Below are 113,813 nucleotides of genomic sequence, written 5' to 3' on the forward strand. Positions count from 1 at the left end.
CTTGCTCCCAACGTTGGCATTGGCCAGCGCGTCGAGAGGCGAGACTGTCGCATCTCTAACTGGCCCAACTGTCGCATTACTAAATAGCCCTTACAAACAAACATCGCATAAGATAGATTATGGAACTAAACGATGTGAATTTCAGCTGTCGACCACGGTTGCGCCCCCCTTTACCTTGACCTTCCGGGCTGCGCCTGCTTTAGCGCTGTCATCACTCCTGCATGCGAGGCCCGGCCGATGAGCGAACTGCGCGTACTTTCAGATGCCTTCATTCCCGAACTGCCGGGCCGCTACAAGGGCAAGGTTCGCGAAAACTATGATCTGCCCGACGGCAGCCGCATCATCATTGCCACGGACCGGCTCAGCGCCTTCGACGTCATCCTGACCTCGATCCCGTTCAAGGGCCAGGTGCTGACGCAGACGGCGCGCTACTGGTTCGAGGAAACGGCCGACATCTGCCCGAACCATGTGCTGGCCTATCCGGATCCGAACGTGGTCGTCGGCACGCGGCTCGACATCCTGCCGGTTGAGGTCGTCGTGCGCGGCTATCTCGCCGGTACCACCAGCACCTCGATCCTGACGAAGTACCGCAACGGCGAGCGCGAGATGTACGGCATCCGCCTGCCGGACGGCCTGCGCGACAACGAGAAGCTGCCGCAGCCGATCATCACGCCGACCAGCAAGGCCTTCGACGGCGGCCACGACGAACCGCTCTCCGGCGACGAGATCCTGTCCCAGGGCCTGCTTTCGGCCGACCAGTGGGAAACCGTTTCCTCCTATGCGCTGGCGCTGTTCGCCCGCGGACAGGCGCGCGCGGCGGAACGCGGCCTGATCCTGGCCGATACCAAGTACGAATTCGGTACCGACAAGGACGGCCGCATCGTGCTTGCCGATGAGATCCATACGCCGGACAGCAGCCGCTACTGGATCGCAGACAGCTACCAGGCGGCGTTTTCCGCCGGCACGCGGCCGCAGAGCTTCGACAAGGATTTCGTCCGTGCTTGGGTCACAGAGCGCTGCGATCCTTACAAGGACCCGATCCCGGAGATTCCCGCAGACCTCGTCGACCAAACGTCGAACGTCTACATAAAGGCCTACGAGACGATCACCGGCCAGACCTTCGTGCCGGACCTGTCCGGAGCGACGGTGCTGGAGCGCATCCGCAAGAACCTCGCACCCTATTTCCAATGATATACAGATATATTAGTATATTACAATAATATACTAAAGCTTTCCATAAAGAACCTGGCAACGATCGAACCGGGCTTCGAGGCACTGCGCAGACCGGTCCGCCCGCCGCTCAAACCCTACCGCCCGCCAGAGTCTCGACTTCCTCGGTGACGTCGAATTCGATTGCCATCTGGTCGTAGGCCGGTTCGACATGGTCCGGCGTCTCGCTCATGACTGTCTCATAGTCGAGCGGCACGTGCATGTGCGTCAGCGCGGCGCGCCGCGGCTCCAGGCGGGTAATCCAATCCAGCGCCTGGCCGAGCGAGAGGTGGCTCACATGCGGGCGGTACTGCAGGGCGTCGATCACCAGGAACTCGAGCCCCGAAAGCCGGGCGACCGTTTCGTCGGGAAAGCCGCTCACGTCGGTGCAATAGGCGAAGCCGCCGACGCGGAAGCCAAGGGAATGGATCGCGCCGTGCACCTGCAGCAGCGGCTGGAAGCGGATGTCGCCCCCTGCTCCGCCGATCACCACCGGCCGGTCGAGCGGCTCGATCAGGTTGGCGCTGACGATCGGCGGATAGAAGCCGCCTTCCGGCGTCTCAAGGCAGTAGGAAAAGCCCTCGCGGATGCGGTCCATCGTCGGCCGGTCCGCCCAGATCGGCATTTGTCCTCCATGGATGACGTAGCCGCGGATGTCGTCGATGCCGTGGATGTGGTCGGCATGGGGATGGGTGTAGAGCACCGCGTCGATGTGGTCGACTTTCGCCGCGATCATCTGCTCGCGGAAATCCGGGCCGGTGTCGATGACGACGGCCGTCGTACCATCCGGCCCGATCTGCTCGACCAGCAGCGCGGCGCGCGTCCGGCGGTTCTTCGGGTTATTGCGGTCGCAGGCGCCCCAGTCGCCGGTGATGCGGGGCGTTCCGGGAGAAGAGCCGCAGCCGAGGATCGTGAAGCGCCGCCGGTACCCGACCATGTCAGACCCTTGGCATCTTGGAGAAGATGCGGAACGCGTTCTCGGTGGTGATCGCCGCGATTTCTGCTTCTGTCAGGCCGAGCGTTTCGGCGAGCACCGCGGCGGTGTGGGCGACGTAGGCCGGCTCGTTGCGCTTGCCGCGGAACGGCTTCGGCGCAAGATATGGCGCATCGGTTTCCACCAGCATGCGTTCGGTCGGCACGGTCTTGGCGATCTCGCGCAGTTCCACCGACTTCGGAAAGGTCAGGATGCCGGAGAACGACACGTAGCCGCCGAGCTCGACGCCGATGCGGGCGAGTTCGGCACCGGAGGAAAAGCAGTGGAGCAGGAAGGGGAAAGCCCCCTTCCCTGTCTCCTCCGTCAGGATCGCCGCCATGTCCTCGTCGGCGGCGCGACTGTGGATCACGAGCGGCAGGCCGGTCAGGCGCGCCGCCGCAATGTGGTTGCGCAGGCCCTCGACCTGTGCCTCGCGCGGGGCGTTGTCGTAGAAATAGTCGAGCCCGGCCTCGCCGATAGCGACCACCCGCGGATGCTCGGACAGGCGCACCAGCTCCTCGACGGTGACGTCGAGCTCCTCGTCGGCGTTGTGCGGATGGGTGCCGACCGAGCAGAAGACGGTCGGATACTTCTCAGCGATCGCAAGGATCTGCGGAAATTTCTTCACCCTGGTCGAGATCGTCACCATCTGGCCGACGCCGGCGGCATGGGCGCGAGCGACGATCGCGTCGCGCTCCGCCTCAAAATCGGGAAAATCCAGATGGCAATGGGTGTCGATCAGCATCTTTAAGGTCCAGCTTCCCGTCAGGCTTCCGGCGCGACGTAGCGCGGGAAGACCGGCGAAGGCGCTTCCAGCGGCGTGCCGCTGACGAGACGGCCCGCCTCGCCAAGCGCTGCGAAATCGCGTTTGTCGGCGGGTGCCGCCACCAGATCCAGCAGCTTTGCCGAGGACGCCGGCATGAACGGCTGCAGCAGGATCGCGATCTGGCGGACAACTTCGGCGGTGACGTAGAGCACCGTGCCCATCCGTTCCGGATCGGTCTTCTTCAGCGCCCACGGCGCCTCGCCGGCGAAATAGCGGTCAGCCTCGGAGACGACGGCAATGATCGCCGCCAGCGCCCGGTGAATCATCAGCTTGCCCATCTCGTCGCGGGTGACGGCATGCAGGGCGTCGGCGGAGGCGAGCATCGTCCGGTCGGCCTCCGTCAGCGGGCCACAGGCCGGGATCCTGCCGTCGCAGTTCTTGACGATCATCGACAGCGAGCGGCTCGCCAGGTTGCCGATGCCGTTGGCGAGGTCGGAATTGATGCGGGTAGCGATCCCCTCCTCGCTGTAGCTGCCGTCCTGGCCGAAGGAGACCTCGCGCAGCAGCACGTAGCGGATCTGGTCGAGACCGAAGTGCTCGACGAGATTGGCCGGGTCGACGACGTTACCGAGCGACTTCGACATCTTCTCGCCCTTGTTGAGCAGGAAGCCATGGGCGAAGACCCGCTTCGGCAGCGGCAGGCCTGCCGACATCAGGAAGGCCGGCCAGTAGACGGCGTGGAAGCGGATGATGTCCTTGCCGATCATGTGGATATCGGCCGGCCAGTATTTCGCGCGCGGTCCTTCCGGGTCGGTCAGGTAGCCGGTGGCGGTGATGTAGTTGGTCAGCGCATCGACCCAGACATACATGATATGGGCCGGATCGTTCGGCACCTTGATGCCCCAGTCGAAGGTGGTGCGCGAGACCGACAGGTCCTTCAGGCCGGACCTGACGAAGGAGGCGACCTCGTTGCGGCGCTCAGCGGGGCCGACGAAGTCCGGCTGCGCCTCGTAGAGCGCCAGCAACCTGTCCTGGTAGTTGGACAGCCGGAAGAAATAGCTCTCCTCCTCCACCCACTCCACCGGCGTGCCCTGCGGCCCGTAGCGCACGCCGTCGTTGCGCAGTTCCGTCTCGCCTTCCTGGTAGTAGGCCTCGTCGCGGACCGAGTACCAGCCGGAATAGCTGTCCTTGTAGATGTCGCCGGCATCGGCCATGCGGTTCCAGATCACCTGGCAGGCCTCGTGATGCCGCTTCTCGGTGGTGCGGATGAAATCGTCGTTGGACGCATTCAGCAGCACGGCCATGTTCTGGAATTCGGCGGTATTGCGGTCGGCAAGCTCCTGGGCGGAGATGCCCTCCTTGCGCGCGGTCTGCTGCATCTTCTGGCCGTGCTCGTCGGTGCCCGTCAGGAAGAATACGTCGCGCCCGTCCAGCCGCTGGTAGCGGGCCACGGCGTCGGTCGCGATCAGTTCGTAGGCATGGCCGATATGCGGCTTGCCGTTCGGATAGGAGATTGCCGTGGTGATGTAGAAGGGAGACGTGTCTGTCATGAGCAAGGCCTGGCCTGTCTATTCCTGTGATTGTGGCAGCTATTAACGCATGAGCCGACCGAGGGAAACAGCAAGTTTGCGCATCAGCCCAGCGCCCCTCGCCCCACCCCTCGCCTGCCAGACCGCCTCGTCGGCTCAGCGGCCGGCCTGCGTGGCGATCTCGTCCAGGATCTCGATGACCGTCTGCTTCCGGTCGAGATTGTAGGCGGCCGCAATCGCGATCTTCTCCACCAGCGCCGAGGATAGCCGCGCCAGCCGCTCCGCCGCCTCGATGTCGCCGCCTACCGCCGCGGCCCTGGCGCGCGTGACGACGTGGTCGTTCGCCTGCCCGCAGAAGAAGTTGTAGAGCGTGTCGCCGTCCTTGGCCGCCAGCACGTCGGCAAGCTTGTGCACGTCCTTGCGTGGCGCGCTGCCGGCCTGGCCGACGATCGCCTGGAACGCCTCCAGGATGTCGAAGCCGCCGTAATTGATGAGCTTCAGCGCCGTCGACACGCTGCCGCCCGCAGCCGCAAGCAGGCGGTCCGTGCGGCCCGGCGGCAGGGCGACGCCGAGGCTGCCCAGCGCCTTCTCCAGATCGGGATCGGACAGCGGAGACAGGTTCAACGGCAGGCAGCGCGAACGGATGGTCGGCAAAAGCTTGCCCGGAGCATGGGTGAGCACGAGGAACATCGCATTGCGCGGCGGCTCTTCCAAGATCTTGAGGATGGCGTTGGCCGCGTTCCGGTTCAGGTCGTCTGCGGGATCCACGATGACGATCCGCCAGTTGCCGCTCCCCGAGGTCTGGGCGAAGAACTTTCCGGCGCGGCGCACCTCGTCGACCGTGATCGCAGCGCGCATTTTGCCCGTCTTCTCGTCCACCGGCCGGGAGAGATGCAGGAGATTGTGCGAGGCGCCCGAGGCGATCTGCCGTCCGAGCGCCGAATGCGGATCGGGATCGGCCATCGTCTCCGGGGCCGAGAGCGGATCGGGGTGGGACAGGACATGGTGGGCGAAGCGGAAGGCCAGCGTTGCCTTGCCGATGCCCTCCGGCCCCTCGATCAGGATCGCATGGTGCCCCTTGCCGGAACGATAGGACTGCGCGAGGAAGGCTTCTGCGGTCGTATGGCCGAACAGATGCGCCTGTTCGGCCGGTACGGTCGCGCCGTCGAGCAGGCCTGGATGCTCGGTGCTCACGTTGCATCCTCCGGATGGGCAAGGCGGCTGCGCCGCCCGAACGGCAGCAGCGTCTCGACCATCGAAAGGATCTGGCGGGCGATGTCCTCGCGCGGCTGCGTGGCATCGATGACGCGGCAGCGCAGCGGCTCGCGCTCGGCAAGGTCGAGAAAGGCCTCGCGACGCTTCTCGTGCGTCTCCAACTCCTCCTTCTCGAACCGATCCGGAGCGTTTTCCGCCGGCCCGGCCGAACGCTGGCGTGCCCGCTCGAGACCGACGGAGGCCGGCAGGTCGAGGATGAGCGTGCAATCCGGCATGACGCCATTGACGGCGACCTGCTGCAGCCTCTCGATGAAGTCCGCTTCGAGGTTGCCGGTAACGCCCTGGTAGACGCGCGACGAATCGACGAAGCGATCGCAGAGCACGACCCTGCCCTGGCGCAGCGCCGGACGGATCAGTTCTTCGACATGGTCGCTGCGGGCAGCGGCGAAGAGCAGCGCTTCCATGCGCGTGCCGAAATGCTCAGCCGCCCCGGACAGGATGACGTGGCGGACGGCCTCTGCCCCGGCCGAACCGCCCGGCTCGCGGGTCACGAGCACGTCTTGCCCGCGTTCCTGCAGCGCCTGCGCCAGCAACCGGATCTGGGTCGACTTCCCGGCCCCCTCGCCGCCCTCGAACGTTATGAACAAACCGGCCAAACCGACCTCTTCCCATTCCGGCGCACCGGCAACTTCCGGCCCTTCGGGGCCGATTCCGCCCACTACTAGCGCATATCCTTGAAAACCGAAAATTCATTCGCACGGGGAACGCGGGTGAACCCCACCCACCTCAAAGCCAGAAGAACAGCAGCTCCTGGAGCGCATCGAGCGCGCGGCTGAAGAGCGTGCCGACCTCGACGCTTGCTGCCGTCTGCAGCGGCACCTGGCGCAGGAACCGGTCGCCGTTCCAGATGCGCAGCACGCCGACCTGCTGCCCCGGAGCGACCGGCGCCTGCAGCGGCCAGGCATAGACCACGCGCGCCGACAGCCGCTCCTTGTTGTCGACCGGCAGCAGCACCTCGACATCGCCGGGCGTTACCAGCGGGACGGTGTGGACGTCGCCGCCATAAACGCTGGCCTCCGCAACGGTGTCGCCGGCCTTGAAGAGCGTCCTCGATCCAAAGGCCGTCATGCCCCAGTCGATCATCCGCCGCGCCTCGTCGACGCGTTCCTTCTCGCTCGCAAGCCCGCCCAGCGCCACAAACAGCCGGCGGTTGTCACGCTCCACCGAAACCAGCAGGCCGTAACCGCTGTCCTCGGCAAAGCCGAGCACCAGCCCGTCGACGCCGATGTTCATGCCGACCAGCGGGTTCCGGTTGCGCTGCTTGATCTTGTTCCATACGAATTCCGGCTCGGAATAGTACCGGTAGTATTCCGGATAGGTGTCCCTGAGATAGCGCCCGAGTGTGACGAGATCCTGCATGCTGACCTTGTTGCCCGGATCCGGCAGGCCGGTGGCATTGGCAAAACGCGACTGCGTCAACCCCAAAGCCTTTGCCTCCGCGTTCATCCGCGCGGCGAAGGCTGCCTCCGAACCGGCCATGCCTTCGGCAAGGATGATGCAGGCATCGTTGGCGGCCTGCACGGCGACGCCGCGGATCAGGTCCTCCACCGCAACCTGCGACTTCAGGGCTGCGAACATCGTCGCCGTGCGCGACGGCGCCCCGCCGGTCCGCCAGGCGTGTTCCGAAACGGGATAGGTCGTGTCGAGCGCGATCTCTCCGGTCCGCAACGCCTTGAAGACGACGGCCAGGGTCATCGCCTTGGCAAGCGACGCGGAGGTGACCGGTTCGCTCTCTTTCCGCGAAAAGAGGATCGTGCCCGTCCCGGAATCGATCAGGTAGGCTTGCCTGGCCTTGGTGTCGAAGAGATCGGGGGTCTGGGCCAGGGTCTGCGACTGGGCCCAGGCGGAAGATGTCAGGACCAGCGAAAGGACGAGAATGACGATCGATCGGAAGGACATGGAGACTCCGGCATTTGTCCTAAAGTCCTACACATCCATCCGTTCGGCAAGCAGTCCGCTAGAGCATGTCGCGCAAAAGTGTGGAGCGGCTTTGCGACGACGACATGCGCAAAATCAAAGGTCTAAGGAGCTGGAGCGATTCTGGGAGACCGCGATGGGCTTTGCGCGTTCTACCCGTCCTTCTTACGGGGTGTGGTTGCTGCCGGAGAGCAGCACGAGCGAGCCGTCCTGGCGCAGCACGGCATCGAAGGCCTCGACCGATCCGCTGTCGGCCGGCGTCTCGGCATAGGCGGCAGCAAAGCTTGCCCCGTCGCCCCGTACGGAATCCGGACGCTCGCCGGGGATCGGCCCGATCTCGGGCAACATGACGAACGCGCCGATGGCGGTGAACGCCGCACTGGCCGGCGCCGGTGCCGAAAGCGCCGTCATGGCCGAACCCGTCTCTTCGTCGCTTGCCCGCTCGGCGAAGCTCGGGATCGCCGCCGGCAGGCTGTCCGCCATCGGCGCCGCCGAGGCGACCATGACGCCGGTCGCGATCTGGCCGCCCGGATCGACCGCGGGAACACGCGAGCCCTTCGGCACGTAGGAGGCCATCAGGTAGGGCATGTCGTGGCCGTCGAGCCGGGCCTTGCCGACATACTGGACGCGCACCTTGGCGGTTCCCTTGCCCTTGACATCCAGCATTTCGGCTGTCTTGGAGGACACGTCGATGATCCGGCCATGCGAATAGGGTCCGCGGTCGTTCACCCGCACGATGACGGACGTACCGTTCTCGAGATTGGTGACGCGGGCATAGCTCGGCAGCGGGAAGGTCGGATGGGCGGCGGAGAGATGGTACTTGTCGTAGACTTCGCCGTTGGCCGTCTTGCGGCCGTGGAAGGCCGAGCCGTACCAGGAGGCGAGCCCGACCTTGTCGTATCCCGGATCCTCCTTCGGCTTGTACCACTTGCCGCGCACCTGGTAGGGCTGCCCGACCTGGTAGCGCCCGCCCCCCTTGGGGACCGCCTGCCCTTCCCGGACGACGCGCGGGCTGGCCTTCACGCCATATTCGGACTCGGCGAAATACTCCTTGCTCCGCCCGGCTTTCTTCGCCGTCTCGCCCGTGGTGTTGCAACTCGCCAGGCCGGCGCAGACGACCGGGATGGCGACGAGCCGGAAAGCAGTGCGCGCGCCCGCCGAGAAAAAACCGAAATCCATATGTCCCACGCCGCTCGTGTCCCTGACGCCATCCGTTCGCGACCGCCTGTCCTGCGATCACCCCCTCGATAGCGCTCCGTTCAAAACATAATATTAATCATGACGTCAAAATGGCAAAAATGCGGTTCTCCCCGCGCGGAAACGGTGCAACAGAAGAACTAAATTTCCACATGGTTAACGAATAGACAATTTGAAGAGCCTCGCCCCCGTTTCAATCCTTCTACTTCGCGCGCGGCCACACGATGCCGGCAAGGCCGTCCGATGCACTTCCAGGCCGCCCGGATAGACAAGCCGCTACAGGCCGGTGTCTGTTCGTGCAGGGCAGGACCCAGGATTGTTGATAGCGAAAGCGCGCGCCGCCTATGCCGTTGAATTGCCTCAATGACGGCCGAACCCATGGCCCGACGGATTCGTCGTTGTGGAACCTCAGCAATCGACAGGCGTTCCTGATTGCCGACTGAGTGACCGCGATAAGGAGGGCGCGCCGAAGAGCGTGGCCGAAACAGGAGAAAGCATATGAAAAAGACTTTTGCCATTGCAGTGATGAGCGCGACGCTAGCCGCTTCCGGCCTGACGGCTGTCCGGGCCGCCGACACGGTGGTCATCCCGGAAGCTCCGGTGGCCGCCCGCTCCGACGCGCGCGACGGCGTCCGCATCGGCTACCTGGATTGCAGGATCGGCGGCGGCGCCGGCTACGTGCTCGGCTCGGCCAAGGAAGTCGATTGCGCCTTCGTCACGACGATGGGCAGCGAACCGGTCGACCACTACCAGGGCCAGATCCGCAAGCTCGGCGTCGACCTCGGCTTCACCACGCAGGGCCGCCTTGTCTGGGCCGTGCTCGCGCCGACTGCCGGCTATCACGAAGGCTCGCTCGGCGGCGTCTACCAGGGCGCCACGGCCGAGGCGACCGTCGGCGCCGGCGTCGGTGCCAACATCCTCGTCGGCGGCACCTCTGGCTCCATCCACCTGCAGACCGTCAGCCTGACCGGCCAGATCGGCCTCAACATCGCAGCGACCGGCACGTCGATGACGCTGAATTCGGTCAACTGACAAAGTCGACCGTGGGCACCCTGCCATCCCCTGCAGGGTCCCACGCCGTCCCTCCCTGCCCTGTGCCTTGAGGGTACGCGGACGCAGCCGGCAGCATGGCACGTCCATGCTGCCTACGAAATCGAGTCGCGGTATCCCGCCATCACTCTCCAAATCTGATCTAAGAGCGAATGGCAGTACTGGCGGGAGCATCTGGCTGTAGGTCAAATCGACAACGCGGCGTGCAGTTTGTACCCAACCTCCTTTACGCGTAACGGCGGCTCAAGCTATTCTGAAGACCCTGGTATGGAGATTCCGCAGCATGGCGAAGCTCGTCTTTGGAATGAACCAGTCCCTGGACGGTTACGTCGATCACCTGGAAATGAGGACAGGTCCCGCGCTCTTTCGTCACTGGATAGAGCACGTGCGCGACCTGACCGGCAGTGTATACGGTCGCCGCATGTACGAGCTCATGCGCTATTGGGACGAAGACCGCCCCGAGTGGGGTGCGGAGCAACACGAGTTCGCGGCGGTGTGGCGGCGCCAACCGAAGTGGGTCGTGTCGCGCTCGTCGAAGTCGGTCGGCCCCAACGCTACGCTTGTCGAGGATGACGTCGAGGCGGTGATACGCGGCCTGAAGGCTCGGCTCGTTGGGGAGATCGCAGTTTCCGGACCAGACCTGGCACGAAGCCTGACCGACCTTGGCCTTATCGATGAGTATCGACTCTACTTCCACCCTGTCGTGCTTGGTCGCGGCAAGCCATTCTTTGCCGGCTCGCCGCCACCGCTCCGTCTAGCTTCCATTGATCCCGTTGGCGAGGACACGGTTAGGCTGACATACGTTCCCGCTTGATCGCGCAACTCACTCGACGGACTGCACCGACGGCTGCAAATGGCGGAAGAGGTGGGATTCGAACCCACGGTACGGTTTCCCGCACGCCGGTTTTCAAGACCGGTTCCTTAAACCACTCGGACACTCTTCCATCAAACCGGCACGAGGTACGGCGCCTTGCGCACCCACGCCGGGGCACGGCGCTTTATAGCCGTTCATGGCTAGCCGTCAACGTGTTCAACCGCATTGCGGACGGGCCGCGCCCCGCCCACACCTGCCCCAATCTTCCGCACCATTCATTGAATTTTAGCCACTTGCGGAACACAAATGGAACAGATAGTGTTTGTTCCGTATTTGTTTCACGATTCTGGGTGACGAGCCATGCTGACCCGCAAGCAACAGGAACTGCTTCTGTTCATCCACGAGCGGATGAAGGAAACGGGGATACCGCCGTCTTTCGACGAGATGAAGGATGCGCTCGACCTGGCGTCGAAATCCGGCATCCATCGCCTCATCACCGCGCTCGAGGAGCGCGGCTTCATCCGCAGGCTGCCCAATCGCGCCCGCGCGCTGGAGGTGATCAAGCTGCCGGAAGCCTATTCGCCGAGCCTGAGGGCGCCGCGCGGCTTCTCGCCATCGGTGATCGAGGGCAGCCTCGGCAAGGAGCGGCCCGCGCCGGAACGTCCCCCGTCTCCAGCATCGGAGAGCTCGGTTGCCGTGCCGGTCATGGGCCGGATCGCCGCGGGCGTGCCGATCTCGGCTATTCAGAACAACACCCACGACATCTCCGTGCCTGCGGAAATGCTCGGCGGCGGTGAACACTATGCGCTGGAAGTCAGGGGCGACTCGATGATCGAGGCGGGCATCCTCGACGGCGATACGGTGATCATCCGCAATGCCGGCACGGCCAATCCCGGCGATATCGTCGTGGCCCTCGTCGACGACGAAGAGGCTACCCTGAAGCGCTTCCGCCGCAAGGGCGCCTCGATCGCGCTCGAGGCTGCCAACTCTGCCTACGAGACCCGCATTTTCGGTCCCGATCGCGTCAAGATCCAGGGCAAGCTGGTGGGGCTCATTCGTCGCTATCATTGAATTCGGCGATCTCGTCCGGATCCTGGAAACTGTCGGAACGCCAATCATAGAGGCGGTGCCGGTTCCAGGGGCGGTGGAGCTGGACGACTGCTTGCGTGGTGATCATGTTGCGGTCTGCCGTGACACCGTCGCCTGTCGATGCCACCTCGAGTGCGCCGGTGAGGCGGAGGCTGCGCGCGCTGATCAATAGGGCTCCGTTGGCGCAGGCACGCCTGCCGCGGTGGCGAGGGGCGATGACGATATCGGCGCGCTCGCACGCGGGTCCCATATAGGCAGGGTCCTCCAGCCAGACCACCCGCCAGCCCGCGGCAGCAACGCCGGCGCACCACGCCTGCCGGCGGCAGACGAAGCGCCTCTGCCCGGCAGCCAGGGTGAAGGCGGCGTCAAACGCTTCGGTCGCGGCGCCGGAATCGGCGCGATGCCGCCCGGTTCCCTGCAGGCCGAGGGATGCGACGGGATGGGGCGACGCTGCGAGTAACGAGGCAGATCGTCCATCTCCTGCGCGCCCGGCTGCGACCTTGCGGCGATCAGTTGTTGACCTCGTCGGGCTTCCTCGGTCTCCCTCCCCGCCTCCGAGCATCAACGGGGCTTTGTGCTGCTCGATGCGCAGGGCATAGCGCCATTGGTCATAGATGAAGCCGGGAGGCTGCCGGCGATTGGTCGCAGCCGCGCGATCGTCGACGAGCGCCACCAGCGCCCCGTCTTCGGAGACCAGCAATTGCGGTGCTGGCCGTGCGGGCGCGAGGAACGCCAGGACGGCGCCGGCAGCAAGGGGCAGGACGGCGAGAGCGGCGAGCCGTGTCCGAAACAGGCAGGCGAGGCCCCCACCCGCCGCCAGGAGCGCGAAGGCGAGCGGCGGCAGGCGTCCGGTGACGACCTCGCCGCCCCATCCCGATACCCAGTTCGCCATGGCGATCATGGCCTCGATGCCCTTGCCCATGATCGCCAGCGGAATGCCTTCGAGCCCGAGCGGCATCAGCAGCATGGCGATCACCCCCATCGGCATGACGACGAAGGAGATGACCGGCATGGCCAGCAGATTGCCGGCAAGGCCGTAGGCCGGGATCCGGTGGAAATGGCCGAGCGAATAGACGAGCGTCGCCAGGCCGCCGATGACGGATGACAGCAGAAGCCCTGCAACGAAGCTGGACGCTTGCTGCGTCAGCCGCGGGCCGCGTGCGGCGGGCATATCTCGGAGAACGCCCCGGTCCCGCCATGCCGCATAGCCGGCCACCAGCCCGAGCGTCGCCGCATAGGACATCTGGAAGCCCGGCCCGGTGACGGCAGAGGGCGTGACCGACAGCAGAACGATCGCCGACAGGGCGATGTTGCGCAGGCTGATGGCGGTTCGGTCGACGAGGACGGCCACAAGCATGACGACGATCATCAGCCATGAGCGGACCGCCGAGACCGCGCCGCCCGAGATCAGGATGTAGAGGGTGACGGTCACCAGACCGCCCGCGGCTGCGAACTTCTTGATCGGGTATCGCTCGGCGGCACCGGGCAGGAGCGACAGGGCCAGGCGCGCACCGACGAGAAACGTGCCCGCGGCCAGCACCATGTTCAGGCCGGAGATCGCCAGCACGTGCGCAAGCCCCGCCCGGCGCAGCGCCTCGACCGTATCCGGGCTGATCCCCCGCTGTTCGGCTGTGACGAGGGCGGCTGCGATGGCGCCCGCGTCACCGCCGATCTGGTCACGGATGCGCGCAGTGAGTGCGCTGCGCCAGGCCGCGATGGTCTCCTGCGCGCTCGCAAGCCAGAAGACCCGGCCGCCCTCGCCGGTCAGTTGTACGGCGATGGGCTTTCCATAGAAGTAGCCGATCGCTCCCGTACCGGCGAAATAGGCGTCGAAGGCGAAGTCGTTCAGGCTCGGCAGGGCCGCGCCCGAGGGCGGGCTGAGGCGAGCTCGTCCCGAAATGCCCTCTCCGACTGCGATCGGCGTATGCCGGCTACGCGCCACAAGGTTGACGATGGCAGGCGGCCGCCGCAGGGCGGGATCATGGGTGGACAGGACGGCGATGCGGTAGCGCATCCGCCCGCGATCGTCGGCCTCGCTGGCAAGCACCCTTCCGGCAATGGTCGTCGTCACCGGCTGATCGAGAAGCACCGTCGAAAGCCGCGCCGTCTCGATGGCCGAAAGGCACATCCCGGCGACGAGCAGGAAGGCTGCGCGCGCCACCAGGGAAAAGAGACCGCAGCGGCACCAGGAACGGGCAGCAGGGATCGCGCTCGCGACGAGCAAGGCCGCCAACAGCAGCGGAGGCAGGTCATAGGGAAGTGCGTACCATGCCCAGACCCCTGCCCCGATCACGACCGGCACGAACAGGAACGGCGTGCCGTAGTCGCGCTCCCTCTGCCAGGCCGCCGCGAAAGACGAGCGCACGAGCATGCTGTTCCGGGCGAGCCGCAGTACTATGGAGCGCCGGGAAACGCGCGGCAGAAGGACCGGAAATGCCCTGGCGAGGGCGGTCGCAGCCGGCGTCGCCACGGAGGCAGCCTCCGGCGCTGCGGTCCGGCGCTCGACCTCGCTGGCAGTCCCCTCCCCCATATGAAAGATCCCGGCGTCAGACGCCCGATAATGCAACGTAAGATTTCGCAAGGCAATCCCGATCTTACGCCCAACCGGCCGCCGTTCCGGAAAGAATGCCCCCTCCCTAATTCCTCTTTTCTCGCCCATAAGTTGCTTGCAACTGGCGTGGAAGAGTAGATATTGCGATCCGGAATGTCGGATTTTGCATTGCACAACTATGCCTTCGTCTTGCTTGGCAGGGCGTCGCAAATGGGTTAGCAAAGCGGCACCGCCAAGTTCGGGCACGCCCAGTGCCCTCTTAAATCAATGGAGGTCCTCATGACGGGAAAGAGCGCGGACGTCACGATCAGTGACAAGACGGTGGAGTTGCCACTGCGAACGGGGACCATCGGGCCTTCGGTCATGGACATCGGCACGCTCTACAAGCAGACCGGCGCTTTCACCTACGACCCGGGCTTCACGTCCACGGCCTCCTGCGAATCCAAGATCACCTACATCGACGGTGACGAAGGCGTATTGCTGCACCGCGGCTACCCCATCGAGCAACTGGCCGAGCACGGCGATTTCCTCGAGGTCTGCTACCTGCTGCTCTACGGCGAACTGCCGACCAAGGCGCAGAAGGACGACTTCGACTACCGCGTCACGCACCACACGATGGTGCACGAGCAGATGTCGCGGTTCTTCACCGGCTTCCGCCGCGATGCGCATCCGATGGCTGTAATGTGCGGTTGCGTCGGAGCGCTATCGGCCTTCTACCACGACAGCACCGACATCACCGATCCGCACCAGCGCATGGTTGCATCGCTGCGCATGATCGCCAAGATGCCGACGATCGCGGCCATGGCCTACAAGTACCATATCGGCCAGCCGTTCGTTTATCCGAAGAACGACCTCGACTACGCCTCGAACTTCCTGCGCATGTGCTTCGCCGTGCCTTGCGAGGAGTACGTGGTCAATCCGGTTCTGGCGCGTGCCATGGACCGCATTTTCATCCTGCACGCCGATCACGAGCAGAATGCCTCCACCTCGACGGTCCGCCTCGCCGGTTCGTCCGGCGCCAACCCGTTTGCCTGCATCGCCGCCGGCATTGCCTGCCTGTGGGGCCCTGCCCATGGCGGCGCCAACGAGGCTGCACTCAACATGCTGGCTGAGATCGGCTCGGTCGACCACATCCCGGAATACGTCGCCCGCGCCAAGGACAAGAACGATCCGTTCCGCCTGATGGGCTTCGGCCACCGCGTCTACAAGAACTACGATCCGCGTGCCCGCATCATGCAGAAGACCACGCACGAGGTTCTGGGCGAACTCGGCATCAAGGACGATCCGATGCTCGAGGTCGCCATGGAACTGGAGCGCATCGCGCTTACGGACGAGTACTTCATCGAGAAGAAGCTCTATCCCAACATCGACTTCTACTCGGGCATCACGCTGAAGGCGCTCGGCTTCCCCACCACGATGTTCACCGTTCTGTTCGCTCTGGCCCGCACCGTCGGCTGGATCGCCCAGTGGAACGAAATGATCGAGGATCCGGAGCAGCGCATCGGCCGTCCGCGCCAGCTCTATGTCGGCGAGCCGAAGCGGGACTACATCCCGGTTTCCAAGCGCTGAAGCCGAAGCGAAGAACGCAAAAGGAAAGCCCGGTCAGAACAGACCGGGCTTTTTCTCTTTCAGCAGGGCGACGATGATGTCGGCCGCCTTGTCGCCGGGCACGCGAGCGTCCTGCATGCGGGCGTGGACGAGATCGAAACCCTCCAGCATCGCCTGGCGCTGCAGGGTCGAGTGGGAGAGCTGGACGGCCCAGCGGGCGAGGCACCCGGGGCGGACGGCCTCGTTCAGATATTCCGGGATGACGGCATAGTCGGCGATCAGATTGGGAAGCGCGCCCGTCCAGGTCTTGATCTTTCGCGCCATCAGCCTGGCGATCCAGTCGACCTTGTAGCAGGAGACGACCGGGACGTGCGCCAGCCCCAGTTCGAGCAGGACGGTTCCGGACGCAGCGATCGCCACGTCCGCATCTCGAAAGGCCTGCCACTTCTCGGCTGTGGAAACGGTCGCTGCGGGTTTTTCCGGCCAGTCGGCCACCATGCCGCGAACCAGCGCCTCCTGCCTGGGAACGGTCGGCAGGCGGAACTCGAACGGCACCGGGCCGGCAGAGAGCTCCGCCATCACGTCCTTGAAGGCCGGCAGCAGCCGAGTGATTTCGCCGGACCGGGAGCCGGGAAGAAGCAGGCAGGTGCGTCGCTCGCCGCTGCCGATCGGCGGCACCCTCTTTTGCAATTGTGCCGCCCGCACCGCATTCACCTCGGGATCGCCCGCCAGCCTGTGGCCGACATAGGTGGTTGGCGGCCCGCCCAGGCGCTCCATCACCGCCGGCTCGAACGGCAGGACGGCGAGTACGTGGTCGACATAGGCGCGCATGCGCGGCGCGCGCTCCTCCTTCCACGCCCAGACGCTGGGGCAGACATAGTTGACCACAGGAAGATCCGGCAACTGCCTGCGGACCCGCCGGGCGACGCGGTGGGTGAAATCGGGGCTGTCGATGATGACGAGCATATCCGGCTTCGCCGCAACGATCGCAGCCGCAGTCTCGCGGATCCGTCGGATCAGTTTCGGCAGCTTCGCCAATACCTGCGAGAAACCCATGATCGAGAGTTCGGAATAGTCGAAGAGCGATTTCAGCCCCTGCGCCTGCAGCGCCTCGCCGCCGACGCCGCAAAGTTCGATCACTCCCGGCCATTGCCGGCGGAGCGAAGCGACGAGATCGCCTCCGAGAAGATCGCCGGAAACCTCGCCGGCGATGACGGCAAGCTTGAGCGGACGGGTCATGGTCGCGCTCCGGCGTCCCGCGGCAGGATGCCGGTGACGAAGAGGCCGGCGCGGTCGGCTTCCTCGATCAGCGCCGCCCGGTCGAGCACCAGCGAGCGGCCCGCCTCACAGGCGATGCCCGCAAGCCCTGCCTCCGCCGCACGCCGCACCGTGTCGACGCCGATCGACGGCAGGTCGGCGCGACGGTCCTGGTTGGGCTTGCACAGCTTGACGAGCACGCCCTTGCGGCGGCGCGAAATCCGGCCCTCCCGCCTCAGGCTCGCCACCCGCTCCAGCATGAGGTCGGTTCCCTCGGCGCCTTCGAGGGCGATCACCCTTCCGCCGACGGCGACCGCCCCCTGCCCGACGTCGAGCGAGCCGAGCGCGAGCGCTGCAGCCGAAGCCGCCGCTATGTCGCGCGCAGCCTCGTCGTCCGGCTTGACGGCGCCGATCGGTCCTTCCGCGGCCAGGAGCTCAGGCGCGATCTCGTCCGCACCGACGACGCGCACGCCGTTCGCCTCGATCAGCCGGATCACCATCTTCAGCACCGTGTCGTCGCCGCCGTTCAGCAGCGTGCGCACGATACCGGGCACCTGCATCAGCGTGCGGACGGTGGGCCGGATGTCGCGCCATTCTGGCCGGCGCCGGACCGAGCCGGACAGGACGGCGCGATCGATGCCTTCGGTGGAGAAGATGCGGCTGATGCCGGCATAGTCGCCGACGCCGACGCCGGCATGGTCGAATTCCGACCAGTCCTGCTCGGCCTCGTTGCTCAGAGCGAGAATGAAGGGATCTTCGCCGTGCAGCCTGGCAGCGCGCGCGACGTGGATCGGCAACAGGCCACCGCCGGCGATGATGGCCAGCCGCTTTGCGCCTTCCGGCCGGCGCTCCGACATGATGATCAGGCCTTGCCGCGGTTCGGCGAGGAGAGCGCGCGATCGCTGTCCACTGCGATGAAATCGAGGATGTGCATGGCCGGAACGCAGTCCGCATACTCCTCGCGAATGGCCGCCGCATTGTTGCGGATCGATCCTTCACCCTCGAAGATTTCCTTGAACGCCCGGCGGACACGATGGATCGTCGCCTTGTCCATGCCCGAGCGCGACATGCCGACGACGTTGATGCCGCCGAGGATGCCCGGATTGCCGTTCAGCATCCCGTAGGGAATGACGTCGTAGGCCACGGCCGATAGTCCGCCGACGAAGGCGTGGCGCCCGACGCGCGCGAACTGGTGCACAGCCGAGCCGCCGCCCAGAATGGCGCGATCCTCGACCGTCACGTGACCGGCCAGCATGACGTTGTTGGACAGGATGATGTTGTTGCCGAGGATGCAGTCGTGGGCGATGTGCGAATAGGCAAGGAACAGGTTCTCGTCGCCGACGACCGTCTTGCCGCCGCCACCGGCGGTGCCGGTGTTCATCGTCACGCCTTCGCGGATGGTATTCCGCTCGCCGACGGTCAGCGTGGTGTCCTCGCCGCCGTGATGGATGCTCTGCGGGTCTCCGCCGATAACGGCCGAGGGAAAGATGCGCGTGCCGCGGCCGATCGTCGTGCGCCCAGTGACCACGACATGGGTCAGAAGCTCGACCTCATCGCCGAGAACGACATTCGGCCCCACATGGCAGAAGGGGCCGACGGCGACGTTCTCCCCGATCACCGCCCCGTCTTCGACGACGGACAGCGGATGGATCCTGGCACTGGCTGCAATCATGTTCAGACGGCTTCCTTGTTGACGATCATCGCGCCGATATCAGCTTCCGCGACAAGTTGCCCATCAACTTTTGCGTCGCAGTGAAACTTCCAGATATTCCCGCGCTGCTTCTGCTTGACGACATGGTACTCCACCCGGTCGCCGGGGATGACCGGCTTGCGGAAGCGGGCATTGTCGATCGTCATGAAATAGACGAGGTTGGTGCCGGAGCCGGTCTTGCGCGCACAGATCGCGCCGGCCGTCTGGGCCATGCCCTCGATCAGGAGCACGCCGGGCATGATCGGCTGGTCCGGGAAATGCCCGGTAAACTGCGGTTCGTTGACCGTCACGTTTTTGATGCCGATCGCGGAATTGTCGCCGTCGATCTCGATGATCTTGTCCACCAGCAAGAACGGGTAACGGTGCGGCAGCAGCGTCAGGATATCCTTCAGTTCAGCGACGCCCAGGGCCTCCCTCTTTTCCTCGCTCATTCCTTCTCACCCGTTTTCTTTCGATTGTTTATCCGCATCGTCATCTCGGCGACGTCCCGAAGGAAGTCACGCATCGGCCTGGCCGGTATCCCGCCATAGCGCTGACCGGCAGGAATGTCGGCGACGACGCCGCTCATAGCGGCGATCTGCACGCCATCGCCGATGGTGATGTGTCCGTTCACGCCCGTGGCGCCGCCGATCATCACGCCGTCGCCGATGCGCGTGCTGCCGGCGATCCCGACCTTGCTGACGATGCCGCAATGGCGGCCGATCCGAACGTTGTGGCCGATCTGCACCTGGTTGTCGATCTTGGTCCCCTCGCCGATCACGGTATCATCCATCGTACCCCGGTCGATCGTCGTGTTGGCCCCGATCTCCACGTCGTCCTGAATGATGACGCGCCCGACCTGCACAATCTTGATCATGCCGCCCTTCGGACCCGGGCCGTAGCCGAAGCCGTCCTGGCCGATGCAGGCACCCGGGTGAAGGATGACGCGATTACCGATCAGCGCGCACTGGATCCGGGCACCGGCAGAAATCGTACAGTCACGTCCGATCCGTACGCCGGAACCGATCGTGACGCCGGGGCCGATCTGCGTGCCCTCCCCGATCTCGACGTCGGCGCCGATCACCGTCATCGGCTCCACGACGACGCCCGCCTCCAGACGCGCGGTCGGATCGACATAGGCTAGCGGCGAGATGCCGGCGGGCTCGGACGTGGTCAATGCCGGACGCATCGCCTCGGGTTGCAGGATCTCGCCTGCGAGCGCAAACGCCATGTGCGCCCGCTTCGTCTGCAAAACGGTGACGTGATCCGGCACGAGCGACACGAGCGAAGGATCGCAAAGGATGGCGCTTGCCTGGCAGGTCTCGAGCTCTGCCTTCGCCTTGCGCGACAGCAGGTAGCAGAGGTCGCCCTCCTTCGCCCGATAGACGGGCGAAACGTTGCGCACCAGCCGGGCACCGGCAGTCGGGTCAAGAAGTTCCGCCCCGAGGCGATTCGCCAGATCATCCAGGCGAACGCCTTCATGCGGCGGAAAGAACCAGTTTTGTTCCATCAGCATAGACTCCAGAACAGTCCGTTGTCAGCAGTTCTGGACTGCTTGGATCAGAAGGTCGACGAGATGCCGAACTTGAACCGCTGCGTTTCGTCGAAGTCTTCCTTCACGACCGGGATCGCGTAGTCGACGCGCAGGGGACCGAACGGCGAAGACCAGATCAGGCTGGCGCCGAGCGATGCCCGCCAGGACATGCTGGTGCCCTCGACGTCGTCGTCGCCGATATCGACCTTGTTGCCATAGAGCGTGCCGGCATCGGCGAAGAATGCGCCACGGAAGCCGGCATCACGCGCAACGAATGGCAGCGGGAAGCTCGTTTCCGCCGAGACCGTGAAATAGGTCGTGCCGCCGATCTCGTCGCCGTTCGCCATGCGCGGACCGATGCCGCCGCTCTCGAAGCCGCGAAGGTCGTTGGCGTTCAGCTGGAACTGGTCGAAAACGTGTAGGTCGCCGCTGGTCGGGGTCATGTAGCCGGCACCTGCCGACAGCGATCCGATGATGTCTGCATCTTCCAGCAGCGTGCGGAAATAACGTGCCTTGCCGTAGATCTTGTAGAAATCCGAATCACCGCCCACACCCGCGAATTCCTGGGTGAAGGTCGCGTAGACGCCGTCACGCGGCAGCTTGCGGTCATCCAGGGTATCGAAGGTCATCGAGTGCGAGATCGAGGAGCGGACCCATGGGCTGCCGTCGACGGCATCCCAATAGGGACGCGACAGGTCGCGGTCTTCCGGCGCCTTGGCCAGGTCCTCTTCCTCGTCGACGTTCGTGCTGTAGTCCATCTTCGTATAGTTGTACCGCAGCGTCGTCGACAGGTCCTCGGTGATCGGCGCGGTGACGCGAAGCGTGAAGCCCTGGTTGTCGACGTCGTAGAAGTCTTCGGAGTTGTCCTCGTTCCGGAACAGGTCGAAGCCTGCGGCCAGTCGGTAGCCTAGGAAATAGGGCTCGGTGAAGTTCAGGCTGTAGTTACGCGAATCGTCGCCACCGCCGGCGGCGATGCGGATATACTGCCCACGACCGAGGAAGTTCTTCTCTTCGATAGAGGCTTCGAGCTTGAAGCCGCCGTCGTTGCCCGTCGTGTAACCAGCGCCGATGCCGAAGGTACCGGTCGACTGGTCCTGAACGTCGACGACCAGGACGACACGGTCGGCGGCACTGCCCGGCGCGGTCGTGATGTTGACCGACGAGAAGAAGCCGAGAGCATCCAGGCGGCGCTTGGCGCTGTTGATCACTTCCTGGTTGAAGGCGTCGCCTTCGCTGATGTCGAACTCGCGGCGAATGACGAAATCGCGCGTACGTGTGTTGCCGCGGATCTCGATGCGCTCCACATAGGCGCGCTCGCCCTGGTCAACGAGGTAGTCGACCGCGATCGTGTGGTTTGCGAAGTCGCGATTGCCCCGCGGGGTGACACGGGCAAAGGGATATCCGCGCGCGGCAACCACGCGCGAAATCTGGGACATCGAATCCTGGACGTCGTTGGCGCGGTAGACGTCGCCGGCACGCGATTCGACAAGACCCTTCAGCTGTTCGCCATCGACGCCTTCGACGGTCGATTCGACCGTGATGTCGCCGAACTTGTAGCGCTCGCCTTCCTCGACCGTGAAAGTGATCGCATATTCGTTCGTGCTCTCGTCCAGAAGGGCTTCCGAGGATACGATCTGGAAATCGGCGTAGCCATGGTTGAAGTAGAACTGGCGCAGCGCCTCTTCGTCGGCGCGAAGCTTCATTTCGTCATAGACGTCTTTGCGCGTCAGGAACGACAGCGGGCCGGACTTCTTGGTGTTGACGACGGAGCGCAGGCGGCCGTCACTATAGGAATTGTTGCCGACGAAGTTGATCGCCGAGATCTTGGTACGGTCGCCTTCGTTGATGACGAAGGCGAGGTTCACGCGGCCGTTGCCGACGTCGTAGGTCTGGGTCGTGACCGTCGCGTCACTGCGGCCGATCGCGGCATAGGCATCCTTGATCGCCTGGATATCGCTCTCGACGGTCGTTTCGCTGAACGGACCGAGCGACTGCGAGCGGACGACGCCTGCAAGCTTGTCGTCCTTGATCTTGCGGTTGCCGTTGAAGACGACCTGGTTGATCAGGCGGTTCTCGTCGACGACGACGACGAGGGTGCTGCCGGAAACGCTGATGCGGACATCCGAGAAATAGCCGGTCGCAAACAGCCGGCGCACGGAGGCGTCGATATCGGAATTGCTGAAGGTCTTGCCCGGCTGGATCGTGAGATTGGAGCGAACGGTTTCAGCGCTGACACGATCGCCGCCGCGGACATCGATGCGCTGGATAACAGCGGCTTCTGCGGCACTTACGGCAACGAGCGAGACGGCTGCTCCACCAGCCACCACCATGCTCGTGGAAAGGGCAACGGCAGACACCGCGTTCAAAAATCTTGAACCAGCTTTCATTTTCACAACTTACCTTTGTTTCAATGTCCCGCGGCGAACTCGAAAACCCGACTCCGGTCACGATGCCGTTTTAACCGCTTTTGCCATACAAGCAAGCACGCCCGTTAATTTCTGTTTACTTCGATTCGAACCGTGGCCCATAGGCCACTAAAGCTTTCAAACACAGTAAACAGGACCTTAGCGGCACCCCTGCTCCGCCCTTGCTTCCGCGCCTGAAATACTCGCGCAGGCTTACCCGAGCCTACCGAAAGTATCGTTCCAGGTCGCAAACACCGTCAGCATCAGGATCAGCGCCATTCCGATGCGAAAGGCGATCTCCTGCGTCCTCGGGCCGACGGGCCGTCCGCGAAGGGCTTCAACCGCATAGAACATCAGGTGCCCCCCATCAAGTACCGGAACGGGCATTAGGTTCAAAAGTCCAATGGAAACAGACAGAACGGCGGCAAGTTGAAGCAGCGCTGCAACACCGAGGGTCGCCATCTGCCCCGAGGCCTGCGCCACCCGGATCGGTCCGCCGATCTGATCGGCCTTCATGCGGCCGGTGACGACGTTCGCCAGATAGTCGAAAGTGCCGGTGACGATATACCAACTTTGCAGCGCGCCCTGCCCGATCGCCTGCAGCGGACCGTATTCCACCACGCGGAAATTGCCCGTTGCCTCGTTCGTCACGATGCCGATGACGCCGACCTCCATCTTGTTTCCGAACTGGTCGGAAAGCTCCGTGCGCTGCGGCACCATGCGCAGGTCCTGGCTCTCGCCGTCACGTCGGATCGTGACCACGATCGGCACCTCCGGACGCACGCTCACATAGCGGCGGACATCGTCGAAGGTCCGCACCGGCGCACCGTCGATGGAAACCAGCAGGTCGCCCGGCAGGATGCCCGCGGCAGCCGCGGCACTCGATTCGCGAACCTCCGCGACCACCGGATCGGCCACCTGCCTGCCGTAGGTCGCAAACGTCACGCTGAAGATGGCGATCGCGAGGACGAAGTTGGCGATCGGTCCGGCCGCGACGGTCACCGCGCGCTTCCACAGCGCCGCGCCGAGGAAGGTCCGCGACCGCTCCTCATCCGTCAGGCCGCCCAGCTTGTCGTAGTCCGGGGTGGATGCGGCATCCTCGTCACCGTGGAACTTGACGTAGCCGCCGAGCGGAATGGCGCAGAGCTTCCATCGGGTTCCATGGCGATCGTTGAAGCCGGCGATCTCGGGCCCGAATCCGACGGAAAAGGCGGTGATGCCGATGCCGCACCAGCGCCCGGCGAGATAGTGCCCCATCTCGTGGATGAAGACGATCAGAGTCAAAACGACCAGGAACGGAATGATCGTGCCGGTCACGAGGCCGAACGCTTGCTGCAACAGTTCCATATCTGCGATGGGCTCCCTGGAAAGCTGGCGTCAAAGGCCAAGAAGAAATGCGCCCGTCGATGCGGACTGCTGCCCCGACAACATTGCCGCCAGACTCAGCAGAAACGCCGCGAAACAGGCGAAAACAAGACCATCCACCCGGTCCATGACGCCACCGTGACCCGGGATCAGGCGGCTCGAATCCTTGACGCCGAACCGGCGCTTGATGAAGGATTCAAACAGGTCCCCGACCTGGCTGAAGACGGACAGGATGAAGGCGACAAGCGGGATCCACAGCCCGATCGACGGGAAGAAGCAGAGATAGAGTAAACTGCCGGCGACGATCGCCGAGATCGTGCCTCCGATCGCGCCGGACCACGTCTTGCCCGGCGAGATCGGCGGAGCAAGCTTCGGTCCGCCGATCGCCCGGCCGACGAAATAGGCGAGGATATCGGTCGCCCACACGACCGCGAAGACAAACAGCATGGCGATCAGGCCGGTGGCGTCGCCGCCACGGATGGCGGCGAGCGAAATGGCCGTCAGCCCGGCATAGGCGATCCCGCCCGAAAGCCAGAAGCTCCGCTTGAAGGCCACCGCATGGATCGCCGACAGTACCACCGCACCCGCAACGGTGACGAGCGCGAGTTCCTCCTCGGCGTAGACCACCATGGCGGCGACGGCCAAAGTTGCGGCCCAGCCGAAGGCGTTGCCGCGCACGTCGGCCTCGGCGAGACGCGTGATCGTCGACCATTCGTAGTAGACCAGAAGGGCGATGAGGGACGACAGCAGCCGGAACGGCAGGCCGCCGGCCCAGGTGGCAGCAAGCACGACGGCAGCGAGAACGATACCGGATACGATGCGAAGCCGCAGCTCTGTGCTCATCAGGAGCCCACTGCCAGTGTCGGCGCGGGCACGCCGCCGAAGCGACGCTCGCGGCCGGCATAGTTCGCCAGCGCCTGCAGGAAGGTCGCCCGCGAGAAATCCGGCCAGAACTCGGGCACGAACATGAGCTCCGCATAGGCCGCCTGCCAGAGCAGGAAATTCGACAGGCGCTCCTCGCCGCTGGTGCGGATGATGAGGTCCGGATCGGGGATGCCCGCCGTGTCCAGGCGCGCGCTGATCAGTTCGGACGTGACCTGCGCGGGGTGAATAAGCCCGATCGAGACATCTCCGGCAATCGAACGCACGGCCCGGGCGATCTCGTCGCGGGCGCCATAGTTGAAGGCGATCACCAGCGTGATCGATGTGTTGTCCCGGGTCTTCTCCTCCGCCTCCAGCAGCAGCGGCAGGATGTCGTCACGCAGGTTGGAGCGGTCGCCGATGACCCGGATCCGCACGTTTTCCTTGTGCAGGGTCGCGAGATCCCGGCGGATGAAGGTCTTCAGCAGGCCCATGAGGTCGGAGACCTCGCTCTCCGGCCGGCTCCAGTTCTCGGACGAAAACGCAAACAGCGTCAGGTATGCGACGCCCGCGTCGGCGGCGGTGCGCACCGCTTCGCGCACGGACTCCACTCCCTTGCGATGCCCCATGCTTCGCGGCAGGCCGCGAACATTGGCCCAGCGCCCGTTGCCGTCCATGATGATGGCAACGTGGTTGGGTATGTTCTTCAAAGCATGATGGGTCATCGACGATCCGTGGACGAAAGCGGGAAACCGGGCAAGCCTGCGCTCAGACCTGCATGATTTCCTTTTCCTTCTCGGCAAGCAAGCGATCGACTTCGGAAATCATGTCGTCCGTCATCTTTTGAACTTTTTCGGACTGGCCGCGGCTGATGTCCTGGCCGATATCGCCATCCTTCTCGGCTTTTTTCAGGTCGTCCATGCCGTCGCGGCGCACGTGACGAACCGCCACCTTGCCCTTCTCGGCATAGTCGTGGGCGATCTTGACGAGCGAGCGGCGGCGCTCCTCGTTCAGCTCCGGCAGCGGTATGCGCAGGTTCTGGCCGTCGATGATCGGATTCAACCCGAGATTGGATTCGCGGATCGCACGGTCGACCGCACCCACCATCTGCTTGTCCCAGACCGAGACGGCCAGCATGCGCGGCTCCGGCACGGTGATATTGGCAACCTGGTTCAGCGGCATGCGCGATCCATAGGCTTCCACCGTCACCGGGTCGAGAACGTTGGCCGAAGCGCGGCCGGTGCGCAGCGAAGCAATATCGTGCTTGAACGCGGAAAGGGCACCATCCATGCGGCGCTTCAGTTCCTTCAGGTCAACACCTTCACTCATAGCTTGGGACTCCCGTTATAGGGAAACGGCGCGTCTTGTGCGCCGTTTCGGAATCAATTGTCGGATACGATGGTCCCGCGACCGCCGCCGGTCAATATTTGTGCAAAACCGCCCTTCTCGTGGATGGAGAAGACGACGATCGGGATCGCGTTCTCGCGGGCGAGCGCGACGGCTGCGATATCCATGACCGCAAGGCCTTTCTCGAGCACCTCGCCATGCGTCAGCCGGTCGAAACGGGTGGCGTCGGGGAATTTCTTGGGATCTGCCGAATAGATGCCGTCGACCTGCGTGCCCTTGAAGATGGCCTCGGCGCCGATCTCGGCGGCGCGCAGTGCTGCGGCTGAATCGGTGGTGAAGAACGGGTTGCCGGTGCCGCCGGCAAAGATCACCACGCGGCCGAGCGACAGGTGATAGAGCGTCGCCCGTTGCGAAAAGCTCTCGCAGATTTCCGGCATGGCGATGGCGGAGAGAACGACGGTGTCGATGTCGAGCTTGCGCAGCGAGGTCGCCAGCGCCAGCGCGTTGATCACGGTCGCGAGCATGCCCATGTGGTCGCCGGTGACACGATCGCCGCCCTTGGAGGCCACGGCGACGCCGCGAAAGATGTTCCCGCCACCGACGACGACACCCACCTCGACCCCCAGCGCCCGCGCCTCGGCGATGTCGGAGGCGATGCGGTCGGCGACGGCGACGTCGATGCCGAAGCCCTGCGAACCCATCAACGCCTCGCCCGAGGCTTTCAGCAGAACGCGTTTGTAGATCGGTTTGGCGGACATTGGCGCTCCTGGTGGTTGAACTGGACATCGCGGCGAGGCGGATGAGGCAACAGCGGCATCGTCGCGCGGCAGCGCTCGAGACGCCTTGGGCCTCGCCGTGAGCCGGATACACGAAGGGCACCGCGTTGTCACGCGATGCCCCCCGTCCTTTTCCAAAATCCCTGTTCTTTTCCCAAATCGGGTAAAGAAAATCAGCCCTTGGCGACAGCTGCCACTTCGGCTGCGAAGTCGCTTTCTTCCTTCTCGACGCCTTCGCCGAGCAGGAGGCGGGCCATGCCGGTGACTTCGATCGGGGCGCCGGCGAGCTTTTCAGCGTCCTTGATGGCCTGCCCGACCGTGATTTCCGGGTTGATGACGAAGGCCTGCGAGAGAAGGGCGACTTCCTCGAAGAACTTGCGCATGCGGCCTTCCACCATCTTCTCGATGATGTTGTCCGGCTTGCCCGAAGCGCGCGACTGTTCGATGAACACGTTGCGTTCGCGCTCGGCAACAGCCGCATCGACCTCTTCCGGGCGGATGGCCAGCGGGTTCGTGGCAGCGATGTGCATGGCGACCTGGCGGCCGACCGAATAGAGCACTTCCTTGTCGCCGATCGACTTCAGCGCGACGAGGACGCCGAGCTTGCCGATGCCGTCGCCGGCAGCGTTGTGGATGTAGGTGGCGACGACGCCGTCCTCGACCTTCAACAGAGCGGAACGACGCAGCGTCATGTTCTCGCCGATCGTGGCGATCGCGTCCTTGATCGTGTCCTCGACGCTCTTGCCGGTGGCCGGGTAGGTCGCCTTGGCGATCGCCTCGACGGTGCCGTCGGTGGTCAGCGCGACGTTGGCGACGCCGCGGACGAGTTCCTGGAAGGCCTCGTTGCGGGCGACGAAGTCGGTCTCCGAGTTGATCTCGACGGCCACGGCCTTGACGCCGCCGCTGACGATGCCGATCAGGCCTTCAGCTGCGGTGCGGCCGGACTTCTTGTCGGCCTTGGCGATGCCCTTGGCGCGCAGCCAGTCGATCGCGGCTTCCATGTCGCCATTGGTCTCGTTGAGAGCCTTCTTGCAATCCATCATGCCTGCGCCGGACTTCTCGCGCAGTTCCTTCACCATTGCTGCAGTGATTTCCATCGTCTCGCCTCTTTGCGGGTTCTGCGCCTCGTCTCGCGGAAATCGGAAAATTCCCGCACGACAATGGCGCGATTTCATGTTTTCGGCAGCACTCTCGCAGCGTCCCGCGGACGCCCGGCGCGTGCGGCAGCCAATCCACCGTGCGTGTGACAGGATGATGACGAATCAGCACCCCGCTGCGCCATTAACGCGCGGACATCGCGCGCATCTGTGGCAAAAGAGACAAGGCCGTTCGACCCTCCTGGGAGGTAAACGGCCTTGTCCAGATCCTTCAATGGACGTTCAGGAGCGCTCTTCGCGCCCTGTCCTGTCAGGCCTGGGCGTCGTCCAGGGCCGGCTCGACCGGGGTCTCGGCGGAGGCGCCAAGGTCGCGGCCGGACGAGCTCTGCTGACGTGCGATACCGTCGATGGCAGCGCGCGCGATCAGGTCGCAGTAAAGGGCGATGGCGCGCGAGGCGTCGTCGTTGCCCGGGATCGGGAAGTCGATCGGGTCCGGATCGCAGTTCGAATCGATGATGGCGACGACCGGGATGCCGAGACGCTTGGCTTCCTGGATGGCGATCGACTCCTTGTTGGTGTCGATGATGAACATCAGGTCCGGCGTGCCGCCCATGTCCTTGATGCCGCCGAGCGCCTTGTCGAGCTTTTCGCGTTCGCGCTCGAGGTTCAGGCGTTCCTTCTTGGTGAAGCCCGAAGCTTCCGAAGACAGGATTTCGTCGAGCTTGCGCAGGCGCTGGATCGAGTTGGAGATCGTCTTCCAGTTCGTCAGCATGCCGCCGAGCCAGCGGGCGTTGACGTAGTACTGGGCCGAACGCTTGGCGGCGTCGGCGATGATTTCCGAAGCCTGGCGCTTGGTGCCGACGAACAGGACGCGACCGCCACCGGCGACGGTGTCGCTGACGACCTGCAGCGCGCGGTGAAGCAGCGGCACGGTCTGGGCGAGGTCGATGATGTGGACGTTGCTACGATCGCCGAAGATGTAGGGCTTCATCTTCGGGTTCCAGCGGTGGGTCTGGTGGCCGAAGTGAACACCAGCTTCCAGAAGCTGGCGCATGCTGAAATCAGGCAATGCCATGCCTTTTTCTCCTTTTCCGGTTGAACCTCCGCAAGGCGAACAGCAGGACCCGTTAGCCCTGCCACCGGCGGAACGATCCGGATTTCTCCCGGAAAGCCCCATGCCTCACGTGTGGAATGCGCTGCCCTTAACCGCAGTCGAGGTCGAAATCAACCCCGGAAGGACGAAAAAGCCGGGATCCGCCCGGCGCCGGCTACTGCGCCGGCTACTTGCACTCGCCCGGCTGGAAGACCTCGAGGTTGGCGAGCTTGCCGGAGAGGACGAAGTCGCCGTAGTCCATCGTCAGGTCGCGGGTGATGCCGTTCTCGTAGAGCTTGAACGACATGCGGTAGATCGGCAGGGCATCGCCGGTCGCGTCGTCGTTGTAATAGGCGATCGTCACCGGCCAGAAAGACTGCTTGGCAAAGGAGCCCGCCTTGGCGGCGTCCGGATCGTCGCTCGCCGGCATTTCCTCCTTGCCGAGGATCGTCGTGGTCATCAGCGTCTTGTCGCCGCTGTCGGAGCCGTCGAAGATGCGCGCCTCGAAGAATCGCTCGCCCTTCTTGGCCCGCTCGATCAGTTCCATCATGTGCTCGGTCGGAAAGATGCTGTCCGCCAGCGCGACCGCGCGCGTGTCCGGCGACGTCAGTTCGACGTTGACCCCGTCCTTTTCGTCCTGGGCGTTGCCGCGCACTTCCTTGTCCAGCTTCTCGTCGGTGAACGAGCGGGTGAGGAAGCGGAAGCTGCGGTTCTTCAGGTCTTCGTAGGTGGTCGTCTGCTGGTCCGTCAGCCGCGTCTCCTCGCCCGTGTTGATCTGGGTGACGAAGCGGAAGCTGACGGTATAGCCCTCGCAGGCATTGCCGTTGAACTCGTAGACCATGCGGCCATACATGCCGGCGATGCCGGAGCGTTCCGAGGCATCCTTGAGCTGCAGGTCGTAGACGGCGCGGTGCGGCGCCAGTCCTGCCGCCGAGACCGACCCTACCGGCAGGGCCGCAATGAACGCCACCGTGCAGAATGCCGGGACAAAGGTTGAGCGAAACATCCGTTTCCTCCTGTTGAACTCGGCCGCGATGTTATAAGTACACATTCGGCAAGAGCGGGGCGCAAGGGCATTGCATGCCGCATTGTAACAGAAAACGCAATCGAGGCGGCATGCCTGCGCACAGTTCGCACATGCCGGCTTTCGAGACACACCTTCAAGCGGCACGCCGCGGCCAGCGGCACCGTCGATAGATCGCAGGATGGAGAAGAGAATGTCCGCCGAAATCGAAAACAGGGTCAAGGAACTGGGCTACGTCATCCCGACCGCCGCCGCCCCCGCCGCCAACTATGTCTCCTACGTGATCAGCGGGTCGATCCTGCACATTTCCGGCCAGTTGCCGATCGCCGACGGCAAGATCGCCGTCACCGGACATCTCGGCAAGGACGTCGACGTCGCCACCGGCCAGAAGGCGGCCGAGCTTTGCGCCGTCAATATCCTCGCCCAGGCGAAGGCAGCCCTCGGCGGCGATCTCTCCCGCATCAAGCGAATCATCAAGATCAATGGCTTCGTCGCCTCCGTTCCCACGTTCGTCGAACAGCACCTGGTGATCAACGGCGCCTCCAACCTCCTCGTCAACGCGCTTGGCGAGCCCGGCAAGCATGCCCGCGCCGCAGTCGGCATGGCGGCCCTGCCGCTGAACGCCGCCGTCGAGATCGACGCGATCGTGGAAATCGCCTGATGCCATCCGGAAAGCTTTCCTGGCTGACCGCGCAGCCGATCGCGCACCGCGGCTATCATGACATGAACCGCACCGTCTGGGAGAACACGCTTTCGGCCTTCTCCCGGGCCGTCGATGCGGGCTTTGCGATCGAATGCGACCTGCAATATGCCGCCGACGGCGTCCCGGTGGTCTTCCACGACGAAAAGCTGGAGCGGCTCTGCGCCATCCCCGGCGACGTGCGCGCGAAGACGTCGGTGGAACTCGGCATGCTCTCGATCGGTGGCACCAAGGACAAGGTGCCGACGCTTGCGCAACTGCTGAAGCTGGTCGACGGCCGCGTGCCGCTGGTCATCGAGCTGAAAGGACTCAAGGACGACGACGAGGGCTTCGTCGCCAGCGTGCTGGAGATCATCGAGGACTACGAAGGGCCGATCGCACTGATGAGCTTCGACCACTGGCTCCTGAAGGAACTGAAGGAACTCGACGCGCCGAGACCTGTCGGCCTGACGGCGGGCGGCATCGACCCGGAAACCTTCTTCGTGCACGAGGAAGCCATGCAACTGGGGCTGGATTTCATCTCCTATTTCTACGCCGACCTGCCCAACCCGTTCATCACCAAGGAGCGCAAGGCGGGGATCCCGGTGATCACCTGGACCGTCCGTGACGGGGCGGCCGTCGAGAAGACCCGCGCGGAAGCCGACCAGATGACCTTCGAGGGCTTCGATCCGCGGGAAAACCTGGTCGCCTGACGATGTCCGACATCTACCGGATCCGTGTCGCCCAGCACTTCGCCGACATTCCGGCGGAGCAATGGTCCAGGCTTTCCGGAGCGGCGCGCGGACTTCCGGGCGCCGTCTACAATCCGTTCGTCAGCCACGCCTACCTGTCGGCTATGGAACAGTCCGGCTCGGCGACGGCCGACACCGGCTGGCTCGGGCAGCATCTCTTGCTGGAGCAGGAGGACGGTACCCTGCTCGGTGCGCTGCCAGCCTATCTCAAGAGCCACAGCCAGGGCGAATACGTCTTCGACCATGGCTGGGCGGACGCCTTCGAACGGGCCGGCGGAAACTACTATCCGAAGCTGCAGGCCTCCGTGCCGTTCACGCCGGCGACCGGACCGCGGCTGCTCCATCGCCATGACCTTGATCCGGCCTCCGTCCGCCAGGCGCTCACTGCCGGCATGAAGGAACTGACCCGGCGGCATGGCATCTCCTCGGCGCATGTCACCTTCGTCCCGGAGGACGAGATGCCGGCGCTCGAGGATGCCGGTTTCCTCCACCGCACCGACCAGCAGTTCCATTTCCTCAACGCCGGCTACCGCTCGCACGACGACTTCCTGCAGACGCTGGCTTCGCGCAAGCGCAAGGCGCTGAAGAAGGAGCGGCGGTCGGCGCTCGAGAACGGCATCGAGATCGACTGGCTGACGGGCAGCGACCTCACAGAGGACATCTGGGACCAGTTCTTCGCCTTCTACATGGATACGGGCGGGCGCAAGTGGGGCCGCCCCTACCTGACCCGCCAGTTCTACTCGCTGATCGGCGAACGGATGGCAGACGACGTCCTGCTCGTCATGGCCAGGCACGGCGGGTGCTATGTGGCCGGCGCCATCAACTTCATCGGTGGGGACGCGCTCTACGGCCGCCACTGGGGCTGCATCGAGGACCATCCGTTCCTGCATTTCGAGGTCTGCTACCATCAGGCGATTGATTTCGCGATCGACCGGGGGCTCGCCCGCGTCGAGGCCGGCGCGCAGGGCGAGCACAAGCTGGCGCGCGGGTACATGCCGGTCACGACCCATTCGGCGCACTATATCAGCCACCCGAGCCTGCGGCGTGCAGTCGCCGACTATCTCGAGCGCGAACGCCAGGACGTCGCGGAGACCGGCGAATGGCTCGCCGGGCACGGCCCCTTCCGCAAGGGCGGCGGGCCTGCATCGGACGAAGACTGATTGATCAATCGCGGCTGGCATGCAGCCGCAGGCAGTTCCGGCCGCAGGGCCGCACATTCGAAGGAGACCATGATGAGCGCCTATGATCCGGACAACATCTTCGCCAAGATCCTCCGCGGCGAGATCCCCTCGCACAAAGTCTACGAAGACGAACACACGCTGGCCTTCATGGACGTCATGCCGCAGGGAACGGGCCATACGCTCGTCGTTCCGAAGGCACCCTCGCGCAACATCCTCGACGCCGACCCGGAAACGCTGTCCCGGGTGATTCCGGTCGTCCAGAAGATCGCTGTCGCCGCCAAGGAAGCCTTCGAGGCGGACGGCGTCACGGTCATCCAGTTCAATGAGCCGGCCGCGGGGCAGTCGGTCTACCACCTGCATTTCCACGTCATCCCGCGCTTCGAGGGCGTGCCGATCAAGCGACATGCGGGCGCAATGGAGGACCAGGGTATTCTGACAGCGAACGCGCAGAAGATGCGCGACGCGCTCGCAGGATAACGGGCCGGGACGACAAGGCCGCTCGGCGCTTGGAGCATGGCGCGCAAATGTGGGTAGCGGTTTTGCGGCGACGACATGCGACAAAACAAAGGCTTAAAGCGCGTAGAGCGAATCCGAAGGATTGCGACGCGCTTCAAGCGCCGAGCGCAAACAGGCCGGCAGCCAGCGTGCCGATGGCGACGATGATGCCGACTAGCTGGTTGCGCCGGAACAGGAAGAAGGCGGCAGCACCCGCCGCGACCGCGCCGATCCGCAGCCACAGCGGCGAGGTCGCCAGTTCGCCGGTCGGATAGACGATGAGCTTGGCGATCACCGCGGCTACGAGCGCGGTGGCGACCGCCCTCACCCAGTGCATCATTTCCGAATTCTCGTCGATGCGGTTGCCGGCAAGCACGCCGAGCCAGCGCCAGATATCGGTCGCAAGCCAGCCGGCGACAGCGATGAAGATGTAGGGCCAGAGCGCCTCGATCATCGCACCACCCCGGCTGCCCGCTTGAGCCGCCAGTGCCGCTCCCCGGCCCAGGCGAGCGTTCCGCCGACAAGGCCGGCAAAGAGGATGTCGAACTCCGGGGCGACCTCGTGAAAGACGACGCCGAGCACCAGGCCGATCCCGAGCGACCAGTAGATCACCTGGTGGCGCGCGGAGACCCAGATCGAGGTCAGGAAATAGATGGGCGTCAGGAAGAAAAGGCAGGCACCGACGAGAGGCGGAAACTGCGTCACCATGAAGTAGGCGATGCCGACGAGCAGGATGTTTGCCGATGTCAACGTGATGCCGAAGCCGGCAAAAAACGCCAGGCGCCCGGTGCGCGGCACCCTGTGCGCCCGCTCCATGGCGAAGACCCAGGCGGTGATCGCCACGAAATGCGACAGAAGCAGCATCAGCCAGGTCGGCGTTTTGCTGTTACGGATTTCCGGCACCAGCGCCGCCACCATCGGCATCATCCGCACGGAGGACAGGGTGACGGCGATGAAGGTGGTGGCCAGATTGGCGCCGGAGAGCATGCTGCCGACGAGGATCACCTTGGCCGGAAGCGCCCAGACCACGCCGGTCATGAACATGACCTGCTCGACCGGGATGCCGCCTTCGGCGGTGAAGGCCGCGAAGCCCACGAACGAGAGCATCAGCATGATCGCCGGGATGCTCCAGATCCCCCGCATGCCCTGAACGAACCAGTACCGCTTCGTCTGCCCTTCGGATATCGCCTCTGCGTCCATACGTCATTCCAGATATTCAACATGAAAATGCCGGGCAGCGGACTGCCCGGCATCGCTCATTCTCTAAAGGCGGTCACTTCTTCCGCGGTACCTTCGGCACGGCACTCCCCTTGCGGGTCGGTGCGGCCGGCTTCTCCGCCTCGGCGGCCTTTGCCGACTTGGCGCGCGGCGAAGACGACGTTGCCGCAACGGTTTCCTTGGCCTTCTTCGGCTTGGCCGCCTTGCGGGCGGGCGAAGCGATCTCGGCCTTCGGCTTGATCCGCGCGGTCTCCGGCACGGCATCGAGGACGATGCCCTTGGTGCCGTCCTCCTTCACGCCGACGGAGACACGGACGACGCCGCCCTTCTTGAGCTTGCCGAAGAGGATCTCGTCGGCGAGCTTCTTCTTGATGTTCTCCTGGATGACGCGCGACAGCGGCCGCGCACCCATCTTCTCGTCGTAGCCCTTCTCCGCCAGCCAGGCGATCGCCTCAGGCTGCAGTTCGAACGTGACGTTGCGCTCCGACAGCTGGGTCTCCAGCTGCATGACGAACTTCTGCACGACCTGGTGGATCACCGGCGTCGGCAGCGAGCCGAACGGGATGATCGCATCGAGGCGGTTGCGGAACTCCGGCGTGAACAGGCGGTTGATCGCCTCCATGTCCTCGCCCTCGCGCTTGGACGAACCGAAGCCGATCGCGGCCCTGGCCATGTCGGACGCGCCCGCGTTCGTCGTCATGATCAGGATGACGTTGCGGAAGTCGATCTTCTTGCCGTTGTGGTCGGTCAGCGAGCCGTGATCCATGACCTGCAACAGGATGTTGTAGAGGTCCGGATGCGCCTTCTCGATCTCGTCGAGCAGCAGCACGCAATGCGGATGCTGGTCGACGCCATCGGTCAGGAGGCCGCCCTGGTCGAAGCCGACATAGCCTGGAGGTGCGCCGAGCAGGCGCGAGACCGTGTGCCGCTCCATGTATTCCGACATGTCGAAGCGCAGGAGCTCGACACCGAGCGAGGACGCCAGTTGCTTGGCAACTTCCGTCTTGCCGACGCCGGTCGGGCCGGAGAACAGATAGCAGCCGATCGGCTTGTTCGGTTCGCGAAGGCCGGCGCGCGACAGCTTGATCGCCGAAGCCAGCGCCTCGATCGCCAGATCCTGGCCATAGACGACGGAGCGCAGTTCCTTCTCCAGGTTGGCGAGAACGGTCTCGTCGTCCTTGGAGACGGTCTTCGGCGGGATCCGCGCCATGGTCGCGATCGTGGCCTCGATCTCCTTCTCGGTGATCAGCTTGCGACGCTTGCCGGCCGGAAGCAGCATCTGCGCCGCACCCGTCTCGTCGATCACGTCGATCGCCTTGTCCGGCAGCTTGCGGTCGTTGATGTAGCGGGCCGAAAGCTCCACGGCCGTCTTGATCGCCTCGTTCGAGTACTTCAGCTTGTGGTAGTCCTCGAAATAGGGCTTCAGCCCCTTCATGATCTCGATGGCGTCGTCGATCGTCGGCTCGTTGACGTCGATCTTCTGGAAGCGGCGGACCAGCGCCCGGTCCTTCTCGAAGAACTGGCGGTATTCCTTGTAGGTGGTCGAGCCGATGCAGCGGATCGCGCCCGAGGACAGCGCCGGCTTCAGCAGGTTCGACGCATCCATCGCGCCGCCGGAGGTGGCGCCGGCGCCGATCACGGTATGGATTTCATCGATGAAGAGCACCGCGCCGGGATACTCCTCCAGTTCCTTGACGACCTGCTTCAGGCGTTCCTCGAAGTCGCCGCGATAGCGGGTGCCGGCGAGAAGCGTGCCCATGTCGAGCGAGAAGATCGTGGCATCCTGCAGCGCCTCGGGCACCTTCTTCTCGACGATGCGCTTGGCGAGGCCCTCGGCGATCGCGGTCTTGCCGACGCCGGGATCGCCGACGTAGAGCGGATTGTTCTTGGAGCGGCGGCACAGCACCTGGATCGTCCGGTTCACCTCGGCGTGGCGGCCGATCAGCGGGTCGATCTTGCCGACCTTGGCCTTCTCGTTGAGGTTGACGCAATAGGCGGTGAGCGCATCCTGCTTCTTGCCGGGCTCCTCCTGCTCGCCCTGCGACCGGGTCTGCTTCTGCTCGTTCTCGGTGTCGTCGGAACCACGCACGGTGCGCGCCTCGGACGTGCCGGGCCGCTTGCCGATGCCATGGGAGATGAAGTTGACGGCGTCGTAGCGCGTCATCTCCTGCTCCTGCAGGAAGTAGGCGGCGTGGCTTTCGCGTTCTGCGAAGATCGCGACGAGCACGTTGGCACCCGTCACCTCTTCCCGGCCGGAAGACTGGACATGGATGACCGCGCGCTGGATCACGCGCTGGAAGCCGGAGGTCGGCTTGGAATCCTCCTCGTAACCCGTCACCAGGTTCGCAAGGTCGTTGTCGACATAGTCGGAAACCGCTTTGCGCAGGGTCTCGAGGTTGACGTTGCAGGCGCCCATGACCGCCGCGGCATCCGCGTCGTCGATCAGCGCGAGAAGCAGATGCTCCAGCGTGGCGTATTCATGATGGCGCTCATTGGCGTAGGTCAGTGCCTGGTGAAGCGCTTTCTCAAGACTGGTCGAAAAAGTTGGCACGTTTCATTCCTCATTTCTTTTCCATGACACATTGCAGCGGATGCTGGTGCTGGCGGGAGAAATCCATCACCTGTGTCACTTTGGTTTCGGCAACCTCGTAGGTAAAAACGCCACACTCACCCACGCCGTGATTATGCACATGCAGCATGATCCGCGTTGCCGCCTCTCGGTCCTTCTGGAAGAACCGCTCGAGGATGTGGATCACGAATTCCATTGGCGTGTAGTCGTCATTGAGAAGCAGCACCCGGTAGAGGCTCGGCTTCTTGGTCTTCGGCTTCGTGCGGGTTATGACGGAAGCGCTGCGACCGGGATTGTCGCCGCTTCCTTCATTGCCCTGCAACCGGCCCGGTATCGAATTCATTCCTGTTCATTCCTCGTGAGTCCGGCTCTCGCATGGATGGGAGCCGCGGCGGCCGACGGTTGCCGTTATCATGCCTACGGTATCTAGTGGTTCCTTTCGGGATTTTAAGGCCCCTGCTTCGTCCTGCAAGGATAATCCAGCGGTGCCGGATTGAAAGCCCGAATTTTAGCGGCCTGTTTTAGCAGCCTGCCCAAAACGGCGAAGGCCGGCGACACTTCCGCGTCGCCGGCCTTCTTAAACATGCGTCTGCGGCGCTCAGGCTGCGACGGCTGCCTTTGCCGCAGCAGCGGCCTTGGCGACAGGAGCCTCGTAGGGCTTGTAGGCGCTCTTGGCGAGGTCGGAATACATCTCACCGATCTTCGTCGCCTCGGCTACGTAGGTCTCGTAGGACTTCTTCAGGAATGAGGTCTGCAGTTCGAAGGCCGCCTCGAGGCTCTTCACGCTCGACAGCTTCTCGAAATGCGCGACGCCCTCCTCGAAGGACTTCTTGGAGTAGTCCGCAGCTTCGGTCGCGATCGCCTGCATGCCCTTGGCCACCGACGAATAGCTTTTCAGGACCGTGTCCACAGCTTCCTTCCCCGTCTTGTTGGCCTCATCAAAATTGAACATCGATTTCCTCCTATATGTCCCACCCGGACGAAGGAAAGCTATATGCAACGCACAATAAAGTCAATTATATGCCGCAGTGCAATATTAGTCAGCAATTGCAAATGCTTGCAACGGGCACCTGACAGGACACAAAAAACCCGGCCGCTTTTTTAGCGCCGGGTTTGATTGGACGGCCGTAAGGCGGCCGGATCAGAGATCGATGTCGAGGATCGCCATCGAGAAGTTGTAGGACAGTTCGCCATCCTCGTCGTCGCGGAAGACGACGCCCAGGAATTCGTCGGCGAGATAGACTTCCGCCGACTCGTCCTTCTTCGGGCGCGCCTTGATGACCATGTCCTTGTTGAAGTTCCGCTTGAAGTAGGCTTCAAGCTTCCTGATCTCTTCGGGCTTCACGATTGCGTCTCCGTATCGGTTCGTTCGCGCCGCTTCTCGCACCTGCGCCGGATGGTGTAAACCCTCAAAAGAGGCCAGTCTCCAGCGTTTTGCGTTCAGATGTCGAAGCCCGCGCCGTGCAGGATCTGATCCATGGCGCGCGACGGTTCCGAACAGCCGGCCTCGCCCACGACCTTGGCCGGGACGCCGGCGACGGTCGATTTCGGCGGCATGTCCTTCAGCACGACCGAACCGGCCGCGATCCGCGAGCAGTAGCCGATGTGGATGTTGCCGAGGATCTTGGCGCCGGCGCCGATGAGGACGCCGTTGTCGATCTTCGGATGGCGGTCGCCGCCCTCCTTGCCGGTGCCGCCGAGCGTGACGTTGTGCAGGATCGAGACGTTGTCTCCGATCACCGCCGTCTCGCCCACGACCAGGCCGGTGGCATGGTCGAGGAAGATGCCCTTGCCGATGCGGGCCGCCGGGTTGATGTCCGTCTGGAACACGCCGGACGAGCGGCTCTGGAGATAGAGCGCGAAGTCGCGCCGCCCGTTCAGGTACAGCCAGTGGGCCAGGCGGTGGGTCTGGATCGCGTGGAACCCCTTGAAATAGAGCACCGGCTCGATGAAGCGCGTGCAGGCCGGGTCGCGATCATAGACCGCCTGGATGTCGACGCGCAGGATCGCGCCCCATTCCGGCCATGCCGTCTGCATCTCCTCGAAGGTCTGGCGCAGGAGGTTGGCCTGGAGGTCCGGATGGTCGAGCCGTTCGCAGACGCGGTGGATCACGCTGGCCTCGAGCGAGGGCTGGTTGATCACCGTCGAATAGAGAAACGCCGCCAGAAGCGGGTCCTCCTGTGCGGCCACGCGCGCCTCCTGCTGAAGGCTGTCCCAGATCGGGTCCATCACCGTCAGCTTCTCGTCGGCGCGCTTCTCATTGCTGGCGACCATCGCCGTACTCCTTCTTGCGTCTCGATCGATATATAAAGCAAACGGCCGCCGGGCGGAATGCCCCGCCGGACACGGACGCGCTATCGGCCGTCGATTTCGGCATAGAACTCCAGAACAGCCTTCTTGAAAACGCGATCGCCGACGGCCAGCATGTGGTCGCGCCCGGGAATGTCGATCGCGCGCGCATCCGGCATCAGCGCGGCCAGCGCCTCCGCCGAGCCGGCGATGTCGTCCTTGGTGCCGACGGCAACGAGCGCGGGCACGTCGATCCGGCCGATGTCTTCAGGCGAAAGAAGATCGCGCGAGGTCATGATGCAGGCCGCCAGCGCCCGCCGGTCGGATTTCGTCTGGTCGGCGAAGCTGCGGAACATCCGGCCGCGGTCGTGGCTGACGTCTTCAAGCGCCGGAGCGAGCAGCGCCTCGGCAATCGGATCCCAGTCCCCTACCCCGTCCACCATGCCGATGCCGAGCCCGCCGAAGACGACGGAGCGGACGCGGTGCGGGTGGCCGATCGCCAGGAAGGCGGTGATGCGCGCCCCCATCGAATATCCCATGACATGCGCGTCGGGAATGCCGAGATGATCGAGCAATGCCGCCGCATCGCCGGCCATCGCGGGAGGATGGTAAAGCGCCGGGTCATGCGGCTTATCGCTGGCCCCGTGGCCCCGGTTGTCGATGCCGATCACCCGGTAGCCGGCGTCGCCCAGCGTCTTGAGCCACCCCGGATAGACCCAGTTGACGTTGGCGGTCGAGGCAAACCCATGGATCAGCAGGACTGGCGCGCCGGCTGGATCGCCCTCGTCGAAGAAGGCGAGCTCGAGACCGTCGTGGCGGAAACGGGAAAAGGTCGGGGGATCGAGATTCATGTCCATGCCTCTTTCTGTGCACCTGTCCTGCGGGCCCTCCGCTCATAGGACGCTTTGCCGCACGATGGAACGCTGCGCGGCGCTTTTTCTCCCCTGCGACTTGACGTTTGCCGCTACACATTTCCACCCAACAGCTATATGGTCCGCCGAAATTTCGACAGACCTTCCGGAGCATCCCATGGCTGGCCACAGCATTCCCCACTTCCAGAACGACGGCGGACACGCGGTGATCGAGATCGGCGTGAAGGAATTCATGTGCGTCGGCGCCTCCGTCCCCTTCGATCATCCCCATATCTTCATCGACATGGGCGACGACAACGAGAAGGTCTGCGGCTACTGCTCCACGCTCTACCGCTACAATCCCTCGCTGAAGGCGACCCAGACGAACCCGGTCGGCTGCACCTTCGCAAACCAGGCCGCCTGATCGATGTCACGTGAAGGGTCGCGCGGATGACCGCGCGAACGGTTGCGATCGTCGGCGCCGGCATTGCCGGACTGACCGCGGCGCTCTGCCTGGCCCGAAAGGGTATCGCCAGTCACCTGATCGAACAGGCCGACCGGCTCGAGGAGGTCGGCGCGGGCCTTCAACTATCTCCGAACGCCTCGCACGTCCTGTCCACGCTCGGCCTCCTTCCCGCCCTCGAGAAGCGCTGGACCGAGCCCGAGCGGATCGCGATCGCCTCCGGGCGCAGCCTGAAGCCGCTTGCACATGTCCCCGTCGGCGCCGATGCCCGGCGACGCTGGCACGCCCCCTACGGCGTCCTTCACCGCGCCACGTTGCAGCAGGTGCTGTTCGACGCGGCACGCGAAAATCCGCTGATTGGCATGACGCTCGGCGTGCGCATGGAAGGCTACGACCGCGCCGCCGAGATTGCGGACCTGATCGGCGTCCGTCCGGACCTGACCGTCGCCGCCGACGGCGTCTGGTCGACGATGCGGGCCGGCGTTCCGGGTGCTGCCAACGCCCGCTTCAGCGGCAACATCGCCTGGCGCTTCATGGTTCCCTTCGCACGGGCGCCGCGCTTTCTCGATCCGCGCGCGGTCACGGCGTTCGTCGGACCTTCGGCGCATCTGGTCGCCTATCCCCTCACCGACGCGAACGCCTTCAATATCGTGGCAATCCACAAGGGCCCGGCCTTCATCAGCCACGGCTGGGAGATGCACGCCGGGCAAGCCGGAGCAACCTTTCGGCTCGACGCCTTCTCCGGCTGGAACAAGGACATCGTGGCTCTCTTGAGTCTCGCCGAGAAGCCCCTCGCCTGGCCGCTCTATGAATGCGGCGACGGGCGCTGGTTCGACGGCAACGATCTCGTGCTGATCGGCGACGCCGCGCATGCGACGACGCCCTTTGCGGCGCAGGGCGCGGCAATGGCGATCGAGGACGCGGCCGAACTCGCGCAGGCCGTTGCGAACGCTTCCGAGGTCCGGAGCGCCCTTGCGGGCTTCGAGACACAGCGCCGCCAGCGCGTCCGTCGCGTCCGCGCACGGGCCGATTTCAACCGCTTCGCCTACCACGCGCGCGGCCCGGTGGCGCTGGTGCGCGATGTCGTGCTGGGCTTGCGAAGCCCCGAACGCCTGGCGGCCGATCTCGACTGGCTCTACGGCTATCGGCCCGACATCTGAGCGCAGGCGCCCGGCAGCCGCTCTCCTCTAGACCGCCCGCGCCGCCGCCAGTCCGCGTTCGATGTCGGCGCGCAGGTCGGCCATGTCTTCGAGACCGATCTGGAGCCTGACCACTGGCCCGTTTTCCGGCGCCTTGCAGATGCGGCGGTCGCTCAGGTTCACGTGCACGGCAAGGCTCTCGAACCCGCCCCAGGAATAGCCGAGGCCGAAGATCTTCAACGCATCGAGGAAGGCGTGCGCCTTGGCCTTGAACCGGCCGGGGTCGCCGCCGTCGAGCACGATCGAGAAGATGCCGCTCGCGCCCTTGAAATCGCGCTTCCACAGCGCGTGCCCCGGAAAGCTCGGCAGGCCGGGATGGAGAACGGAGGCGACGTCGTCCCTTCCCTCCAGCCACTCCGCAAGCCGCATCGCACTCTCCTGGTGCCGCTCCAGTCGCACGCCCATGGTCCTGAGCCCTCGCAGGATCTGGTAGGAATCGTCGGGCGATCCGCAGATCCCGAGGGCGAAATTGCCATCCCAGAGTTGCCGCCAGTGTGCGGCATTGGCCGAGACCGTGCCCATTAGGATGTCGGAATGGCCGGAGGGATATTTCGTGGCCGCGTGGATCGAGATGTCCACGCCGAAATCGAGCGGGCGGAAATAGAGCGGCGTCGCCCAGGTGTTGTCCAGGGTGACGACCGCGCCGCCCTTGTGCACGGCATCGGCAATGGCGCGAACGTCCTGCATCTCGAAGGTGTTCGAACCGGGCGCCTCGAGATGCACGAGTTTCGTGTTCGGCTTCATCAGGGACGCGATCCCCGCCCCGACGGAGGGGTCGTAGTACTCGACCGTCACCCCCAGCCGGGTCAGCATCGTGTCGCAGAAGTGCCGGGTGGGGCTATAGACCGAATCGACGACGAGCGCGTGGTCGCCGGCCGACAGGAAGGCCAGGAACGGGACGCTGACGGCGGCGAGCCCCGAGGGCACGAGGATGGTCCCGGCCGAACCTTCCAACTCGTCGATCGCAGCGCAGAGCGCATCCGTGGTCGGCGTGCCGCGCGTGCCGTAGCTGTATTTCTGCGCCCGCTTCTCCATCGTCGCCGCATTCGGGAAAAGCACGGTGGAGGCGTGCACGACCGGCGGGTTGACGAAGCCGTGGAACTCGGCCGGGTCGTTGCCGACATGGGCCAGTCGGGTGTTCGGGCCGGCGCCGGCCAGCACGTCTTTCTTGTCAGTCATCAATCGGAATCCGCAGGGTTGCTTGGTGGGAACATGGCACTTTCCAGAGCCTGATTTGCGTGGTCAAGCCAATTTTGCTGAAGTACCCATCACGCGCAAGTGACGGATCAGGCCTCAGGGAGCGGCTTCGGAAGCGCTTTTTTTGAGCTCGGCATGCACTTTCCCAGCTGATTTTGCTTATTTATTTGCCAATGGCAGTGAGATTCACCAGCTTGCTTGGAAAACGGGCTCCCACTCTTGACCCTGCGTCGTTTTGAGCATGAGATAGATCAACTCGCGCCGGGAGGGTGACGAGTGCCGGCGGCGTTCCCGCACCGTGGCAGCGCCAACCGGACGAAGAAAGACAAATAGAACAAGGGTATTTGGACATGGCAAAGAAGATCGTTACGGCACTCCTCGGCGCTGCCGTTTTGGGGATGGGCGCCCAGGCGGCCCAGGCGGACACGCTGTCCGACGTAAAGGCGAAGGGTTTCGTACAGTGCGGCGTCAACAGCAGCCTTGCCGGGTTCGCCGCCCCCGACGCCCAGGGCAACTATGCCGGTTTCGACGTTGACTATTGCAAGGCGATTGCCGCTGCGATCTTCGGCGACGCGACCAAGGTCAAGTACACGCCGACCACTGCCAAGGAACGCTTCCCCGCGCTGCAGTCGGGCGAAGTCGACGTCCTGGCCCGCAATACCACCTGGACGATCAACCGCGACACCGCGCTCGGCTTCAACTTCCGCCCGGTCAACTACTATGACGGCCAGGGCTTCATGGTCCGCAAGAGCCTGAACGTGAAGTCCGCGCTCGAACTCTCCGGTGCGGCCGTCTGCGTACAGACGGGCACCACAACCGAGCTGAACCTCGCCGACTACTTCAAGGCCAACAACCTGCAGTACAACCCGGTCGTCTTCGAGAAGATCGAGGAAGTCAACGCCGCCTACGACGCCGGCCGCTGCGACGTCTACACCACCGACCAGTCGGGCCTCTATGCCATCCGCCTGACGCTGGCGGCTCCGGACGATCACATGGTCCTGCCGGAAATCATCTCCAAGGAGCCGCTCGCTCCGGCCGTCCGCCAGGGTGACGACAAGTGGTTCGACATCGTCAGCTGGGTTCACTACGCGCTGATCAACGCCGAGGAATTCGGCGTTACCCAGGCCAACGTCGAAGAGATGAAGAGCTCACCGAACCCGGACATCAAGCGCTTCCTCGGCGCCGAAGCCGACAGCACCATCGGCGCCGACCTCGGCCTCGACAACAACTGGGCGGTCAACGTCATCAAGGCCGTCGGCAACTATGGCGAAGTCTTCGACCGCAACATCGGTGCGGGCAGCCCGCTCAAGATCGAGCGCGGCCTGAACGCCCTGTGGAGCAAGGGCGGCATCCAGTACGCCCCGCCGATCCGCTAAGCGGCGGGCGACACGAATGCGAAGGGCGGGACAGATCCCCGCCCTTCATCCTCTAGAACAAGAAGCGCTCGAACAAGGGCGATCAAGGGGACGACAATGGCAGCACCCGCATCGGTGGCATCAGGCAGGACGGAACGACCGCCAAGTTCCCTCCTCAACGATCCGAAAATCCGCGGCATCATCTATCAGGTCGTGACGGCACTCGTCTTCATCGCCCTGATCTACTTCATCTGGACCAACACGCTGGAAAACCTCCGGCGCGCCAATATCGCCTCCGGCTTCGGCTTCCTGTCCGGCCGCGCAGGATTCGACCTCGGGCAGTCGCTCATCGCCTTTTCCAGCGATTCGACCTATGCCCGCGCGCTCTATGTCGGCTTCCTCAACACACTGCTCGTGGCCTTCACCGGCATCATCACGGCCACGATCCTCGGATTCATCGTCGGCATCGGGCGGCTTTCGAAGAATTGGCTGATCGCCAAGCTCTCCACCGTCTATGTCGAGATCTTCCGCAACATACCGCCCCTGCTCGTGATCTTCTTCTGGTACAGCGGCGTTCTCGCCGTCCTGCCGGGCGTGCGCGAATCCATCGCCCTGCCCTTCGGAAGCTACCTGAACAACCGCGGCTTTGCCTTTCCGAAGCCCGTCTTCGCCGAAGGCTTCTGGCTCGTGCTCGTAGCACTTCTGGCCGCGATCGTGCTTTCGCTGGTGCTGCGGCGCTATTCCCTGAACAAGCGCATGGCGACCGGCCGCGGCGTGCCGATCCTGTGGCCGTCCGTGGCGATGATCGTCGCCTTCCCGCTGATCGCCTATTTCATCATGGGCGCGCCGCTGTCGTTCGACTATCCCGTCGCCGGCACATTCAACCTGACGGGCGGTTCGGTCGTCGGGCCCGAATTCATGTCGCTCTATCTGGCGCTGTCGTTCTACACCGCCTCCTTCATCGCCGAGATCGTCCGCGGTGGCATCCGCGCCGTGCCGCGAGGCCAGTCGGAAGCTGCCGAAGCGCTGGGGCTCAGGTCGGGATACACGACCCGGTTCGTCGTCGTGCCGCAGGCCATGCGCATCATCATCCCGCCGCTGACGAGCCAGTACCTCAACCTGACGAAGAACTCGACGCTGGCGATCGCGATCGGCTACGCCGACCTCGTCTCGGTCGGCGGCACGATCCTGAACCAGAGCGGGCACCCGATCGAGATCGTCGCGATCTGGATGGTGGTCTACCTCAGCATCAGCCTGCTGACGTCGCTCTTCATGAACTGGTTCAATTCGAGAATGGCATTGGTGGAGCGATAGGACATGGCAAGCACACAATCGTCTTACGTCCGTGCCCAGATGATCGCCGCAGAACCGCCGCCGCCCGGCGTCACCGGCGCGGCGCATTGGCTGAAGACCAATCTGTTCGCGACACCCAAGGATACCATCCTGACCGTGATCGCGCTGCTGCTTCTGGCCTGGTACGTCCCCCAGGTGCTGAACTGGCTGTTCTTCAATGCCCAGTGGATGGGCACCGATCGCAGCTTCTGCGCCACCGTCGTCCAGAGCGGCGGCAGCCAGCCGGAAGGCTGGAGCGGCGCTTGCTGGGCGTTCATCGGCTCACGCTTCGACCAGTTCATCTTCGGGCGCTACCCGATCGACGAACGCTGGCGCCCGACGCTCGTCGGCATCCTGTTCGTGGCGCTGCTGGTGCCGCTCATGATCCCGAAGGTGCCCTACAAGGGCTGGAACGCGATCCTGCTGTTTGTGGTGCTGCCGGTGGTCTCGTTCTTCCTTCTCGTCGGCGGCGTCTTCGGCCTCCGCCACGTCGAGACCTCGCTGTGGGGCGGGTTGATGGTGACGCTGATCCTGTCCTTCGTCGGCATGGCGGTGTCGTTTCCGCTCGGCATCCTGCTGGCGCTCGGACGGCGCTCGCCCATGCCGGTGATCAAGACGCTCTGCGTCACCTTCATCGAGATCGTCCGCGGCGTGCCGCTGATCACGGTGCTGTTCATGGCCAGCGTCATGCTGCCGCTGTTCATGCCGCAAGGGGTCACCGTCGACAGGTTCCTGCGCGCGCTGATCGGCTTTTCGATCTTCGCCTCGGCCTATATGGCCGAGGTGATCCGCGGCGGCCTTCAGGCGATCCCCAAGGGACAGTACGAGGGTGCCGATTCGCTCGGCTTCAGCTACTGGCAGAAGACGGGGCTCATCGTGCTGCCGCAGGCGATCAAGATCGTCATCCCGGGCATCGTCAACACCTTCATCGGCATGTTCAAGGACACGTCGCTCGTGTCGATCATCGGCATGTTCGACCTGCTCGGCATCATCCGCCAGAACTTCGCCGACGTTTCCTGGGCCTCTCCCGTGACGCCGCTCACGGGCCTGATCTTCGCAGGATTCGTGTTCTGGATCTTCTGCTTCGGCATGTCGCGATATTCAATGTTCGTGGAGCGCAGGCTCGACACGGGCCACAAGAGATAAGGACAAAAAAACCATGGCAAACCAGGCCCAGGCAAAGAAGATGACGGTATCGGCGACGGACGTCGCCATCGAGATCGTCAACATGAACAAGTGGTACGGCGACTTCCACGTCCTGCGCGACATCAACCTGAAGGTGATGCGCGGCGAGCGCATCGTCATCGCCGGCCCCTCCGGCTCGGGCAAGTCCACGATGATCCGCTGCATCAACCGGCTGGAGGAGCACCAGAAGGGACAGATCTTCGTCGACGGCATCGAGCTTACCAACGACCTGAAGAAGATCGACGAAGTGCGCCGCGAGGTCGGCATGGTGTTCCAGCACTTCAACCTCTTCCCGCACCTGACGATCCTGGAGAACTGCACGCTGGCGCCGATCTGGGTGCGCAAGATGCCGAAGAAGGAAGCCGAGCAGGTCGCCATGCACTACCTGGAGCGGGTCAAGATCCCCGAGCAGGCGCTCAAGTACCCGGGCCAGCTCTCCGGCGGCCAGCAGCAGCGCGTGGCGATCGCCCGCTCGCTGTGCATGAAGCCGAAGATCATGCTGTTCGACGAGCCGACCTCTGCACTCGACCCGGAAATGGTCAAGGAAGTGCTGGACACCATGGTTTCGCTCGCCGAGGAGGGCATGACCATGATCTGCGTCACCCACGAGATGGGCTTCGCCCGCCAGGTCGCCAACCGCGTGATCTTCATGGACCAGGGCCAGATCGTCGAGCAGAACGACCCGCAGAACTTCTTCGACAACCCGCAGCACGAGCGCACGAAGCTGTTCCTCAGCCAGATCCTTCACTGAGGGGCTCAACGACAACGCAAGACGCCGACGGGCGGGCCGGAAGGCCCGTCCGTTTTGCATTCCGGCGCCGCAGGCATCCCGGCGGGCGCGGCCCGCGCCACGGTCCCGATCAAAAAAATGGCCGGCAGTGCCGGCCGGAGGTGGCGCGGATCGCTTCCGCGCGCGATCGCCGGCCGGCCTCAGGCGGCCGTGGGAGGTTGGCGTGGCCGTCAGATGGAGCCCGCGTTCATCTGGTCGGCGATATAGTCTGCCTGGCGGATCGCCAGGCTCACGATCGTGAGCGTCGGGTTTTCCGCAGCCCCCGTGGTGAACTGGCTGCCGTCGGAGACAAACAGGTTCTTGATGTCGTGGGTCTGGCCCCACTTGTTGACGACGCCGTCCTGCGCCTTTTCGCTCATGCGGTTCGTGCCGAGATTGTGGGTCGAGGGATAGGGCGGCGTCGGGAAGGCCCTGGTCGCGCCGACCGCCTCGTAGAGCGCCTGTCCCTGCTTGTAGGCGTGGTTGCGCATGGCGACGTCGTTTGGATGGTCGGTGAACCAGACGTCGGGGATCGGCATACCGTACTGGTCCTTCAGCGTCGCATGCAGCTTCACCGCGTTCTGTTCCTGCGGCATGTCCTCGCCGACGATCCAAAGGCCCGCCGTGTTGGCATAGCCGTCCATGGCAGAGGCGAAGGAGCGGCCCCAGCCGCCGGGATCCAGGAATGCTGCCATGAAGGGCACGCCGAGCGCCAGCGTCTCCATCTCGTAGCCGCCGACGAAGCCGCGCGAAGGATCGTGCCCGGCCTCGTCCTGGATGATGCCGGCCATCGTCGTGCCGCGGTAGAAGTGGACCGGCTTCTCGAACACCGCGTAGACCGAGCCGGTGGTATGGCGCATGTAGTTCTTGCCGACCTGGCCGGAGGAATTGGCGAGCCCGTCCGGGAACTTGGCCGAGGCCGAATTGAGCAGGAGCCGTGGGCTCTCGATCGAATTGCCCGCGACGCAGATGATCCGCGCCTTCTGGCTCTGCAGCTTGCCGTCCTTGTCGGCATAGACGACGTTCGTCACCTTGCCGCTCGCATCGTGCTCGATTTTGACCACGTGTGAATTGGGCCGGACCTCCAGCCTGCCGGTCGCCTCGCCCTTCGGGATCTCGGTGTAGAGCGTCGACCACTTGGCGCCCCACTTGCACCCCTGGAAGCAGAAGCCCGTCTGCTGACAGCTCATCCGGTCGTCGCGGTCGGCGGAATTGATGGCCATCCGGCCGGTGTGACACTCCTTGTAGCCCAGCTTGTCGGCGCCGGCCTTGAAGACCTTGAAGTTGTTGTTGCCCGGCAGGCCCTCGATGCCGTGGGTGCGGGTGACGCCCATCTTGTCCTCTGCCTTGGAATAGTAGGGCTCGAGCTCGGCGAGCGTGATCGGCCAGTCCAGAAGGTTGGCGCCTTCCACCTTGCCGTAGTTCGAAAGCGCCTTGAACTCGTGCTCCTGAATGCGCAGCGAGGCGCCGGCCCAGTGGGTCGTCGTGCCGCCCACCGCCTTGACGATCCACGCCGGCAGGTTGGGGAAGTCCTTCGAAACGCGCCAGCCTCCGCCGGTCGTGCGGTGGTCGAGCCAGGCGAGCTGGGCGAAGCTGTCCCACTCGTCGTTGATGAAGTCCTCGTACTCGATGCGCGCACCGGCCTCGAGAATGACGACATCGATGCCCTTCTGCGCCAGTTCGTTGCCCAGCGTGCCGCCGCCGGCACCGGAGCCGATGATGACGACGACGCTGTCGTCGTTCAGATTGTATGGAGCTGCCATGTTCTTCCTCCCGGTCTATTCTGACCCCCGGTCTATTTTGGCGATCGACACGTTCCGTGTCCGCCGGGCGCCCTCCTCCGGCGCCGGCTGCCGCCCGGCTCTACAGCCATTCGATGTCGTCGAAGCCGCGCTTGAGGTAGCCCCCCTTCGAGAAGGATTCTCCCTCGTAGCCGAAGTGCGGCCACAGTTCCTTCTGGTTGTAGAAGGAGACAACGAGATCGCCGCGCACCGCCTGGAAGAACGGCGTCGACTCGACTTCGCGCAGGATCGCGACGCGGTCGTCCTCCCAGCCGAGGCCGCGGTAGCCGCCCTCGCCTGCCCGCGCGTCGAGGTCGGCAACGCCTACCTCGATCAGTTCCCTGTGCGCCGGGTCCTGGCCGGCCTTCGTGTCCTGGCCCTTCACGGCGATCGCATAGAAACGGTCGGGGACCTTATCGTGGGGGTAGATGTCGCGGGCGAGCTTGATCAGGGTCGCCATCGTGTCCGGCTTCAGCGCCGTCGTCTCCACGCCCCAGGCGCGGTCCGGGCTGATCACCGCATTGCCGGCAATGACGAGTACGGCACCCACCGTGCCGCGCTTGAGTAGCTCGCGCCGGGACAGGCCGGAATCCGGGCTGCGGCGACGCTCGAAGATCGTGGTCATGTTCGTTCCTCCCATTGCAGTCTGCCCGGCGGCCCTCCTCCGGCCACCAGGCTGTTTATTTGTAGCGGCCGTGGCGCTGCAGCACCTCGATCTTGTAGCCGTCGGGGTCGGTGATGAAGAAGAAGCGGGCGAGCAGGCTGCCGTCCCGGTTGAATTCGACGATCTTGCCGGGGGCAAACTTCAGTTCGCTCACTCGCGCGTGTTCAGCGTCCAGGTCATCGACGGAGACGGCGAAATGGCCGTAGCCGTCGCCCAGATGGTAGGGCTCGGCACGGCCCTTGTTGATCGTCAGCTCCAGCTCGAATTCGCTCTCGGCATTGCTCATGTAGACGAGCGTGAAGGTTTCGAAATCGAGCCTCTCGGCCACCTCCAGGCCGAATGCCCTGCGATAGAAGTCCACCGAACGGCCCTCGTCCAGGACCCGGATCATGGAATGTATCGATTTGGCCACGCTGCCCTTCCCGATGCTTGCAAGTTCGACTGATGGCAAGATTGCGCCGGGAACGGCAGATTCGGGTAGCAGCCGGTTACCGCACGTCAAATTTCTTTGATCTGGAGTGAAATACGAAGGATTTTGCGCAAGTCTGGCGTGGAATGGACGATTTGACCAAATCAGGCGCCCCACGCATAATCGCGCCCATAAGAACAAGACTGGAGGAAACACCATGTGTGAGGTCTTTGCGGGCCAGGACCCGCAGCGCTATCGCCCCGTCAACCGCTCCGTGCGCATCGGTGGCCATTCCACCAGCATCCAGATCGAGGCAGCCTTCTGGGACCTCATCGACGAGATCGCCGCCAGCCAGGGCCTGTCGACGTCCCGCTTCCTGTCCACGCTCTACGACGAGGCGCTGCTCATCAACGGCGCAGTCTCGAACTTCGCCTCGCTGCTGCGGACAAGCTGTCTGATCCACCTGATGGGCGGGGGCTCGAAGGACACCGCCGAGCGCACCTTCCGCATGGTCGCCGCCGAGTGAGGTGAGGTGGAGCAAGGCGAGCCTGACCGCTCGGGCGGGCCGGCGTCGGCAGGTTGATGAAACACCGAGGCGTGGGAAGTGGATACCGCTTCTCACTATAAGCGGTTGGACACGTGGAAGATTTCGACGATACCCGAAACAATGATAGAACATGCCTGCTGTTCGACAGAAAGGCCAACTGCCCTCTTCAGACGATGAAGAGCGTTATAGAACTTCTGGTAATGTACCCTCAGTTCAACTGGAGGCGGATTATCTCGTAGCACGGGTTCACCTATGAAACCCCAGACAGGATTTCAACTAGTCAAGCGTTAATTCCTTCTCGTTGAGCCTTCATTACGTCTTCATACAGCTTGTGTACTACGTTGAGGGGCGCCACATCCCTGGTGTCAAAGCAGTGAGCCCATTCGTCGCTCCAAGGAAAATGCGGGGAGGAACGGCGGTCCCCAAACCGTGTCTTTAGCTTCGCATCTTCCCCCGCACCCGTATAGTGCTGGAATAGTGCGTTGATAAAGACTTGATACGAATCAAAAACATTCGGCTCAAGTAGATATCTGTTCACGTATACATTGTGGTCAAGGTTGCGTTTGGTGATGATGATATCATTCGGCGTATGATGCTGCCAGTCGCCAACATAGGTGAAATAACAAAATAGGCGATTTAACAGCGGAGATATCTCGTCGTAAATCTGAATTCTCTTCTCCGATAATTTACGATTTCCCCATTGGTGCTGATCAATATCCTTTAGGCGCTTGCTTACCTTCCAGCCAATGTATCCCACGGCTAGTGGCGTAAGCGCCTGCACTGCAAGCTTAGCGATTTCAAGCGCTGTGTTCTCCATGCGATTCTCCCTCCCGCTTCGGGATCATCACACTATAGTCCAGCAAACCCACTTCAAGCTTATGCTATCGAGGAAAGGAGCAGCGCTTTCGGAAATACTAGCTGCCGTCACGATGGCAAAGATTCTTGACCTTACCACCAGCGCAAGGCTGGCGCTTTGCAACACCGTTTGTGACAGATGATTGGGAATAGCGCTTGCAAAATCAACATGATCTTTGATTTCAAGGCTAGACGGTGGTCGGAGTGGAGAGATTCGAACTCCCGACCCTCTGGTCCCAAACCAGATGCGCTACCAGGCTGCGCTACACTCCGCCGATCCGTGCTGGCGGAGATACACGCATCCCGCCGTGGCCGCAACTGCAAAAATGGGGTGTGAGCGCCCTCGCCCTGGGCGCGACCTTCTCGGGCATCGGGCATCACCCTTCAGTCGTCGAAGAAGTCTTCGATGACGATCCGGCTCGTCAGCAGCAGCGATCTGTCCGGCTGGATGACGTAGGTCTCCTGCACCGTCCGGCCAAACTGGTCGGTGAAGCGGTGGTGGAACCAGCTGCCGACCGGGGACTTGGTCAGCTTGGAGCGGGGCTGGCCGCCATAGGTGATGCTGCCGGGAATGGGATCCGGATAGTTCCCGCCGCCCGCGCTCGCCGTACAACCGGCAATGCAAAGCGCTACTGCGCAAATGAGAGGCGCAATGCCATTCGCCCTTTTGTCCGGACTCTTCATCTGATCCACTCCGTTCCACCTGCGCCCTGCCTAAACCACACCGCGCACGACGACATGCGCATGGTGTTCGTACCGGGACGTCCATACCGGTCCCGCAAGCTGGCAGAGGTCCATGCAGCCATCGCATCTCGTTGAGATGGAGAGTATTTCCCAGCCGGCAAGGGCGGCGCAGCCGAAACATCCATGCCGCATGCGACCGTTGAATTGCCCTGCGCCTGATGCTATGCACCGCGGCGGAAGCTGCGCGCCCAGCCGGGGACGAAACGGCGCGCGTGCATTTGCCGTTTTCCGATTCTGCGCTATGGATGTGCAGTCGCCGGTGCGGCAGAAGACAGAACCTATCGGAGCCCGAAGAACCCATGTCCGCGAAGATCTACCGTCCCGCCAAGACCGCCATGCAGTCCGGCCAGGCGAAAACGCATCGTTGGATCCTGGAATTCGATCAGGAGCGCGCCCGCACGATCGATCCGATCATGGGCTATACGAGCTCCGGTGACATGCGCCAGCAGGTCAGGCTGACTTTCGAGACGCGCGAACTCGCCGTCGCCTATGCCGAGCGCAACGGCATCGAGTACCGCGTCGTCGAGCCGCACGATCCGACCCGCAAGAAAGTTGCCTACCCGGACAATTTCCGTCTCAACCGCACGCAGCCCTGGACGCACTGACGGCAGCCCGCGGTCCGGTATGGCCCCTTAGCTCAGCTGGATAGAGCAACTGCCTTCTAAGCAGTAGGTCGCAGGTTCGAGTCCTGCAGGGGTCGCCATAAACGTTTGAAATAACTGAATAATTCTATCCACCTGACCTTTTTCCGACTTGTCCGAGCGCGAAAAGGTCGGACGAAAGCCGGACGGAAATCTGCGCCGTTAGCGCGCCAGCTTCCCCGGCACGAACCGGTGACCCTTCCGATTGCCGCACGGCACACGCTGCAGTCCTGCGTCCTCGCAGAGGAAGAAGAAGAACGCGCGGTCCATGTTGTACGGCTCGATGTGGTCGATCTGTGCTTCGTCCTTGCCCGTGACGAGCACCGCAGCGGGCTCAATGACATCGGTCGCCGTCGCGCACTGCGTCCCGCCACCATCTGGTCTTGAGCCATGTCTTCGAGGGCTGGTCCTGCCGACGGCAAGCGGCCCGTCCCCGCTGGTCTCCTGGCATCCAAAATGTCGCCACCATCAGCTTCCCCTCCGGGAAGGTCATAAGACGGGAAATGACAATAACTTCGCAGTATACGTGCAAATGATTCTTTCACGCGCGACACCGCGTGAAGACGGCGGAAAAGATACGTGTGCGAATCCCCAAGTTGGTCAACCTTGCTCCGCACCTTGGACACAGTTCGTTCCTATGGAGCGATTGGGCGGGGCACTCAAGTGACGAAGAATGACTTTCAGGGAGACGTGCAGAATGCCGAGACACAGCGCGAATGAGCAATATTTGTTGGAACTGATCAATGCGGATAGGGCAAAGGCGGGTGCACAGCCGCTGGCCTTCGACAACGATCTCAGCGAAGCCGCCGAGGGGCACAGCAAGTGGATGCTCGCTGCCGACGTTTTCTCGCATACAGGTTCGGGGGGATCCAGTTCGACGCAACGCATGAAAGCGGCGGGCTATGCCTTGCAGGGGTCCTGGGCCACGGGCGAGAATATCGCCTGGGCGACGACCCGTGCCCCAACCGGCTATCAGGATGAAGTCAAGCTTCTGCACACCAACCTGATGAACTCGTCGGGTCACCGCGCCAACCTTCTCAATCCGAATTTTCGCGAGGTGGGCCTCGGCGTCGAGGTCGGTGACTACCGCGGTCGCAGCAGCGCATTCGTGACGCAGGATTTCGCAAAGACCGGTTCTGCCGTCTTCCTGACGGGTGTGGCTTTCGACGATCGCGATGGTGATCGCTTCTACGATGTCGGTGAGGGTCTCGGCAGCATTGCGGTGACGGCCAAGAATTCGGCGGGCCAGCTTTTCAAGACCACGACGTCCGCCGCTGGCGGCTATGACCTCGCGCTAAAGCCCGGCACCTATACCGTCACGTTTTCGGGCACCAGCATTGCCACGTCGACCCAGAAGGCAACCATCGGCACGAAAAACGTGAAGAAGGACCTTATTGACCCGGTCATGAAGTCAGGAGCGCTGAGTGCGAATGCCGCAGCGGACGATCAGGCTCCGACCGGCGATGACGCAAACGCCCCGGCGACCAAGAATGGCAAACATTTCGCGCCTGATGCGGACCAGATGCACTTTCACGCCTCGAAGGAGGCTGCCGTCGGCAACGCCGACGACATCGCCCATCTGCTCGAGGGGATGGTTGCGAACCTCGGATATCGCGATGCAGTGGCCTCCAGGCTCACGCACCATTCGGCCGATATCCAACTGCCGACGGACGTCGCCGATGCCGCCCACGATGCGCTGGCTAAGATCATCGCCCAGATGGCGGCAGGCCCGGGCCACATGAATTCGGATCTCATGATCTGAGGTTTATCATCCGGCCGGACGTCGCGGGTTCCCGTCACGGTGGGACCCGCGATAGTCGCAGGCGACCCGGTCATGGCGCTTGTTCGGCAGACGATCGCGTCCAGCAGGATCGCGGTCGTATCCATCGAAATAGGCGGGGCTTCGCCCCGCCTTGTCTCAAGCCGCCATCTGTCTTCCGCTGACGGATCTCAGAACGGGATATCGTCGTCCATGTCGCGCGAGAACGAGCCCGAACCCGAGCCGCCGCGGCTGGAGGACGGCGAGGACGAGGACGACGGCTGGGAGCCGTAGTCGTCGTAGCTCGGCCCGCCGCCGCCGCTGCTGCCGAAATCGGAGCCGCCACGGCGGTCGCCACCGCCTTCGCCGCGCCCGTCGAGCATGGTCAGGGTCGAGTTGAAGCCCTGCAGCACGATCTCGGTCGAGTAGCGGTCGTTGCCGGTCTGGTCCTGCCACTTGCGCGTCTGCAGCGCGCCCTCGATGTAGAGCTTGGCACCCTTTTTCACATATTGTTCGACAACCTTGCACAGGCCCTCGTTGAAGACGACGACCGTGTGCCATTCGGTCTTCTCGCGGCGCTCGCCGGAATTGCGGTCCCGCCAGCTCTCCGACGTCGCGATGCGCAGGTTTGCGATCGGACGGCCGTCCTGGGTGCGGCGGATTTCGGGATCCGCGCCGACGTTCCCGATCAGGATTACCTTGTTGACGCTGCCTGCCATCCGCTTTCGTCCCTGTTGCCGCGCCGGATCGTTGCCGGCTGCCTGAAATTTCGATCCCGCTATCTTAACGGCCGCGACCTCCGTGCGCCGCCCCGTGCGCCGGATAATCCACAGATGAAATTCCGATTTATTTCGTTCTTTTTTTGTTCTAGTTAATCCCTAACATCTTGTCAACCGAATCGGAAAGAGGCAGGGTTTCGCCGCAACGCGCATGGAAAGGCACGCTCCCGTCCCTACATAGGCGCTAACGGAAAAACCTCTCAAGACCTGACGACTGGCGCTGGACACATGAGCGAACTGAAGACCATTTCCATCCGCGGCGCACGCGAGCACAATCTCAAGGGCATCGACCTCGACCTTCCGCGCAACAAGCTGATCGTCATGACCGGCCTGTCCGGCTCGGGCAAGTCGTCGCTCGCCTTCGACACCATCTATGCCGAGGGCCAGCGCCGCTATGTCGAGAGCCTTTCGGCCTATGCGCGCCAGTTCCTGGAGATGATGCAGAAGCCCGACGTCGACCAGATCGACGGGCTTTCGCCGGCGATCTCGATCGAGCAGAAGACGACCTCGAAGAACCCGCGCTCGACGGTCGGCACCGTCACCGAGATCTACGACTATATGCGCCTGCTGTTTGCCCGTGTTGGCGTCCCCTATTCGCCGGCGACTGGCCTGCCGATCGAGAGCCAGACGGTCAGCCAGATGGTGGACCGGGTGATCGACTTCGGCGAGGGCACGCGTCTCTATATCCTGGCGCCGATCGTGCGCGGCCGGAAGGGCGAATATAAGAAAGAACTCGCCGAACTGATGAAGAAGGGCTTCCAGCGCGTCAAGGTGGATGGCCAGTTCTACGAGATCGCCGAAGTGCCGGCGCTCGACAAGAAGTACAAGCACGACATCGACGTGGTCGTCGACCGCGTCGTCGTCCGGCCCGATCTCGCCGCCCGCCTCGCCGACAGCATCGAGACCTGCCTCAAGCTCGCCGACGGGCTGGCGATCGCCGAATTCGCCGACAAGCCGCTGCCGCCGGAGGAAACCTCGGCCGGCGGATCGGCCAACAAGTCGTTGAACGAGACGCACGAGCGGGTGATGTTCTCGGAGAAATTCGCCTGCCCCGTCTCCGGCTTCACCATTCCGGAGATCGAGCCGCGGCTCTTCTCGTTCAACAATCCCTTCGGCGCCTGCCCGACCTGCGACGGCCTCGGCAGCCAGCAGAAGATCGACCCCGACCTGATCGTGCCCGAGCCGCAGCGCACCCTGCGCGACGGCGCCATCGCGCCCTGGGCCAAGTCGTCCTCGCCCTATTACAACCAGACGCTCGAGGCGCTGGGCGCGGCCTACGGCTTCAAGCTCTCCAACCGCTGGTCGGACCTGCCCGAAGCGGGCCAGAAGGCGATCCTCTACGGGACCGACGAGAAGATCGAGTTCAACTACCAGGACGGCGCCCGCTCCTACAAGACCACCAAGACCTTCGAAGGCATCGTTCCGAATCTCGAGCGGCGCTGGAAGGAGACGGATTCGGCCTGGGCGCGCGAGGAGATCGAGCGCTACATGTCCGCCGCCCCCTGCCCGGCCTGCAACGGCTATCGCCTGAAGCCCGAGGCGCTGGCGGTAAAGATCCACGGCCTGCACATCGGCGAGGTCACGCAGATGTCGATCCGCGTCGCGCGCGACTGGTTCGACACCCTGCCCGCCCACATGAACGCCAAGCAGAACGAGATCGCGGTGCGGATCTTCAAGGAGATCCGCGAGCGCCTGCGCTTCCTCAACGACGTCGGCCTGGAATATCTGAGCCTGTCGCGCAATTCCGGCACGCTGTCCGGCGGCGAGAGCCAGCGCATCCGGCTCGCCTCGCAGATCGGCTCGGGCCTGACGGGCGTCCTCTACGTGCTGGACGAGCCGTCGATCGGCCTGCACCAGCGCGACAATGCCCGCCTGCTCGACACGCTGCGCCACCTGCGCGACATCGGCAACACCGTGATCGTCGTCGAGCACGACGAGGACGCGATCCTGACGGCGGACTACGTGGTCGACATCGGCCCGGCCGCGGGCATCCATGGCGGCGAGGTGATCGCGCAGGGCTCGCCCGAAGAGGTCATGGCGAACCCGAAGTCGCTCACGGGCAAGTATCTTTCCGGCGAACTCGCCGTCGCTGTCCCCGGCGAGCGCCGCAAGCCGAAAAAAAAGAAGGAGATCACGGTCGTCGGCGCCCGCGCCAACAACCTGAAGAATGTCACCGCCTCGATCCCGCTGGGCGTCTTCACCGCGGTCACCGGCGTCTCCGGCGGCGGCAAGTCGACCTTCCTGATCGAGACGCTGTACAAGTCCGCCGCGCGTCGCGTCATGGGCGCGCGCGAAATCCCGGCCGAGCACGACCGCATCGACGGCTTCGAGTTCATCGACAAGGTCATCGACATCGACCAGTCGCCGATCGGCCGCACGCCGCGCTCGAACCCGGCCACCTATACCGGCGCCTTCACGCCGATCCGCGACTGGTTCGCGGGCCTGCCGGAGGCCAAGGCGCGCGGCTACCAGCCGGGCCGCTTCTCCTTCAACGTCAAGGGCGGGCGCTGCGAGGCCTGCCAGGGCGACGGTGTCATCAAGATCGAGATGCACTTCCTGCCGGACGTTTACGTCACCTGCGACGTCTGCCACGGCAAGCGCTACAACCGCGAGACCCTCGACGTCACCTTCAAGGGCAAGTCGATCGCCGATGTCCTCGACATGACGGTGGAGGAAGGCGTGGAATTCTTCGCAGCCGTGCCGGCGGTGCGCGACAAGCTGAAGACGCTGAACGAGGTCGGCCTCGGCTACATCAAGGTCGGCCAGCAGGCCAACACGCTCTCTGGCGGCGAGGCGCAGCGCGTCAAGCTCGCCAAGGAGCTGTCCAAGCGATCCACCGGGCGCACGCTCTATATCCTCGACGAGCCGACGACCGGGCTGCACTTCCACGATGTCGCCAAGCTGCTGGAAGTGCTGCACGAACTGGTCAACCAGGGCAATTCCGTGGTGGTGATCGAGCACAATCTCGAGGTCATCAAGACCGCCGACTGGGTCATCGACTTCGGTCCCGAAGGCGGCGACGGCGGCGGCGAGGTGATCGCCAGCGGCACGCCGGAGGATGTGGTCAAGGTCGAGCGCTCCTATACCGGCAGGTTCCTGAACGAACTGCTGGAACGGCGCCCGATGAAGAAGGCGGCGGCGGAGTAGAACCGGTGATCCTGATCGGGCAATACGATTCGTCCTTCGTGCGCCGCGTGGCCATCGCCATGCGGATCTACGACCTGCCGTTCGAGCACCGGCCGTGGTCGGTCTTCGGCGACGGCGACAGGATCCAGGCGCTGAACCCGCTGATGCGCGTGCCGACGCTCGTGCTCGACGACGGCGAGGTCGTCGTCGACAGCAACTCGATCATCGACCATATCGACAGCCTGGTATCCCTGGAGCGGCGGCTGCTGCCGCAGTCCGGGCCGGAACGGCGGCATGCCTTGAGGATCGCTGCCCTCGCCACCGGCCTGGCCGACAAGGGCGTCAGCCTGTTCTACGAACTGCGGCTTCACGAGCAGCCTTCCGTCGCCTGGGCCGAGCGCTGCCGCAGCCAGATCAGGGCGACGCTGGACGCACTCGAGGCCGACAGGACTTCCAAGCCCGGTGCCTTCTGGTTCGGCGAGCGCATCGGTCACGCCGACATCGCCGTCGCCTGCGCGCTGCGACACGTGGGAGAGGCCCATCCCGGCCTGATCCGGCTTGACGACCATCCCTCGCTCGCCGCCCATTGCAGCCGCATGGAGGCATTGCGGGTTTTCAAGGAAATCGCCCAGCCCTTCGTCGCGCCAGCCTGAATAACCGATCCAAATCCGTTCCACCAAAGTTCCTCGGGAGACACGCCATGTCCAAGACCGGCACCATCCGCACTGGCATAGGCGGCTGGACCTTCGAGCCCTGGGAGGGGACGTTCTATCCGGAGAAGCTCGCCAAGAAGCGACAGCTGGAGTTTGCCAGCCGCGAACTGACGGCGATCGAGGTCAACGGCACCTATTACGGTTCGCAGAAGCCGGAGACCTTCGCCAAATGGGCGTCCGAAGTGCCGGAGAGCTTCGTCTTTTCCCTGAAGGCCAGCCGCTATACGACAAACCGCAAGGTGTTGGCCGAGGCGGGGGAATCGATCGAACGCTTCCTCACGCAAGGCCTGACCGAGCTCGGCCCGCATCTCGGGCCGATCCTGTGGCAATTCGCGCCCACGAAGAAGCTCGAGCCGGACGATTTCGAGGCTTTCCTCAAGCTGCTGCCGGAAAAGCAGGACGGCTTGCCGCTCCGCCATGCGCTGGAGGTCCGCAATCCCACTTTCATGGTCCCGGAATTCGTTGCACTTGCCCGGAAGCACAAGGCCGCCATCGTCTATGCCCATCACGACGAATATCCGGAGATCGCCGACGTGACCGCGGACTTTGTCTATGCCCGTCTGCAGCGCGGCTCCGACGAGATCGCCACGTGCTACCCCGCCACGGCGCTCGACGAATGGGCGGGGCGGTTGGGCGAATGGGCCGCCGGCGGACAGCCGGACGGCCTTCCTCTCGTCGATCCCGGCCACAAGCCGGCGCGCCAGCCGCGCGACGTGTTCGCCTTCTTCATCACCTCGGGCAAGGTCAATGCGCCGAACGGCGCCCGGGAGCTGCAGAAGCGCACGCAGCCTTCGGCCTGACCGGGTCCACGACGCGCCCGCGTCCGGCCTTGCGCGCCGGACGTGAACGAAAACGGCCCTGACCTACGGGGAAGCCGGCGCCGGGCGACGCACCCTGTCGAGCAGCCGCGGCCCGAGTGCGGTGAGTACCAGGCCGCAGACGACCAGCACAGCGCCGCCCAGGCGGGCCGGCCCGAAACTCTCGCCGAAGACCAGCGCCGACGAACTCATCCCGAACACCGGCACGAGCAGCGAGAACGGCGCCACCGACGACAGTCCGTGCTTGCGGATCATGTAGCCCCAGACCCCGAAGCCGAAGATCGTCGCGATGTAGGCGATGTAGGCAACGGCGCCGAGCCCCTGCCAGGAGAGCGCCGCAAGCGCATCGAGGTCACGGTCCAGCCCTTCCGTCGCAAGCGAAATGAGCACCAGCGGGATCGGCGGCACCAGGCTGACCCACACCATCAGCGCCAGCATGTCGACATTGCCGACCTTCTTCATCATCAAGTTGGACACCGCCCAGGCGAGCGCAGCACCGAGCGCCAGCGCCAGCCCGGCATAGGTGAAGCCGCCGTCGACCGTCGCCGCGATCACCGTCATCCCGGCGAGTGCCACCAGGATGCCTGCAACCTGCACCGGCCGCGGCCGGTCGCCGAAGACGATGGCGGCGAGGATCACGGTGAAGAAGGCCTGCGCCTGCAAGAGCAGCGAGGCCAGTCCCGCCGACAGCCCGACGTCCATCGCGATGAAGAGGAGGCTGAACTTCACCACGCCCAGCACCAGCCCGATGCCGAGGATCAGCCGCCATGGCACGGCCGGGCGCGGCAGGAAGAAGACGAGCGGCAGGGCGGCGAACAGGAACCGCAGCGCCGAAAACAGGATCGGCGGAAAGTTGGCGATGCCGATCTTGATGACGACGAAGTTGAACCCCCACAGCGCCGCCACCAGCACCAGCAGGGCGATATCGATCAGGCCCATGGACACGTCTTCTCTTTGCGCTTCGATCCGCGGAGTTCTACCGTTTCGCCGACGGCGGCCAAAGTCATTAGATTTGATCGAAGCCATTCAGCACGGTGATGAGATCCTCGGCCGTCGCGCCCGCACCGGCGCGCCGGCCCGCTTCGCCGTGACGCCAGACGCCGGCCGCCGCCGCCTCAAAGGCCGGCATGCCCTGCGCAAGATGGGCGCCGATGATGCCGGCCAGCACGTCGCCCGACCCGGCCGTGGCGAGCCATGGCGGCGCGTTGGCGTTGATCAGCGCCCGCCCGTCGGGCGCGGCGATGACGGTGTCGGCGCCTTTCAGCACGACCGCCGCGTGGCTGTGCGCGGCAGCCTTGCGGGCGCGCTCCACCTTGGACAGGCCGGGATCGGCAGCAATGTCCGGGAAAAGCCTTGCGAACTCCCCGTCATGCGGCGTCAGCACGAGGTCCCCGTCGCCGCCGGCATAGATCTCGAAAAGCGCTTCGGGCCGGTCGCGGAAGGCGGTGATACCATCGGCATCCAGCACCAGCGGACGGCCGCGCAGGGCGGTCACATACGCGCGGGCTTTTTCGAAATCGCCGAAGGCCGGACCGAGCACGAAGGCCGAAAGGCGCGGATCGCCGAGCAGCGCCTCGAGATCGGCGATGTCGTCGACCTGCCGCAGCATGACCGCCGTCAGTTGTGCCGCATTCACCTCCGTCGCGGGTGCGGGCGACAGGAGCGTCACGAGCCCTGCCCCGGCGCGTAGCCCCGCTGCGGCCGACAGCCGGGCCGCTCCTGTCGACATCGGCCCGCCCGAGAAGACCGCCAGATGGCCGTGGCCGTATTTGTGCGCGGACGGATCCGCCTGCGGCAGGCTCATGCGCCAGATCGCCGGCCCGTTCACCCGCAAATGATGCGATGCGGCCGAGACGATCCGCCCCGGTATGCCGATGTCGAAGATTTCGAAATCGCCGCAGAGCGCTCGCCCCGGCATCAGCAGGTGGCCCGGTTTGCGGCACATGAAGGTCACCGTGTGCTGCGCCTGGAACGCCGCGCCGCGGACCTGGCCCGTGCGGCCGTCGACACCGCTCGGCAGATCGACCGCGACGACGGGAACGGCGAGGCTGTTGACCCGGTCGATCAGTGCGCAGACCGACGCGTCCAGATCGCGCGACAGCCCGGCACCGAAGAGCGCATCGATCACGACGTCCCCGGAGGAAGGCGTGTAGTCGCCAAGGGTGAGCGTCGGGCCGGCGTATCGTTGCCGGGCACAGTCGGCGTCACCGCCGGGGGCCGGCTCGCCGAGCCCGTAGAGGTCCACCGGGCAGCCGGAATCGGAGAGCACGCGCGCGGCCACGTAACCGTCGCCGCCATTGTTGCCGGGTCCAGCCAGCACGACAAAGCGTCGGCAGCCGGGAAACAGCCGCAGCGCGGCCGCAGCAACCGCCTGCCCCGCCTTCTCCATCAGTCCGTAGCCGTCGATGCCCGATGCGATGGCGGCGCGATCGATGCCGGCCATTTCCTCAGGGGTGACGACGATTGTTTCCAGTTCGCTGTGCATGACACCACAATGCCTCCAACGCCGGATCCTGCCAACGGCAAATTTCCCGGCAGCAAATGCACGTTATTTATGCATTTGCACGTCTACGGTGCTCAAATTCGATGCTATTCTCGAAATCTGCGGCCGATCTCCATGACAGTGCGCGCCGATCGTCCTCTGCGACATAATTTTTAGGCAGATTGGCATCGCTGTCTTGGGCGGCCGCCGTACCTTTCGAGAGCCCGGCCCAGAAAGAGCGACGCAAATCGTCCCGAACCGGCAAAACTGGCACGGGAAATGCAAAGGTTGGCATGCAAAATGCATTCATGAAGGCGGCAGGAAGCAAATTCCTGCGCAAATGGGAGAAGCGGAGAGACATTTTCTCATGAAAAAGATCGAAGCGATCATAAAGCCGTTCAAACTCGACGAAGTGAAGGAAGCGCTTCAGGAAGTCGGTCTGCAGGGCATCACTGTCACGGAAGCGAAGGGCTTCGGGCGCCAGAAGGGCCATACGGAACTGTATCGCGGCGCCGAATACGTTGTCGATTTCCTGCCGAAGGTCAAAGTCGAGGTCGTGCTCGCGGACGAGAACGCGGAGGCTGTCATCGAGGCCATCCGCAACGCCGCCCAGACCGGCCGTATCGGCGACGGCAAGATCTTCGTTTCCAATATCGAAGAAGTCATCCGCATCCGCACCGGCGAGACCGGCGTCGACGCTATCTAATCCCGCCTGGCCGTCCGGCACGGGCTTTCCACCCCTCCACTACATAGGGACTTTCAAAACATGACGACTGCCAAAGACATCCTGAAGCAAATCAAGGAGAACGACGTCAAGTTCGTAGACCTGCGCTTCACCGACCCGAAGGGCAAGCTGCAGCACGTGACGATGGACATCTCCTGCGTCGACGAAGACATGTTCGCCGACGGCGTCATGTTCGACGGCTCCTCGATCGCCGGCTGGAAGGCCATCAACGAGTCGGACATGGTGCTGATGCCGGACCCGGCAACCGTCCACATGGATCCCTTCTTCGCCCAGTCCACGATGGTGATCTTCTGCGACATCCTGGACCCGATCTCCGGCGAATCCTACAACCGCGACCCGCGCGGCACCGCCAAGAAGGCCGAGGCCTACCTGAAGTCGTCCGGCATCGGCGACACCATCTTCGTCGGCCCGGAGCCGGAATTCTTCGTCTTCGACGACGTCAAGTACAAGGCCGACCCGTACAACACCGGCTTCAAGCTCGACAGTTCGGAACTGCCGTCCAACGACGACACCGACTATGATACCGGCAACCTCGGCCACCGCCCGCGCGTCAAGGGCGGCTACTTCCCGGTTCCGCCGGTCGACAGCTGCCAGGACATGCGCTCCGAGATGCTGACGGTTCTCTCCGAAATGGGCGTGGTCGTCGAAAAGCAGCACCACGAAGTGGCAGCCGCCCAGCACGAGCTCGGTGTCAAGTTCGACACGCTGGTGCGCAACGCCGACAAGATGCAGATCTACAAGTACGTCGTCCACCAGGTCGCCAACGCCTACGGCAAGACGGCAACCTTCATGCCGAAGCCGATCTTCGGCGACAACGGCTCGGGCATGCACGTTCACCAGTCGATCTGGAAGGATGGCAAGCCGACCTTCGCCGGCGACGAATATGCCGGTCTCTCCGAATCGTGCCTCTACTACATCGGCGGCATCATCAAGCATGCCAAGGCCATCAACGCCTTCACCAACCCGACGACGAACTCCTACAAGCGTCTCGTCCCGGGCTATGAGGCTCCGGTCCTGCTCGCCTACTCGGCCCGTAACCGTTCCGCCTCGTGCCGCATTCCGTTCGGCACCGGTCCGAAGTCCAAGCGCGTCGAAGTCCGCTTCCCCGACCCGCTCGGCAACCCCTACCTCGGCTTCGCCGCCATGCTGATGGCTGGTCTGGACGGCATCAAGAACAAGATCCATCCTGGCAAGGCCATGGACAAGGACCTGTACGACCTGCCGCCGAAGGAGCTGAAGAAGATCCCGACCGTCTGCGGCTCGCTGCGCGAAGCCCTGGAAAACCTGGACAAGGACCGCAAGTTCCTGACCGCCGGCGGCGTCTTCGACGACGACCAGATCGACGCCTACATCGAACTCAAGATGGCGGAAGTCATGCGCTACGAAATGACCCCGCACCCGGTCGAGTTCGACATGTACTACTCGGCCTGATGCCGAGCCCTCCGCCCCCGGGCGGAGGCAAAGACCCGAGAAGCCCGGCTCCGAGCCGGGCTTTTTGCTAAAGCGTGTCGCCCAAAAGTGTGCAGCGAAGTCAAAGGTCTAAAGCGCGGCAGAGACCTGAAAGATCACGACGTGCATTGGCCACGCGTGCCGGCCCGACAGGCTCCCGCTTCACTTGGCGGCACAGGCCCCCCGGGGCAGTGAGCCCCGGCGTGAAACCTTGAGTTTTCCGCATTCCTTCCCAGATATACAGTGAAAGGAAGGCCAGACATGAAAGTAAGAACAGCCAAGTACGGTATCGGAGATGTGGTCCGCCATCGGATCTACCCGTTCCGCGGCGTGGTCTTCGACGTTGATCCGGAATTCGCAAACACGGATGAATGGTGGGATGCCATTCCGGCGGAAATCCGCCCCTCGAAGGACCAGCCCTTCTACCATCTGTTCGCGGAAAACGCCGAAACCGAATATGTCGCCTATGTCTCCGAACAGAACCTCGTGCCCGACGACAGCGGCATGCCGGTCCGCCATCCGCAGGTCCGCGCACTCATGGCGCCGGACGACGGCGGCACCTACCACTGGAAGGTCGACGCGGGCATCGTCCACTGACGACGAATGCCGGAGGCGGCAGTAAGCAGGATCGAACGGCAACAAAAAACCCGGCCATTGGCCGGGTTTTTCTTGAAAGCGATGAGGGCGAAGGCCGTTACTGGCTCTTGGCGGCCTTCTGGGCGTCCTCGAGCTTCTTGCGGGCCTCGTCGGCCTTTTTCTGCATCTCTTCCTGCAGCAGGCGCTGGCGCTCCTCGAGCTTGGACTGTTCGATCGGCTCGCCGTCGAATGCGCCGGTGAAGCCGCCCAGCGACATCTTGATCGGGTTCGGCGAACGCTGGAAGTTGACGGAGGTGAAGACAACCTCGCCGCCCTTCTTCAGGCTCGCCAGCATCTGGTCCGAAAGCGGCGCTTCGGCGACGCACTTGTCGGGCATGCAGATGGCGTAGTCGAGCTTCTGCGCCTTCCCGCCGTCGATCTGCATGGCGATGCCGGGCGGGATCAGGCGGGCGCTTGGAACCGAAACCTGCAGGATCTTGCGATTGACCTTGCCCTCGACCGTGATCAGGCCGACGGCCGTCAGCAACTGGCCACCGCCGGCGGTCAGGAGGTTCTGCACGATGCAGACGTCGTTGTCTTCCTGCTTGGTGCAGACCTTGAACCAGCCCTGCGGCGCTTGCGCCTGCTGGGCCGAGGCGGCGGACGGCAGGACTGCTGCGGCGAGCGACACTGCGAACGCCGAAAGCACGGCCTGCTTGGTGAAGATCGATTTGGTGATCATAACGAGTTCCGTCTCCTGAGATCCGATGCCGAGCGCTGTTTCGCCCCTAAGGTGTTTCGGTCAGCTCAGCGCTCTCTGTCGGCGAATTGAGGCATTTGCATGACCCGCTTTTCAGGCATCCTGTACAATGGGCGCCGGCGGATATCCAGTCTTTCGTCGCAATTTTACCCCGACTTCCTGAAAAAGACGGGCCAAGGTTGTTCGGCCGACGCACGATTATGTAAGTTGTCACCGAATCGCGTCTGCATCGCTATGAGGAAACATGTTGCGGCTCCTACTGACAGCATTGTTGATCGCCGTCGCGGCGCCGTCCGCGCGCACGGTGGACGCCGCCCCCCTGCACGGCATCGCGATGCATGGCGAACCGGCGCTGCCGCCGGACTACGAACACTTCCCCTACGTCAACCCCGACGTCCGCAAGGGCGGCGCGATCACATACGGCGTCGTCGGGACCTTCGACAACCTCAACCCCTTCATTCTGAAGAGCATGCGTACCACCGCGCGCGGAATGTGGGACCCCGAGTTCGGCAATCTCGTCACCGAATCGCTGATGCAGCGCTCGCGCGACGAGCCGTTTTCGATGTACGGCCTCCTCGCCGAGACGGTCGAGTGGGACGATGCCCGCAGCTTCGTCCAGTTCAATCTCAACCCGAAGGCGCGCTGGGCGGACGGCAAGCCGGTCACCCCCGAGGACGTGATCTTCTCCTTCGAACTTCTGCGCGACAAGGGTCGTTCCCCCTTCAGCCGCAGGCTCGACGTCGTCGACCGGATGGAGAAAATCGGCGAGCACAGCGTGCGCTTCACCTTCAACGACAAGGCGGACCGCGAATCGCCGCTGCTGCTGGCGCTGTCCCCGGTCCTGCCGAAGCATGCGACCGACGCCGAGGGCTTCGACCGCACATCCCTGCAGTTCCCGCTGGGCTCGGGTCCCTACCGGATCACGGAGGTCAGGCCGGGGGAGAAGATCGTCTTCGAGCGCAACCCGGACTACTGGGGAAAGGACATCCCCTCCAAGGTCGGCTTCGACAACTATGACCGCATCGGCGTCGAATACTTCCTGCAGGAAAATTCGCTGTTCGAGGCCTTCAAGAAGGGCACGATCGACGTCTACCAGGAAGGCAATCCGACCAAATGGGCGCGCGGCTACGATTTCCCCGCCGTCCGGTCGGGCGAGATCGTCAGGGACGAGTTCACCCCGAAGGTGCCCTCCGGCATGCTCGGCTTCGTCTTCAACACCCGCCGCCCGATGTTTGCCGATGCCAGGCTTCGCCACGGGCTTTCGCTCGTGTTCGATTTCGAATGGGTCAACCGGAACCTGTTCGAGGGCGCCTACCGCAGAACCGAGAGCTTCTGGCAGAATTCCGACCTGTCCTCGCTCGGCACCGCCGTCGACGGGCGGGAGAAAGAGCTGCTAGGCCCCGCCCTCGCCCGCATCGAGCCCGCGATCGCCGACGGCAGCTACCGATGGCCGGTGACCGATGCTTCGGGCCGCGACCGCAGGGTGCTGAAGCAGGCCGTGCTGTTGATGAAAGAGGCCGGCTACACGATCAAGGACGGCGTCATGAGCGACGAAAGTGGCCGCCCGCTCGCCTTCGAGATCATGACTCAGAACGCCGACCAGGAGAAGCTGGCGCTGGCCTACCAGCGCTTCCTCCACGCGCTCGGCATCCGCGCCTCGGTGCGAACCGTCGACGATTCGCAATACCAGAGCCGCACCCAGACCTTCGACTACGACGTCATCGTCCGCGCCTACGCCTCTTCGCTCTCGCCGGGACTGGAACAGGCCGTGCGCTGGCGCTCCGATTTCCGCGACCGCGACGGCAGCGAGGCCTTTGCCGGCGCGGACGATCCCGATGTGGGCCGGATGGTCGATGCGATCCTGGCCGCACGCAGCGCCGAGGACTTCCGCTCCGCCGTCCGCGCGCACGACCGGCTGCTGCTTTCCAATCACTATGTCCTGCCGCTCTATCATCTCGGCCGGCAGTGGGTGGCCCGCCACCGCCACATCGCCCGTCCCGAAACCGCCCCGCTCTACGGCTACCAGTTTCCCGTCTGGTGGGATGCGGACGCGCAGCAATGACCACAGTTGCGGCCGGTTACCTGCAGGTAACCCATTGAACTCAGCCGCCCCAGAGCCTATCTCGGCTTAAGGTCGCGACCGGCGGCCCGCAGGAGGTTGATTGGGAATGGAAACCGTAGCGATCGATGTCGTTTCAGACGTTGTCTGTCCGTGGTGCTATCTCGGCAAGAAGCGGCTGGAGAAGGCCATCGAGGCCGTCTCGGACGAGTTGAACGTGTCCGTGACCTTCCGCCCCTACCAGCTCAACCCCGACATGCCGGCGCAGGGCGTCGACCACAAGAAACACCTGGCCGAAAAGCTGGGTGGCGAAGATGCCGTCGACAAGGCCCATGGCATGCTGACCGGCCTCGGTCACGAGGCGGGCATCGACTTTCATTTCGAGACGATCGAACTCAGCCCGAACACGCTGGACGCACACCGCCTGCTGCGCTGGGCGATGATCGAGGGGCCGGACGTCCAGAACCGCGTCTCGCTCGCCCTGTTCAAGGCCTATTTCGAGGACGGCCGGAATGTCGGCGATCGCAACGTGCTGCTCGACATCGCCGAGAAAGCCGGCCTGGATCGCTCCGTCGTTGCAGCGCTGTTTTCGGCCGGCGCCGACGTCGGCTCGGTCAAGGAGGAAATCGGCCTGGCCCGCCAGATGGGCGTAACCGGCGTCCCCTGCTTCATCATCGACAACAAGTATGCGGTCATGGGTGCGCAGAGCGCTGACGTGCTCGCCGGCGCATTGCGCGAAGTGGCGGCGTTGAAGCGGTCGGAGGCCGCAGCCGCCTGCCAGGTTGCCGCCCAGGCCTGACCACCGACCAGCCCGGAAGCCCCGCCGACCGACCCGCTGACGCGGATCAGGCCGCAGCCTGCTTTGCCAGTCCCGCCAGTTGCGTGATCAGTTGCGCGGCCCCCGTCAGCCGCTTTTCCGGCGTCGGTAGGTCGCGCGACAAGAACAGGCTCTGGTCGGGTCGGATCTTGGCCAGCGTGCCCTGCTTGGCGATGTAGCCGACGAGTGCCGCCGGGTTCGGGAATTCCTTGTGGCGGAACTGCACGACAACGCCCTTCGGCCCCGCATCCAGCTTCTCCACATTGGCCGTGCGGCACAGCGACTTGATGTAGACGATCTTCAGGAGATGCTGCACTTCCAGCGGCAGCGGCCCAAAGCGGTCGATCAGCTCGGCGCCGAAGGCATCGATATCGGACAATTCGGTGATCTCGCCGAGGCGGCGGTAGAGGCCGAGCCTCAGATGCAGGTCGGGCACGTAGTCGTCGGGGATCATCACCGGCGTTCCGACCGAGATCTGCGGCGACCAGCCGCTATCGACGATCTCCTCATCACCCTTGATCTCGGCGACAGCCTCCTCGAGCAGTTGCTGGTAGAGCTCGAAGCCGACCTCCTTGATGTGCCCGGACTGCTCCTCGCCCAGAAGATTGCCGGCGCCGCGGATGTCGAGGTCGTGGCTGGCGAGCTGGAAGCCGGCGCCGAGCGTGTCCAGCGACTGCAGCACCTTCAGCCGCCGCTCCGCCGGCGCCGTCAGCTTCTTGTTCACCGGCAGCGTCAGCAGCGCGAACGCGCGCACCTTGGAGCGGCCGACGCGGCCGCGCAGCTGGTAGAGCTGGGCCAGGCCGAACATGTCGGCGCGGTGGACGATCAGCGTGTTCGCCGTGGGCACGTCGAGGCCCGATTCGACGATGGTGGTCGACAGCAGCACGTCGTAGCGCCCGTCGTAGAAGGCGTTCATGATGTCTTCCAGCTCGGTGGCCGGCATCTGGCCGTGCGCAACGGCCACCTTCAGCTCCGGCACGTCCTGCTGCAGGAACTCCTGGATCTCGGCAAGGTCGCTGAGCCGCGGGCAGACATAGAAGCTCTGGCCGCCACGATAGTGCTCGCGCATCAGCGTCTCGCGGATCACCAGGGGATCGAACGGAGAGATGAAGGTGCGCACCGCCATCCGGTCGACCGGCGGTGTGGTGATCAGCGACAGTTCGCGCACGCCCGTCATCGCAAGCTGCAGCGTGCGCGGGATCGGCGTGGCAGAGAGCGTCAGCACGTGCACGTCGCTCTTCAGTTCCTTCAGCCGCTCCTTGTGCTTGACGCCGAAATGCTGCTCCTCGTCGATGACCAGCAGCCCGAGATTGGCAAACTTGATCGAGCTGCCGAGAAGCGCATGCGTGCCGACGACGATGTCGGTCTTGCCCTCGGCCACTTCCTTCTTCGTCAGCGCCAGTTCCTTGGAGCCGACCAGCCGCGAGGCCTGCTGCAGGCGGATCGGCAGGCCGCGGAAGCGGTCGGTGAAGGTCTTGAAATGCTGGCGGGCGAGCAGTGTCGTCGGCACGACGACGGCCACCTGCACCCCATTCATCGCGGCGATGTAGGCTGCCCGCAGCGCCACTTCGGTCTTGCCGAAGCCGACGTCGCCGCAGACCAGCCGGTCCATCGGCCGGCCGGCGCCCAGGTCCTCGCGCACCGCATCGATGGCGCTCGCCTGGTCCTCGGTCTCGTCATAGGGGAAGCGCGCGGCGAACTCGTCATAGACGCCGTCCTGCGCGGCGAGCACCGGTGCATGGCGCACCAGCCGGGCGGCGGCGATCTGGATCAGGCCGTTGGCCATGTCCAGGAGCCGCTTCTTCAGCTTGGCCTTGCGCGCCTGCCAGGCGACGCCGCCGAGTTTGTCGAGGATCGCATCCGTCCCCTCGCCGCCGTAGCGCGAAAGAAGGTCGATGTTCTCCACCGGCAGGAACAGCTTGGCGTCGTCGGCATAGCGCAGCTCCAGGCAGGCATGCGGCGCACCCGCTGCCTCGATGGTGCGCAGGCCGATGAAGCGGCCGATGCCGTGCTCGGCGTGGACGACGATGCTGCCCTCGTCCAGCCCCGCCACTTCCGCTATGAAATCCGCGCCCCGCTTGCGCCGGCGCGTACGGCGGACCATGCGGTCGCCGAGGATGTCCTGCTCGCCGATGAAGACAAGGTCGCCCGTCTCGAATCCGTTCTCCAGGCTGAGCACGGCCGAACCCGCCTCGCCCGGCTTCAGCTTGCGCAGGTCTGAAAGATCGGTGACGCCGACGACATTGCCGAGGCCGTGCTCGCTTAGAACCTGCATGAGCCGGTCGAGCGAACCCTCACTCCATCCGGTCACCAGCACCTTCCTGCCTGCCACGCGCAGGTCGGCGATGTATTTCACCACCTGGTCGAAGACGTTGACGCGTTCGCCGGCACTTTCTCCGTCCTTGGCCGCCTTGGCCCACCGAGCCCCTGCGCGCGCCTCGATCGCGAAGACCCGGCGCGCCTCGCCCTCGTGCTCGTTGAAGGGCGAGATGCGGATCGCGTCGTGCTCGTTCAGAAGGGCTGCGAATCGGTCATCGTCGAGATAGAGTGCGCCTGGCGGCACCGGCTTGTAGGGCGTGGCCTGCGCCAGCTGGCCCTTGGCCGAGGCCGAGCTCAAACGTGCCTCGTAATAGTCGCGAACGAGCTTGGAGCGTTCCGCCGCCGCCTCGCGGGCTGCGTGATCGGTGACGATGCGAAAGCCCTTCAGATAGTCGAACGCGGTCTCCATCTCGTCGTAGAACAGCGGCAGCCAGTGCTCCATGCCGGCATAGCGCCGCCCCTCGGAAACGGCCTGGTAAAGCGCGTCGTCGCGGGTCGCCGCACCGAACAGCGACAGGTATTCCTTGCGGAAGTGGCTGATCGTCTCCGGCGTCAGCGTCACCTCGCTCATCGGGTTGAGGTCGAGGCTCCTCGCCTGCCCGGTCGTGCGCTGGCTGGCGGGATCGAAAGTGCGGATGCTCTCCAGCGTGTCGCCGAAGAAATCGAGCCGCACCGGTTCCTCGCTTCCGGGCACGAAGACGTCGAGGATGCCGCCTCGCACGGCATATTCGCCGACTTCGCGGACGGTCGCCACGCGCTCGAAGCCGTTGCGTTCGAGCCGGGCGGCCAGATCGTCCATCCGAACCTGATTCCCCGGGCGGGCGGCAAAGGCGAGACCGCCGATGACCTGCCGCGGCGCCATCTTCTGCAGCATGGCATTGACGGTGACGAGAACGATGGCCGGATGCGGCTTGTCGGCGTGTGCGATCAGCGCCGACAGCGCCGACAGCCGGCGCGCCGAGGTATCCGCGCTCGGCGAGACACGGTCATAGGGCAGACAGTCCCAGCCGGGCAGCGTCAGCACCGGGATGTCGGGTGCTGCGAACCCCAGCATCTGCTCCATGTCCCCGATCCGCTGGCCGTCCGACATGACATAGGCGACCGGGCCGAGCGTGCGAGCGATCTCGGCAAGCACCAGCGGCTCCGCACCGCTCGGAACCGAACCGATCGTGGCCGGCTGGCCGATCGTCGCAAGGGCAGAGGTGTCGAGGCCGGGGATCATTTCGCTTTTCCGAAGGTCTCCGCCGTGACCGGCGAGAAGTCAGGGGTGAACGCACAGATGCGCGGGAACAGGCCGGTCAGGAAACGGTCCGGAACCGGCCGTTCGCCCGTCACCCACAGGACGAGGTCGCGGTCATGCTCCGCCATGATCTCCTCCAACTCGTCCAGTTCGGCTTCGGAGAGCGTCTCGACCTCGGCATCGGCAAAGGTACCGAGCACCAGGTCCATCTCGCGGATGCCGCGATGCCAGCAGCGAAAGAGGATGCGCTTGCGGCGCGGTTCGATATCTGCGCTGGAACGTGTGGTGCCCGTCATGGCCGTCTTTCCCGCATGGCTAGCCGCCCGTCCGTCTCATTTCGGGCGCACGGTCGAAGCGCAGGCTGCCGGCGGACCGGAAGCGGCCCAGGGCAGGATTCATGCGCAAATTCAAGTTCTACCCGCAACCGCCGGCTCTCTTTCGGGGCGTCAGGCGCAGGCGAGCGCCCGGCGCGGATGCACGCAGACGATCGCCGCGTCTCTATAGACGCTGGAAAGCGGATTGTCAGCCTTGCCAAGCGGCAATTGTCCGGCGCATTTTTGCAGCATGCGTCCTGCCCTGCTCGATCCCCTGTTCGCCTCCCTCGCCTCGCTGCCCGGCATCGGGCCGAAGACGGGCGAGCTGTTCGCCAAACTGCTCGGCCACGAGAGCATCGACGACTGCCGCGTCATCGACCTCGTGTTCCACCTGCCGCACAGCCTGATCGACCGGCGCAACCAGCCGGGCATCATGCACGCCCCGCAAGGGGCGATCGTCACCGTATCCGGCCGTGTCGACCGCCACCAGCCGCCGCCGCCCGGCAAGTCGTCCGTGCCCTACCGCGTCTTCCTGCACGACGATACCGGCGAGCTGGCGCTGACCTTCTTCCGCGCCAAGGGAGACTGGCTGACAAAGAGCCTGCCGGTGGACGAACAGGTGATCGTCAGCGGCAAGGTGGACTGGTTCAACGGCCGTGCCTCGATGGTCCATCCGGACTTCATGGTGAAGGCCTCGGAGGCCGCTACCATGCCGCTGGTCGAGCCCGTCTACGGTTTGACGGCGGGACTTTCGCCGCGCACCCTGCGCAAGGCAGTCGAGGCGGCCGTCGAGCGGGTCCCGCCTCTCCCCGAATGGATCGACGGCCCGCTGGTCGCCCGCCAGGGATTTCCCGCCGCGTCCAACGCCTTTTCCGCCCTCCATCATCCCTGCGACACTCTCGATCTCGATCTGCAGGCGCCGGCCCGCCGCCGGCTTGCCTATGACGAGTTCCTGGCCGGCCAGATCTCGCTGGCGCTGGTTCGCCAGACGCTGCGGCGCGTCGCCGGCCGCCCGGTGACGGCGACAGGCGCCCTGTCGGAGCCGGTGCTGGCCGCCCTGCCGTTTGCGCTCACCGGCAGCCAGCAGACGGCGATCGCCGAGGTCAAGGCGGACATGGCGACCGACCAGCGCATGCTGCGGCTGCTGCAGGGCGACGTCGGCTCCGGCAAGACGGCCGTCGCCCTGATGGCGATGCTGGCCGCTGTCGAGTCTGGCGGCCAGGCCGTGCTGATGGCGCCGACGGAGATCCTCGCCCGCCAGCATCATGCGACGCTGTCGAAGATGGCCGAACCCGCCGGCGTCACCCTCGATGTGCTCACCGGCCGGACCAAAGGCCGGGAACGCGACCAGATCCTGGAGCGCATCGAAAGCGGCGAGACGAACATCGTCGTCGGCACGCATGCGCTGTTCCAGGACAACGTCGTCTATCGCGACCTCGCCCTTGCAGTGGTCGACGAGCAGCACCGCTTCGGCGTCCACCAGCGGCTGCGGCTGACGGCGAAGGGGATCTCGCCACACATGCTGGTGATGACGGCGACGCCGATCCCGCGCACGCTGGTGCTGGCCGCGTTCGGCGACATGGACGTCTCCAAGCTCACCGAGAAGCCGGCCGGCCGCAAGCCGATCCAGACCGTCATCATGCCGCAGGAGCGGACCGGCGAGATCGTCGAGCGACTGCGTACGGCGATCAGCGAAGGCAAGAAGGGCTACTGGATCTGCCCGCTCGTCGAGGAAACGGAAGAATCGGACCTGATGTCCGTCGAGGAGCGCCATGCGACGCTTGCCGGCGTCTTCGGCAACGCGGTCGGCCTCGTGCACGGCCGCATGAGCGGGCCGCAAAAGGACGAGGCGATGCTGGCCTTCAAGAGCGGCGAGACCCGCTTGCTGGTCGCCACCACCGTGGTCGAGGTCGGCGTCGACGTCCCCGACGCAACCATCATGGTCATAGAGCACGCCGAACGCTTCGGCCTCGCCCAGCTCCACCAGTTGCGCGGCCGCGTCGGGCGCGGCGACGGCGCCTCGTCCTGTATCCTGCTCTACAAGGGCCCGCTCAGCGAGAACGGACGCGCCCGGCTCGGGATCCTGCGCGAGACCGAGGACGGCTTCCGCATCGCCGAGGAAGACCTGAAGCTGCGCGGCGAAGGCGAACTGCTCGGTACCCGCCAGTCCGGCACGCCCGGCTTCCTCGTCGCCAGCATCGAGGCGCATGGCGACCTGCTGGAGATCGCTCGCAAGGAGGCGGCCTACACGCTGGAAAAGGATCCGCAGCTGGAAAGCGAGCGCGGACAGGCGATCCGCACGCTCCTCTATCTCTACCGCCGCGACGAGGCGATCCGTTTCCTGCGCGCGGGTTAAAGCATGTCGCGCAAAGTGTGCAGTGGTCTTGCGACGACGACATGCATAACATCCAAGCGCTAAAGCACAGGAGCGAATCTGAGAGATCGCAACGTACTTTAGCGCTATTTCCTGAACTTATCCTTGAGCTTCGCCTTGAACGGCATCGGCGCAGCCAGCAGCTTGTCGGGCGGGTTGACAAGGCCGACGGAGATGATCAGCTTGGCGGCATCCTCGGCGCTCATGTCGAGCAGCACGATCTTCTCGCGCGGCACGAAGACGAGATAGCCGGCGGTGGGAAACGGCGTCGGCGGCAGGAAGCAGGCGACCATGTCGCGCCCCATGGCGTCGAACTTCGACTTCATCTCGCCCTTGGCATCGGTCGCGATAAACACCACCGACCACAGGCCAGCGCTCGGATATTCGATCAGGCCCGCCTTGTTGAAGGAGGTGCCCTTCTCCTTCAGCACCGATTCGAAGATCTGCTTGAGGCTCTTGTAGATCGTGCTGACCAGCGGCGTGCGGTTGAGAATCGTCTCTCCGAAATTGACGATCGACCGTCCGATCAGGTTCTTGCCGAGGAAGCCGACGAGCGTAATCACGACCAGGGCGATCAGGAGCCCGAAGCCGGGGATGGCGAACTGCAGATAGCTCTCGGGATTGTAGCGATTCGGAATATAGGGCTTCACCCAGCTGTCGGCCCAGTGGATGAACGTCCAGGTCAGCCAGATCGTGATCGCGATCGGCGCGCAGATGACCAGCCCTGTCAGGAAATTGTTTCGCAGCCGCGTGGCCACGGAAAGTCGCGGAATGATATCGGTCATCGCCATCCAGCCGCCGGGAGCCTCAGCCGTAGAAGGCCGGATGATAGGTAACCGTTCCGCCCGCGTAAACCGATGAAAACGCAACCCGCATGAAATACTCGTGAGGGATCCCCGGCGAGGTGAAGGCCGGATCCGTAGCGAAGCCGAACCGGCCGTAATAGGCGGGACTCCCCGCCAGCACGCATCCTTTGGCGTCGAGTGTGCGAAGCCGCTCCAGCCCCGTGCGGACCAGCGTGCTGCCGATTCCCGACCGCTGGCGCGACGGCCGGACCGAAATCGGGCCGAGCCCGTACCATCCCTTGCCCTGGCCCCCGCCTTGGCCTTCGCCCTCGCCCGAGATCGTCACCGGCGAGAAGGCCACGTGGCCGACCACCTCGCCGTCCTCGTCGGCGACGAGCGAGAACGTCAGCGCACCGGCCGCGCGAAGGCGCTCGATGATCGCAGGCTCGGTGCCGTCGCTGTAGACCATGGGCGCGAAGGCTTCCGCGGTCAGCGCACCGATCGCAGCAACGTCGGCCGGAGTCTCGTCGCGGATGATCATTCCACCGTCACCGATTTTGCCAGGTTGCGCGGCTGGTCGACGTCGGTGCCCATGACGACGGCCGTGTGGTAGGCGATCAGCTGGATCGGCAGCGCGTAGAGCACCGGCGCAATGATCTCGTCGACCGCCGGCAGCACGATCGTCGCCATCGTCTCGAGCTTCGTCGCGGCCGCGCCGCGCTCGTCGGTGATGAAGATGATCCGCCCGCCGCGGGCAGCCACTTCCTGCATGTTCGAGACGGTCTTTTCGAAGAAGCGGTCGAACGGCGCGATCACGATCACCGGCATGTTCTCGTCGATCAGCGCGATCGGCCCGTGCTTCAGTTCGCCGGCCGCATAGCCCTCGGCATGGATGTAGGAAATCTCTTTCAGCTTCAGCGCGCCCTCCAGCGCCAGCGGATAGCTGGTGCCGCGGCCGAGATAGAGCACGTCGCGGCACTTCGACAACTCGCGCGCCAGAAGCTCGACGGCCGGCTGGATGGTGTTCAGCACGTTGGCGATCAGCCGCGGCGTCTCGGCGAGGTGGCGCACCAGCGCGTTCTCGTCGGCAGCACTCAGCGTACCGCGGGCATGCGCCGCCTGGATCGCCAGCGAGGCGAGGACCGCGAGCTGGCAGGTGAACGCCTTGGTGGAGGCGACGCCGATCTCCGGGCCGGCCAGCGTCGGATAGACGACATCCGCCTCGCGGGCGATGGTCGATTCCGGCGCGTTCACGATCGCGCCGATCTTCAGCCCCGCTTCCTTGCAGTAGCGCAGCGACGCCAGCGTGTCGGCCGTCTCGCCCGATTGCGAGATGAACAGCGCCGCCGAGGTCGGGTTCAGCGGCATTTCGCGGTAGCGGAACTCCGAGGCGACGTCGATCTCCACCGGCAGGCGGGCCAGCCGCTCGAACCAGTACTTGCCGACGAGCCCCGCCAGGTAGGCGGTGCCGCAGGCCGAGATAGCGAGGCTCGAAACCGAAGCGAAATCGATCTCTTCGGCCGGTGTCTTCACCTTGTTTCCGATGAAGTCGATATAGTGGCTCAGCGTGTGCGACACGACTTCGGACTGCTCATGGATCTCCTTTTCCATGAAATGCCGGTGGTTGCCCTTGTCGATCATGTAGGCGGCAGCGCTCGAGACCTGCCGGCGCCGCTCGACGGGATTGCCCTCCAGATCGAAGATGTGGGCCCCGTTGCGCCCGACCACGGCCCAGTCGCCGTCGACCAGATAGGTGATCTCGGAGGTGAAGGGAGCGAGCGCGATCGCGTCGGAGCCGAGGAACATCTCCCCCTGCCCGTGGCCGATCGCCAGCGGCGGGCCATTGCGGGCGACCATGATCGTCGACGGATCGTCCTCGAACATCACCGCCAGCGCATAGGCGCCGCTGACCCGCTGCAGCATCGAAAGCATCGCGTCGCGCCGGCCATAGCCTTCGCGCCGCAGCTTCGCCAGAAGCTGGGCCACGACCTCCGTGTCGGTCTGGGTGGCGAACTCCGCCCCCCCGGCGATCAGTTCATCCTTGATCTCGGAGAAATTCTCGATGATGCCGTTGTGAACGACGGCGACGCCGTCGGTGAAATGCGGGTGCGCATTGCCTTCCGTCGGCGCGCCGTGCGTCGCCCAGCGGGTGTGGGCGATGCCGATCGTGCCGTCGAGCGGCTTTTCGGCTAGTCGCGCCTCCAGATTGACGAGCTTGCCCTCGGCCCGCCGGCGATCGAGCCGCCCGTCGAGGATGGTCGCGACGCCGGCCGAATCATAGCCGCGATACTCGAGCCGCTTGAGCGCCTCCACCAGCCGCCCGGCCACCGGCCCTGCCCCGACGATGCCGACAATACCGCACATGAAACCACCCCATTTTTGGCCCGGCCGCGCGTGCCACCGACCTTGCAGCGGAAACACGGACCACACGATTGATCGACGCATAACGCCCGCCGAAAATCGATTCAGACTTTCGGAGGCATGCGGTGTAGCTGGCGCACTCTGGTAGCGATTTTTGCAGCGAGCGCAATCACCTAGCGCTCACTTTCGATTTCATGCGGTAATGCCGATGGCCTATTCGGCGGCCTTTTTGCGCGCCGCCTTGACCGCCGCGTTGCGCTCGCGGATCAGCTTCGCGCGCTCCGGCTTGTTCTCCTGCCGCGCGCGGCCGAAGGCAACCGCATCGTCCGGGACGTCCATTGTGATGATGCTGCCGGAAGCGACATAGGCGCCGTTGCCGATCGTGACGGGGGCCACCAGCGCCGAATTGGAGCCGATGAAGGCGTTCGCACCGATTCGTGTCTCATGCTTGTTGATGCCGTCGTAGTTGCAGGTGATCGTGCCGGCGCCAATGTTGCTGCCGGCGCCGACGAAAGCGTCGCCGATATAGGTCAGGTGGTTGACCTTGGCGCCCTCGCCGATCTCCGCCTTCTTCACCTCGCAGAAATTGCCCACCTTCGATCCGGCGCCGAGGTTGGCCCCCGGGCGCAGCCGCGCGAACGGGCCGACCGTGGCGCCGAGCCCGACATGAGCGCCTTCCAGATGCGAGAAGGCATGGATGACCGCGCCGCTCTCCACCGTCACGCCCGGCCCGAACACCACGTTCGGCTCGATCGTCACGTCCTGAGCAATCTGCGTGTCGTGGGACAAAAACACCGTCTCCGGCGCGATCATCGACACGCCGGAGAGCATCAGCGCGGTGCGCCGCCGCTGCTGCCAGAGCCGCTCGATGAAGGCGAGCTCGGCGCGGGTGTTGCAGCCGGTCAGTTCCTCCTCCGGTGCTTCGACGGCCGTCGCATGGCCGCCGGCGGCCCGGACCACCTCGACGATGTCGGTCAGGTAATACTCGCCCTTGGCATTGGCATTGCCGATCTTTTCGATCAGTTCCAGCGCCTTGCGGCCGTCGATCGCCATCAGGCCGCCGTTGCAATAGGCGATCTCCCGTTCCTTCGGCGTGGCGTCCTTTTCCTCGCGGATCGCCAGAAGCTCACCATCCTCGACGATCAGGCGGCCATAGCCGAAGGGATCGGCCGCCATGAAGCCGACGACGACGACGTCGCTGCCTGCGGCAAGCCCGGCGCGTGCGGCCTGCAGGGGCGCCGCAGTCAGGAGCGGCGTGTCGCCGAAGACGACGAGAACGTCGTCATAGCCTTTTTCGATGGCGCCGCGGGCGGCGAGCACCGCATGCGCCGTGCCGAGCCGTTCCTTCTGGATGAAGGTTTCGGAATGCACCGCCGAATGCCGAGCGGCCGCCTCCACCTTCTCCGCGTCGCGGCCGAGCACGAGCGCGACCTCGGTGATCCCCGCGCCCGAAAGCGCCTCGACCACATGGGCGATCATCGCGCGGTTGCCGATCGGATGCAGCACCTTCGATTGCGAGGATTTCATCCTCGTGCTCTCGCCCGCCGCCAGGATGATCGCCAGGCAGCTGCGTTTCGTCTCGTCCTTGTGCATCGACATCCTCGTAAAACTGATCGGGTGCCGTTCCATATCAAACGAGCCCGGTCGGAGACAAAGGGAATCCGCGTCTATGCCTTGCCTCGTCTATTCGGTGCCGCGCAGCCGGCTCTCGACCAGGAGGCCGCTCTCGTCGAGGATCGGATAGGCGACCGAGACCAGGTGGGCGTTGATCCGCTTGAGGTCGCGCAGCATGTCGAGATGCAGCGAACTCGTCTGCAGGCTCTCCATCCTGCCGTCGCGCAGCCGGGCAAGATGCCGCTCGGATGACTGCTTCTCCATGTGCCGCACGGCGACCTTGACTTCCACCAGTTGCCTGGCGAGCGCGAAATCGCGCGACACCAGGATCGTCTGCGCGATCCGCAGGTTCTCGATCGTGAGGTTGAACAGCCCGGAAAGCTCGGCATAGCCGTCGCTGGAAAACCGCAGGCCGTTGGCGACCTTCTTGCGCACCTGCTCCTGCAGGCCCTTCTCGATGATGTCCCCGACGTGTTCGAGATTGATCGCATAATCGATGATGACGATCGAGCGGGCGCCGTTCTCTGCGCTCAGCCCCTTGTTGCCGAGGCGCGACAGATAGATCTTGATCGCCTGTTGCAACTCGTCGACCTGTTTCTCCAGCACACCGATCTTGGCGAGTTCGGCCAGGTTGTTCTCCTCGAAAGCCTTCATCGTATGGATGAGCATCGCCTCGATCACGTCACCGACGCGCAGAACCTCCCGCGCAGCCCCCGATAGCGCCACGACCGGCGTCTCGAGCGCCGCCTCGTCCAGATACTGCGGGCCGGTCTCGGCCGGCGGCTCGTCCGGCACCAGCCGCTCCATCAGGCGCGCCAGCAGCGGTGAAAGCGGCCAGAAGACCAGGGCCACGGCGATGTTGAAGGCAAGGTGCGCATCCACGGGCAACTTCGCAAGCGGCAGCGGCAACCGCAGCAGCGCCTCCGCCGCGATGCCGGCGAAGGGCAGCACCGCAAGGCAGCCTGCCGCACGCACGAGCAGGTTACCAAGCGTTACCCTGCGCGCCGGCGCGGGCGAGCGGAACGTGGCGATGACCGGTGGAACGGCGCCGCCGAGATTGGCGCCGAGGACCAGGACCACGGTGAGCCCGGGCGAGATGATACCGGTGGCCGAAAGCGACAGGATCAGCACGACGACCGCAAGGCTCGAGGACGAGACGAAGGCGAGCACCGTCGAAAAGGCGAGTGCCACCGGCCATGCGCCGTCGAGAAGCGTCAGAAACGCCGCAAGGGCTGCCGACTGGCGCATCGGCTCCGTCGCCTGGCCGAGCAGATGCAGCGACAGCAGCATCAGGCCGATGCCGACGAGGGCAGCGCCTGCGCCCTGCCTGAACGTGGAACTGCCCTTGTAGAGGACGACCCCCGCCAGGATGATGAGCGGCGCCAACCATTCGATCCCGGTCGCGACGATCCAGGCCGTCACGGCCGTGCCGACATTGGCACCGAGCAGGACGATCTGCGCCATGCGCGACCGGATCAGGCTCTTTTCGACGAAGGAGGCCGTCATCAAGGCCGTCGCAGTCGAGCTCTGCAGCGCGATCGTGGCTAGGAAGCCGGACACGAAGGACCGCAGCGAACCGCCCGTGCCGAGCGCCAGCCCCTTGCGTAACCGGCTGCCGAAGGCACGCGTGACACCATCCTTCACCTGCGCCAGCCCGAACAGGAGCAGGGCCACCGCGCCGAACAGATTGATCATCACGGTCGTCGATTCCATGCCAACGCCTTTTCTGTCACGCCTGCTCCGCCATTCCGGAACCGTACCACGCCGTAACGGCTGACGGGCGAGAATCGCAGAAGCTTATCTTGCGCAATTCATCAATTATTTCAGAAACAGGTCCTTTGCCGGCAAATGAAAATCGTCCGGAACTGGCCTGTTTGCGCCCTCGCGCAATTTCAGCTGCGGAACGGCACGTGGGGCGCCTGTGAGCCGCCGTCTTCGACGCGTCCTGTCGCAGGAACGAAACGCCCCAACCATCGGACTTCTAATCCCCGAAACTTTCCGTTATGAGACGGTTTCCGACCGGCCCAGGCGCCGTACCAGCGAGGAATGCGATATATGCTCGAGACTTTGAGAAAAGGCGCCCAGACCTGGGTTGCGAAAGCCCTCATGATTGTCCTGGTGGCCTCCTTCGGCGTCTGGGGTGTCTCGAGCTCGCTCATGACGGGAACATCCAACGCGGTCGTGACCGTAGGCGACGTCAACGTCTCGGCCACCGACTTCCGCCTGGCCTACGAGCGCCAGCTCTCCGCCCTTTCGCAGCGCTTCGGCACCCGCCTGACGAGCGAGCAGGCCCGCGCGTTCGGCCTCGAGAACCAGGTCTATGCCGAGCTCGTCGCCGGCGCAGCACTCGACCAGCTTTCCAACGACATGAGCCTCGGCCTCAGCGAGGATCGCCTGGCGCAGCTGATCGCGGAAGATCCGGCGTTTCGCGGACCGAACGGCCGCTTCGACCGGGTCGCCTTCTCCTCCATTCTGCGCAATGCCGGGCTTCGCGAGAACGACTACATCAACAATCGCAGCCAGGTCGCCGTGCGCAGCCAGATCGTCGAGGCGATCTCCGACGGATACCAGGCGCCGCAGGCTCTGACGGACGCGATCCGGCAGTACCGCAACGAGGCGCGCACGGTCGACTACCTGCTGCTGTCGAACGCCAACATCGATCCGGTCAAGGCTCCGGCCGATGACGTGCTGTCGGCCTGGTTCGAGCAGAACAAGGCGAAGTACCGCGCTCCGGAATACCGCAAGTTCGTCTATGTCGCGCTGTCGCCCAAGGACATCGCCGATGCGTCCGCAATCGACGACGCGGCACTGCGCGAGGAATTCGAGCGGACGAAGGACAAGTATCGGACGGCTGAGATGCGGACCGTCCAACAGCTGACCTTCCCCGATCGCGCCGCCGCCGATGCCGCCGCAGCCAAGCTCGCCGCCGGCACGACGTTCGATGCGCTGATCGCCGAACAGGGCAAGACCGCAGCCGACGTCACGCTCGGTGAATTCACCAAGGCGACGATGCCCGAACAGACGCTGGCCGAGGCCGCATTTGCCATCCCTGCGGATGGAGGCACGTCGCCTGTCATCGACGGCATCTTCGGCCCGGTGATCGTGCGGGCGACGAACATCCGCCCGGAGGCCACCAGAGCCCTCGAGGACGTTAAGGAAGAGTTGCGCAACGAAATGGCGCTGACCCAGGCGAGCGACGACCTGATGGCCATCCACGACCGCTTCGACGAAGCCGTCGCCAACGGCGCCACCATCGAGGATGCCGCAGCCCAGGCCAACCTCAAGCTGGTCACGATCGAGGCCGCCGACAACACCGGCAAGGGCCAGGACGGCGAAGAGATCGCCCTTCCCGAACAGGCCGGGCTGCTGGCTGCGGTGTTTGCAACGGACGCCGGCCTGGAGAACCCGCCGGTCAACTACGGCCGTGACGGCTATATCTGGTACGAGGTGCGCGACATCGTGCCGGATCGGGACCGCACGCTCGACGAGGCGCGCGACAGCGTCGTTGCCGACTGGACCGCCGAGCAGCAGCGCGAAGCCCTCGGCAAGAAGGCCGCCGAAATCGCCGAGCGCATCCGCAAGGGTGAGAAGATGGCCGACATCGCCGCAGACATGGGCATCGCCGTCGAAAACAAGGCCGGGCTGATCCGCGGCGCCGAGGACATCACCCTGAGCCCGGCGGCGGTCACGGCAGCCTTCGGCGGACCGGTGGGCCATGTCGCCAACGCGCCGGGCATCGGCGGCGAAGGCCAGGTCGTCCTGCAGGTGACGGAAGTCAACAGCGACGCCATGGGCGACGCGCTCGCAAATGCCGACCAGCAGATCGAGGCAATCGCCCGCGCCAGCGGCGACGATATCCTCGACCAGATGGTCTCCAGCCTGCAGACCTCCTACGGCGTGTCGATCAACCGGTCGCTGGCCGAGCGCAGCATGCAATGACAAGGCGGGAAAACGGATCACATGTCTGACCTGAAACCATTCATCGCCAAGGTCGCCACGGGACAGCCGCTGGACCGCGAGGAGGCGCGCGGCGCCTTCGAGATCATCATGTCCGGTGCCGCCACCCCTTCGCAGATCGGCGGCTTCCTGATGGCGCTGCGCGTTCGCGGCGAGACGGTGGACGAAATCTACGGCGCGGTGAGCTCTATGCGCGCCCGCATGCTTCCGGTTTCTGTCCCCACTGACGCGATCGACATCGTCGGCACGGGCGGCGACGGGGCCGGCACCTACAACATCTCGACGCTCGCCGCCGTCATCGTCGCAGGCGCTGGCGTGCCAGTGGCCAAGCACGGCAACCGCGCGCTGAGTTCCAAGTCGGGCACCGCGGACGCGCTGTCCTGCCTCGGCGTCAAGCTCGATATCGGCCCGGATGCGATTTCGCGCTGCGTGGCCGAAGCGAGCCTCGGCTTCATGTTCGCCCAGCTCCATCATCCGGCGATGAAGCATGTCGGCCCCTCGCGCGTCGAACTCGGCACGCGCACGATCTTCAACCTGCTCGGGCCGCTCTCGAACCCCGGCAGCGTCAAGCGGCAGCTCGTCGGCGTCTATGCCGAGCAATGGCTGGTGCCCGTCGCCGAAGTGTTGCGCGACCTCGGTTCCGAGCACGTCTGGGTCGTCTACGGCTCCGGCCTCGACGAGATTACCACCACGGGATCGACCAGGGTCGCAGCGCTCGAGGACGGCAGGATCCGCACCTTCGAACTGACGCCTACGGATTTCGGCCTGCCGCAGGTAACGCTCGATGCGATCCGCGGCGGCGACGGCGCCCACAATGCCGAGGCATTGCTGTCGGTCCTCGGCGGAGCCGAGACGGCCTATCGCGACATCTCGCTCGCCAATGCCGCCGCCGCCCTCATCGTCGCCGGCAAGGCGGGTTCGATCGGCCAGGGCATGGAGATCGCGCGCGCCTCGCTCGAGAGCGGCAGTGCCGGTACCGCACTCGGCAAGCTCGTGGCGGTTTCCAACGCCGCCGATCAGGGGTAGGCTCGCTCCATGACCGACATCCTCAAGAAGATCGAAGCCTACAAGCGCGAGGAAATCGAGGCCGCCAAGGCAGCCGTTCCGCTTTCCGAGCTGCGCGCGATCAGCCGCGACCAGGAGCCGCCGCGCGGCTTTTTCGCCAGTCTCCTCAACAGGAAGGCGCAGGGCGCCTTCGGACTGATCGCCGAAATCAAGAAGGCCAGTCCCTCCAAGGGCCTGATCCGTCCGGATTTCGATCCACCGGCGCTGGCGAAAGCCTACGAGGCCGGGGGTGCTGCGTGTCTCTCCGTGCTGACCGACAGCCCGAGCTTCCAGGGTGCGCCGGAGTTTCTGACCCAGGCGCGCGCCGCCTGCGGCCTGCCGGCGCTGCGCAAGGACTTCATGTTCGACACCTACCAGGTCCAGGAAGCCCGGGCCTGGGGCGCGGACTGCATCCTGCTCATCATGGCCTCGCTTTCGGACGACGACGCCGAACGCCTGCAGGACAGCGCCTTCTCGCTCGGCATGGACGTCCTCATCGAGGTGCATGACGAGGCGGAGATGGAGCGGGCGCTGACGCTGAAATCCAAGCTTGTCGGCATCAACAACCGCAACCTGCGAACCTTCGAGGTCGATCTCGCCGTCTCCGAGCGGCTTGCGCGCATGGCGCCCGACGATCGCCTGCTGGTCGGCGAAAGCGGGATCTTCACCCATGCCGACTGCGGGCGCCTGAAGGCATCCGGCATCTCCACCTTCCTCGTCGGCGAGAGCCTGATGCGGCAGGAGGATGTAACGGCGGCCACGCGGACTCTCCTCACCGGCAAGCCCTCCATGCTGGCTGCGGAATGATGGCGGGCGAACGCGGCGGACTGACCCATATCGACGCCTCCGGCGAGGCGAACATGGTCGATGTCGGCGACAAGGCCGAGACGGTGCGGATCGCCGTCGCCGAAGGCTCGGTGCGGATGCGCCCGGAAACGCTGAAGCTGATCCTCGAAGGCAACGCCCGCAAGGGCGACGTGATCGGCACGGCACGGCTGGCCGGCATCATGGCCGCCAAGCAGACTGCCAGCCTCATACCGCTCTGCCACCCGCTGATGCTCACCAAGGTCTCCGTCGACATCACCGAGGACGCAGACCTTCCCGGCCTGCGCGTCGAGGCGATGGCGAAGCTGAGCGGGCGCACGGGGGTCGAGATGGAGGCGCTGACGGCCGTGAGCGTCGCCTGCCTCACGATCTACGACATGGCCAAGGCCGCCGACAGGGAGATGGAGATCGGCGGGATCCGTCTCGTCGCCAAGTCCGGCGGGCGTTCGGGAAATTATCGACGCAGGGAGCAGGATTGAACATGTCGCTTTTGCCGGTCGAGGATGCGCTTGAACGCCTGTTGAAGGCAGCCCGTCCACCGGCCAGAAGCGAGAGCGTGCCCCTGCACGAGGCCTGCGATCGCGTGCTGGCTGGCGATGTCGCCGCCCGCCTCACCCAGCCCCCTTTCGACAATTCGGCGATGGACGGCTATGCCCTGCGCCACGAGGACATCGCCGAGCCCGGCGCCACCTTGCGCGTCGTCGGCCGGTCCGCCGCGGGCCATGCCTTTTCCGGGACCGTGGGCCCCGGCGAGGCGGTGCGGATCTTCACCGGCGCGCCGCTCCCCGCCGGCGCCGATACGGTGCTGCTGCAGGAAGACGCCGAGACGATCGGCGACGACCGCATCCGCAACACCTTCCTGCCGCAGCGCGGCCGTCATATCCGCCCGCGCGGCCAGGACTTCGAAGAGGGCGAGGTCGTGCTGCGGGAGGGCCAGACGCTGGATTCGGGAAGGCTGACGGTCGCAGCCGCGATGAACCATGCGGTCCTCAACGTCTATGCCCGGCCGAAGGTGGCCCTGCTTGCGACCGGCGACGAACTCGTCCCACCCGGTTCTGCCCTCGGCCCCAGCCAGATCGTCGCCTCCAACAGCTATGGCGTGGCGGCGCTCGCCCGCGAGGCCGGCGCCGAGGTGATCGATCTCGGCATTGCCGCCGACGACCCCAATGCGATCATGGATGCCGTCGATTGGGCGAAGGCCTGCGGCGCGGACGTGCTGGTGACGCTCGGCGGCGCCTCGGTCGGAGACCACGACCTGGTGCAGCCGGTGCTGGTCTCTGCCGGCATGGAGCTGGACTTCTGGCGCATTGCCATGCGGCCGGGCAAGCCGCTGATGGTCGGCCGCCTTGGCGGCATGCAGATCCTCGGCCTTCCCGGCAACCCGGCGTCCTCCTTGGTCTGCGCGCTGCTGTTCCTTGAGCCGCTCGTGCGCAAGCTGTCGCGCCTGCCGGCCGTCGACCGGCGCACGTTTGCGCTCACCGGAAGCGCGCTTGCGGCCAACGACCACCGGCAGGACCATCTTCGCGCGACGGTGAGCGTCCGCGACGACGGCGCGCTAGTGGCCACGCCGTACGACAAGCAGGATTCGTCGATGATGAAGGTGTTCGCGGCCGCAGATTGCCTTCTCGTCCGCCCGCCGCATGCGGAACCGGCCGAAGCCGGGGATCCTTGCGAGATCCTCCTGCTCCGGCCGTCGCCCACTAACCGTCAATTCCCTTGACCGTCATTTCCCGGCGCTACCAGCCGCAACCTGAACCCGGACCTGCCCGTGCCGATTTCAGCACGGCCAGTTGAAGACCTGATGATGCCTGCATGACGCCCACGCTGCCGGCGAACTCGCCGGGCGATGGCCACGACCGAACAGTGCGTGCTTTCTGCCGCCAGTCCGCATCGTCTGCTGCGCATTTGATTTTGTCACCCTCGAGACATCAACGTTTCAGCACGAAAATCCAATGTCCGCGCTGCAGAAAACATTTTCATCGAGGCAAACGGAGACGATAGCGCGCGCGGGGCCATACGGCTCTATCCACTTGAAGGAGACCGGCATTCGGTCGTCGGAACCGTGGGCGCAGCCGGGGACGACGAGCTCTTGCGGGCATTGCCTTCCTTCCTTGCCATGAGACGGGCATATTCTGCCGCTATCGCCTCCTTCGCGTTCGGTCCCCCGACATCCTGCCTCGGCATGGGACCACCTGGCGGCGCTTTGGCCGCGAAGTCCAGCGGGAGAACTTCCACCATGGCAACCACGACAGACCGCGCGAAGTCTTCGAAGACCGGTCCGCACCGTCATCCGGCTTGCGTCGAATCTCGTTAGGCGTCACGAGTTGTTGAAGCTTCTCCGATACACGCATACCGGCAATGCCCGCTGACGACGAACTTTCCACGATACCGAGCAAGGACATCTGAATGACAGGCATCAACAAGAGCACCAAGACCGTTTCGGCAACCGGAAACAACGTCATCGACGCAGTCCTCGGCGAGACGGCCTGGAGCGGTGCCGTCACCTATGCGTTCCCGACGAGCAAATCGGCCTATGGCTATTCGGAGTATGAGCCGAGCCAGGGATTCGGTGCGGTCTCGGCCAAGGTGAAGGCAGCCGCGCTCTTTGCGATGGAGCAGTCCTACGGCTCCAGGGCCAATGACGGCTTTTCGGTGGAAGGCTTCACCGGCCTCAATCTTTCTGCGGGTTCCCAGGCGAGCGCAAATCTGCGCTTCGCCAAGTCGACCTACGACAACCCGACGGCAAAGGCCTACTTCCCGGGGGACTACGACGAAGCCGGCGATCTCTGGCTCGGCAACGGCAGCAACCTGAGCAGTCCGCAGGCCGGCAACTACGGCTGGCACACGCTGATGCACGAACTCGGCCACGCGCTCGGCCTGGAACATGCCCACACGGACGAAGGCTTCGGCAAGATGCCCTCGTCTCACGACAGCGTCGAATATTCCGTGATGACCTACCATAGCTATAAGGGTAGCATCTCGCAGAAGTACACCTATGAGGAGTTCGGCGCACCGCAGACCTTCATGATGGCCGACATCGCAGCACTGCAGCGCATGTACGGTGCCGACTTCACGACGAATGCCGGAAACACGACCTACAAGTGGACACCGGGTAGCGGCAAGACCTACGTCAACGGCGACGTCGCCATCGCACCCGGCGCCAACCGGATCTTCGCGACGATCTGGGACGGCGGCGGCAAGGATACCTATGACCTCTCCGCCTATTCGGACGGCGTCGACATCGATCTTGCTCCCGGCTCCAGCTCCGAATTCAGCGACAGACAGCTTGCCTATCTCGGCGACAGTCATTTCGCCGGCGGCAACATCTACAACGCCATGCTCTACAAGGGCGACACGCGCTCCCTCATCGAAAACGCCAAGGGCGGCTCGGGTGCAGACACCATCAAGGGCAACCAAGCCGCCAACACGCTGACCGGCAACAACGGCAACGACAAGCTCTACAGTCTGACCGGCAACGACAAGCTCTACGGCAACAGCGGCAAGGACACGCTCGACGCCGGAGGCGGCAACGACGTGCTTCTCGGCGGGGCGGCCGGTGACAGGCTGATCGGCGGCACCGGATCGGATACCGCATCCTATACGACCGCGCGCGCCGGTGTGACGGCGAGCCTCTCCAAGCCCTCGATCAACACCAACGACGCCGCCGGCGACACCTACTCCTCGATCGAGCAGTTGCTGGGCTCCGCCTATGGCGACAAGCTGACCGGCAACAGCACCGCCAATCGCCTGAGCGGCGGCAAGGGCAACGATACACTCGACGGTGGGGGCGGCAACGACACGCTGGTCGGCGGCGCCGGAGCCGACAGGCTGATCGGCGGCAGCGGCAGCGATACCGCGAGCTACCAGACGGCATCCGCCGGCGTGACCGTCAACCTCGGCTCGCGCTCGGCCAACACCGGCGACGCCAAGGGCGACAGCTACTCCTCGGTCGAGCACCTGCTCGGGAGCAACTATTCCGACAACCTGACGGGCAACAGCGGCGCCAACCGCATTTTCGGCGGCAACGGCAACGATGTGCTCAAGGGCGTCGACGGCCACGACGTCCTCGACGGCGGCAAAGGCAACGACATGCTCTTTGGCGGCAAGGGCAACGACGACTTCGTCTTCGGCAAGGGCTACGGAACAGACACGGTCCAGACCTTCACCGATGGCGTGGACCAGATCGATCTGCGCAGCTACGATTTTTCTTCCGCCTCGTCGGTGCTCAGCAAGGCGACCCAGGTCGACGACGACGTCCGCTTCAAGTTCGCGGCCACCGATATCCTGGTCCTGAAGGAATTCGATATCGCCGATCTCGGCGCGAACGACTTCATCCTGGCCTGACGGCCGCAACTCCGGCAGCTTGTTGCCGGGAAACACAAAAGGGGCGATGCGCGCGGCATCGCCCCTTTCTATGACCATGCGGTCGCGCCGGCCTCAGTCGACGAAGGCACGCTCGATGACGAATTCGCCGGGCTTGCTGTTGGCGCCCTCGGTGAGGCCTGCCTGTTCGAGCAGAACCTTGGTTTCCTTCAACATGGCTGCCGAGCCGCAGATCATCGCGCGGTCGACCGCCGGGTCGAAGGGGGCGACGCCGAGATCGGCGAACATCTTGCCGTTGCTGATCAGGTCGGTGATGCGGCCCTGGTAGGGGAAGGCCTCGCGGGTGACAGTCGCATAGTGACGGAGCTTGCCGCCGACAACTTCCGACAGAAGCTCGTCCTTGGCGATTTCCTCGACCAGGTCGAAGCCGTACTTCAGTTCCGAGATTTCGCGGCAGGTGTGGGTGAGGATCACCTCGTCGAACTTCTCATAGGTCTCCGGGTCGCGGATCAGGCTCGCGAACGGCGCAATGCCGGTGCCGGTGGAGAACATGTAGAGGCGCTTGCCGGGGGTCAGCGCGTCGAGCACCAGCGTGCCTGTCGGCTTCTTGCGCATCAGCACGTGGTCGCCCTGCTTGATCTGCTGCAGGTGCGAAGTCAGCGGGCCGTCCGGAACCTTGATGGAGAAGAACTCCAGTTCCTCGTCCCAGGCCGGGCTCGCGATCGAGTAGGCGCGGTAGACCGGCTTGCCGTCGACCATCAGCCCGATCATGGCGAATTCGCCCGAGCGGAACCGGAAGCCGTCCGGACGCGTCATGCGGAAGCGGAAGAGGCGGTCGGTATAGTGCTGTACGCTCGTCACCGTCTCGGCATAGACGCCGGCGGGAACGGTGGCTGCGAGTTCTTCAGTCTTTGCGGGCGCGTTCATGCGTGGTCGGTTCCTGCGGTCTCTACTGAATGTCGCCTAGGCAGATATTATACTGCGGTTGCCGACGGAAGGCATCGCTTTCCAAAGGAAGCCGCCATGCGAAATTTGCATTCCATCGGTCGCCGTGCGGTTGCACCCCTCATATAATGTGCGACGCAGCAAGAAGAAAGGCCCGCCTCGGTTTCGAGCCGGAAAACGGGCCCTGTCGCGACAATATGCGTCAGCCGACGCGGCGCCAGCTGTAGGATTTCGCGTCCACCGATGGGCGCGCGGTCGGCTGGTAGTGGTTGTCGATCCCCGGCAGGCGGTTTTCCGAAAGCCGCTTCAAGGCCGTTGCGTTCGTCACGGCAAAGCTGTCGATGCCGCAGCGAAGCATCAGCGGGATATGGTCGATCAGCACGTCGCCCACTGCCCTCACCTCGCCTTCGTAGCCGAGACGCGAGCGCAGCAGCGAGGCATGGCTGAACGCCCGCCCGTCGCTGAAGGCGGGGAACGCGACGGCAACGAGCGCGATGCGATCCAGGTGGCCGGCAAGCCGCCGCACGTCGTCGGCAGGCTTGACGAGGACGCCGAAGCCCCCGTCATCGCCTTCGGCGACCCGGGCGAGAAAATCATCGATGCCGATGATCGCCTTTTCGTTCGAGCCCGCCTTGGTGTCCTCGTTCTCGACGACCCACGGGTCGTCGTTGACGAAGCCGGTTTCCTTCCAGATTCTCGTCATGGTGCGCCCCTCCCTCAAGCCGCTGCCGCAGCGTTGCCGTAGAGCGCGTGCTTGAACGGCTGCGGGCCGACGCGGCGATAGGCTGCGAGGAAATTTTCCGATTGGTCGAGCCGGAGGCCGAGATAGGTATCGACGATCACCTCGATCGCATCCGTGACCTTCTCCGGCTCGAAGCCGCGGCCGATGATCTCGCCAATCGACGTGTTCTCGTCGCCGGAACCGCCAAGCGTGATCTGGTACAGTTCCTCGCCCTTCTTCTCGACGCCGAGCAGACCGATATGGCCGACGTGATGATGCCCGCAGGCATTGATGCAGCCGGAGATCTTGATCTTCAGTTCACCGATCTCGGCCTGCCGGTCGGCCGAGGCGAAGCGGTTGGAGATTTCCTGCGCCACGGGAATGGAGCGGGCATTGGCAAGCGCGCAATAATCCAGCCCCGGACAGGCGATGATGTCGGTGATCAGGCCGGCATTGGCCGTCGCCAGCCCGGTCGCGACCAGCGCCCGGTAGATCGGCTCCAGATCAGCCAGCGCCACATGCGGCAGGATCAGGTTCTGCTCGTGGCTGACGCGGATCTCGTCGAAGGCGTATTCCTCGGCGATATCGGCAACGGCCTCCATCTGCTCGTCGGTCGCGTCGCCCGGAATGCCGCCGATAGGCTTCAGCGAGATCGTCACCATGCCGTAGTCGGGGTGCTTGTGCGGCTGGACGTTCTGATGCACCCAGCGGGCGAAATCGGAATCCGCCTTCTTCCACTGCGCCAGGTTCGCCCAGCCCTCGGCGCGCGGTTCCAGCGCCGGCGGCGCGAAATAGGAGGTGATCGCCTGGATGTCGGCGTCGGGCAGCTTCAGCTCGGTGTTCTTCAGTTCGGCAAACTCGACCTCGACCTGGCGCGCCAGCTCTTCAGCGCCGGTCTCGTGCACGAGGATCTTGATGCGGGCCTTGTACTTGTTGTCGCGGCGGCCATGCAGGTTGTACACGCGCACGATCGCGGTCGTATAGGAGAGCAGGTCCTCCTCCGGGAGGAAGTCGCGGATCTTCTTGGCGATCATCGGTGTCCGCCCCTGCCCGCCGCCGACATAGACGGCAAAGCCGGTCTCTCCCTTGTCGTTCTTCTTCAGGTGCAGGCCGATGTCGTGCACCTGGATTGCTGCACGGTCGCGCTCGGCACCGGTAACGGCGATCTTGAACTTGCGCGGCAGGTAGGAGAATTCCGGATGCACCGACGACCACTGGCGCAGGATTTCCGCATAGGGCCGCGGGTCGGCGACCTCGTCGGCGGCGGCACCGGCGAAATGGTCGGCAGTGACGTTGCGGATGCAGTTGCCCGATGTCTGGATCGCATGCATCTCGACGGAGGCGAGATCGGCCAGAGCATCGGGAATCTCCGACAGTGCCGGCCAGTTGAACTGGATGTTCTGGCGCGTGGTGAAATGGCCATAGCCGCGGTCGTACTTGCGCGCGATATGGGCGAGCATGCGCAACTGCCGGCTGTTCAAAGTGCCGTACGGAATAGCGACGCGCAGCATGTAGGCGTGCAGCTGCAGGTAGACGCCGTTCATCAGCCGCAGCGGCTTGAACGCGTCCTCCGCCAGCTCGCCGGACAGGCGGCGGGCGACCTGGTCGCGGAACTGGGCGACGCGGTCATTGACGAAGGCGTGGTCGAATTCATCGTAGCGATACATGTCTGGTCCTTCAGGCCACGACCGAGCGGGTCGCGTTCAGGCCGGCGTATCCGGCTGCATAGGGAATCGTCGGGCCGCCGGCCCGGATGCGCTCGCGCATGCGAAGCGGACGCAGCACGCCGTCGACTTCTTCGACGTCCACGACGTTGACGTCAACCACCTTGTTGTCGGCAAACGCCTGCTTGCCGGTCGCCTCGAGCGCTTCGACGGCTTCCTTGTGGCGCGCCACGAAGGCTTCCTGCAATGACGTGTTCCAGGTGCCTGCGGCATCGAGCCAGACGGATATGCCGTCCGACAGCCGGTTCGCGGTGAGGACCTTGTCTGTCATGTCATGCTCCCAGAGATGCGGCTTCCGCGGTCGCGCGGCTGCGGACGAGCGGAACGGAATGTTCGAAATTGGCGCCTGCGACCGCGTCGCCGATGATGACCATCACGGGGCCGGTCAGTTCGTCGCGATGCTGCAGGTCCGGCAGGTCCTTCAGCGTTCCGTGCAGGAGCCGCCTGTCGGCGCGGCTGGCATTCTCGATGACGGCGACGGTCGTCTCGGCCGGCAGGCCGGCCTGCATCAGCCGCCCTGCCACGGAAGCGGCAACCGTGCGACCCATATAGACCGCGATCGTCGCCCCCGAAACGGCAAGCCGCGCCCAATCGGGAAGAACGGCGCCGGTGAGGTCGTGCCCGGTGGTGAAGACCAGCGAGGAAGCGACCCCGCGCAAGGTCAGCGGCAGCTCGAAGTCCGCCGCAGCGGCAAAGGCGGACGTGATGCCGGGCACGATCTCGTAGGTGATCCCCGCCGCGCGCAGCGCCGACATCTCCTCGGCGGCCCGGCCGTAGACCAGCGGATCGCCCGATTTCAACCGCACGACGCGCTTGCCGGCGCGGCCGAGCTCGACCAGGAGGTCGTTGATCTCCTCCTGCGACTTGGAATGACAGCCCTTGCGCTTGCCTACGGATATCCGCTCGGCATCGCGGCGCCCCATGTCGACGATCGCCTGCGGCACCAGCGCATCGAACACGATCGCATCGGCCTCCATCATCACCCGCTGCGCCCGCAGCGTCAGAAGGTCCTCCGCGCCCGGGCCGGCGCCGACGAGCCAGACATGGCCCTCCACCTTGCGGGCACGGGAAAGAAGTTCCGTGGCCCTGCGTCGCGCCAGTTCCTCGTCGCCGGCGCCGATGGCGTCCGCCACCTGGCCCTGGAAGACCCGGCGCCAGAAGACGCGGCGTGTCACCCCGCGCGGCACCATGGCCTCGACGACCTCGCGATAGGAGGCGGCCAGCGCGGCGAGCCTGCCGAGCGAAGGCGATAGGAGTTGGTCGATCTGGCCGCGAATCATCTGGGCCAGAACCGGCCCCGCCCCTTCGGTCCCGATTGCGACGGCAACCGGCGCGCGGTTGACGAGCGCGGGCGTGAAGAAGTCGCACTGGTCGGGCTGATCCACGGCATTGACGGGAATTTGCAGTTCGCGCGCCAGCGCCGCGATCTCGCGGTCGGCGGCGGCGTCGCCGGTTGCGGCAAAGACGAGAACCGCTCCGGCCAGCACGTCCACTGAAACCGTCGCAGCGACCACCTCGATCTCTTCGGCCTTGAGATAGCGGGTAAAATCGGCGGCCGGCTCGCGAGCCACGACGACGATATCGGCATCGGTGTTGCGCAGCAGCCGGACCTTGGCGTAGGCCTCGTCGCCGCCACCCACGACCACCACCCTCTTTCCGCTGACGCGGAAAAAGGCGGGAAATACCGAAAGCTTGTTGCTGGCCTGCTGCATCTCATGGTCCGGTTCGATTGAGCCGCAATATCGCCAATACGGGACAAAATTTAAAGGAACAGAAATTCGCAGCCCATTGGGGCGGCGTATTCTTTTGCTCGCCTCTAGGGCATTTCGAGCAAATATCTCCGATGGGCTCTTGCCCCTTGCGTCCATGCGCGCCGCCCCGCTAAAGGTTGGCGCGGATCATCACCAGCGAGGAACGCGCCATGGATCAAGCTGCCCTGGCAGGACGCCTGCTCGACGTCATCGAGAAGGATATTCTCCCCTTGACGAAAAAGGGCGTCGCCGCCGGAAACAAGATCTTCGGCGCGGCGATCCTGCGCAAATCCGATCTCTCGCTCGTGATCGCCGAAACGAACAACGAGACGGAAAACCCGCTCTGGCACGGCGAGGTTCATACGCTGAAGCGCTTCTACGAGCAGGCGCAAAAGCGCGATCCGAAGGACCTGGTCTTCCTGTCCACCCACGAGCCCTGCTCCATGTGCCTCTCGGCGATCACCTGGGCAGGTTTCGACAATTTCTACTACTTCTTCACCCATGAGGATTCCCGCGACGCCTTCGCGATCCCGCATGATCTGAAGATCCTGAAGGAAGTCTTCCGGCTGGAACCGGGCGGCTATGCCAAGACCAACGCGTTCTGGCGGTCGGCTGCGATCGGAGACCTGATCGCTACGGCTGAGGAACCCGCGAAGACCGAACTGAAGGCGCAGGACGCACGTATCCGCCGCGCCTACGACGCGCTGTCGCAGACCTACCAGTCCGGCAAGGACGAAAACACGATCCCGCTCAACTGAGCGACAGACGGAGTGGAGCGCATGCAGCCGTCCCGCGACATCAAGGGCCTACTCGACATCATGGCCGCGTTGCGCCAGCCCGAGACCGGCTGCCCCTGGGACGTGGTTCAGACCTTCGAGACCATCAAGCCCTACACGATCGAGGAAGCCTACGAGGTCGCCGACGCGATCGAGCGCGCCGACATGCACGACCTCTGCGACGAACTCGGGGACCTGCTGCTGCAGGTCGTCTTCCACGCCCGCATGGCCGAGGAAGCAGGCACGTTCGCCTTCGGCGACGTGGTCGAGGCGATCACAAAGAAGATGATCCGCCGCCACCCGCATGTCTTCGACCGGTCCGATGCCGACACCCCCGAACGGGTCAAGGCACAGTGGGACGCAATCAAGACGGCCGAAAAGCGCGAGCGCAGCGAACGGCGCGCCGTCCGCGGACTGCCGCCTGAGACCGACGAGGGCTACCTCGGCTCGGTCCAGCGCACGTTCCCTGCCTTGGTCGAAGCCCTGAAGCTGCAGGAGCGCGCCGCCAAGGTCGGCTTCGACTGGTCGGAGCCGGAGCCCATCCTCGACAAGATCGAGGAGGAGATCGGCGAGCTGCGCGAGGCGCTGCGTCAGGGCGATCGCGCGAAGGTGGCCGATGAACTGGGCGATCTGATCTTTGCGGTCGTCAACATCGGCCGGCACACCGATACGGATGCGGAAATGGCGCTCCGCGGTACCAACGCGAAATTCCGCCGCCGTTTTGCCCACATAGAAACAGAGCTTCAGGCTTCAGGTGAGACGCTGGAGGAAGCGACGCTGGAGCGCATGGAAGACCTCTGGCAGGCCGCCAAGGCGATCGAACGGCAGCTCGGCTGAGGCGCGGCGCCCCTGGTCGCACAATCTGTACGCTACCGTTCCCAATCCTCAAGCGGGCGTTTCGCACCCTGCCCGAGCCGCCGGTCCAGTTCCGAGGCTTCGGTCTCGGTCAGCCGCGCGGAAATGCGCACGCTGCCGTCTTCCTGGTCTTCGCGCTCATCGACGATCGAATGATCGTAGAGCCAGGGCAAAAGCTGAAGCTGGTCGACCGGAAGCACGACATCGCGGTCGACGAGAATGCCGGACAGCCGCCGGTTGATGTCGTTCATCAGCGCATCGACACCCTCGCCGGTCAGTGCCGAGACGGCGATCGTGTTCGGCGTGGCGGCGGCCTTCTGCACCAGCGCCTCGCGCGCCTCTGCCGGCAAGTCGTCGATCTTATTCCAGACCTCCAGGATCCGCTCCGCCCCATCCTTCTCGTCGATGCCGAGATCGGTCAGGATACGCAGGACGTCGGAGGCCTGGGCGCCGTTGTCCGGATCGGACATGTCGCGCACGTGCAGGATCAGATCGGCTTCAAGCACCTCCTCCAGCGTCGCCCGGAAGGCGGCGACGAGGTGGGTCGGCAGGTCGGAGATGAAGCCCACGGTATCGGACAGGATCACGGTGCGGCCCTGCGGCAGCTTCATCCGCCGCAGCGTCGGGTCGAGCGTGGCAAACAGCATGTCCTCGGCAAGGACGCCAGCCCCGGTGATCCGGTTGAACAGCGTCGACTTGCCGGCGTTGGTGTAGCCGACCAGCGCCACGATCGGATGCGGCACCTTCTTGCGCTTGGCGCGATGCAGCTGGCGGGTGCGCCGAACCTGCTCGAGCTCGCGCTCAAGCCGCACGATCCGTTCCTGCAGCAGCCGCCGGTCGGCCTCGATCTGGGTTTCGCCCGGGCCGCCCATGAAGCCGGCACCACCGCGCTGGCGTTCCAGGTGGGTCCAGCTGCGGACCAGGCGGCCCTTCTGGTAGTTGAGATGGGCGAGCTCGACCTGGAGCGTACCCTCCTTGGTGGAAGCCCGGCGGCCGAAGATCTCCAGGATCAGGCCGGTCCGGTCGATGACCTTCGCGTTCCATGCCTTCTCGAGATTGCGCTGCTGCACCGGCGTCAGCGGATGATCGACGATCACCAGTCCCGCCTCGTTGGCATCGAGCGCCGTCTTGATTTCCTCGATCTTGCCGGTGCCGAGCAACGTGCCGGGCTTGGGTTGGCTGACCGGCACGACCGCCGAGAAGACGACGTCGAGATCGATGGCGCGGGCAAGCCCGATCGCCTCGGCCAGGCGCGCCTCGTCCGAGCGCACGGAGGCGCCGTTCGTGTCGGCCCTGCCCTTCTTGAGCACCGGCGCAATGACGACGGCACGCGAATCGTCGCGGCGCTTTTCGGGCTCCGGAACGATCGAATCCTGGGATGTATCGCGTTTGCTAATCAGCCTTCACCTTGTCAGGAGGCGCTCTCTTCGCTCTCGAACATCTGCAGCGGCTGGCCGGGCATGATGGTGGAGATGGCGTGCTTGTAGACGAGCTGCGAGTGGCCGTCGCGCCGCAGGAGCACGCAGAAATTATCAAAGGACGTCACGACGCCCGTCAGCTTCACGCCGTTGATCAAGAAGATTGTGAGGGAAATCTTTTGCTTGCGAACGGTATTGAGAAAAAGGTCTTGCAGATTCTGAGAACGTTCCGCCATCGCGCCGCTTCTTTCTTGATTGCCGGTCCTGCCGACCGGTTGACTAAAACATTGATGCCCCGAAGACAGGCGACGCACATTTTCGCCCATCCATCGGTTTAGGTATCAAATCGCAGACTTCTCCGCAACGTCGAAAAGATCATCATACCACTTCCGTGCAGGACTGCCGGCAGCGGGCAAATGACGGGCCCAGACACCGTCGATAGGCGCCCCGGTCGGCGCTTCTCCTGGCTCGCCCCGCGCCTAGAAATACTGGATGCTGACGCGGAAGAGCTGCTGGACGTGGCGGACGGCGTCTCCCGTCGCAAGCAGCACCACCCGGTCCTTCGCCTTGATGCGCAATTCGCCGCTCGGCGGCAGCACGGTTCCTTCGCGGTAGATCGCTCCGATGCGGATGCCGTCCGGCAGGTCGAGATCGCGCAGCGATGTGCCGACGAGCGGCGAGGTCTCCAGCGCCTCGGCCTCGATCACCTCGGCAGATCCCTTCTGCACGGCATAGACCGAGCGGATGCGCCCCTTACGCACGTGCTGGAGGATGCCGGAGATCGTGACTGCGCGCGGATTGATGTGCGCGTCGATGTCCATACTGTCGATCAGGTCGTGGAATGCCGGGTCGTTGAGGAGCACCAGGCTCTGCTTGCAGCCGAGGCTCTTGGCCATGACGCTGCCGAGAATATTGATCTGGTCGTTGTTGGTCAGGGCGACGAAAAGGTCGGCATTCTCCATGTCGGCCTGCTGCTGCATCTTCTGGTCCAGTGCCGAACCGTGGAGGACCACCGTGTTGCGCAACTGGTCTGCGATGTGGATCGCCCGCTCGCGGTCGTTTTCGATGATCTTGACGCGCGTCCGCGGCTGGAATTGCTCGATCGTCTTCGCAACGAAGAGGCCGATATTGCCCCCGCCGGCGATGACGATGCGCCTGGCTTCCTGCTCCTCATGGCCGAACAGCGACAATGTGCGCCTGACATGCGCGGCGTCGCAGACGACATAGGCGAGGTCTCCGGTCTGCAGCTCGTCCGCAGACTTGGCGACAAACAGCTTGCCTTCGCGAAAGACCGCGGTCACCGTTGCTTTCAGGTCGGGAAAGAGTTCCGTCAGCTGCTGGAGCGGCGTGTTGACGACCGGGCAGTCCTCCATGCATTCGATCGCGAGCATGACGATCTTGTCGTCGGCGAAGCGGACGACATCGGTGGCGCCGGGATAGGAAATCCGCCTGAGCGCCATCTTGCCGACCTCGATCTCCGGCGAGATCGCGACATCGATCGGCATGTCGTCGCGCGAAAAGAGATCCGAATATTCCGGCGCCAGATAGCTCTGCGCCCGGATTCGGGCGATCTTCGTCGGCACCTTGAACAGGGAATGGGCGACCTGGCAGGCCACCATGTTGATCTCGTCGTGCAGTGTGACGGCGATGATCATCTCCGCCTCCTCCGCGCCGGCGCGCGCCAGCACTTCCGGATGGGCGCCGTGGCCGACCACGCCGCTGACGTCGAGGGTCTCGGTGATCGCCGCAATCAGCGCAGCCGAGATATCGATGACCGAGACGTCGTTGTCTTCCTGTGACAGCCGCTCGGCGATGCCGTAGCCGACCCGGCCCGCGCCGCAGATGATGACCTTCATGTGCCGTACCCCGCAGCCCGCATGCTTCCGTCAGACACCCAGCGATTTCAGCTTGCGATGAAGCGCCGAGCGTTCCATGCCGACGAACTCGGCCGTGCGCGAGATGTTGCCGCCGAAGCGGTTGATCTGGGCGATTAGGTAGTCGCGCTCGAACATCTCGCGCGCCTCGCGCAGCGGCAGGGTCATGATGTGCTGGGCGCCCTGGCTGGAGACCTTCGGCAGCATGTCGCCGACATCCGTCGGCAGCATGTCGGCAGTGATCGCGCTATCCGGACCGTCGCTGCGGGCGAGGATCATCAGGCGTTCGATGTTGTTTCGCAGCTGCCGGATGTTGCCCGGCCAGTCGTGCGCCTGCAGCACCGCGAGCGCATCGTCGCCGATCTTCCGGGCGCGGATCCCGGCCTGCTCGCTGATCTGGCGCATGAACATGTCGACGAGGAAGGGAATGTCCTCGCGCCGCTCGGCAAGCGGCGGCACCCGCACGGGCACCACGGCGAGGCGATGATAGAGGTCCTCCCGGAACACGGCCTCGGCAATGAGGCTCTCGAGATTGTAGGCAGTGGACGAAATGATGCGGACGTCGACCTTCACCCGCTTCGAGCCGCCGACGCGCTCGAACTGCTGGTCGACGAGCACCCGCAGGATCTTGTTCTGGGTCTCGCGCGGCATTTCGCCGATCTCGTCCAGATAGAGGATGCCGCCGTGAGCCTCCTCCAGCGCACCGGTCTTGCGCTGCTGCCCGCCGCCGCCGCCCTCGGTGCCGAAGAGCGCGATCTCCATCCGCTCCGGCGTGATCGCCGCTGCGTTCAGCACGACGAACGGGCCGTTGGCGCGGCTCGACTTGCGGTGGATCATCCGCGCCACGAGTTCCTTGCCGGAACCGGACGGGCCCAGGATCATGATGCGGCTGTTGGTCGGGGAAACCTTCTCGATGGTCTGGCGCAGCTGCGAGACGGCCACCGACGTGCCGATCAGTTCGACGGCGTCGCCCGAGCGGCGCTTGAGCTCGGTCACCTCCCGCCGCAGCTTGGAGTTCTCCAGCGCCCGTTCGGCGATCAGGATCAGCCGGTCCGCCTTGAACGGCTTCTCGATGAAGTCGTAGGCTCCGCGCCGGATCGCCGACACGGCGGTCTCGATATTGCCGTGGCCGGAGATCATCACGACCGGGAGGTCGGGATAGCGGCTCTTGATCTCGTCGAGCAGCGCAAGCCCGTCCAGCCGGCTCCCCTGCATCCAGATATCCAGGAAGACCAGCCGCGGCACGCGGTCGCTGATGGCCTGCAGCGCGCTGTCGCTGTCGTAGGCGGTCCGCGTCTCGTGTCCCTCGTCGGAGAGGATGCCCGACACGATCTCGCGGATATCCTCCTCGTCGTCCACCACCAGAATGTCAGAGGCCATGGGTCAGTTCCTTGTCTTTTTCTTCCGCATCGACGGCCAGGTTGTCCTCGACGGGCAGGATCACGCGGATCATCGCCCCGTGGCCGTTGTCGAAGTCCGGCGGCGCGTCGTGCAGCTCCAGCTGCCCGCCGTGGTCTTCGATGATCTTCTTGACGATCGCCAGCCCGAGCCCCGTGCCCTTCTCGCGCATGGTCATGTAGGGTTCCAGGATCCGGTGCCGGTTCTCGGTCGGCAGGCCCTTGCCGTTGTCGACCACGTCGACGACGAAATGCCCGCTCGTCCTGTCGCGTCCTGCGCGCACGAGGATCTTGCGCTCGTCGCGCTGGACGTCGGCCGGCAAGGCTTCGATCGCCTCAACCGCGTTCTTGATGATGTTGCCGAAGGCCTGTCCCAGCATGCGCGAATCGAAGTGGCCGACGAGCGGCTCCTGCTCGAAGTCCTTCATGAAGGTGACGTGCGTGTTGCCCATCTCGCGCAGGAACACGGCATCCTTCAGAATGGCGCGCAGGTCCGACCTGTCCTTGGTCGGCTTGGGCATGCGGGCAAAGGAGGAAAACTCGTCGACCATGCGGCCGATATCCTCGACCTGGCGAACGATCGTGTCCGTACACTGGTCGAACACGGAGCGGTCGTCCTGATTGATCTGCTTGCCGTAGCGACGGCGGATGCGCTCGGCCGAGAGCTGGATCGGCGTCAGCGGGTTCTTGATCTCGTGGGCGATGCGGCGGGCGACATCGGCCCAGGCGGTCGAGCGCTGGGCGATGACGAGGTCGGTGATGTCGTCGATGGTGATGACATAGGATTCCTTGGCATCCTTCGCCTCCTCGCGCGTGACCTGCACGTTCAGCGTCCGCTCGGTGCCGCCGCGCATGATGTTGATCTGCCGGCGATGGTCGTTGCGGAATCGATGCGTGGCCTCCTGCAGCACCTCGTCCACCTCGGGCGAGATCTCCGCCAGTTGCGCGCCGACGAGCGATCCCGCCGGGCGCCCGAACAGGAGCTCGGCCGAGGAATTGGCGATCGTCAGCCGGCCGCCCTCCTCCACGCCGATCACGGCAGCCGTCACGCCGGAGAGAACGGCCTCGATGAAGTGGCCGCGCTGTTCCATCTCGTCCTTGGCGTCGAGGATCTGTCCCTGCTGCGCCCGGATCTCCGCGATCATCTTGTTGAAGGTGCGCGACAGGTTGCCGACGTCGCCATCGGCAGTCCGCACCGGCACGTGCACGTCGAGATTGCCGGATCCGACGGCATCCGCCGCGCCGATGAGCAGCCGGATCGGCCGCACGATGCGGTCGGCCACCGCGATCGCCGTCCAGATCGCCGCCAGAAGCACGATCAGCGCAAAGCCGAGATAGAGCACGCCGAATGCCACCTGCAGCGACATCCTGCCGGCCTCCAGCGCGCGGTACTCGGCGGTGTTGTCCTCCATCATCCGCATCGAGCGCATCACTTCGGGATCGACGGTGCGGATCGTGTAGAGGAAGGTGTCGGGTATGTTGTCGAGCTTGATCACCGCGCCGACGAGATTGGTCGTCCCAGGCGGAATGAGCGTCGGCTGGCCGGCAGCGGCCGCCTTCAGCGCCTCGTCGGGAACCGCAGGCAGGGGTTTTTCTGTCGGGATGTTGGCCTGCAGGACCTGCGACCCGTCTCCGCGCACCAGGAACGCCCCGAGCATGCCGCGGCCGCGCGCCTGGCGGGTGATGAGGTCGGTGAAGCCGGTGCGGTCGAGGCTGTAGAGTTGGCGGTTGCGCTCCAGGTCGTTCGACATCGACACGGTCTGGCCCTGCAGGTAGCTCGCATTCTCCAGCACATAGGCCTGCGCCACGTTCAGCGACGAGCTGACGATCGACTGCGTGCGGATCGAGAACCAGCGGTCGAGCCCGACGTCGAGCGTGATCGAGGCGAAGATGGCGACCAGGATCGCCGGCGTGATCGCCACGATCGAAAACAGCGCGACGATGCGCACGTGCAGGCGCGCCGCCGCGCGACCGCGCGAGCGGGCCTTGAGCAGGCGGGCGATCTCGCGGCCGATCAGGATGATGAGGCCGATGACGAAGATCGCATTCACCGCCACCGAGGCGATGATCACGTTCGCCACCGGCTTGATCGGAGTCAGCCCCAGCAGGATGAAGAGCGAAAGGGTCGCCGCGACCAGGGCTCCGCCGGCAAGCAGCAGACCCGGAAGCGCGAACGAGGCCCTGCGGTCACTGCCGTTGCCGGCGATGTCTTCACCACCCCCGATGGGGGTCGCATTCTCGTTCATCCGAAGCACTCACTCCGACCGGCCAGGGACTGGCCGATACACTCGTTCTGGCAGAAGCACGGGTCCGCAAGCCAAAGCTCCGGGACGCCTGCGAAGAGAACGAGAAAGGACCACCGCCTATTCGCCCCCGCGTGCATCTGTTACCACCATGCAACACAATGTGGCGAAAATGCAACGCACCAACGGGTGAAATCAAGCCAATCGCGAGCTGCGATACACCGAGACGCCGAGCTCGCGGATCTTCTTGCGCAGCGTGTTCCGGTTGAGCCCGAGAAGGTCGGCCGCCTTGATCTGGTTTCCGCGCGTGGCGGTCAGGGCGGCGAGGATCAGCGGATATTCCATTTCGGCCAGAACCCGGTCGTAAAGGCCCGGCGGCGGTAGGCCGTCGCCGAAACCGGCGAAGTACTGGCGCATGTTTTCCTCCACCGCCTGCGAGATCGAAAGCGCCCCGCTGCGGGCGGCAGCCTTCTCGATCGGGCTGTCGGGGATATCCGCGCGCAGTTCCGCCTCGATGATTTCGCGGGTGATGACATCCTGTGGATAAAGTGCGGTCAGCCGCCGCACGAGGTTCTCGAGCTCGCGCACGTTGCCCGGCCAGGGATGCGCCTTCATCAGGTCCAGCGCCTCCTGGTCGAATCGCTTCACATCCAGACCCTCCTTCTCCGCCTGCTGGACGAAGTGGCGCACGAGATCGGGAATGTCCTCGGCGCGGTCGCGCAAGGGGGGCAGCCTGAGCGGTACGACATTCAGGCGGTAGTAGAGGTCCTCGCGGAAGAGGCCCTGATTGATCGACTGCTTCAGGTCCTTGTTGGTGGCGGCAACGATGCGCACGTCGGTGCGGATCGGCGTGCGCCCCCCGACCGTCGTGTATTCTCCCTGCTGCAGCACGCGAAGCAGGCGCGTCTGCGCGTCCATCGGCATGTCGCCGATCTCGTCGAGGAACAGCGTGCCGCCCTCGGCCTGCTCGAAGCGGCCGGTCGAGCGGTTCTGCGCCCCGGTAAAGGCCCCCTTCTCGTGGCCGAACAGCTCCGATTCGATGAGGTCGCGCGGGATCGCCGCCATGTTGATCGCCACGAAGGGTCCGTTGCGACGCTTGCCGTAGTCGTGCAGGGCGCGCGCCACCAGTTCCTTGCCGGTGCCCGATTCGCCGGTGATCATCAGCGTCAGGTCGGTCTGCATCAGCCGCGCAAGAACCCTGTAGATCTCCTGCATGGCCGCCGAGCGGCCGACCAGCGGCATGCCGTCCTGGGTGTCGTCGTCGAGCTTGACCGGCTTCTTCTTGGGCTCGGCCAGCGCGCGGCCGATGATGGCGATCAGTTCCGTCAGGTCGAACGGCTTCGGCAGGTAGTCGTAGGCGCCGCGCTCGGACGCCTTGATCGCCGTCATGAACGTGTTCTGCGCGCTCATCACCAGCACTGGCAGGTCCGGGCGCGCCTTCTTGATGCGCGGCAACAGATCGAAGGCGTTCTCGTCCGGCATGACCACGTCGGTGACCACGATGTCGCCCTCGCCGGCCGAGATCCAGCGCCACAGCGTCGCGGCATTGGAGGTGATGCGGACATCATAGCCTGCCCGGCTCAGCGCCTGGTTGAGTACGGTTCTGATCGCCGCATCGTCGTCGGCAACAAGGACTGTGGCGCCTGTCATCTGCTATTTCCTCTGCTCTCGGGAGGTATCATCATCCTCGCGCAACCCCTTGGAGGCGGGCATCAGCACGCGGAACGTCGTGCGGTGGCCCTGGCTGTCGCATTCGATGATGCCACCATGGCCACCGATGATCTTGGCAACGAGCGCCAGCCCGAGCCCGGATCCGTTGGTCTTGGTGGTGATGAAGGGATCGAACAGGTGCGGCAGGAGATCGGTCGGCACGCCCGGCCCATTGTCGTGCACGCAGAATTCCAGCGGCAGCGAGACCTTCTCGCGCGTGCCGGCCACCGACAGGCGGATGCCCGGCCGGTAGGCCGTGGTCAGCTGGATCTCGCCGTCCGGCCGGTCGCCCACGGCCTCGGCCGCGTTCTTGATGAGGTTCAGGAACACCTGCACGAGCTGGTCGCGATTGGCGAAGACCGGCGGCAGCGACGGATCGTAGTTCTCGGTGATCTTGATGTTTCGGGCAAAGCCGGCGCTCGCCACCGCCTTCACATGGTCGAGAACGGAATGGATGTTGAGCGCCACCCGGTCAACGGGGCGCTCGTCGGAGAACACCTCCATACGGTCGACCAGCGAGACGATCCGGTCCGTCTCGTCGCAGATGAGCCGCGTGAGCGCCCGGTCCTCGTCCTCGACGGAGGTCTCCAGGAGCTGTGCCGCGCCACGGATGCCGGAGAGCGGGTTCTTGATCTCGTGCGCAAGCATCGAGGCGAGCCCGGTCACCGAACGGGCGGCGGCGCGATGGGTCAGCTGGCGGTCGATCTTGTCCGCCATCGAGCGTTCCTGCAGCACGACCACCACCGAGCCCGGCTCGGTCCCAACCGGCGCCACGTAGAGGTCGACGAGCTTGTCGGCGCCCAGTCGCGGCGAACTGAGGTCGACCCGGTATTCGTTGACCGGCGCCAGCCGCTCCCTCACCTGATCGATCAACGTGAGAAGAGGGCTTCCGAAGGGTATGAAATTGCTGACATTATGCCGCGACAGGTGGCTGGCGCTCGCCCCGAAGAAGGACTCCGCCTCCCAGTTGGCGAAGGCGATATGCCCCTCCGCATCGACGAGGATGACCGGATTCTGGATGGCGTTCAGCACCGCCATTGCCAGTCCATTGCCGTCGGATTGCCGACGTTCGTCGTCTGAGCTGGTCATGCCGCCTTCTCTTCCCGTCGCACCGCCGTGCCGTGTTCGATCAATGCAGCAGCCAGCCGGTCAGCCACGAAGCCGCTGTCCGTCGATGTCATCAGGGCGGCCTTTGCCGTGGGTTCCAGTCCGGGCGCATGGCGATCCAGGTACCATCCCACATGCTTGCGCGCGTGCCGCAGGCCTGCGACGGCGCCGTGGAAATCGAGCATCATCCGGTAATGCTCGACGGCAACGGTCGCAAGCGCCGCGCCGCGGGGTGGCATGCATGCGCCGGCCAGCACCGCAGGCAGCCACGGACGTCCCTGTGCTGCGCGCCCGACCATGACGGCGTCGGCGCCGGAACGCCGCAGGATCTCCACCGCGTCCTCGGCCGTGTCGACGTCACCATTGGCAACGAGCGGCACCTTGATCGCCTCGCGCACGGCGCGGATCGCGTCCCAATCGGCCTTGCCTTCGTAGAACTGCATGCGCGTGCGCCCGTGCACCGTGATCATCTGCACGCCGGCGGCTTCCGCGCGGGCGGCGATCTGCGGCGCGTTCAGGCTGTCGTGATCCCAGCCGAGCCGCATCTTGACCGTCACCGGCACCTTGACCGCGGCGACCGTCGCCTCGATCAGCCTCAGCGCATGGTCGGGTTCGCGCATCAGCGCCGATCCGGAATAACCGCCGATGACCTTCTTTGCCGGACATCCCATGTTGATGTCGATGATATCGGCGCCGTTTGCCTCCGCCAGTCTGGCCGCCTCCGCCATCCAGCCGGCATCGCGCCCGGCCAATTGCACCATGTGCGGGCGAATGCCGCGATTGCGGATCCGCGCCCAGGATTCGGGTGCGTTGGCGGCAAGCTCGCGACTCGCGATCATTTCCGTGACGACCAGGCCCGCACCGAAGCGCCAGGCCAATTCGCGGAACGGCAGATCCGTGACGCCCGACATCGGCGCGAGGACGACGCGGTTTCGCAGGACTTGCCGCCCGATCGCCAGGGGATCTGAAAGGAACGCCGAAACCAAATGCTTATCTTTCAAGCAATATTCTATCGTGCATTATTTTTAGCCATCTTTATGCCGCTTGCCAAGTCGTTTTGGCACAGTGCCGCAAATTTCCGCAACGCGTCTGGCAAAGCGGCGGCGATCGTTCTAAACCGGCCGGAACGGCTTCTACCGTGAGGGAACCAGGGCAGAATGGGCGCACAGAAACGGATCAACTGCGGTGTGATCGTCGTCGCCGCCGGACGCGGCGAGCGGGCCGGATCGCATCCGGACGGCCCGAAGCAATATCGTCGGATCGCCGGAAGGCCTGTTATTTCCCATACCCTCGAGGCCTTTGTCAAATGGGATCCCGCCTGCCGGATCGTCGCAGTGATCCATCGCGACGACCGCGACCTGTTCGATACCGCGCTGGATCATCTGGAAGGCGGCCGGGACCGGATCCTCGCCGTGACCGGCGGCCGCACGCGACAGCAGTCCGTGCTTGCCGGCCTCGAGGCGCTGTCGTCCCTCGACGTCGACCATGTGCTCATTCAGGATGCAGTCCGGCCCTTCGTCGACACGGTCCTGCTCGACCGGATTGCGGCAACGCTCGCATCCGGGGAGTGCGCCGTCCTGCCCGCCGTCGCCGTCGCAGATACGCTCAAGCGCTCCGATTCCGCCGGTCACGTGCTGGAGACGGTTCCGCGCACCGGCCTCTTCGCCGCCCAGACACCGCAGGCTTTCCATTTCGCCACCATTCGCGACGCCCACCGCCGCGCCGCCGAGGACGGCCGCGACGACTTCACCGACGACGCGGCGATCGCCGAGTGGGCGGGCGTCCCCGTCCGCCTGGTCGAGGGATCGGCGGCGAACGTCAAGCTGACCCTGCAGAAGGATCTCATCATGGCAGACGAAAGGCTTTCGGCGCCGCTTCCCGACGTGCGCACCGGCAACGGCTACGACGTCCATCAACTCGAGCCCGGCGACGGCGTCACGCTTTGCGGCGTCTTCATCCCGCACGACCAGAGGCTGAAAGGCCACTCCGATGCGGACGTGGCGCTGCATGCCCTGACCGACGCGCTGCTCGCCACCTGCGGCGCCGGCGACATCGGCGATCACTTCCCGCCTTCCGACCCGCAATGGAAGGGGGCTGCGTCGAGGATCTTCATCGAGCATGCGGCCAAGATCGTGCGCGCGCGCGGCGGCACGATCATGAATGCCGACGTGTCCCTGATCGCCGAGGCGCCGAAGATCGGACCGCACCGGGACGAGATGCGGCGCAGGCTTTCCGAATTCCTCGGGATCGCGCTGGAGCGCTGCTCGGTCAAGGCGACGACCAACGAGACGATCGGCTTCGTCGGCCGCCGCGAGGGGATCGCCGCGATCGCCACCGCCACCGTGGTCTATCGCGGGCAGCCGTCGTGAGCATGTGGCCGGACGATATCGAGCAGGCGGCCGCCCGGCTGATCGCGGACTTCACGGCGCGCGGGCTTCTGGTTGCGGCCGCCGAATCCTGCTCCGGCGGCCTCATCGCCGGCGCCCTCACCGAGATCGCCGGATCGTCCGCGGTCGTCGACCGTGGCTTCGTCACCTATTCCAACGAGGCGAAGACGGCGCTTCTCGGGGTCCGGCCGGAGACGCTATCGGTGCATGGCGCGGTCTCCGAGCAGACAGCGCTGGAAATGGTCGAAGGGGCGCTCACAGCCTCCAGGGCCGATTGCGCGGTCGCCGTCACCGGCATCGCCGGTCCGGGCGGCGGATCGCCGGAAAAGCCCGTCGGCCTCGTTCACCTGGCGGCAGCGCGCCGCGGCGGACCGACGCTGCACCGGGCGATGCGCTACGGCGAGATCGGCCGCCACGAAATCCGCCTTGCCACGGTCCGCACGGCACTGGAGATGCTGGCCGAACTCGCGGCCGGCTGAGCGCCCGGTTTCGTTCAACGCTGCGGTGCGAAACGGCGCACGCCCGGTGCCGGCGCACCGGCCATCGACGCGGAAACGGACGACGCGCCGTTGCCGGTAACCCCCGTCTGGTTTGCAAAGACGAGGAAGGCGGCAACGGCCAGCGACACGATATTCAACGCAACAAGCAGTCCACGCATGCCCGGACCTCCAGCATTCCGCCCGACCCTTGCAGTCGTGACGAATGAGGCGGGCAATTTGTTCAGTTGCCGTAGATCGTATCGGCGCGCTTTTCGAAGGCTTCTGAGAACATGTGGAAGGCGCGATCGAACATCGAACCCATCAGCGCACCGAGGATCCGGCTCTTGAACTCGTAGTCGATGAAGAAATGCACGTTGCACCTTCCCTCGCCCAATGGCTCGAACCGCCAGCGATTGTCGAGATAGCGGAACGGGCCGTCCAGATATTTGACGTCGATCGCCTCCTCGGCCGGATTGAGCAGCACCTGCGTGGTGAAGGTCTCGCGGATCGCCTTGTAGCCGACCGTCATGTCGGCCACCAGCAGTTCCCTGCCGTCGCGCTCCTTGCGCGAGCGAATGGCAAGCCCCTCGCAGAGCGGCAGGAACTCGGGATAGCGCTCCACGTCTGCGACGAGGGCATACATCTGTTCAGGGCTGTGCGGTACCGGCCGCCGGGTTTCGAACTGTGGCATGCGCTGGAGATATTAAAACACACGCCGCGAAACAAGATGGCGCGCACCGAAGGCGACGCTTTCCGTGCTGGCACCCGCCTTAGTCGGCCCCGTCCACCGCCCGTTCATACGCCGACAGGATGGCATCGGCCGCAAGCTGCGCCTCACGCTCGTCGGTCTGCCAGTTGCAGACCGACAGCCGCATCACCTGCCGTCCTCGCCAGACCGCGCCGCCGGCAAAGATCCGGCCATCCTTCTGCACCAGCGCGATCACCTCCTGCGTCAGCCGGTCGCCGGCGTCCGGCGAAAGCTTCGCCCCGAACCGCAGGATCACCTGGTTCAGTTCCACCGTGTTCAGCACCGCAATGCCGTTGCGCTCGGCCAGCCGTTCGGCCAGCGTCGTCGCGGCCCGGCAGTTGCGTTCGATCATGGCGGCAATACCGCTGCGACCGAGGTGGCGGATCATCGCCCAGGTGGCAAAGCCCCGCGCCCGCCGCGACAGTTCCGGCACGTAGTGGCTCGGGTCGCGCTCGCCTTCCCGCGCCAGCGGCAGATAACTGGCCGCGATCGTCATGGCCCGCCGGTGCGCAAGCTCCTCGCGCACGATCGCATAGCCGCTGTCATAGGGCGTCTGCAGCCACTTGTGGCCATCCATCGCCCAGCTGTCGGCAAGCTCGACGCCTGTGGCAAGCGGCCGCCGCTCCGGGCACGCCCGCGCCCAGAGCCCGAAGGCGCCGTCGACATGCACCCACGCGTCCTTAGCCTTGGCGAGCGGCACGAGCCTCTGGAAATCGTCGAATGCCCCGGTATTGATCTGGCCGGCCTGCACGATGGCGATCGCCGGACCGTCGACCGCGGCAATCGCCTGCCCGAATGCCTCAGGCCGGATACGACCTTCCCCGTCCGTCTCCACGCGCACGACGCGATCGTGGCCGAGACCCAGGAACTGCAGGGCCGAAAAAACCGTGGTGTGGGCGTCGTCGCCGATCAGCACGGCAATCGGCGGCGCGCCGAAGAGGCCTTTCGAATCCGGATCCCAGCCGTGGGCGCGCAGGACCGCGCCGCGCGCTGCGGCAAGACAGGTGAAGTTGGCGACCGTGGCGCCGGTGACGAAGCCGATGGAGCTTTCGCGCGGCAGGTCCAGGAGGTCGAGGAGCCAGCGACCGGCGACGACCTCGGCGGCGGCAGCAGCCGGCGCCGCCACGTGGTTTCCGGCGTTCTGCCCCCAGGCCGACGTCAGCATGTCGGCTGCGACGCCCGCCGGATGCGAACCACCGATCACCCAACCGAAAAAGCGCGGGCCGGCCATGAGATGCAGGCCGGGCTCGGCCATGGCGACCAGCTGCATGAGCACGCCTTCCGCGTCGGCGCCCTCGTCCGGCAGGGGTTCGGAAAAGATGGAGACGCTGTCGGCATAGCCACGCAAGGGCCGGTGCGGCCGCTCCGGCACATCGTTGCGAAAGCGCGCGGCCTCGGCTGCCGCCAGGCGAAAAAGGCTGTCCACCTCCATCCGCAACCTCCCCGCGGGCAAAGGCGCTGCAATGCCCTGCCCGCCTAAAGCATGTCGCGCAAAAGTGTGCTGCGGTTTTGCGACTACGACATGCGCAAAAATCAAGGATCTAAAGCACGGGAGCGAACCTGAAAGATCGTGATATGCTTTAGCGCGTGAACTGCTGCGCAAAAGCCACCCGCTTCCCCGCGTGGGCAGCCGGGACAGCCTACGCCTGCAAGGGCGGGCAGACAAATCCTTTTGATTGCCGGCACTGCCTCGGCACAAGGCAGCACGAGGCCGCGGGTGCGGCGCAGCCTTGCCGAAAGACCGCGCCGCCGGATGGCGTCACATCACGGAGGACGGTGCGAATGGCTATTCCGCAGCGGCCAGAAGCTTCTTCTCGCGGGCGGCCCGCAGGCGGGCGAAATCGTCGCCGGCATGGTGCGACGAGCGCGTCAGCGGGCTCGACGCGACCATCAGGAAGCCCTTGGTGTAGGCGACCGTCTCGTAGGACTTGAATTCGTCAGGGGTGACGAACGCCTCGACCTTGTGGTGCTTGCGGGTCGGCTGCAGGTACTGGCCGATCGTCAGGAAGTCGACATCCGCCGTGCGCAGGTCATCCATCAGTTGCAGCACCTCGTTACGCTCCTCACCGAGGCCCACCATGATCCCGGACTTGGTGAACATGGTCGGATCCAGTTCCTTCACCCGCTGCAAAAGCCGGATGGAATGGAAATAGCGCGCACCCGGGCGAACCGTCAGATAGTTGCCGGCGACCGTCTCCATGTTGTGGTTGAAGACGTCGGGCTTGGCGGCGACGACCCGCTCCAGCGCACCGGGCTTCTTCAGGAAGTCGGGGGTGAGGATCTCGATGGTGGTGGAAGGCGACGCGGCACGGATCGCCCAGATCACCTTCTCGAAATGCTCCGCGCCACCGTCCTCCAGATCGTCGCGGTCGACCGAGGTGATGACGACGTGGCTGAGGCCCATCTCCCTGACGGCCTTCGCCACGTTCTCCGGTTCGGCCATGTCCAGCGCGTTCGGCTTGCCTGTCGAGACGTTGCAGAACGCGCAGGCGCGCGTACAGATCTCGCCCATGATCATGAAGGTGGCGTGCTTCTTGTCCCAGCACTCGCCGATATTGGGGCAGCCCGCTTCCTCGCAGACCGTCACCAGTTTGTTTTCCTTCACGATGGCGCGCGTCTCCTGGTAGCCCTTGGAGACCGGCGCGCGCACGCGGATCCATTCCGGCTTGCGCATGACCTCGTTGTCGGGACGATGTGCCTTTTCCGGATGCCGGAGCCGTTTTTCGTCGCCGGGGATCGTCCTGTCGAGAATGGTGACCATCAAAACCTGCCTTCAGCCGCGTGCTACGCGGATTTTCGTCAACGCCGGACGAGCTTGGCGACAAATAGCAAAATGCAGGAGCCGACGAAACCCTGCACCAGGTAACCCAGCCACCCGCTGGCGACATGGACGTTAG

103 protein-coding genes and 3 tRNA genes (1 of these 106 running past the window's edge) are annotated in these 113,813 nt (G+C 64.6%); 38 read left to right on the plus strand and 68 right to left on the minus strand.

Going from position 1 to position 113,813, the window contains the following annotated elements; genetic code table 11:
* The first annotated feature begins 246 nt into the window (after positions 1-246).
* On the plus strand, positions 247-1,191 hold the full coding sequence (locus tag GGQ64_RS00005; RefSeq protein WP_183799048.1) for a phosphoribosylaminoimidazolesuccinocarboxamide synthase: 945 nt from the start codon (positions 247-249) through the stop codon (positions 1,189-1,191).
* A gap of 109 nt (positions 1,192-1,300) precedes the next feature.
* Here the strand turns inward: GGQ64_RS00005 and GGQ64_RS00010 are convergent, their stop codons facing one another.
* The 7 genes from GGQ64_RS00010 to GGQ64_RS00040 form a co-directional block, all read right to left on the minus strand.
* The gene (locus GGQ64_RS00010) at positions 1,301-2,146 is read right to left on the minus strand and encodes an MBL fold metallo-hydrolase (RefSeq protein WP_183797610.1); all 846 of its coding nucleotides are present in this window, start codon (positions 2,144-2,146) and stop codon (positions 1,301-1,303) included.
* A 1-nt stretch (position 2,147) separates the two neighbouring features.
* Positions 2,148-2,927: a TatD family hydrolase gene (locus GGQ64_RS00015; protein WP_183797612.1), complete on the minus strand. Its 780-nt coding sequence runs from the start codon at positions 2,925-2,927 to the stop codon at positions 2,148-2,150.
* Between the two features lie 20 nt (positions 2,928-2,947).
* Entirely contained in the window at positions 2,948-4,498 is a 1,551-nt protein-coding gene (gene metG / locus GGQ64_RS00020; RefSeq protein WP_183797614.1) for a methionine--tRNA ligase, read from the minus strand.
* Positions 4,499-4,633: 135 nt separating this feature from the next.
* The gene (locus GGQ64_RS00025) at positions 4,634-5,671 is read right to left on the minus strand and encodes a DNA polymerase III subunit delta' (protein ID WP_183797616.1); all 1,038 of its coding nucleotides are present in this window, start codon (positions 5,669-5,671) and stop codon (positions 4,634-4,636) included.
* Positions 5,668-6,348: a dTMP kinase gene (gene tmk, locus GGQ64_RS00030; protein WP_246422253.1), complete on the minus strand. Its 681-nt coding sequence runs from the start codon at positions 6,346-6,348 to the stop codon at positions 5,668-5,670. Before tmk ends, GGQ64_RS00025 begins: the two co-directional genes overlap by 4 nt.
* A 130-nt stretch (positions 6,349-6,478) precedes the next feature.
* On the minus strand, positions 6,479-7,651 hold the full coding sequence (locus tag GGQ64_RS00035) for a D-alanyl-D-alanine carboxypeptidase family protein (RefSeq protein WP_183797618.1): 1,173 nt from the start codon (positions 7,649-7,651) through the stop codon (positions 6,479-6,481).
* Positions 7,652-7,834: 183 nt separating this feature from the next.
* Positions 7,835-8,848 carry a septal ring lytic transglycosylase RlpA family protein gene (locus GGQ64_RS00040; protein ID WP_183797620.1) on the minus strand — a complete coding sequence of 338 codons (1,014 nt, stop codon included), beginning with the start codon at positions 8,846-8,848 and terminating at the stop codon, positions 7,835-7,837.
* Between the two features lie 516 nt (positions 8,849-9,364).
* Here GGQ64_RS00040 and GGQ64_RS00045 point away from each other — a divergent pair.
* Both GGQ64_RS00045 and GGQ64_RS00050 read left to right on the plus strand, forming a co-directional pair.
* Positions 9,365-9,898: a DUF992 domain-containing protein gene (locus GGQ64_RS00045; RefSeq protein ID WP_183797622.1), complete on the plus strand. Its 534-nt coding sequence runs from the start codon at positions 9,365-9,367 to the stop codon at positions 9,896-9,898.
* A gap of 301 nt (positions 9,899-10,199) precedes the next feature.
* A complete protein-coding gene (locus GGQ64_RS00050) occupies positions 10,200-10,730 on the plus strand; it encodes a dihydrofolate reductase family protein (RefSeq protein WP_183797624.1) in 531 nt (176 codons plus the stop codon).
* Between the two features lie 40 nt (positions 10,731-10,770).
* Here the strand turns inward: GGQ64_RS00050 and GGQ64_RS00055 are convergent.
* Positions 10,771-10,860, minus strand: a tRNA-Ser gene (locus tag GGQ64_RS00055).
* A 230-nt stretch (positions 10,861-11,090) separates the two neighbouring features.
* On the opposite strand from GGQ64_RS00055, the gene lexA reads away from it, so the two are divergent.
* Entirely contained in the window at positions 11,091-11,801 is a 711-nt protein-coding gene (gene lexA, locus GGQ64_RS00060; protein WP_183797626.1) for a transcriptional repressor LexA, read from the plus strand.
* On the opposite strand, the gene GGQ64_RS00065 is transcribed toward lexA, so the two are convergent.
* Positions 11,782-14,349 (minus strand): ComEC/Rec2 family competence protein, encoded by a 2,568-nt coding sequence (locus tag GGQ64_RS00065; protein WP_246422212.1) that lies wholly within the window; start codon positions 14,347-14,349, stop codon positions 11,782-11,784. The two genes, lexA and GGQ64_RS00065, sit on opposite strands and share 20 nt — an antisense overlap.
* A 300-nt stretch (positions 14,350-14,649) precedes the next feature.
* On the opposite strand from GGQ64_RS00065, the gene gltA reads away from it, so the two are divergent.
* Positions 14,650-15,939 (plus strand): citrate synthase, encoded by a 1,290-nt coding sequence (gene gltA / locus GGQ64_RS00070; protein ID WP_183797628.1) that lies wholly within the window; start codon positions 14,650-14,652, stop codon positions 15,937-15,939.
* A 33-nt stretch (positions 15,940-15,972) separates the two neighbouring features.
* Here the strand turns inward: gltA and lpxB are convergent, their stop codons facing one another.
* From lpxB to GGQ64_RS00140, 14 genes are all read right to left on the minus strand, one after another.
* Positions 15,973-17,157 (minus strand): lipid-A-disaccharide synthase, encoded by a 1,185-nt coding sequence (lpxB, locus tag GGQ64_RS00075; protein ID WP_183797630.1) that lies wholly within the window; start codon positions 17,155-17,157, stop codon positions 15,973-15,975.
* Entirely contained in the window at positions 17,154-18,032 is an 879-nt protein-coding gene (locus GGQ64_RS00080) for an LpxI family protein (RefSeq protein WP_183797632.1), read from the minus strand. The genes lpxB and GGQ64_RS00080 overlap by 4 nt, the downstream gene beginning before the upstream one ends.
* A gap of 5 nt (positions 18,033-18,037) precedes the next feature.
* Positions 18,038-18,853: an acyl-ACP--UDP-N-acetylglucosamine O-acyltransferase gene (gene lpxA / locus GGQ64_RS00085; RefSeq protein WP_183799057.1), complete on the minus strand. Its 816-nt coding sequence runs from the start codon at positions 18,851-18,853 to the stop codon at positions 18,038-18,040.
* On the minus strand, positions 18,850-19,317 hold the full coding sequence (gene fabZ / locus GGQ64_RS00090) for a 3-hydroxyacyl-ACP dehydratase FabZ (RefSeq protein ID WP_183797634.1): 468 nt from the start codon (positions 19,315-19,317) through the stop codon (positions 18,850-18,852). The genes lpxA and fabZ overlap by 4 nt, the downstream gene beginning before the upstream one ends.
* Positions 19,314-20,375 carry a UDP-3-O-(3-hydroxymyristoyl)glucosamine N-acyltransferase gene (gene lpxD / locus GGQ64_RS00095; RefSeq protein WP_183797636.1) on the minus strand — a complete coding sequence of 354 codons (1,062 nt, stop codon included), beginning with the start codon at positions 20,373-20,375 and terminating at the stop codon, positions 19,314-19,316. The genes fabZ and lpxD overlap by 4 nt, the downstream gene beginning before the upstream one ends.
* 50 nt (positions 20,376-20,425) lie before the next feature.
* Entirely contained in the window at positions 20,426-22,786 is a 2,361-nt protein-coding gene (bamA, locus tag GGQ64_RS00100) for an outer membrane protein assembly factor BamA (protein WP_183797638.1), read from the minus strand.
* 231 nt (positions 22,787-23,017) lie between these two features.
* Positions 23,018-24,151, minus strand: coding sequence for an RIP metalloprotease RseP (gene rseP, locus GGQ64_RS00105; protein ID WP_183797640.1), 1,134 nt, complete (start codon positions 24,149-24,151; stop codon positions 23,018-23,020).
* Positions 24,152-24,181: 30 nt separating this feature from the next.
* On the minus strand, positions 24,182-25,012 hold the full coding sequence (locus GGQ64_RS00110) for a phosphatidate cytidylyltransferase (RefSeq protein WP_183797642.1): 831 nt from the start codon (positions 25,010-25,012) through the stop codon (positions 24,182-24,184).
* The gene (locus GGQ64_RS00115; RefSeq protein WP_183797644.1) at positions 25,012-25,755 is read right to left on the minus strand and encodes an isoprenyl transferase; all 744 of its coding nucleotides are present in this window, start codon (positions 25,753-25,755) and stop codon (positions 25,012-25,014) included. The genes GGQ64_RS00110 and GGQ64_RS00115 overlap by 1 nt, the downstream gene beginning before the upstream one ends.
* A gap of 43 nt (positions 25,756-25,798) precedes the next feature.
* The gene (gene frr / locus GGQ64_RS00120) at positions 25,799-26,359 is read right to left on the minus strand and encodes a ribosome recycling factor (protein WP_183797645.1); all 561 of its coding nucleotides are present in this window, start codon (positions 26,357-26,359) and stop codon (positions 25,799-25,801) included.
* A gap of 53 nt (positions 26,360-26,412) precedes the next feature.
* On the minus strand, positions 26,413-27,135 hold the full coding sequence (pyrH, locus tag GGQ64_RS00125) for a UMP kinase (RefSeq protein ID WP_183797647.1): 723 nt from the start codon (positions 27,133-27,135) through the stop codon (positions 26,413-26,415).
* Positions 27,136-27,326: 191 nt separating this feature from the next.
* Positions 27,327-28,250: a translation elongation factor Ts gene (tsf, locus tag GGQ64_RS00130; RefSeq protein WP_183797649.1), complete on the minus strand. Its 924-nt coding sequence runs from the start codon at positions 28,248-28,250 to the stop codon at positions 27,327-27,329.
* Positions 28,251-28,560: 310 nt separating this feature from the next.
* Entirely contained in the window at positions 28,561-29,325 is a 765-nt protein-coding gene (gene rpsB, locus GGQ64_RS00135; RefSeq protein WP_183797651.1) for a 30S ribosomal protein S2, read from the minus strand.
* Between the two features lie 205 nt (positions 29,326-29,530).
* Entirely contained in the window at positions 29,531-30,349 is an 819-nt protein-coding gene (locus GGQ64_RS00140) for a cell envelope integrity EipB family protein (RefSeq protein WP_183797653.1), read from the minus strand.
* Positions 30,350-30,560: 211 nt separating this feature from the next.
* On the opposite strand from GGQ64_RS00140, the gene GGQ64_RS00145 reads away from it, so the two are divergent.
* The 4 genes from GGQ64_RS00145 (at position 30,561) to GGQ64_RS00160 (ending at position 33,456) form a co-directional block, all read left to right on the plus strand.
* Positions 30,561-31,028, plus strand: coding sequence for a RidA family protein (locus GGQ64_RS00145; protein ID WP_183797655.1), 468 nt, complete (start codon positions 30,561-30,563; stop codon positions 31,026-31,028).
* Positions 31,028-31,759, plus strand: coding sequence for a glycerophosphodiester phosphodiesterase (locus GGQ64_RS00150; protein WP_183797657.1), 732 nt, complete (start codon positions 31,028-31,030; stop codon positions 31,757-31,759). Before GGQ64_RS00145 ends, GGQ64_RS00150 begins: the two co-directional genes overlap by 1 nt.
* Before the next feature lie 2 nt (positions 31,760-31,761).
* Positions 31,762-32,958: a GNAT family N-acetyltransferase gene (locus tag GGQ64_RS00155; protein ID WP_183797659.1), complete on the plus strand. Its 1,197-nt coding sequence runs from the start codon at positions 31,762-31,764 to the stop codon at positions 32,956-32,958.
* Positions 32,959-33,030: 72 nt separating this feature from the next.
* The gene (locus tag GGQ64_RS00160) at positions 33,031-33,456 is read left to right on the plus strand and encodes an HIT family protein (RefSeq protein WP_183797661.1); all 426 of its coding nucleotides are present in this window, start codon (positions 33,031-33,033) and stop codon (positions 33,454-33,456) included.
* Between the two features lie 133 nt (positions 33,457-33,589).
* Here GGQ64_RS00160 and GGQ64_RS00165 read toward each other — a convergent pair whose 3' ends face one another.
* The 8 genes from GGQ64_RS00165 to GGQ64_RS00200 form a co-directional block, all read right to left on the minus strand.
* A complete protein-coding gene (locus GGQ64_RS00165) occupies positions 33,590-33,928 on the minus strand; it encodes an AzlD domain-containing protein (protein ID WP_183797662.1) in 339 nt (112 codons plus the stop codon).
* The gene (locus tag GGQ64_RS00170; RefSeq protein WP_183797664.1) at positions 33,925-34,674 is read right to left on the minus strand and encodes an AzlC family ABC transporter permease; all 750 of its coding nucleotides are present in this window, start codon (positions 34,672-34,674) and stop codon (positions 33,925-33,927) included. Before GGQ64_RS00170 ends, GGQ64_RS00165 begins: the two co-directional genes overlap by 4 nt.
* Before the next feature lie 73 nt (positions 34,675-34,747).
* Positions 34,748-37,243, minus strand: coding sequence for an ATP-dependent Clp protease ATP-binding subunit ClpA (gene clpA, locus GGQ64_RS00175; RefSeq protein WP_183797666.1), 2,496 nt, complete (start codon positions 37,241-37,243; stop codon positions 34,748-34,750).
* 10 nt (positions 37,244-37,253) lie between these two features.
* A complete protein-coding gene (clpS, locus tag GGQ64_RS00180; protein WP_183797668.1) occupies positions 37,254-37,604 on the minus strand; it encodes an ATP-dependent Clp protease adapter ClpS in 351 nt (116 codons plus the stop codon).
* 255 nt (positions 37,605-37,859) lie between these two features.
* Positions 37,860-38,213 carry a phasin family protein gene (locus GGQ64_RS00185; protein WP_183797669.1) on the minus strand — a complete coding sequence of 118 codons (354 nt, stop codon included), beginning with the start codon at positions 38,211-38,213 and terminating at the stop codon, positions 37,860-37,862.
* A 189-nt stretch (positions 38,214-38,402) separates the two neighbouring features.
* Positions 38,403-38,606, minus strand: a complete 204-nt coding sequence (locus GGQ64_RS00190; RefSeq protein ID WP_183797670.1) for a DUF3126 family protein — start codon at positions 38,604-38,606, stop codon at positions 38,403-38,405.
* 95 nt (positions 38,607-38,701) lie between these two features.
* Complete coding sequence (gene cysE / locus GGQ64_RS00195; protein WP_183797672.1) at positions 38,702-39,535, minus strand: serine O-acetyltransferase; 834 nt, start codon at positions 39,533-39,535, stop codon at positions 38,702-38,704.
* Positions 39,536-39,615: 80 nt separating this feature from the next.
* Positions 39,616-40,401 (minus strand): alpha/beta fold hydrolase, encoded by a 786-nt coding sequence (locus tag GGQ64_RS00200; protein ID WP_183797674.1) that lies wholly within the window; start codon positions 40,399-40,401, stop codon positions 39,616-39,618.
* A 178-nt stretch (positions 40,402-40,579) separates the two neighbouring features.
* Here GGQ64_RS00200 and GGQ64_RS00205 point away from each other — a divergent pair, with 178 nt between their 5' ends.
* Complete coding sequence (locus GGQ64_RS00205) at positions 40,580-40,825, plus strand: zinc-finger domain-containing protein (protein ID WP_097138376.1); 246 nt, start codon at positions 40,580-40,582, stop codon at positions 40,823-40,825.
* A 26-nt stretch (positions 40,826-40,851) separates the two neighbouring features.
* A complete protein-coding gene (locus GGQ64_RS00210) occupies positions 40,852-42,024 on the plus strand; it encodes an FAD-dependent monooxygenase (RefSeq protein WP_183797676.1) in 1,173 nt (390 codons plus the stop codon).
* 27 nt (positions 42,025-42,051) lie between these two features.
* Here the strand turns inward: GGQ64_RS00210 and GGQ64_RS00215 are convergent, their stop codons facing one another.
* Positions 42,052-43,242, minus strand: a complete 1,191-nt coding sequence (locus GGQ64_RS00215; RefSeq protein ID WP_183797678.1) for a cystathionine beta-lyase — start codon at positions 43,240-43,242, stop codon at positions 42,052-42,054.
* Positions 43,243-43,610: 368 nt separating this feature from the next.
* Here GGQ64_RS00215 and GGQ64_RS00220 point away from each other — a divergent pair, with 368 nt between their 5' ends.
* From GGQ64_RS00220 to GGQ64_RS00235, 4 genes are all read left to right on the plus strand, one after another.
* Positions 43,611-44,636, plus strand: a complete 1,026-nt coding sequence (locus GGQ64_RS00220; RefSeq protein WP_183797680.1) for an amino acid ABC transporter substrate-binding protein — start codon at positions 43,611-43,613, stop codon at positions 44,634-44,636.
* Between the two features lie 96 nt (positions 44,637-44,732).
* Positions 44,733-45,929 carry an amino acid ABC transporter permease gene (locus tag GGQ64_RS00225; protein WP_183797682.1) on the plus strand — a complete coding sequence of 399 codons (1,197 nt, stop codon included), beginning with the start codon at positions 44,733-44,735 and terminating at the stop codon, positions 45,927-45,929.
* 3 nt (positions 45,930-45,932) lie between these two features.
* On the plus strand, positions 45,933-47,093 hold the full coding sequence (locus tag GGQ64_RS00230; protein ID WP_183797683.1) for an amino acid ABC transporter permease: 1,161 nt from the start codon (positions 45,933-45,935) through the stop codon (positions 47,091-47,093).
* A gap of 13 nt (positions 47,094-47,106) precedes the next feature.
* A complete protein-coding gene (locus GGQ64_RS00235; protein ID WP_183797685.1) occupies positions 47,107-47,883 on the plus strand; it encodes an amino acid ABC transporter ATP-binding protein in 777 nt (258 codons plus the stop codon).
* Positions 47,884-48,092: 209 nt separating this feature from the next.
* Here the strand turns inward: GGQ64_RS00235 and GGQ64_RS00240 are convergent, their stop codons facing one another.
* The 3 genes from GGQ64_RS00240 to GGQ64_RS00250 all read right to left on the minus strand — a co-directional run bounded on the left by GGQ64_RS00240 (position 48,093) and on the right by GGQ64_RS00250 (position 50,758).
* Positions 48,093-49,664, minus strand: a complete 1,572-nt coding sequence (locus GGQ64_RS00240; protein ID WP_183797687.1) for a GMC family oxidoreductase — start codon at positions 49,662-49,664, stop codon at positions 48,093-48,095.
* Positions 49,665-49,764: 100 nt separating this feature from the next.
* Complete coding sequence (locus tag GGQ64_RS00245; protein WP_183797689.1) at positions 49,765-50,307, minus strand: gluconate 2-dehydrogenase subunit 3 family protein; 543 nt, start codon at positions 50,305-50,307, stop codon at positions 49,765-49,767.
* Between the two features lie 55 nt (positions 50,308-50,362).
* On the minus strand, positions 50,363-50,758 hold the full coding sequence (locus GGQ64_RS00250; RefSeq protein WP_183797691.1) for a VOC family protein: 396 nt from the start codon (positions 50,756-50,758) through the stop codon (positions 50,363-50,365).
* A 214-nt stretch (positions 50,759-50,972) separates the two neighbouring features.
* Between GGQ64_RS00250 and GGQ64_RS00255 the strand changes: the two genes are divergently transcribed.
* Positions 50,973-51,281: a ribbon-helix-helix domain-containing protein gene (locus GGQ64_RS00255; protein ID WP_183797693.1), complete on the plus strand. Its 309-nt coding sequence runs from the start codon at positions 50,973-50,975 to the stop codon at positions 51,279-51,281.
* Between the two features lie 301 nt (positions 51,282-51,582).
* On the opposite strand, the gene GGQ64_RS00260 is transcribed toward GGQ64_RS00255, so the two are convergent.
* From GGQ64_RS00260 to GGQ64_RS00270, 3 genes are all read right to left on the minus strand, one after another.
* Positions 51,583-52,119: a hypothetical protein gene (locus tag GGQ64_RS00260; RefSeq protein ID WP_183797695.1), complete on the minus strand. Its 537-nt coding sequence runs from the start codon at positions 52,117-52,119 to the stop codon at positions 51,583-51,585.
* 234 nt (positions 52,120-52,353) lie between these two features.
* Positions 52,354-52,430 (minus strand) — tRNA-Pro (locus GGQ64_RS00265).
* 111 nt (positions 52,431-52,541) lie between these two features.
* Positions 52,542-52,841, minus strand: coding sequence for a hypothetical protein (locus GGQ64_RS00270; protein ID WP_183797697.1), 300 nt, complete (start codon positions 52,839-52,841; stop codon positions 52,542-52,544).
* Positions 52,842-53,200: 359 nt separating this feature from the next.
* Between GGQ64_RS00270 and GGQ64_RS00275 the strand changes: the two genes are divergently transcribed.
* Both GGQ64_RS00275 and GGQ64_RS00280 read left to right on the plus strand, forming a co-directional pair.
* A complete protein-coding gene (locus GGQ64_RS00275; RefSeq protein ID WP_183797699.1) occupies positions 53,201-53,506 on the plus strand; it encodes an ETC complex I subunit in 306 nt (101 codons plus the stop codon).
* Between the two features lie 21 nt (positions 53,507-53,527).
* A tRNA-Arg gene (locus tag GGQ64_RS00280) sits at positions 53,528-53,604 on the plus strand.
* Between the two features lie 100 nt (positions 53,605-53,704).
* On the opposite strand, the gene GGQ64_RS00285 is transcribed toward GGQ64_RS00280, so the two are convergent.
* On the minus strand, positions 53,705-53,866 hold the full coding sequence (locus GGQ64_RS00285; RefSeq protein ID WP_183797701.1) for a hypothetical protein: 162 nt from the start codon (positions 53,864-53,866) through the stop codon (positions 53,705-53,707).
* 373 nt (positions 53,867-54,239) lie between these two features.
* On the opposite strand from GGQ64_RS00285, the gene GGQ64_RS00290 reads away from it, so the two are divergent.
* Positions 54,240-55,304, plus strand: coding sequence for a CAP domain-containing protein (locus tag GGQ64_RS00290; protein WP_183797703.1), 1,065 nt, complete (start codon positions 54,240-54,242; stop codon positions 55,302-55,304).
* 188 nt (positions 55,305-55,492) lie between these two features.
* Here GGQ64_RS00290 and GGQ64_RS00295 read toward each other — a convergent pair whose 3' ends face one another.
* A complete protein-coding gene (locus GGQ64_RS00295; protein ID WP_183797705.1) occupies positions 55,493-56,020 on the minus strand; it encodes a single-stranded DNA-binding protein in 528 nt (175 codons plus the stop codon).
* 288 nt (positions 56,021-56,308) lie between these two features.
* On the opposite strand from GGQ64_RS00295, the gene uvrA reads away from it, so the two are divergent.
* The 3 genes from uvrA to GGQ64_RS00310 are packed head-to-tail and all read left to right on the plus strand — an operon-like array spanning position 56,309 to position 60,719.
* The gene (gene uvrA, locus GGQ64_RS00300) at positions 56,309-59,227 is read left to right on the plus strand and encodes an excinuclease ABC subunit UvrA (protein ID WP_183797707.1); all 2,919 of its coding nucleotides are present in this window, start codon (positions 56,309-56,311) and stop codon (positions 59,225-59,227) included.
* 5 nt (positions 59,228-59,232) lie between these two features.
* Positions 59,233-59,859 carry a glutathione S-transferase N-terminal domain-containing protein gene (locus GGQ64_RS00305; protein ID WP_183797709.1) on the plus strand — a complete coding sequence of 209 codons (627 nt, stop codon included), beginning with the start codon at positions 59,233-59,235 and terminating at the stop codon, positions 59,857-59,859.
* Positions 59,860-59,906: 47 nt separating this feature from the next.
* A complete protein-coding gene (locus GGQ64_RS00310) occupies positions 59,907-60,719 on the plus strand; it encodes a DUF72 domain-containing protein (RefSeq protein WP_183797711.1) in 813 nt (270 codons plus the stop codon).
* A 63-nt stretch (positions 60,720-60,782) separates the two neighbouring features.
* Here the strand turns inward: GGQ64_RS00310 and GGQ64_RS00315 are convergent, their stop codons facing one another.
* Complete coding sequence (locus GGQ64_RS00315) at positions 60,783-61,676, minus strand: EamA family transporter (RefSeq protein WP_183797713.1); 894 nt, start codon at positions 61,674-61,676, stop codon at positions 60,783-60,785.
* Positions 61,677-61,743: 67 nt separating this feature from the next.
* Complete coding sequence (locus GGQ64_RS00320; RefSeq protein WP_183797715.1) at positions 61,744-63,222, minus strand: NAD(P)H-hydrate dehydratase; 1,479 nt, start codon at positions 63,220-63,222, stop codon at positions 61,744-61,746.
* Between the two features lie 364 nt (positions 63,223-63,586).
* Between GGQ64_RS00320 and GGQ64_RS00325 the strand changes: the two genes are divergently transcribed.
* From GGQ64_RS00325 to hspQ, 3 genes are all read left to right on the plus strand, one after another.
* Entirely contained in the window at positions 63,587-63,925 is a 339-nt protein-coding gene (locus GGQ64_RS00325) for a P-II family nitrogen regulator (protein ID WP_003508042.1), read from the plus strand.
* Positions 63,926-63,985: 60 nt separating this feature from the next.
* Positions 63,986-65,395, plus strand: coding sequence for a type I glutamate--ammonia ligase (gene glnA, locus GGQ64_RS00330; RefSeq protein WP_183797717.1), 1,410 nt, complete (start codon positions 63,986-63,988; stop codon positions 65,393-65,395).
* Between the two features lie 279 nt (positions 65,396-65,674).
* On the plus strand, positions 65,675-66,010 hold the full coding sequence (gene hspQ / locus GGQ64_RS00335) for a heat shock protein HspQ (RefSeq protein WP_183797719.1): 336 nt from the start codon (positions 65,675-65,677) through the stop codon (positions 66,008-66,010).
* 97 nt (positions 66,011-66,107) lie between these two features.
* Here the strand turns inward: hspQ and GGQ64_RS00340 are convergent, their stop codons facing one another.
* Positions 66,108-66,731 (minus strand): invasion associated locus B family protein, encoded by a 624-nt coding sequence (locus GGQ64_RS00340; RefSeq protein WP_183797721.1) that lies wholly within the window; start codon positions 66,729-66,731, stop codon positions 66,108-66,110.
* Between the two features lie 262 nt (positions 66,732-66,993).
* Here GGQ64_RS00340 and GGQ64_RS00345 point away from each other — a divergent pair, with 262 nt between their 5' ends.
* Complete coding sequence (locus GGQ64_RS00345) at positions 66,994-68,811, plus strand: extracellular solute-binding protein (protein WP_183797723.1); 1,818 nt, start codon at positions 66,994-66,996, stop codon at positions 68,809-68,811.
* 106 nt (positions 68,812-68,917) lie between these two features.
* The gene (locus tag GGQ64_RS00350; protein WP_183797725.1) at positions 68,918-69,607 is read left to right on the plus strand and encodes a DsbA family oxidoreductase; all 690 of its coding nucleotides are present in this window, start codon (positions 68,918-68,920) and stop codon (positions 69,605-69,607) included.
* A 46-nt stretch (positions 69,608-69,653) separates the two neighbouring features.
* Here GGQ64_RS00350 and mfd read toward each other — a convergent pair whose 3' ends face one another.
* Complete coding sequence (mfd, locus tag GGQ64_RS00355) at positions 69,654-73,166, minus strand: transcription-repair coupling factor (protein WP_183797726.1); 3,513 nt, start codon at positions 73,164-73,166, stop codon at positions 69,654-69,656.
* A complete protein-coding gene (locus GGQ64_RS00360; protein ID WP_183797728.1) occupies positions 73,163-73,480 on the minus strand; it encodes an FAD assembly factor SdhE in 318 nt (105 codons plus the stop codon). Before GGQ64_RS00360 ends, mfd begins: the two co-directional genes overlap by 4 nt.
* Before the next feature lie 268 nt (positions 73,481-73,748).
* Between GGQ64_RS00360 and recG the strand changes: the two genes are divergently transcribed.
* Complete coding sequence (recG, locus tag GGQ64_RS00365; RefSeq protein WP_183797730.1) at positions 73,749-75,854, plus strand: ATP-dependent DNA helicase RecG; 2,106 nt, start codon at positions 73,749-73,751, stop codon at positions 75,852-75,854.
* 104 nt (positions 75,855-75,958) lie between these two features.
* Here the strand turns inward: recG and GGQ64_RS00370 are convergent, their stop codons facing one another.
* From GGQ64_RS00370 to GGQ64_RS00390, 5 genes are all read right to left on the minus strand, one after another.
* Positions 75,959-76,657: a DUF502 domain-containing protein gene (locus GGQ64_RS00370; RefSeq protein ID WP_183797732.1), complete on the minus strand. Its 699-nt coding sequence runs from the start codon at positions 76,655-76,657 to the stop codon at positions 75,959-75,961.
* A 22-nt stretch (positions 76,658-76,679) separates the two neighbouring features.
* On the minus strand, positions 76,680-77,198 hold the full coding sequence (locus GGQ64_RS00375; protein ID WP_183797734.1) for a GNAT family N-acetyltransferase: 519 nt from the start codon (positions 77,196-77,198) through the stop codon (positions 76,680-76,682).
* On the minus strand, positions 77,195-79,021 hold the full coding sequence (gene glmS, locus GGQ64_RS00380; protein ID WP_183797736.1) for a glutamine--fructose-6-phosphate transaminase (isomerizing): 1,827 nt from the start codon (positions 79,019-79,021) through the stop codon (positions 77,195-77,197). Before glmS ends, GGQ64_RS00375 begins: the two co-directional genes overlap by 4 nt.
* A 210-nt stretch (positions 79,022-79,231) precedes the next feature.
* On the minus strand, positions 79,232-80,611 hold the full coding sequence (gene glmU / locus GGQ64_RS00385) for a bifunctional UDP-N-acetylglucosamine diphosphorylase/glucosamine-1-phosphate N-acetyltransferase GlmU (RefSeq protein ID WP_183797738.1): 1,380 nt from the start codon (positions 80,609-80,611) through the stop codon (positions 79,232-79,234).
* Positions 80,612-80,701: 90 nt separating this feature from the next.
* On the minus strand, positions 80,702-82,345 hold the full coding sequence (locus GGQ64_RS00390; protein WP_183797740.1) for a Na/Pi cotransporter family protein: 1,644 nt from the start codon (positions 82,343-82,345) through the stop codon (positions 80,702-80,704).
* 342 nt (positions 82,346-82,687) lie between these two features.
* On the opposite strand from GGQ64_RS00390, the gene GGQ64_RS00395 reads away from it, so the two are divergent.
* From GGQ64_RS00395 to GGQ64_RS00420, 6 genes are all read left to right on the plus strand, one after another.
* On the plus strand, positions 82,688-84,571 hold the full coding sequence (locus tag GGQ64_RS00395) for a peptidylprolyl isomerase (RefSeq protein WP_183797742.1): 1,884 nt from the start codon (positions 82,688-82,690) through the stop codon (positions 84,569-84,571).
* 21 nt (positions 84,572-84,592) lie between these two features.
* Positions 84,593-85,615: an anthranilate phosphoribosyltransferase gene (trpD, locus tag GGQ64_RS00400; protein WP_183797744.1), complete on the plus strand. Its 1,023-nt coding sequence runs from the start codon at positions 84,593-84,595 to the stop codon at positions 85,613-85,615.
* Positions 85,616-85,624: 9 nt separating this feature from the next.
* On the plus strand, positions 85,625-86,440 hold the full coding sequence (gene trpC, locus GGQ64_RS00405; RefSeq protein WP_183797746.1) for an indole-3-glycerol phosphate synthase TrpC: 816 nt from the start codon (positions 85,625-85,627) through the stop codon (positions 86,438-86,440).
* The gene (gene moaC / locus GGQ64_RS00410; protein WP_183797748.1) at positions 86,440-86,937 is read left to right on the plus strand and encodes a cyclic pyranopterin monophosphate synthase MoaC; all 498 of its coding nucleotides are present in this window, start codon (positions 86,440-86,442) and stop codon (positions 86,935-86,937) included. Before trpC ends, moaC begins: the two co-directional genes overlap by 1 nt.
* A gap of 2 nt (positions 86,938-86,939) precedes the next feature.
* Positions 86,940-88,178 carry a molybdopterin molybdotransferase MoeA gene (locus tag GGQ64_RS00415; RefSeq protein ID WP_183797750.1) on the plus strand — a complete coding sequence of 413 codons (1,239 nt, stop codon included), beginning with the start codon at positions 86,940-86,942 and terminating at the stop codon, positions 88,176-88,178.
* Positions 88,179-88,864: 686 nt separating this feature from the next.
* The gene (locus tag GGQ64_RS00420) at positions 88,865-90,802 is read left to right on the plus strand and encodes a M10 family metallopeptidase C-terminal domain-containing protein (protein ID WP_183797752.1); all 1,938 of its coding nucleotides are present in this window, start codon (positions 88,865-88,867) and stop codon (positions 90,800-90,802) included.
* Positions 90,803-90,895: 93 nt separating this feature from the next.
* Here the strand turns inward: GGQ64_RS00420 and GGQ64_RS00425 are convergent, their stop codons facing one another.
* From GGQ64_RS00425 to cysG, 5 genes are all read right to left on the minus strand, one after another.
* Positions 90,896-91,708: a ferredoxin--NADP reductase gene (locus tag GGQ64_RS00425; protein WP_183797754.1), complete on the minus strand. Its 813-nt coding sequence runs from the start codon at positions 91,706-91,708 to the stop codon at positions 90,896-90,898.
* 220 nt (positions 91,709-91,928) lie between these two features.
* Positions 91,929-92,429: a DUF934 domain-containing protein gene (locus tag GGQ64_RS00430; protein WP_183797756.1), complete on the minus strand. Its 501-nt coding sequence runs from the start codon at positions 92,427-92,429 to the stop codon at positions 91,929-91,931.
* Between the two features lie 14 nt (positions 92,430-92,443).
* Positions 92,444-94,114, minus strand: coding sequence for a nitrite/sulfite reductase (locus GGQ64_RS00435; protein WP_183797758.1), 1,671 nt, complete (start codon positions 94,112-94,114; stop codon positions 92,444-92,446).
* A 10-nt stretch (positions 94,115-94,124) separates the two neighbouring features.
* A complete protein-coding gene (locus tag GGQ64_RS00440) occupies positions 94,125-94,442 on the minus strand; it encodes a DUF2849 domain-containing protein (RefSeq protein ID WP_183797760.1) in 318 nt (105 codons plus the stop codon).
* Position 94,443: 1 nt separating this feature from the next.
* The gene (gene cysG, locus GGQ64_RS00445; protein WP_183797762.1) at positions 94,444-95,883 is read right to left on the minus strand and encodes a siroheme synthase CysG; all 1,440 of its coding nucleotides are present in this window, start codon (positions 95,881-95,883) and stop codon (positions 94,444-94,446) included.
* 209 nt (positions 95,884-96,092) lie between these two features.
* On the opposite strand from cysG, the gene GGQ64_RS00450 reads away from it, so the two are divergent.
* Together GGQ64_RS00450 and mazG are read left to right on the plus strand one after the other, a co-directional pair.
* Complete coding sequence (locus GGQ64_RS00450) at positions 96,093-96,680, plus strand: nucleoside deaminase (RefSeq protein WP_183797764.1); 588 nt, start codon at positions 96,093-96,095, stop codon at positions 96,678-96,680.
* 21 nt (positions 96,681-96,701) lie between these two features.
* The gene (gene mazG / locus GGQ64_RS00455) at positions 96,702-97,535 is read left to right on the plus strand and encodes a nucleoside triphosphate pyrophosphohydrolase (RefSeq protein ID WP_183797766.1); all 834 of its coding nucleotides are present in this window, start codon (positions 96,702-96,704) and stop codon (positions 97,533-97,535) included.
* A gap of 32 nt (positions 97,536-97,567) precedes the next feature.
* Here mazG and hflX read toward each other — a convergent pair whose 3' ends face one another.
* From hflX to dusB, 8 genes are all read right to left on the minus strand, one after another.
* Complete coding sequence (hflX, locus tag GGQ64_RS00460) at positions 97,568-98,920, minus strand: GTPase HflX (RefSeq protein WP_343059397.1); 1,353 nt, start codon at positions 98,918-98,920, stop codon at positions 97,568-97,570.
* Between the two features lie 44 nt (positions 98,921-98,964).
* A complete protein-coding gene (gene hfq / locus GGQ64_RS00465; protein ID WP_183799062.1) occupies positions 98,965-99,207 on the minus strand; it encodes an RNA chaperone Hfq in 243 nt (80 codons plus the stop codon).
* Between the two features lie 243 nt (positions 99,208-99,450).
* Entirely contained in the window at positions 99,451-100,827 is a 1,377-nt protein-coding gene (trkA, locus tag GGQ64_RS00470) for a Trk system potassium transporter TrkA (protein ID WP_183797768.1), read from the minus strand.
* Positions 100,828-100,857: 30 nt separating this feature from the next.
* The gene (gene ntrX / locus GGQ64_RS00475; RefSeq protein WP_183797770.1) at positions 100,858-102,225 is read right to left on the minus strand and encodes a nitrogen assimilation response regulator NtrX; all 1,368 of its coding nucleotides are present in this window, start codon (positions 102,223-102,225) and stop codon (positions 100,858-100,860) included.
* A complete protein-coding gene (locus GGQ64_RS00480) occupies positions 102,215-104,488 on the minus strand; it encodes a sensor histidine kinase NtrY-like (RefSeq protein ID WP_183797772.1) in 2,274 nt (757 codons plus the stop codon). The genes ntrX and GGQ64_RS00480 overlap by 11 nt, the downstream gene beginning before the upstream one ends.
* A gap of 192 nt (positions 104,489-104,680) precedes the next feature.
* Positions 104,681-106,135: a nitrogen regulation protein NR(I) gene (gene ntrC, locus GGQ64_RS00485; protein WP_183797775.1), complete on the minus strand. Its 1,455-nt coding sequence runs from the start codon at positions 106,133-106,135 to the stop codon at positions 104,681-104,683.
* 3 nt (positions 106,136-106,138) lie between these two features.
* Complete coding sequence (locus GGQ64_RS00490; protein WP_183797777.1) at positions 106,139-107,284, minus strand: two-component system sensor histidine kinase NtrB; 1,146 nt, start codon at positions 107,282-107,284, stop codon at positions 106,139-106,141.
* Complete coding sequence (gene dusB, locus GGQ64_RS00495) at positions 107,281-108,303, minus strand: tRNA dihydrouridine synthase DusB (RefSeq protein ID WP_210300106.1); 1,023 nt, start codon at positions 108,301-108,303, stop codon at positions 107,281-107,283. The genes GGQ64_RS00490 and dusB overlap by 4 nt, the downstream gene beginning before the upstream one ends.
* A 156-nt stretch (positions 108,304-108,459) precedes the next feature.
* On the opposite strand from dusB, the gene GGQ64_RS00500 reads away from it, so the two are divergent.
* The gene (locus GGQ64_RS00500; protein WP_183797779.1) at positions 108,460-109,671 is read left to right on the plus strand and encodes a bifunctional 2-C-methyl-D-erythritol 4-phosphate cytidylyltransferase/2-C-methyl-D-erythritol 2,4-cyclodiphosphate synthase; all 1,212 of its coding nucleotides are present in this window, start codon (positions 108,460-108,462) and stop codon (positions 109,669-109,671) included.
* A 2-nt stretch (positions 109,672-109,673) separates the two neighbouring features.
* Positions 109,674-110,168, plus strand: a complete 495-nt coding sequence (locus GGQ64_RS00505; RefSeq protein ID WP_183799068.1) for a CinA family protein — start codon at positions 109,674-109,676, stop codon at positions 110,166-110,168.
* Between the two features lie 14 nt (positions 110,169-110,182).
* Here GGQ64_RS00505 and GGQ64_RS00510 read toward each other — a convergent pair whose 3' ends face one another.
* The 5 genes from GGQ64_RS00510 to GGQ64_RS00530 form a co-directional block, all read right to left on the minus strand.
* Positions 110,183-110,347 carry a hypothetical protein gene (locus GGQ64_RS00510; protein WP_183797781.1) on the minus strand — a complete coding sequence of 55 codons (165 nt, stop codon included), beginning with the start codon at positions 110,345-110,347 and terminating at the stop codon, positions 110,183-110,185.
* Positions 110,348-110,409: 62 nt separating this feature from the next.
* Positions 110,410-110,859: a type II toxin-antitoxin system RatA family toxin gene (locus tag GGQ64_RS00515; RefSeq protein WP_183797783.1), complete on the minus strand. Its 450-nt coding sequence runs from the start codon at positions 110,857-110,859 to the stop codon at positions 110,410-110,412.
* A 79-nt stretch (positions 110,860-110,938) separates the two neighbouring features.
* The gene (locus GGQ64_RS00520; protein WP_183797785.1) at positions 110,939-112,348 is read right to left on the minus strand and encodes a pyridoxal phosphate-dependent decarboxylase family protein; all 1,410 of its coding nucleotides are present in this window, start codon (positions 112,346-112,348) and stop codon (positions 110,939-110,941) included.
* A gap of 354 nt (positions 112,349-112,702) precedes the next feature.
* Positions 112,703-113,677: a lipoyl synthase gene (gene lipA / locus GGQ64_RS00525; protein ID WP_183797787.1), complete on the minus strand. Its 975-nt coding sequence runs from the start codon at positions 113,675-113,677 to the stop codon at positions 112,703-112,705.
* Positions 113,678-113,715: 38 nt separating this feature from the next.
* A protein-coding gene (locus tag GGQ64_RS00530) for a GlsB/YeaQ/YmgE family stress response membrane protein (protein ID WP_183797789.1) crosses the window boundary here: on the minus strand, positions 113,716-113,813 show its end. The gene runs 148 nt beyond the window's last position; only the last 98 of its 246 coding nucleotides appear in the window; the start codon falls outside the window, past its right edge; it ends in the stop codon at positions 113,716-113,718.

Origin of the sequence: Mycoplana azooxidifex (genome assembly GCF_014196765.1) — a bacterium.
GTDB classification, from domain to species: Bacteria; Pseudomonadota; Alphaproteobacteria; order Rhizobiales; family Rhizobiaceae; genus Mycoplana; species Mycoplana azooxidifex.

Coding starts and splice junctions, on each gene's coding strand:
- GGQ64_RS00010 (WP_183797610.1), bottom strand. CDS start 2,146: ATGGTCGGGTACCGGCGGCGCTTCACGATCCTCGGCTGCGGCTCTTCT.
- GGQ64_RS00015 (WP_183797612.1), bottom strand. CDS start 2,927: ATGCTGATCGACACCCATTGCCATCTGGATTTTCCCGATTTTGAGGCG.
- metG (WP_183797614.1), bottom strand. CDS start 4,498: ATGACAGACACGTCTCCCTTCTACATCACCACGGCAATCTCCTATCCG.
- GGQ64_RS00035 (WP_183797618.1), bottom strand. CDS start 7,651: ATGTCCTTCCGATCGATCGTCATTCTCGTCCTTTCGCTGGTCCTGACA.
- GGQ64_RS00040 (WP_183797620.1), bottom strand. CDS start 8,848: ATGGATTTCGGTTTTTTCTCGGCGGGCGCGCGCACTGCTTTCCGGCTC.
- GGQ64_RS00045 (WP_183797622.1), top strand. CDS start 9,365: ATGAAAAAGACTTTTGCCATTGCAGTGATGAGCGCGACGCTAGCCGCT.
- GGQ64_RS00050 (WP_183797624.1), top strand. CDS start 10,200: ATGGCGAAGCTCGTCTTTGGAATGAACCAGTCCCTGGACGGTTACGTC.
- lexA (WP_183797626.1), top strand. CDS start 11,091: ATGCTGACCCGCAAGCAACAGGAACTGCTTCTGTTCATCCACGAGCGG.
- GGQ64_RS00065 (WP_246422212.1), bottom strand. CDS start 14,349: ATGGGGGAGGGGACTGCCAGCGAGGTCGAGCGCCGGACCGCAGCGCCG.
- gltA (WP_183797628.1), top strand. CDS start 14,650: ATGACGGGAAAGAGCGCGGACGTCACGATCAGTGACAAGACGGTGGAG.
- lpxB (WP_183797630.1), bottom strand. CDS start 17,157: ATGACCCGTCCGCTCAAGCTTGCCGTCATCGCCGGCGAGGTTTCCGGC.
- GGQ64_RS00080 (WP_183797632.1), bottom strand. CDS start 18,032: ATGTCGGAGCGCCGGCCGGAAGGCGCAAAGCGGCTGGCCATCATCGCC.
- fabZ (WP_183797634.1), bottom strand. CDS start 19,317: ATGAGCGAGGAAAAGAGGGAGGCCCTGGGCGTCGCTGAACTGAAGGAT.
- lpxD (WP_183797636.1), bottom strand. CDS start 20,375: ATGGAACAAAACTGGTTCTTTCCGCCGCATGAAGGCGTTCGCCTGGAT.
- bamA (WP_183797638.1), bottom strand. CDS start 22,786: ATGAAAGCTGGTTCAAGATTTTTGAACGCGGTGTCTGCCGTTGCCCTT.
- rseP (WP_183797640.1), bottom strand. CDS start 24,151: ATGGAACTGTTGCAGCAAGCGTTCGGCCTCGTGACCGGCACGATCATT.
- GGQ64_RS00110 (WP_183797642.1), bottom strand. CDS start 25,012: ATGAGCACAGAGCTGCGGCTTCGCATCGTATCCGGTATCGTTCTCGCT.
- GGQ64_RS00115 (WP_183797644.1), bottom strand. CDS start 25,755: ATGACCCATCATGCTTTGAAGAACATACCCAACCACGTTGCCATCATC.
- frr (WP_183797645.1), bottom strand. CDS start 26,359: ATGAGTGAAGGTGTTGACCTGAAGGAACTGAAGCGCCGCATGGATGGT.
- pyrH (WP_183797647.1), bottom strand. CDS start 27,135: ATGTCCGCCAAACCGATCTACAAACGCGTTCTGCTGAAAGCCTCGGGC.
- tsf (WP_183797649.1), bottom strand. CDS start 28,250: ATGGAAATCACTGCAGCAATGGTGAAGGAACTGCGCGAGAAGTCCGGC.
- rpsB (WP_183797651.1), bottom strand. CDS start 29,325: ATGGCATTGCCTGATTTCAGCATGCGCCAGCTTCTGGAAGCTGGTGTT.
- GGQ64_RS00140 (WP_183797653.1), bottom strand. CDS start 30,349: ATGTTTCGCTCAACCTTTGTCCCGGCATTCTGCACGGTGGCGTTCATT.
- GGQ64_RS00145 (WP_183797655.1), top strand. CDS start 30,561: ATGTCCGCCGAAATCGAAAACAGGGTCAAGGAACTGGGCTACGTCATC.
- GGQ64_RS00150 (WP_183797657.1), top strand. CDS start 31,028: ATGCCATCCGGAAAGCTTTCCTGGCTGACCGCGCAGCCGATCGCGCAC.
- GGQ64_RS00155 (WP_183797659.1), top strand. CDS start 31,762: ATGTCCGACATCTACCGGATCCGTGTCGCCCAGCACTTCGCCGACATT.
- GGQ64_RS00160 (WP_183797661.1), top strand. CDS start 33,031: ATGAGCGCCTATGATCCGGACAACATCTTCGCCAAGATCCTCCGCGGC.
- GGQ64_RS00165 (WP_183797662.1), bottom strand. CDS start 33,928: ATGATCGAGGCGCTCTGGCCCTACATCTTCATCGCTGTCGCCGGCTGG.
- GGQ64_RS00170 (WP_183797664.1), bottom strand. CDS start 34,674: ATGGACGCAGAGGCGATATCCGAAGGGCAGACGAAGCGGTACTGGTTC.
- clpS (WP_183797668.1), bottom strand. CDS start 37,604: ATGAATTCGATACCGGGCCGGTTGCAGGGCAATGAAGGAAGCGGCGAC.
- GGQ64_RS00185 (WP_183797669.1), bottom strand. CDS start 38,213: ATGTTCAATTTTGATGAGGCCAACAAGACGGGGAAGGAAGCTGTGGAC.
- cysE (WP_183797672.1), bottom strand. CDS start 39,535: ATGGTCGCCAGCAATGAGAAGCGCGCCGACGAGAAGCTGACGGTGATG.
- GGQ64_RS00200 (WP_183797674.1), bottom strand. CDS start 40,401: ATGAATCTCGATCCCCCGACCTTTTCCCGTTTCCGCCACGACGGTCTC.
- GGQ64_RS00205 (WP_097138376.1), top strand. CDS start 40,580: ATGGCTGGCCACAGCATTCCCCACTTCCAGAACGACGGCGGACACGCG.
- GGQ64_RS00210 (WP_183797676.1), top strand. CDS start 40,852: ATGACCGCGCGAACGGTTGCGATCGTCGGCGCCGGCATTGCCGGACTG.
- GGQ64_RS00215 (WP_183797678.1), bottom strand. CDS start 43,242: ATGACTGACAAGAAAGACGTGCTGGCCGGCGCCGGCCCGAACACCCGA.
- GGQ64_RS00220 (WP_183797680.1), top strand. CDS start 43,611: ATGGCAAAGAAGATCGTTACGGCACTCCTCGGCGCTGCCGTTTTGGGG.
- GGQ64_RS00225 (WP_183797682.1), top strand. CDS start 44,733: ATGGCAGCACCCGCATCGGTGGCATCAGGCAGGACGGAACGACCGCCA.
- GGQ64_RS00230 (WP_183797683.1), top strand. CDS start 45,933: ATGGCAAGCACACAATCGTCTTACGTCCGTGCCCAGATGATCGCCGCA.
- GGQ64_RS00235 (WP_183797685.1), top strand. CDS start 47,107: ATGGCAAACCAGGCCCAGGCAAAGAAGATGACGGTATCGGCGACGGAC.
- GGQ64_RS00240 (WP_183797687.1), bottom strand. CDS start 49,664: ATGGCAGCTCCATACAATCTGAACGACGACAGCGTCGTCGTCATCATC.
- GGQ64_RS00245 (WP_183797689.1), bottom strand. CDS start 50,307: ATGACCACGATCTTCGAGCGTCGCCGCAGCCCGGATTCCGGCCTGTCC.
- GGQ64_RS00255 (WP_183797693.1), top strand. CDS start 50,973: ATGTGTGAGGTCTTTGCGGGCCAGGACCCGCAGCGCTATCGCCCCGTC.
- GGQ64_RS00260 (WP_183797695.1), bottom strand. CDS start 52,119: ATGGAGAACACAGCGCTTGAAATCGCTAAGCTTGCAGTGCAGGCGCTT.
- GGQ64_RS00270 (WP_183797697.1), bottom strand. CDS start 52,841: ATGAAGAGTCCGGACAAAAGGGCGAATGGCATTGCGCCTCTCATTTGC.
- GGQ64_RS00275 (WP_183797699.1), top strand. CDS start 53,201: ATGTCCGCGAAGATCTACCGTCCCGCCAAGACCGCCATGCAGTCCGGC.
- GGQ64_RS00290 (WP_183797703.1), top strand. CDS start 54,240: ATGCCGAGACACAGCGCGAATGAGCAATATTTGTTGGAACTGATCAAT.
- GGQ64_RS00295 (WP_183797705.1), bottom strand. CDS start 56,020: ATGGCAGGCAGCGTCAACAAGGTAATCCTGATCGGGAACGTCGGCGCG.
- uvrA (WP_183797707.1), top strand. CDS start 56,309: ATGAGCGAACTGAAGACCATTTCCATCCGCGGCGCACGCGAGCACAAT.
- GGQ64_RS00310 (WP_183797711.1), top strand. CDS start 59,907: ATGTCCAAGACCGGCACCATCCGCACTGGCATAGGCGGCTGGACCTTC.
- GGQ64_RS00315 (WP_183797713.1), bottom strand. CDS start 61,676: ATGGGCCTGATCGATATCGCCCTGCTGGTGCTGGTGGCGGCGCTGTGG.
- GGQ64_RS00320 (WP_183797715.1), bottom strand. CDS start 63,222: ATGCACAGCGAACTGGAAACAATCGTCGTCACCCCTGAGGAAATGGCC.
- GGQ64_RS00325 (WP_003508042.1), top strand. CDS start 63,587: ATGAAAAAGATCGAAGCGATCATAAAGCCGTTCAAACTCGACGAAGTG.
- glnA (WP_183797717.1), top strand. CDS start 63,986: ATGACGACTGCCAAAGACATCCTGAAGCAAATCAAGGAGAACGACGTC.
- hspQ (WP_183797719.1), top strand. CDS start 65,675: ATGAAAGTAAGAACAGCCAAGTACGGTATCGGAGATGTGGTCCGCCAT.
- GGQ64_RS00340 (WP_183797721.1), bottom strand. CDS start 66,731: ATGATCACCAAATCGATCTTCACCAAGCAGGCCGTGCTTTCGGCGTTC.
- GGQ64_RS00345 (WP_183797723.1), top strand. CDS start 66,994: ATGTTGCGGCTCCTACTGACAGCATTGTTGATCGCCGTCGCGGCGCCG.
- GGQ64_RS00350 (WP_183797725.1), top strand. CDS start 68,918: ATGGAAACCGTAGCGATCGATGTCGTTTCAGACGTTGTCTGTCCGTGG.
- mfd (WP_183797726.1), bottom strand. CDS start 73,166: ATGATCCCCGGCCTCGACACCTCTGCCCTTGCGACGATCGGCCAGCCG.
- GGQ64_RS00360 (WP_183797728.1), bottom strand. CDS start 73,480: ATGACGGGCACCACACGTTCCAGCGCAGATATCGAACCGCGCCGCAAG.
- recG (WP_183797730.1), top strand. CDS start 73,749: ATGCGTCCTGCCCTGCTCGATCCCCTGTTCGCCTCCCTCGCCTCGCTG.
- GGQ64_RS00370 (WP_183797732.1), bottom strand. CDS start 76,657: ATGACCGATATCATTCCGCGACTTTCCGTGGCCACGCGGCTGCGAAAC.
- GGQ64_RS00375 (WP_183797734.1), bottom strand. CDS start 77,198: ATGATCATCCGCGACGAGACTCCGGCCGACGTTGCTGCGATCGGTGCG.
- glmS (WP_183797736.1), bottom strand. CDS start 79,021: ATGTGCGGTATTGTCGGCATCGTCGGGGCAGGGCCGGTGGCCGGGCGG.
- glmU (WP_183797738.1), bottom strand. CDS start 80,611: ATGCACAAGGACGAGACGAAACGCAGCTGCCTGGCGATCATCCTGGCG.
- GGQ64_RS00390 (WP_183797740.1), bottom strand. CDS start 82,345: ATGGAATCGACGACCGTGATGATCAATCTGTTCGGCGCGGTGGCCCTG.
- GGQ64_RS00395 (WP_183797742.1), top strand. CDS start 82,688: ATGCTCGAGACTTTGAGAAAAGGCGCCCAGACCTGGGTTGCGAAAGCC.
- trpD (WP_183797744.1), top strand. CDS start 84,593: ATGTCTGACCTGAAACCATTCATCGCCAAGGTCGCCACGGGACAGCCG.
- trpC (WP_183797746.1), top strand. CDS start 85,625: ATGACCGACATCCTCAAGAAGATCGAAGCCTACAAGCGCGAGGAAATC.
- moaC (WP_183797748.1), top strand. CDS start 86,440: ATGGCGGGCGAACGCGGCGGACTGACCCATATCGACGCCTCCGGCGAG.
- GGQ64_RS00415 (WP_183797750.1), top strand. CDS start 86,940: ATGTCGCTTTTGCCGGTCGAGGATGCGCTTGAACGCCTGTTGAAGGCA.
- GGQ64_RS00420 (WP_183797752.1), top strand. CDS start 88,865: ATGACAGGCATCAACAAGAGCACCAAGACCGTTTCGGCAACCGGAAAC.
- GGQ64_RS00425 (WP_183797754.1), bottom strand. CDS start 91,708: ATGAACGCGCCCGCAAAGACTGAAGAACTCGCAGCCACCGTTCCCGCC.
- GGQ64_RS00430 (WP_183797756.1), bottom strand. CDS start 92,429: ATGACGAGAATCTGGAAGGAAACCGGCTTCGTCAACGACGACCCGTGG.
- GGQ64_RS00435 (WP_183797758.1), bottom strand. CDS start 94,114: ATGTATCGCTACGATGAATTCGACCACGCCTTCGTCAATGACCGCGTC.
- GGQ64_RS00440 (WP_183797760.1), bottom strand. CDS start 94,442: ATGACAGACAAGGTCCTCACCGCGAACCGGCTGTCGGACGGCATATCC.
- cysG (WP_183797762.1), bottom strand. CDS start 95,883: ATGCAGCAGGCCAGCAACAAGCTTTCGGTATTTCCCGCCTTTTTCCGC.
- GGQ64_RS00450 (WP_183797764.1), top strand. CDS start 96,093: ATGGATCAAGCTGCCCTGGCAGGACGCCTGCTCGACGTCATCGAGAAG.
- mazG (WP_183797766.1), top strand. CDS start 96,702: ATGCAGCCGTCCCGCGACATCAAGGGCCTACTCGACATCATGGCCGCG.
- hfq (WP_183799062.1), bottom strand. CDS start 99,207: ATGGCGGAACGTTCTCAGAATCTGCAAGACCTTTTTCTCAATACCGTT.
- trkA (WP_183797768.1), bottom strand. CDS start 100,827: ATGAAGGTCATCATCTGCGGCGCGGGCCGGGTCGGCTACGGCATCGCC.
- ntrX (WP_183797770.1), bottom strand. CDS start 102,225: ATGGCCTCTGACATTCTGGTGGTGGACGACGAGGAGGATATCCGCGAG.
- GGQ64_RS00480 (WP_183797772.1), bottom strand. CDS start 104,488: ATGAACGAGAATGCGACCCCCATCGGGGGTGGTGAAGACATCGCCGGC.
- ntrC (WP_183797775.1), bottom strand. CDS start 106,135: ATGACAGGCGCCACAGTCCTTGTTGCCGACGACGATGCGGCGATCAGA.
- GGQ64_RS00490 (WP_183797777.1), bottom strand. CDS start 107,284: ATGACCAGCTCAGACGACGAACGTCGGCAATCCGACGGCAATGGACTG.
- GGQ64_RS00500 (WP_183797779.1), top strand. CDS start 108,460: ATGGGCGCACAGAAACGGATCAACTGCGGTGTGATCGTCGTCGCCGCC.
- GGQ64_RS00505 (WP_183799068.1), top strand. CDS start 109,674: ATGTGGCCGGACGATATCGAGCAGGCGGCCGCCCGGCTGATCGCGGAC.
- GGQ64_RS00510 (WP_183797781.1), bottom strand. CDS start 110,347: ATGCGTGGACTGCTTGTTGCGTTGAATATCGTGTCGCTGGCCGTTGCC.
- GGQ64_RS00515 (WP_183797783.1), bottom strand. CDS start 110,859: ATGCCACAGTTCGAAACCCGGCGGCCGGTACCGCACAGCCCTGAACAG.
- GGQ64_RS00520 (WP_183797785.1), bottom strand. CDS start 112,348: ATGGAGGTGGACAGCCTTTTTCGCCTGGCGGCAGCCGAGGCCGCGCGC.
- lipA (WP_183797787.1), bottom strand. CDS start 113,677: ATGGTCACCATTCTCGACAGGACGATCCCCGGCGACGAAAAACGGCTC.